This is a genomic window from Microbispora sp. NPDC004025 (assembly GCF_053604425.1).
Window position 1 is genome coordinate 217,224 of record NZ_JBSGHN010000012.1, and the last position, 85,352, is coordinate 302,575.

At 74.5% G+C, this 85,352-nt stretch carries 80 protein-coding genes and 1 riboswitch (1 of these 81 only partly in view); of the genes, 57 read left to right on the forward strand and 23 right to left on the reverse strand.

The window, feature by feature from the left end:
- A protein-coding gene (locus ACWEQG_RS27515) for an SDR family oxidoreductase (RefSeq protein ID WP_452289021.1) crosses the window boundary here: on the reverse strand, window positions 1-504 show its 5' portion. It extends 360 nt beyond the left edge of the window; 504 of the gene's 864 nt are visible here — the first part of the coding sequence; it begins with the start codon at window positions 502-504; the stop codon falls past the left edge of the window.
- A gap of 133 nt (window positions 505-637) precedes the next feature.
- On the opposite strand from ACWEQG_RS27515, the gene ACWEQG_RS27520 reads away from it, so the two are divergent.
- Window positions 638-2,245, forward strand: a complete 1,608-nt coding sequence (locus tag ACWEQG_RS27520) for a pentapeptide repeat-containing protein (protein ID WP_452289023.1) — start codon at window positions 638-640, stop codon at window positions 2,243-2,245.
- Between the two features lie 16 nt (window positions 2,246-2,261).
- Here ACWEQG_RS27520 and ACWEQG_RS27525 read toward each other — a convergent pair whose 3' ends face one another.
- The gene (locus ACWEQG_RS27525; RefSeq protein WP_452289025.1) at window positions 2,262-2,840 is read right to left on the reverse strand and encodes a hypothetical protein; all 579 of its coding nucleotides are present in this window, start codon (window positions 2,838-2,840) and stop codon (window positions 2,262-2,264) included.
- 172 nt (window positions 2,841-3,012) lie between these two features.
- Here ACWEQG_RS27525 and ACWEQG_RS27530 point away from each other — a divergent pair, with 172 nt between their 5' ends.
- The 8 genes from ACWEQG_RS27530 (at window position 3,013) to ACWEQG_RS27565 (ending at window position 11,503) form a co-directional block, all read left to right on the forward strand.
- On the forward strand, window positions 3,013-3,897 hold the full coding sequence (locus ACWEQG_RS27530) for an ABC transporter substrate-binding protein (protein ID WP_363471080.1): 885 nt from the start codon (window positions 3,013-3,015) through the stop codon (window positions 3,895-3,897).
- Window positions 3,894-4,802, forward strand: a complete 909-nt coding sequence (locus ACWEQG_RS27535) for an amino acid ABC transporter permease (protein ID WP_452289172.1) — start codon at window positions 3,894-3,896, stop codon at window positions 4,800-4,802. Before ACWEQG_RS27530 ends, ACWEQG_RS27535 begins: the two co-directional genes overlap by 4 nt.
- A complete protein-coding gene (locus ACWEQG_RS27540; RefSeq protein WP_452289026.1) occupies window positions 4,799-5,602 on the forward strand; it encodes an amino acid ABC transporter ATP-binding protein in 804 nt (267 codons plus the stop codon). Before ACWEQG_RS27535 ends, ACWEQG_RS27540 begins: the two co-directional genes overlap by 4 nt.
- Window positions 5,599-7,227 carry an N-acyl-D-amino-acid deacylase family protein gene (locus tag ACWEQG_RS27545; protein ID WP_452289028.1) on the forward strand — a complete coding sequence of 543 codons (1,629 nt, stop codon included), beginning with the start codon at window positions 5,599-5,601 and terminating at the stop codon, window positions 7,225-7,227. The genes ACWEQG_RS27540 and ACWEQG_RS27545 overlap by 4 nt, the downstream gene beginning before the upstream one ends.
- Window positions 7,228-7,240: 13 nt before the next feature.
- Window positions 7,241-8,089, forward strand: a complete 849-nt coding sequence (locus tag ACWEQG_RS27550; protein ID WP_452289030.1) for a serine hydrolase — start codon at window positions 7,241-7,243, stop codon at window positions 8,087-8,089.
- Window positions 8,090-8,171: 82 nt separating this feature from the next.
- Window positions 8,172-9,149 carry an L-threonylcarbamoyladenylate synthase gene (locus ACWEQG_RS27555; RefSeq protein ID WP_452289032.1) on the forward strand — a complete coding sequence of 326 codons (978 nt, stop codon included), beginning with the start codon at window positions 8,172-8,174 and terminating at the stop codon, window positions 9,147-9,149.
- 42 nt (window positions 9,150-9,191) lie between these two features.
- A complete protein-coding gene (locus ACWEQG_RS27560) occupies window positions 9,192-10,103 on the forward strand; it encodes a LysR family transcriptional regulator (RefSeq protein ID WP_452289034.1) in 912 nt (303 codons plus the stop codon).
- A 251-nt stretch (window positions 10,104-10,354) separates the two neighbouring features.
- Window positions 10,355-11,503 (forward strand): trypsin-like serine peptidase, encoded by a 1,149-nt coding sequence (locus ACWEQG_RS27565; protein ID WP_452289036.1) that lies wholly within the window; start codon window positions 10,355-10,357, stop codon window positions 11,501-11,503.
- Window positions 11,504-11,558: 55 nt separating this feature from the next.
- On the opposite strand, the gene ACWEQG_RS27570 is transcribed toward ACWEQG_RS27565, so the two are convergent.
- Entirely contained in the window at window positions 11,559-12,026 is a 468-nt protein-coding gene (locus ACWEQG_RS27570) for an SPW repeat protein (protein WP_363473700.1), read from the reverse strand.
- 230 nt (window positions 12,027-12,256) lie between these two features.
- On the opposite strand from ACWEQG_RS27570, the gene ACWEQG_RS27575 reads away from it, so the two are divergent.
- Window positions 12,257-13,162 carry a DMT family transporter gene (locus ACWEQG_RS27575; protein WP_452289038.1) on the forward strand — a complete coding sequence of 302 codons (906 nt, stop codon included), beginning with the start codon at window positions 12,257-12,259 and terminating at the stop codon, window positions 13,160-13,162.
- Here ACWEQG_RS27575 and ACWEQG_RS27580 read toward each other — a convergent pair.
- Entirely contained in the window at window positions 13,086-14,213 is a 1,128-nt protein-coding gene (locus ACWEQG_RS27580) for an MGDG synthase family glycosyltransferase (protein WP_452289040.1), read from the reverse strand. The two genes, ACWEQG_RS27575 and ACWEQG_RS27580, sit on opposite strands and share 77 nt — an antisense overlap.
- 47 nt (window positions 14,214-14,260) lie before the next feature.
- Between ACWEQG_RS27580 and ACWEQG_RS27585 the strand changes: the two genes are divergently transcribed.
- The 7 genes from ACWEQG_RS27585 (at window position 14,261) to hpnH (ending at window position 22,805) form a co-directional block, all read left to right on the forward strand.
- Window positions 14,261-15,046: a polysaccharide deacetylase family protein gene (locus tag ACWEQG_RS27585; RefSeq protein ID WP_452289042.1), complete on the forward strand. Its 786-nt coding sequence runs from the start codon at window positions 14,261-14,263 to the stop codon at window positions 15,044-15,046.
- 172 nt (window positions 15,047-15,218) lie between these two features.
- The gene (gene hpnC / locus ACWEQG_RS27590) at window positions 15,219-16,070 is read left to right on the forward strand and encodes a squalene synthase HpnC (RefSeq protein ID WP_452289044.1); all 852 of its coding nucleotides are present in this window, start codon (window positions 15,219-15,221) and stop codon (window positions 16,068-16,070) included.
- Entirely contained in the window at window positions 16,045-17,025 is a 981-nt protein-coding gene (locus tag ACWEQG_RS27595) for a phytoene/squalene synthase family protein (RefSeq protein WP_452289046.1), read from the forward strand. The genes hpnC and ACWEQG_RS27595 overlap by 26 nt, the downstream gene beginning before the upstream one ends.
- Window positions 17,022-18,374, forward strand: coding sequence for a hydroxysqualene dehydroxylase HpnE (gene hpnE / locus ACWEQG_RS27600; RefSeq protein WP_452289048.1), 1,353 nt, complete (start codon window positions 17,022-17,024; stop codon window positions 18,372-18,374). Before ACWEQG_RS27595 ends, hpnE begins: the two co-directional genes overlap by 4 nt.
- A complete protein-coding gene (gene shc, locus ACWEQG_RS27605; protein ID WP_452289050.1) occupies window positions 18,371-20,266 on the forward strand; it encodes a squalene--hopene cyclase in 1,896 nt (631 codons plus the stop codon). Before hpnE ends, shc begins: the two co-directional genes overlap by 4 nt.
- Entirely contained in the window at window positions 20,263-21,801 is a 1,539-nt protein-coding gene (gene ispH, locus ACWEQG_RS27610) for a 4-hydroxy-3-methylbut-2-enyl diphosphate reductase (protein ID WP_452289052.1), read from the forward strand. The genes shc and ispH overlap by 4 nt, the downstream gene beginning before the upstream one ends.
- Window positions 21,801-22,805 (forward strand): adenosyl-hopene transferase HpnH, encoded by a 1,005-nt coding sequence (gene hpnH, locus ACWEQG_RS27615; RefSeq protein ID WP_452289054.1) that lies wholly within the window; start codon window positions 21,801-21,803, stop codon window positions 22,803-22,805. Before ispH ends, hpnH begins: the two co-directional genes overlap by 1 nt.
- 13 nt (window positions 22,806-22,818) lie before the next feature.
- Here the strand turns inward: hpnH and ACWEQG_RS27620 are convergent, their stop codons facing one another.
- A complete protein-coding gene (locus ACWEQG_RS27620) occupies window positions 22,819-23,565 on the reverse strand; it encodes an SDR family NAD(P)-dependent oxidoreductase (protein ID WP_452289056.1) in 747 nt (248 codons plus the stop codon).
- Window positions 23,566-23,710: 145 nt separating this feature from the next.
- Here ACWEQG_RS27620 and ACWEQG_RS27625 point away from each other — a divergent pair, with 145 nt between their 5' ends.
- Genes ACWEQG_RS27625 through ACWEQG_RS27645 form a run of 5 tightly spaced genes read left to right on the forward strand, consistent with a single transcriptional unit; the run spans window position 23,711 to window position 26,531 of the window.
- Complete coding sequence (locus ACWEQG_RS27625) at window positions 23,711-24,277, forward strand: hypothetical protein (RefSeq protein ID WP_452289058.1); 567 nt, start codon at window positions 23,711-23,713, stop codon at window positions 24,275-24,277.
- Between the two features lie 4 nt (window positions 24,278-24,281).
- On the forward strand, window positions 24,282-24,749 hold the full coding sequence (locus ACWEQG_RS27630; RefSeq protein WP_452289060.1) for a hypothetical protein: 468 nt from the start codon (window positions 24,282-24,284) through the stop codon (window positions 24,747-24,749).
- A 50-nt stretch (window positions 24,750-24,799) separates the two neighbouring features.
- A complete protein-coding gene (locus ACWEQG_RS27635) occupies window positions 24,800-25,855 on the forward strand; it encodes a GDSL-type esterase/lipase family protein (protein ID WP_452289062.1) in 1,056 nt (351 codons plus the stop codon).
- Window positions 25,852-26,085 (forward strand): ribbon-helix-helix domain-containing protein, encoded by a 234-nt coding sequence (locus tag ACWEQG_RS27640; RefSeq protein ID WP_452289064.1) that lies wholly within the window; start codon window positions 25,852-25,854, stop codon window positions 26,083-26,085. The genes ACWEQG_RS27635 and ACWEQG_RS27640 overlap by 4 nt, the downstream gene beginning before the upstream one ends.
- Entirely contained in the window at window positions 26,082-26,531 is a 450-nt protein-coding gene (locus ACWEQG_RS27645) for a hypothetical protein (protein WP_346226666.1), read from the forward strand. The genes ACWEQG_RS27640 and ACWEQG_RS27645 overlap by 4 nt, the downstream gene beginning before the upstream one ends.
- Here the strand turns inward: ACWEQG_RS27645 and ACWEQG_RS27650 are convergent.
- A complete protein-coding gene (locus tag ACWEQG_RS27650; protein WP_452289066.1) occupies window positions 26,528-26,908 on the reverse strand; it encodes a hypothetical protein in 381 nt (126 codons plus the stop codon). The genes ACWEQG_RS27645 and ACWEQG_RS27650 overlap by 4 nt on opposite strands.
- 102 nt (window positions 26,909-27,010) lie before the next feature.
- Here ACWEQG_RS27650 and sigJ point away from each other — a divergent pair, with 102 nt between their 5' ends.
- On the forward strand, window positions 27,011-27,958 hold the full coding sequence (gene sigJ, locus ACWEQG_RS27655) for an RNA polymerase sigma factor SigJ (RefSeq protein ID WP_452289068.1): 948 nt from the start codon (window positions 27,011-27,013) through the stop codon (window positions 27,956-27,958).
- A 22-nt stretch (window positions 27,959-27,980) separates the two neighbouring features.
- Here sigJ and ACWEQG_RS27660 read toward each other — a convergent pair whose 3' ends face one another.
- From ACWEQG_RS27660 to ACWEQG_RS27675, 4 genes are read right to left on the reverse strand one after another with little or no spacing between them, the layout of a single operon-like run.
- The gene (locus ACWEQG_RS27660; protein WP_452289069.1) at window positions 27,981-28,577 is read right to left on the reverse strand and encodes a response regulator; all 597 of its coding nucleotides are present in this window, start codon (window positions 28,575-28,577) and stop codon (window positions 27,981-27,983) included.
- On the reverse strand, window positions 28,577-29,662 hold the full coding sequence (locus ACWEQG_RS27665) for a sensor histidine kinase (RefSeq protein ID WP_452289071.1): 1,086 nt from the start codon (window positions 29,660-29,662) through the stop codon (window positions 28,577-28,579). The genes ACWEQG_RS27660 and ACWEQG_RS27665 overlap by 1 nt, the downstream gene beginning before the upstream one ends.
- 4 nt (window positions 29,663-29,666) lie before the next feature.
- On the reverse strand, window positions 29,667-30,356 hold the full coding sequence (locus ACWEQG_RS27670) for an ABC transporter permease (protein ID WP_452289072.1): 690 nt from the start codon (window positions 30,354-30,356) through the stop codon (window positions 29,667-29,669).
- Window positions 30,353-31,066, reverse strand: coding sequence for an ABC transporter ATP-binding protein (locus ACWEQG_RS27675; RefSeq protein ID WP_452289074.1), 714 nt, complete (start codon window positions 31,064-31,066; stop codon window positions 30,353-30,355). The genes ACWEQG_RS27670 and ACWEQG_RS27675 overlap by 4 nt, the downstream gene beginning before the upstream one ends.
- A 133-nt stretch (window positions 31,067-31,199) precedes the next feature.
- Here ACWEQG_RS27675 and ligD point away from each other — a divergent pair, with 133 nt between their 5' ends.
- Window positions 31,200-32,168 (forward strand): non-homologous end-joining DNA ligase, encoded by a 969-nt coding sequence (gene ligD / locus ACWEQG_RS27680; RefSeq protein ID WP_452289076.1) that lies wholly within the window; start codon window positions 31,200-31,202, stop codon window positions 32,166-32,168.
- A gap of 20 nt (window positions 32,169-32,188) precedes the next feature.
- On the opposite strand, the gene ACWEQG_RS27685 is transcribed toward ligD, so the two are convergent.
- Together ACWEQG_RS27685 and ACWEQG_RS27690 are read right to left on the reverse strand one after the other, a co-directional pair.
- Complete coding sequence (locus ACWEQG_RS27685; RefSeq protein WP_452289078.1) at window positions 32,189-33,169, reverse strand: hypothetical protein; 981 nt, start codon at window positions 33,167-33,169, stop codon at window positions 32,189-32,191.
- Complete coding sequence (locus ACWEQG_RS27690) at window positions 33,156-33,389, reverse strand: hypothetical protein (RefSeq protein ID WP_452289079.1); 234 nt, start codon at window positions 33,387-33,389, stop codon at window positions 33,156-33,158. Before ACWEQG_RS27690 ends, ACWEQG_RS27685 begins: the two co-directional genes overlap by 14 nt.
- 181 nt (window positions 33,390-33,570) lie before the next feature.
- Between ACWEQG_RS27690 and ACWEQG_RS27695 the strand changes: the two genes are divergently transcribed.
- The 13 genes from ACWEQG_RS27695 to ACWEQG_RS27755 all read left to right on the forward strand — a co-directional run bounded on the left by ACWEQG_RS27695 (window position 33,571) and on the right by ACWEQG_RS27755 (window position 47,313).
- The gene (locus ACWEQG_RS27695; RefSeq protein WP_452289081.1) at window positions 33,571-34,779 is read left to right on the forward strand and encodes a sensor histidine kinase; all 1,209 of its coding nucleotides are present in this window, start codon (window positions 33,571-33,573) and stop codon (window positions 34,777-34,779) included.
- On the forward strand, window positions 34,776-35,462 hold the full coding sequence (locus ACWEQG_RS27700; protein ID WP_452289083.1) for a response regulator: 687 nt from the start codon (window positions 34,776-34,778) through the stop codon (window positions 35,460-35,462). Before ACWEQG_RS27695 ends, ACWEQG_RS27700 begins: the two co-directional genes overlap by 4 nt.
- A gap of 4 nt (window positions 35,463-35,466) precedes the next feature.
- Entirely contained in the window at window positions 35,467-36,069 is a 603-nt protein-coding gene (locus ACWEQG_RS27705) for a class I SAM-dependent methyltransferase (protein ID WP_452289085.1), read from the forward strand.
- A gap of 658 nt (window positions 36,070-36,727) precedes the next feature.
- Window positions 36,728-37,981 carry an ATP-grasp domain-containing protein gene (locus tag ACWEQG_RS27710; protein WP_452289087.1) on the forward strand — a complete coding sequence of 418 codons (1,254 nt, stop codon included), beginning with the start codon at window positions 36,728-36,730 and terminating at the stop codon, window positions 37,979-37,981.
- Window positions 37,978-38,763, forward strand: coding sequence for a Rossmann-like domain-containing protein (locus ACWEQG_RS27715; RefSeq protein WP_452289089.1), 786 nt, complete (start codon window positions 37,978-37,980; stop codon window positions 38,761-38,763). The genes ACWEQG_RS27710 and ACWEQG_RS27715 overlap by 4 nt, the downstream gene beginning before the upstream one ends.
- Window positions 38,760-39,803, forward strand: a complete 1,044-nt coding sequence (locus tag ACWEQG_RS27720) for a PLP-dependent cysteine synthase family protein (RefSeq protein ID WP_452289091.1) — start codon at window positions 38,760-38,762, stop codon at window positions 39,801-39,803. The genes ACWEQG_RS27715 and ACWEQG_RS27720 overlap by 4 nt, the downstream gene beginning before the upstream one ends.
- Entirely contained in the window at window positions 39,800-40,795 is a 996-nt protein-coding gene (locus tag ACWEQG_RS27725) for a dipeptide epimerase (protein ID WP_452289093.1), read from the forward strand. The genes ACWEQG_RS27720 and ACWEQG_RS27725 overlap by 4 nt, the downstream gene beginning before the upstream one ends.
- Window positions 40,792-41,934, forward strand: a complete 1,143-nt coding sequence (locus tag ACWEQG_RS27730) for an MFS transporter (protein ID WP_452289095.1) — start codon at window positions 40,792-40,794, stop codon at window positions 41,932-41,934. Before ACWEQG_RS27725 ends, ACWEQG_RS27730 begins: the two co-directional genes overlap by 4 nt.
- Window positions 41,931-42,692 carry a class I SAM-dependent methyltransferase gene (locus ACWEQG_RS27735; protein WP_452289097.1) on the forward strand — a complete coding sequence of 254 codons (762 nt, stop codon included), beginning with the start codon at window positions 41,931-41,933 and terminating at the stop codon, window positions 42,690-42,692. The genes ACWEQG_RS27730 and ACWEQG_RS27735 overlap by 4 nt, the downstream gene beginning before the upstream one ends.
- Window positions 42,685-44,214: an ABC transporter substrate-binding protein gene (locus ACWEQG_RS27740; protein WP_452289099.1), complete on the forward strand. Its 1,530-nt coding sequence runs from the start codon at window positions 42,685-42,687 to the stop codon at window positions 44,212-44,214. Before ACWEQG_RS27735 ends, ACWEQG_RS27740 begins: the two co-directional genes overlap by 8 nt.
- On the forward strand, window positions 44,211-45,122 hold the full coding sequence (locus ACWEQG_RS27745) for an ABC transporter permease (RefSeq protein WP_452289101.1): 912 nt from the start codon (window positions 44,211-44,213) through the stop codon (window positions 45,120-45,122). The genes ACWEQG_RS27740 and ACWEQG_RS27745 overlap by 4 nt, the downstream gene beginning before the upstream one ends.
- Window positions 45,119-45,868, forward strand: a complete 750-nt coding sequence (locus tag ACWEQG_RS27750; RefSeq protein WP_452289103.1) for an ABC transporter permease — start codon at window positions 45,119-45,121, stop codon at window positions 45,866-45,868. The genes ACWEQG_RS27745 and ACWEQG_RS27750 overlap by 4 nt, the downstream gene beginning before the upstream one ends.
- Window positions 45,865-47,313 carry an ABC transporter ATP-binding protein gene (locus ACWEQG_RS27755; RefSeq protein WP_452289105.1) on the forward strand — a complete coding sequence of 483 codons (1,449 nt, stop codon included), beginning with the start codon at window positions 45,865-45,867 and terminating at the stop codon, window positions 47,311-47,313. Before ACWEQG_RS27750 ends, ACWEQG_RS27755 begins: the two co-directional genes overlap by 4 nt.
- A 348-nt stretch (window positions 47,314-47,661) precedes the next feature.
- Here ACWEQG_RS27755 and ACWEQG_RS27760 read toward each other — a convergent pair whose 3' ends face one another.
- Entirely contained in the window at window positions 47,662-48,750 is a 1,089-nt protein-coding gene (locus ACWEQG_RS27760) for an enolase C-terminal domain-like protein (protein WP_452289107.1), read from the reverse strand.
- A gap of 102 nt (window positions 48,751-48,852) precedes the next feature.
- On the opposite strand from ACWEQG_RS27760, the gene ACWEQG_RS27765 reads away from it, so the two are divergent.
- Genes ACWEQG_RS27765 through ACWEQG_RS27780 form a run of 4 tightly spaced genes read left to right on the forward strand, consistent with a single transcriptional unit; the run spans window position 48,853 to window position 55,169 of the window.
- Window positions 48,853-50,619 (forward strand): thiamine pyrophosphate-dependent enzyme, encoded by a 1,767-nt coding sequence (locus tag ACWEQG_RS27765; protein ID WP_452289109.1) that lies wholly within the window; start codon window positions 48,853-48,855, stop codon window positions 50,617-50,619.
- 4 nt (window positions 50,620-50,623) lie between these two features.
- Complete coding sequence (locus ACWEQG_RS27770; protein WP_452289111.1) at window positions 50,624-53,626, forward strand: FAD-binding and (Fe-S)-binding domain-containing protein; 3,003 nt, start codon at window positions 50,624-50,626, stop codon at window positions 53,624-53,626.
- Complete coding sequence (locus ACWEQG_RS27775; protein ID WP_363468694.1) at window positions 53,623-54,099, forward strand: MarR family winged helix-turn-helix transcriptional regulator; 477 nt, start codon at window positions 53,623-53,625, stop codon at window positions 54,097-54,099. The genes ACWEQG_RS27770 and ACWEQG_RS27775 overlap by 4 nt, the downstream gene beginning before the upstream one ends.
- 20 nt (window positions 54,100-54,119) lie before the next feature.
- Window positions 54,120-55,169: a glucose 1-dehydrogenase gene (locus ACWEQG_RS27780; RefSeq protein ID WP_452289113.1), complete on the forward strand. Its 1,050-nt coding sequence runs from the start codon at window positions 54,120-54,122 to the stop codon at window positions 55,167-55,169.
- A gap of 12 nt (window positions 55,170-55,181) precedes the next feature.
- Here the strand turns inward: ACWEQG_RS27780 and ACWEQG_RS27785 are convergent, their stop codons facing one another.
- Window positions 55,182-56,195: a family 2 encapsulin nanocompartment cargo protein polyprenyl transferase gene (locus ACWEQG_RS27785; protein ID WP_452289173.1), complete on the reverse strand. Its 1,014-nt coding sequence runs from the start codon at window positions 56,193-56,195 to the stop codon at window positions 55,182-55,184.
- A gap of 124 nt (window positions 56,196-56,319) precedes the next feature.
- Between ACWEQG_RS27785 and ACWEQG_RS27790 the strand changes: the two genes are divergently transcribed.
- Window positions 56,320-57,399 carry an AraC-like ligand-binding domain-containing protein gene (locus ACWEQG_RS27790; protein ID WP_452289115.1) on the forward strand — a complete coding sequence of 360 codons (1,080 nt, stop codon included), beginning with the start codon at window positions 56,320-56,322 and terminating at the stop codon, window positions 57,397-57,399.
- 11 nt (window positions 57,400-57,410) lie between these two features.
- Window positions 57,411-58,391, forward strand: coding sequence for an aldo/keto reductase (locus tag ACWEQG_RS27795; protein WP_452289117.1), 981 nt, complete (start codon window positions 57,411-57,413; stop codon window positions 58,389-58,391).
- Between the two features lie 2 nt (window positions 58,392-58,393).
- On the opposite strand, the gene ACWEQG_RS27800 is transcribed toward ACWEQG_RS27795, so the two are convergent.
- The 4 genes from ACWEQG_RS27800 to ACWEQG_RS27815 are packed head-to-tail and all read right to left on the reverse strand — an operon-like array spanning window position 58,394 to window position 65,120.
- A complete protein-coding gene (locus ACWEQG_RS27800; RefSeq protein WP_452289119.1) occupies window positions 58,394-59,062 on the reverse strand; it encodes an ABC transporter ATP-binding protein in 669 nt (222 codons plus the stop codon).
- Window positions 59,055-60,008, reverse strand: a complete 954-nt coding sequence (locus tag ACWEQG_RS27805; protein WP_452289121.1) for an ABC transporter ATP-binding protein — start codon at window positions 60,006-60,008, stop codon at window positions 59,055-59,057. The genes ACWEQG_RS27800 and ACWEQG_RS27805 overlap by 8 nt, the downstream gene beginning before the upstream one ends.
- A complete protein-coding gene (locus tag ACWEQG_RS27810; protein WP_452289123.1) occupies window positions 59,992-62,469 on the reverse strand; it encodes an FtsX-like permease family protein in 2,478 nt (825 codons plus the stop codon). Before ACWEQG_RS27810 ends, ACWEQG_RS27805 begins: the two co-directional genes overlap by 17 nt.
- Window positions 62,466-65,120, reverse strand: coding sequence for an FtsX-like permease family protein (locus ACWEQG_RS27815; protein WP_452289124.1), 2,655 nt, complete (start codon window positions 65,118-65,120; stop codon window positions 62,466-62,468). Before ACWEQG_RS27815 ends, ACWEQG_RS27810 begins: the two co-directional genes overlap by 4 nt.
- A gap of 146 nt (window positions 65,121-65,266) precedes the next feature.
- Window positions 65,267-65,390: riboswitch (cobalamin riboswitch) on the forward strand.
- A 113-nt stretch (window positions 65,391-65,503) separates the two neighbouring features.
- Between ACWEQG_RS27815 and ACWEQG_RS27820 the strand changes: the two genes are divergently transcribed.
- Genes ACWEQG_RS27820 through ACWEQG_RS27880 form a run of 13 tightly spaced genes read left to right on the forward strand, consistent with a single transcriptional unit; the run spans window position 65,504 to window position 81,560 of the window.
- Window positions 65,504-67,009, forward strand: coding sequence for a cobyric acid synthase (locus tag ACWEQG_RS27820; RefSeq protein ID WP_452289126.1), 1,506 nt, complete (start codon window positions 65,504-65,506; stop codon window positions 67,007-67,009).
- On the forward strand, window positions 67,006-70,557 hold the full coding sequence (gene cobN / locus ACWEQG_RS27825) for a cobaltochelatase subunit CobN (RefSeq protein ID WP_452289128.1): 3,552 nt from the start codon (window positions 67,006-67,008) through the stop codon (window positions 70,555-70,557). Before ACWEQG_RS27820 ends, cobN begins: the two co-directional genes overlap by 4 nt.
- On the forward strand, window positions 70,554-72,500 hold the full coding sequence (locus ACWEQG_RS27830; RefSeq protein WP_452289130.1) for a putative cobaltochelatase: 1,947 nt from the start codon (window positions 70,554-70,556) through the stop codon (window positions 72,498-72,500). Before cobN ends, ACWEQG_RS27830 begins: the two co-directional genes overlap by 4 nt.
- Window positions 72,501-73,115 carry a cob(I)yrinic acid a,c-diamide adenosyltransferase gene (gene cobO / locus ACWEQG_RS27835; RefSeq protein WP_363473424.1) on the forward strand — a complete coding sequence of 205 codons (615 nt, stop codon included), beginning with the start codon at window positions 72,501-72,503 and terminating at the stop codon, window positions 73,113-73,115. It begins immediately after the preceding gene.
- Complete coding sequence (locus ACWEQG_RS27840; RefSeq protein WP_452289132.1) at window positions 73,109-74,425, forward strand: cobyrinate a,c-diamide synthase; 1,317 nt, start codon at window positions 73,109-73,111, stop codon at window positions 74,423-74,425. Before cobO ends, ACWEQG_RS27840 begins: the two co-directional genes overlap by 7 nt.
- Window positions 74,422-75,144 (forward strand): precorrin-2 C(20)-methyltransferase, encoded by a 723-nt coding sequence (cobI, locus tag ACWEQG_RS27845; protein WP_452289133.1) that lies wholly within the window; start codon window positions 74,422-74,424, stop codon window positions 75,142-75,144. The genes ACWEQG_RS27840 and cobI overlap by 4 nt, the downstream gene beginning before the upstream one ends.
- A complete protein-coding gene (cobM, locus tag ACWEQG_RS27850; RefSeq protein ID WP_452289135.1) occupies window positions 75,141-75,953 on the forward strand; it encodes a precorrin-4 C(11)-methyltransferase in 813 nt (270 codons plus the stop codon). Before cobI ends, cobM begins: the two co-directional genes overlap by 4 nt.
- Complete coding sequence (locus tag ACWEQG_RS27855; protein WP_452289137.1) at window positions 75,950-77,092, forward strand: cobalt-precorrin-5B (C(1))-methyltransferase; 1,143 nt, start codon at window positions 75,950-75,952, stop codon at window positions 77,090-77,092. Before cobM ends, ACWEQG_RS27855 begins: the two co-directional genes overlap by 4 nt.
- A complete protein-coding gene (gene cbiE / locus ACWEQG_RS27860) occupies window positions 77,086-78,261 on the forward strand; it encodes a precorrin-6y C5,15-methyltransferase (decarboxylating) subunit CbiE (protein WP_452289139.1) in 1,176 nt (391 codons plus the stop codon). The genes ACWEQG_RS27855 and cbiE overlap by 7 nt, the downstream gene beginning before the upstream one ends.
- Window positions 78,258-79,955 (forward strand): precorrin-3B C(17)-methyltransferase, encoded by a 1,698-nt coding sequence (gene cobJ, locus ACWEQG_RS27865; RefSeq protein ID WP_452289141.1) that lies wholly within the window; start codon window positions 78,258-78,260, stop codon window positions 79,953-79,955. The genes cbiE and cobJ overlap by 4 nt, the downstream gene beginning before the upstream one ends.
- Complete coding sequence (locus ACWEQG_RS27870) at window positions 79,934-80,122, forward strand: ATP-binding protein (protein WP_452289142.1); 189 nt, start codon at window positions 79,934-79,936, stop codon at window positions 80,120-80,122. The genes cobJ and ACWEQG_RS27870 overlap by 22 nt, the downstream gene beginning before the upstream one ends.
- Entirely contained in the window at window positions 80,119-80,694 is a 576-nt protein-coding gene (locus ACWEQG_RS27875) for a precorrin-8X methylmutase (RefSeq protein ID WP_452289144.1), read from the forward strand. Before ACWEQG_RS27870 ends, ACWEQG_RS27875 begins: the two co-directional genes overlap by 4 nt.
- A complete protein-coding gene (locus ACWEQG_RS27880; RefSeq protein WP_452289146.1) occupies window positions 80,691-81,560 on the forward strand; it encodes a sirohydrochlorin chelatase in 870 nt (289 codons plus the stop codon). The genes ACWEQG_RS27875 and ACWEQG_RS27880 overlap by 4 nt, the downstream gene beginning before the upstream one ends.
- Here the strand turns inward: ACWEQG_RS27880 and ACWEQG_RS27885 are convergent.
- Together ACWEQG_RS27885 and ACWEQG_RS27890 are read right to left on the reverse strand one after the other, a co-directional pair.
- Window positions 81,557-82,372 (reverse strand): NAD-dependent protein deacetylase, encoded by an 816-nt coding sequence (locus ACWEQG_RS27885; RefSeq protein WP_452289175.1) that lies wholly within the window; start codon window positions 82,370-82,372, stop codon window positions 81,557-81,559. The two genes, ACWEQG_RS27880 and ACWEQG_RS27885, sit on opposite strands and share 4 nt — an antisense overlap.
- A 72-nt stretch (window positions 82,373-82,444) precedes the next feature.
- Window positions 82,445-83,002, reverse strand: a complete 558-nt coding sequence (locus tag ACWEQG_RS27890) for a YceI family protein (RefSeq protein ID WP_452289148.1) — start codon at window positions 83,000-83,002, stop codon at window positions 82,445-82,447.
- Window positions 83,003-83,140: 138 nt separating this feature from the next.
- Between ACWEQG_RS27890 and ACWEQG_RS27895 the strand changes: the two genes are divergently transcribed.
- Window positions 83,141-83,488, forward strand: a complete 348-nt coding sequence (locus ACWEQG_RS27895) for a VOC family protein (protein WP_452289150.1) — start codon at window positions 83,141-83,143, stop codon at window positions 83,486-83,488.
- Window positions 83,489-83,504: 16 nt separating this feature from the next.
- Here the strand turns inward: ACWEQG_RS27895 and ACWEQG_RS27900 are convergent, their stop codons facing one another.
- The 3 genes from ACWEQG_RS27900 to ACWEQG_RS27910 form a co-directional block, all read right to left on the reverse strand.
- Complete coding sequence (locus ACWEQG_RS27900) at window positions 83,505-83,993, reverse strand: hypothetical protein (protein WP_452289151.1); 489 nt, start codon at window positions 83,991-83,993, stop codon at window positions 83,505-83,507.
- Entirely contained in the window at window positions 83,990-84,526 is a 537-nt protein-coding gene (locus ACWEQG_RS27905) for an RNA polymerase sigma factor (RefSeq protein ID WP_452289153.1), read from the reverse strand. The genes ACWEQG_RS27900 and ACWEQG_RS27905 overlap by 4 nt, the downstream gene beginning before the upstream one ends.
- Window positions 84,527-84,619: 93 nt before the next feature.
- Window positions 84,620-85,018 carry a DUF222 domain-containing protein gene (locus ACWEQG_RS27910; protein WP_452289155.1) on the reverse strand — a complete coding sequence of 133 codons (399 nt, stop codon included), beginning with the start codon at window positions 85,016-85,018 and terminating at the stop codon, window positions 84,620-84,622.
- Between the last annotated feature and the right edge of the window lie 334 nt (window positions 85,019-85,352).

Genomic DNA, 85,352 nt, shown 5'->3' on the forward strand with positions numbered 1-85,352 from the left:
GGGCATGTGCCGCAGCGCCGCCTTGGTGACGCGGAAGTAACTGTGGATGTTGACCGCGAAGGTCCGCTCCCACTGGTCGTCCGGCAGCTCTTCCAGCGACTGCACGGGGGTCTGCGTGGCCACGTTGTTCACCAGCACGTCGATCCCGCCGAGCTCGCGGACCGTGCGCTCGACGACCTCCTCGCAGTGGCGGGGATCGGCGAGGTCGCCCGGAATGATCACACAGCGGCGCCCTTCCTGCTCCACCAGCTTCCTGGTGTGCTCGGCGTCCTCGTGCTCGGTCAGGTACGCGATCGCGACGTCCGCCCCCTCCTTGGCGAACGCCACGGCCACGGCCCGCCCGATGCCGGAGTCGCCGCCGGTGACGAGCGCACGCTTGCCGGCCAGCAGGTCGCGTCCGGTGTAGTCGCGCATCTCGTCCCTGGGCTCGGGCGTCATCTCGCCCGTCCGGCCGGGGTACTGCTGCGTCTGCGGTGGCGGTGTGGAGTTCGGCTGCTCAGACATGCACGTCGGGTACCCCCGGCCCGCCAGGGCAAACGGCCGCCGACGAGCCCCGGGACGATCGCGATCGATACACAGTGTTACCTATCCATCACGCTTTAACGTCCCGAGATGGGACATCGGGTATGACGTTGCCATGACACCCCGGTCGCGGATCGCTCCGCTCGACGTGGTCTGGAGAACGTGCGACGCCGTGCCCGAGTGCCTCGGCGTCGTCTGCGAACCGTACGGCAGGTGCCTGGCGCACCTCACGCCGGCCGAGTCGGCCGAGGTCCTGCGGGGCCTGGTGCCGGGTCAGTCCCTCGACCTGCGTGGCACCGTCCTGCCGGAGGATCTGCTCACGCGGGTCCTCGACGGCGTGGAGCGCCGTCTCGGCCGGGCCAGATTCGACCGCGCGGTCTTCACCGGCCCGGCCCGCTTCGCCGAGGTCGTCTTCGCCGGCGACGCGACCTTCGAGCACGCCGCGTTCGAACGTCTCGCCTCGTTCTACGGAGCCCGGTTCCTGCGCAACGTCTCCTTCCGCGAGGCCAGGTTCCTGCGCGAGTTGTCCCTGCACGACTCGCGGGTGTGCGGCCACTCGGCGTTCGACCGGGTCATGGTGCGGGGCGACGCCCTGTTCGGTGGAGCACGGTTCGGCGCGGCACGGTTCGGTGGGGCGCCTCCGGAAAGGGCGGGGACGGCGTCGTTCCGGGGCGCGCGGTTCCACGGGTTCGCCGCGTTCGACGCGGCCGTCTTCCACGGGGAGGCCGCCTTCCGCGGGGCCCGGTTCCACCGGGCCGTCTCCTTCCGCGGCTCGGACTGCGAGGCGGGCGCCGACTTCCAGGGCGCCCGCTTCGAGGGGGCGGCCTACCTCGGCCCGATGCGGATCGTGCGGCGGCTGTCGCTGGCGGGCGTACGGGCCCGCGCGCCGCTGCACCTCGACACCGGCATGGACACCGGCATGGACACCGGCACCGGCACGGACACCGGCGGGTGCCGGGTGGTGCTGCGCTCGGCCGTTCTCGGCCGGCTCACCGCGCGGTTGTCCGACGCCGAGGTCGACCTGCGGGACGCGACGCTGGCCGGGCCGTCCGCCGTCACCCGTCGCGCGGGCCGGCTGCGCGTGACCTCGCTCGACGGCCTCGACGCGGACGCGCTCACGCTGACCGGCGCCGATCTGCGCGGGTGCGGCCTCGGCGGGCTGCGCCGCCCCGAGGGCCTGCGCCTGCGGGAGTGCCTGTTCGCCGCGCCGCCGGGCGGGCTCGGGCTGCGGCTGGGCTGGCCGCCCGTACGGTGGTGGAGCCGCCGCCGGGTCATCGCCGACGAGCACCTGTGGCGGGGCTGGCCGCCGGAGGCGGATGGGCACACCGCCGTCCCCGCCGCGGACCCGGCGCCCGGCCCCGCGCCCGGCCTCGCGCCCGACCCGGCGCGCCTGGCGGCCGTGTACGAGCGGCTGCGGCCGGGCGTCGACGACGCGCGGGTGGCGGCCGACTTCGCGTTCGGCGCGATGGAGATGCGGCGGCTGGGCAGTGCGCGCGGCCGGGCCAGGGTGCTGCTGTCGCTGTACTGGCTCGCCTGCGGGTACGGCCTGCGCGCGGGGCGGGCCCTCGGGTGGCTCACGCTGGTGGCGGCTCTCGCCGCGGGCGCGGTGTGCTGGACCGCCATGGCCCGCCCGGCGGGCAAGCACGGTGTCCAGCGTGCCCGGGTCGCGGTCGTACGGCCCGCGGCGTCCGCCTCCCGCCCCGCGCACGGAACCGGAGGCTGAGCGGACGGCCGCTCGATCAGCTCCAGGTGGCGTTCCTGAGGATGCCGGGCAGCCCCTTGTGGCCCCACAGGTCCGCCACCAGGATCCTCTGGGCCGGCAGATACCACTCCCGCTGTGTGAACGTCACCTTCCGCCCCGAGCTGCCCTGCGGTTCGCAGTAGTCGGGCCAGGTGACGTACCTGGCCGTGTGTCCCCGCCCGGCCTTCCGCAGCCCCCTCGAACTCGGCTTGTTCCCGAACACCACCGGAGTGAGGCCCGCGAAGGGGCACAGCGGCTCGGAGAGCGTCGGGATGTACTGGGTCTTCCCGGTGTAGCCCCAGTAGCGCAGCGTCTTGGGGCCGACCAGCCAGAAGCCCTTGCAGTCGGCGTAGTAGTACTCGGGGTCGGCGCACGCGCCGGTGATCACCCGGACCGTGTCCCCGTAATGGCGGACCTTCCACGCGGACGGGATCGTCAGGCGCATGCCGCGGAAGGAGAGGGTCGTGGCACCCGGCGAACTCCCGGCCGGGGCCTGCGCCGCGGCCGAGGCGGCGGCGGGGGCGGCCAGCACGGCGAGGGCGGACACGGCGGCCAGAGCAGAAGATCGTTTCCTCATGCCCGCACGCTAACGATCACGACTTGTGGCCCACTTGCAACCGGCTCTCCGGCGGCGCCCGCTCATGAGCATCGAAATCTTCGATGCTCAGGGCCGCAAGCCTTCACGAGTGTTACAGCCGTTACCTCCCGTCGCCAGCATAAGCTCAATCGTTCGCAAACCAGGAGGTTCCATGACAAAGCGCCTTTATGCGGCCATAGTTGGCGCGCTGATGGTGTCGGCGCTCGCCGGTGGCTGCGGGCGTTCGTCGTCCGGGACCGCCGCGGGCGAGAACGCGGCGGCGACGACGGGCAAGACGGCCAAGGACCTGGTCCCCGAGGACGTGCGCAAGACGGGCACGCTGCGGGTCGCCACGTCGGAGGGCTACCCCCCGATGGAGATGTACAAGGAGGGCACCCAGGAGCTCACCGGTGTCGACCCCGATCTCGGCGCGGCCATCGCGGCCAAGCTCGGGCTGAAGTTCTCGATCACCAACGCGGCCTTCGACGGGCTCATCCCCGGCCTGCAGGGCGGACGCTGGGACATCGTGATGTCCTCGATGAGCGACACCGAGGAGCGGCGCGCGGCGGTCGACTTCGTCGACTACTTCAACGCCGGCGGCGCCATCATGGTGAAGAAGGGCAACCCTGACGCCATCAAGAACCTCGAGGACCTGTGCGGCCGCACGGTGGTGCTGGCCAAGGGCAGCTCCAACCTCGCCATCGGCGAGAAGCAGAACGAGAAGTGCGCCACGAAGATGAAGATCATGCAGAGCGAGGACGCGCCCACCGGCCTGCTGTCGATCGACTCCGGGCGCGCGGTCGCCACGATCGTGGACTACCCCGTCGCCGTCATGTACGCCAAGGACACCGGCAAGTACGACGTGCTGCCCGAGCAGTACGACGCCGGGCCGTGGGGCATCGCCATCGACAAGCGCAAGACGGCGCTGCGCGACGCGGTCGCCAAGGCGATGGAGGAGCTCCAGGCCGACGGCGGCTACAAGGCCGTGCTCGACGAGTACGGCGTGACGGCCAACGCCGTCGACGGCGTGCTGGTCAACACCCAGCCGTGGAAGTGACCCGCGAGCAGGAGGCCGCCGCCGAGCTGCCGATCGAGGCCGTGCGTCCCGTGCGGCCCGGCCGGTGGCTCGGGGCGGCCGCCGCCCTCCTCTTCCTGGTCTGGCTGGCCTACACGGTCATCGTCAACGAGAACCTGCACTGGGACGTCATCGTCGCCTACCTGACCGACGGCAGGATCCTCGGCGGTCTGTGGGTCACGATCCAGCTCACCGTGCTGTCCATGGCCATCGGCCTGGTGCTCGGGGTGCTCGCCGCCGTCATGCAGCTGTCGGACAACCCCGTGCTGCGCGGCACGTCCGCGCTATACACGTGGTTCTTCCGCGGCACGCCGCTGCTGGTGCAGCTCATCTTCTGGTTCAACATCGGGCTGGTCTTCCCCGCCTTCGCGATCGGCGTCCCGTTCGGCGGGCCCAAGCTGATCGAATGGCAGGCCAACGAGGTCATCACGCCGTTCACCGCGGCGCTGCTCGGCCTGGCCATCAACGAGGGCGCGTACATGGCGGAGATCGTCCGCGCGGGCATCCGCTCGGTCGACCCCGGCCAGCGGGAGGCGGCCGAGTCGCTCGGCATGTCGCACGGGCAGGTGCTGCGCCGCGTGGTGCTGCCGCAGGCCATGCGGGTGATCATCCCGCCGACCGGCAACCAGTTCATCTCGATGCTGAAGACCACCTCGATGGTCTCGGTGATCGCGGGGGCCGAGCTGCTGACCGTGGCGCAGCGCATCTACCTCGGCAACTTCGAGGTCATCGCGATGCTCGTGGTCGCCTCGATCTGGTACGTCGTGCTCACCACGATCGCGAGCGTCGGCCAGCACTTCGTGGAAAAGCGGTTCGAACGCGGCCACGTGCGGCTGTCCTCCCGGGTCCGCCGCAACCTGCGGCCCCTGCAGAAGGAGCCCTCATGAGCGAGCGGAGCGGGCGAATCAGTGAGCACAGCGGTCTCGACCAGCCGATGGTGCGCGTCCGCGCGGTCCGCAAGCGGTTCGGCGCGCTGGAGGTGCTCAAGGGCATCGACCTCGACGTCCCCGCCGGCGAGGTGGTGTGCATCGTCGGCCCGTCGGGGTCGGGCAAGTCGACCCTGCTGCGCTGCGTCAACCGCCTGGAGACGATCGACTCGGGCCGGATCTGGGTGAACGGCGAGCTGATGGGCTACGCCGAGCGCGGCGGCCGGCTGCACGCGCTGCGCCCGGCCGAGCTGTCCCGGCAGCGGCGCGGCATCGGCATGGTGTTCCAGCGCTTCCACCTGTTCCCGCACCGCACCGCCATCGAGAACGTCATGGAGGGGCCGGTCACCGTGCTGGGCACGCGCGCCGCCCAGGCCAGACGGCAGGCGGAGGAGCTGCTCGAACGGGTCGGCCTGGCCGACCGCGCCCACCACTACCCGGCCCAGCTGTCCGGCGGTCAGCAGCAGCGGGTGGCCATCGCCCGCAGCCTCGCCATGCGGCCCAGCCTGATGCTGTTCGACGAGCCGACCAGCGCGCTCGACCCCGAGCTGGTGCAGGAGGTGCTGGCCGTCATGCGGGACCTGGCGGCGACCGGCATGACCATGATGGTCGTCACCCACGAGATGAACTTCGCCCGCGAGGTCGGCGACCAGCTCGTGTTCATGGACGACGGCGTCATCGTCGAGCGCGGCGATCCGCGCGAGGTGCTCTCCGCGCCCCGCCACGAGCGGCTGCGCACCTTCCTCGGGCAGGTCCGGTGACCGGCTTCGACCTGCTCATCCGGGGCGGCCTGCTGGTGGACGGCACGGGCCGCCCCGGACGCCCCGCCGACGTCGGCGTGGCCGCCGGGCGGCTGACCGTGCTGGCCCCGGGCGAGGCCCCCCGCACGGGCGGCGCGGCCGAGGTGATCGACGCGCGCGGGCGCGTGGTCTCCCCCGGCTTCGTCGACGTGCACACGCACTCCGACGGCGTCACGCTGCTCGGCCGATCCGGCGACGGCTCCGGCGGCGGCTCCGGCAGGGCACTGGTGCGGGCGTCGGTGCTGCAGGGCGTCACCACCGAGATCTGCGGCAACTGCGGGTCCGGCCTCTTCCCTGCCCTGCCGGAGCGGCTGCCGGCCATGCGCGCCGAGGCGCGGATCACCTTCGGCGGCGACGTCGGCGTGTACGCCGATTTCGCGGGTTTCGCCGCCGCGCACGCGCGGGTGCCCCGGGCCAACCACCTGACCTCGCTGGTCGGCCACGGCACACTCAGGGCGGGCGTGCTCGGCCCGGTCGACCGGCCCGCCCGGCCCGCCGAGCTGCGCACGATGTGCGCGCTGCTCGACGCCTCGCTGTCGCAGGGCGCGGCCGGGCTGTCCACCGGCCTCATCTACACCCCCGGCTCGTACGCCGGGACCGACGAGGTCGTGGCGCTGGCCGCGGTGGCCGCCCGGCACGGCAAGCCGTACGTCACCCACCTGCGCGACGAGATGTCGCGCGTGGAGGAGGCGCTGGAGGAGGCGATCGAGATCTCCCGGCGCAGCGGCGCGGCGCTGCACGTCTCGCACCACAAGACCGCGGGCCGGTACGCCTGGGGACGCACCGAGCGCACCCTGCCGCGCATCGCCGCGCTGCGGGCCGAGGGGATGGACGTCACCTGTGACGTCTACCCCTACACGGCGGGCAGCACGGCGCTGGCCGCCATGCTGCCGCCCTGGGCCAACGACGGCGGGCTGGGGGCGCTCACGGCGCGGCTCGGCGACCCCGCCGAGCGGGACAGGATGCGCCGGGCCATCGCGGAGGGCGTGCCCGGCTGGGAGAACACGGTCGGCAACGGCGGCTGGGACCGCATCTCGGTCGCCTGCGCCCCCCGCCATCCGCGGACCGAGGGCAGGACCATCGCCGACCTCGCGGCCTCGGCCGGTGCCGACCCCCTCGACGTGGCCGCCGACCTGCTGGTGGCCGAGGCGGGCGAGGTGACGATCATCAGCCACTCCATGGTCGAGGAGGACGTGCGGCGGGTGCTGGCCGCGCCGTACACGATGATCGGTTCCGACGGCGTGCCGAAGCCGGGCGGGCGTCCGCACCCGCGCTGGGCCGGGACGTTCCCCCGGGTGCTCGGGCGGTACGTCCGGGAGCTGGGGCTGCTCGGGCTGGAGGAGGCGGTGCACAAGATGACCGGGATGGCCGCGGCCCGTTTCGGGCTGACCGGGCGCGGTGTGATCCGCGACGGCGCGCACGCCGACCTGGTGGTCTTCGACCCCGCGGCGGTGGCCGACCTGGCGACGTTCACCGAGCCGCTGCTGCCGCCCGCCGGGATCGACGTGGTCGTCGCGGGTGGTCAGGTGGTGGTGCGCTACGGCGCGGAGACCGGCGCGCGTCCGGGTTCGGTGCTGGCGTTGTGAAGGGGATGACGTGGTGAGCGGAAAGGACGCCGTCGGCGTGCCGGGGGCGGCGCGGCTGGCGGAGGCGGCGGCCGCCTGTCCGGGCACGCTGGCGGTCTGCGTTCCCGGCCTGCTCGGGGTGAACGAGGACGTGGTGCTGCCGCTGGCCAGCACGGGCAAGGTGCTGCTGCTGGCGGCGCTCGCCCAGGACGTGGCGGCGGGCGTCGTGGACCCGGACGAGCCGGTGCCGCTGCTCGATGAGGACTACGCGGGCGGGTCGGGGTTGCTGACCGGCCTTTCGGCCCGCGTCTGGACGGCCGGCGACCTCGCGCTGCTCACCGCCTCCGTGAGCGACAACACCGCGACGAACGCGCTGCTGCGGCGGCTCGGCCTCGGCCGCGTGGACGCGGCCGCCGCCGCGCTCGGACTGGCGCGGACCCGGATCCACGACAGGATCCGCGAGCCCAGGCTCCCGGTGCACCCGCCGGCCTTCGCCACCGGGACGGCGCGCGAGCTGGCCGGGCTCATGCGGTCCCTGGCGCACGGCCGCGAGCCGTGGCGGCGGCTGCTGGTCGGCTGGATGGCGCACAACACCGACCGCGCGCTGGTGCCCGCGCTGCTCCCGCACGAGCCCGAGGACCGCGACCCGCCGGTGGCCCTGCCGTACGCCGCCGGGGTCTGGGTGGCGAACAAGACCGGCACCGACGCCGGCACCCGGGCCGACGTGGGCGTCATGGCCGGGAGGCGGTGGGAGGGCTACGCCGTGCTCGCGCACGGGCCGGTGGGCCGCGAGCACGCCCTGGTGCGGGCGATCCGGCAGGCGGGCCTCGCCATCGCGCAAAGCGTCCTGCCCTTCGCGGACGGCCGGGTGCACCGGCCGTAGCCGCGCCATGGCGTGGTCTCGTCCCGGAGCGCCGGCGAGCCCGCGGAACGTGCCGAGGGGGAACAGTGAGAGGATTGCGAGGGTGACGGCAGGAACCAGTGACATCGAGAAGGCGGCCAGTGTGCTGCGCGCCGGAGGCCTGGTGGCCTTCCCCACCGAAACCGTCTACGGTCTGGGCGCCGACGCCGAGAACGCCGCCGCCGTCGCGCGGGTCTTCCAGGTCAAGGGGCGCCCGCCCACTCACCCGCTGATCGTCCACCTCGCGGCCGCGGAGCATCTGGGCGACTGGGCCGAGGACGTGCCCGCGACGGCGCGCCTGCTGGCCGAACACTTCTGGCCGGGGCCGCTCACTTTGGTCCTGCGGCGTGGCCGCAGGGTGTCCCTCGAGGCGACGGGCGGCTTGGAGACGGTGGCCGTGCGCGTGCCCGGCCACCCCGTCGCGCTCGCGCTGCTGTCGGCCTTCGGGGGCGGGGTCGCGGCCCCGTCCGCCAACCGCTTCGGGTCGGTCAGCCCCACGACGGCGGACCACGTCCGTGCGGAGCTCGGCGACGCCGTCGACTTCGTGCTGGACGGCGGCCCCTGCGAGGTCGGCGTCGAGTCGACCATCGTCGACGCCACGGGCGACACCCTGAGTGTCCTCCGCCCGGGCGGGGTGACGCGCGAGGACCTCGAAGCGGTGCTGGGGCTCCCGCTCGCGGTCCACTCGACGAGCCGTGTGCGGGTGCCGGGCCAGCATCCGTCACACTACGCGCCGCGTGCGCGGGTCGTCCTCGTCGAACCCGAGAAGGTCGTCGCCGAAGCGGAGCTCGCGCAGGAGCTGGGGCATCGGGTGGGCGTCTTCCTTCCCCCCGCCTTGGCCGGCGCCCCGGTGAAGGCGCACGCCGTGGTGGCCGTCCCCGATTCGGCGGCCGCCTACGCCCGCGGGCTGTACGGGTTCCTGCGGGAGCTCGACCAGCGGGGGTGCGACCTCATCGTCGCCTCCTTGCCGCAGGAGCAGGGGCTGGGACTCGCGATCGCCAACCGGCTTCGCCGCGCCGCGGGGCCCCGGCCCTCCGACTGACCCGGGCCGTCATCACATCTGACCAGGCCCGATACTGGGGAAATGCTCAGCAGCCACCGCCTCAAGGTGCTCCTGGAGGTCTTCAGGACCGGGAGCATCGCCGGAGCCGCCAAGTCCCTGCGGCTGTCGCCTTCGGCCGTCTCCCACCAGCTCGCCCGGCTGGAGGAGGAGGCGGGGGTCGGGCTGGTGGAGCGGGCCGCGCACAGCCTGCGGCTGACCGCGGCGGGCCACCGCCTGGCCGGGCGGGCCCAGGAGGTGCTCGACCTCATCGAGTCCGCCGAGAAGGACCTGCTCGCGCAGGCGCGGGCGGACGCCGGGCAGTTGCGGATCGGGTTCTTCGCCTCGGCCGGTTACCGGCTGCTGCCGATGGCGCTGTCGTCCTTCACGGCGCGCCATCCGGGGGTCGTGCTCGACCTGGTGCTCGGGCAGCCGCACGAACTGCTGACCGACGTGGAACGCGGCGAGCTGGACGTGCTGGTCGTGTTCGAGCACGCGCTGGACCCCTGGAAGGCGCCGAAGGGCGTGGAGGTCGTCCACCTGTTCGACGAGCCGCAGCTTCTCGTGATGCCGGTCGGCCACCCGGTGGGAAACCGGCCCCGCGTTCGGCTGACCGACCTGGCCGACGAGCCGTGGATCACCACGTTCGGCACCGAGACCCCGGTGTCGGTGCTGGAGCGGGCCAGCGCCCTGGAGGGGTTCACGCCCACCATCCGCTGCCGCAGCGACCACTACGAGGTGACGCTCGGCCTGGTCCGGGCCGGGCTCGGCGTGGCCCTCGTGCCGAGCCTCGGCGTGCAGGGCGCGGCGGGAATCCAGGTCTGCCAGGTGGAGGGGCAGAAGCTCTACCGGCGGGTCGGCGCCGCCCTCCGCCCGACCAACCCCAACCCCGCCCTGCGCGCGTTCGTCGACTACCTCAGAGACGCCTCGGCCCGTCTCAGCGTCACCATTCGGTAGGGTCGCGGCATGCGGTGCGGCCTTCTCACTGGCGCGCCTGCGCGGTTCCGGACGATCCGGGCAGGGCTCCGACGGCCCTCGGGCGGCCGTCCATACTGACTGAATGATCACCTGGACGGCGGACGCGGTGTCCGCCCCGGGGCGGACGACAGCCGCACATGATCGTTCATACGGTCCACCGGTCGCCGGAGCGCGCGGCCCGGGGGAACCCCCGAGGACCGCCGCTCCTTGTCACGAGACCGAGGAGCATCTTGAACAAACGCCTGTCACTCTCCGCCGTCGGCGTCGCACTCGCCCTCACCCCGCTGGTCCCCGGCACGGCGGCCGGGGACACCTCCCCCTGGGCCTCCGACACCCTGGCCGGCACCTCCGCCGAGGCCCTCGCGGTCGCCGGTTACTGGAGCGCCGGCGGCGGCGCCGCCCTGCGCAGGGCCACGCCCTTCCAGCCCGAGAACCTCCGGCCGCCGTTCGCCATGCAGCCGCCTGTCGGGCCCACGGGGGAACAGGGATCGGTCGCCCCCGGGCACGAGCTCGGTTATGAGCCGCCCGCCGAGGATCCGCAGGGCGTCGTGCTGCCCAAGACGGTCGGCAAGGTCTTCTTCGTCGACGGCCAGGGCCGGGAACGCTGGTGCTCGGCCACCTCGATCGAGTCGGCGCACCGCAACGTGGTCGCCACCGCCGCCCACTGCGTGTACGACCCCGCCGTCACCGGCGAGGTCATGGACAAGTGGGTCTTCGTCCCCGGCTATTACCAGGGCAAGAGCCCCTACGGGATCTACGTGGGCGAGCGGGTCTGGACGCACCGCGACTTCGACGCGTCCGAGGACTACGACTTCGACTACGCCTTCGCCAACGTCCACAACGGCGTGCGGCTGTCTTCGATCACGCCGGTCACGCAGGCGGAGTACGACGCCCACACCGGTGCGAAGTGGATCCAGGACGGTGTGCCCTACACGGCGGCCGCCCAGGACAACGGCCGTCTCGGCGACAATGTCGGCGGTCAGGGCCTGATCTACAACAGACGGCCCGACTACATGGTCTATGCCTTCGGCTACCCCGCGAGCCCTCATCCCGACGGCGACTCCCCTTATTCGGGGGTCACGATGAAGTGGAGCTACGGGCGCGTCGACCACCGGTACGTCTCGACGAACCCGGCGGCCAACAGCGCGGACAACCACGTCGGAATCAAGAGCAGCTTCACGCCGGGGGCCGACGGCGCGCCGATGCTGGCGTCGTACGGCAACCGCGAGCGACTCGGCTATGTCAGCGGCCTGGTCAGCTATTTCGTCGACTATGACGGAAACGGCCGATACGACCAGATCACCTCGGCGTACTTCGACGGCGAGACCGGCGCGGTCTACCGTGAGGCCGCCCAGGTGGCGACCGGCCCTGTGGGTTGAGAACGCCGAGAACACGGCGCCCGGCCCGCCTGCCGCGGGCCGGGCGCCGGTTCCGTCACCAGTCGCCCAGTCTGCGCGCGCTCCGCTCGCCCCGCTCATGCCGGCGGAACGCCTGTGCCATCGCCAGGGCCGCGGCTCCCAGCGCAAGGGTCACGATGCCGATCGCCACGTTGTTCCAGATGGTCGTCGCCGTGGCCTCACGACCCGCGCGCACCACGAACGGCGAGACGATCGCCCACACGCCGAGCAGCGGGAGCAGCCACCCCAGTCCGTACGTGCGGCCGTAGGCGGCCGCGAGCCCGAGAGCGAGGGCGGAGATCACGAGGCCGGTGACGAGATTGCTGACGGTCAGGCCGCGAAGTCCGAAGAATCCGACGATCCACGGCGAGAGGGCCAGGTAAAGACCGGCCAGGAAGGCCAACCCCTCCAACACCTGGGCGGGGGCCGTCGAGCCCGCCCGATCGTACGTCTGTCGCAGTTCGCTGACGTCAGGATGACGCTCGAGGCCGGTGGGTCCAACCATGTCTGGTTCCGCCTTTCCTGCTGCGTGCGTTTGTGCAAACGGCCATACCCCTAAAAATCCCGGAATTCTCGATTTTTATTAATATTCGAGCCTTTCTTTGGTATTGACCGAATAAAAAGGGTTCGGAGTGCTCACGGCGACATGCGGCGGCCATCGCCGGGGAGGGTAGTGACAGGGCCTCGACCAGAGGGCCCGCGACGACGAGAAGCCTGAGACGGGGCGCTGGGCTCATGATCGCTGTTGTCCTGGCGGTGCTCGCCGCGGCGGCCAACGCCGTCGCGTCCGTGCTGCAGCGCCGGGCCGCGCGTGCCGCCCCCGCCGCCGAGGCGTTCCGGCCCGGCCTGATCTGGGACCTCGTGCGGCGGCCCGCCTGGCTGGGCGGCATCGCCGCGCTCATCGCCGGTTTCCTGCTGCAGGCGGCCGCCCTGACGAGCGGGGGGCTCGCACTCGTCCAGCCCCTGCTCGTCGCGGAACTGCCGATCACGATGCTGGTGGCCGGCTGGATGTTCCGGGTCCGCGTCGATCCCAAGACCTGGCTGGCCGTCGGCTCGCTGACGGCCGGCCTGGCCGGGTTCCTCGCGGCGGCCTCGCCCACCCCCGGCGACCGCCTTCCCGGCCTGCTGACCTGGGTGGTCTCGGCGGGCGTGACCATCGGGCTCCTCGCCTGCTGCGTGGCCGCCGCGATCGCCCTCGGCGGGGCGGCCCGCGCGGTGCTGCTCGGGATGGCCGCCGGGCTGGGGTTCGCCTACACCGCCGTCCTCATGAAGCGCACGGTGGACGAGCTGCCGGCCGGCGCGCGGACGCTCGCCGGCTCCTGGTCGCTCTGGGCCATGGTGGCCGCCGGGCTGTGCAGCCTGTTCCTGCTGCAGAACGCCCTGCACAGCGGTCCGCTGGTCGCCGTGCAGCCCGCGTTGACCGTGACCGACCCCGTGGCGAGCACGGCGTACGGCGTGGCGATGTTCGGCGAGGACATCCGCACGGGCCCGTGGGTGGTGCCCGAACTGACGGGCATGGCCCTCATCCTGTACGGCAGCGTGCTGCTGTCGCGGTACGCGCCGCTCAGGAAGCAGGCTCACATGCTCGGGACGCGGCGGCGAGGCCGGGGAGAAGAAGGGACTCGGCCGGCGCCGCGGTGAACAGGGCGGCCGCCCGCGCGGTGAGCGCGGCCCGCCCGGGCAGGCCGGGCTGGAGCCGGTCGAGCGTCCGCAGCAGGTCCGCACGGCGGCGCACGTGGAGGCTCACCCCCGCGTGTGCCATCGCGCGCACGCCGTCCCCGCCGTGGCCCGCGATAGGCCGGTACGTCACGACCGGCACCCCCGCGGCGAACGCCTCCCGGCAGGTCAGCCCGCCCGCGTTGTCGACCAGCGCGTACGCCGAGGCGAGCAGGTCGGCCAGGTCGTCGCGCCAGCCGAGGGCGGCGCCCGCTCCGGCGCGGCCGAGCAGCCGCCCGAGACGGCGGCGCAGCCGCTCGTTGCGCCCGCACAGCACGACGGGCGCGTACCTCCCCGACCGGGCCAGGATCCCGGCGGTCTCGGTGACCCGGCCGACCCCCCAGGATCCCGCGCAGACGAGCACGATCGGCCCGCCGTCCCGCAGGCCCAGCCGGGCCCGGACGTCCGCCGGGCCGGCCTGCCCCCGGGACGCCGCGAACCCAGGGCGGACGATCGGGGCGCAGCGGAAGGCCGGACGGCCGAGGGCGGCCGTCACGGCGAGGGCCGTGGCCGCGTCCGGGCACAGGTAGCGGTCGTTGCCGGGGTGGAGCCAGAGGCGGTGCACGGCGAAGTCGGTCAGCACGACCACGCTCGGCGCCGCGAGCCGCCCCCGCGCCCGCAGATGCCCCGCGGCCTGCGCGGCCACGTGGAAGACCGGCACGACCAGCGAGGGGCGGACGCGGCGCACCACCCGGGCCAGCCCGGCGGCGGCCACCACCGTCAGCGGCGAGGTGGACGGGGCCCGGCGTGAGACGAAGAAGACGCGGTAGACCAGCGCGTACAGCCACGGCGCCCGCAGCATCACCACGCGGTACCACCACCGCAGCAGCGCGCCGAGCCGCAGCGGCAGCAGGGCGAGCACGTCCACGACCTCCGCGCGCACCCCGGCGGCGGTCAGGCGGCGCGCCAGTTCGGCGGCGACGGCGTCGTGGCCCGCGCCCATCGAGGCGCTGACGATCAATGCCCTGTCCCTCATGGCCCTCCTTCCCGGGTGGGGGGCGGCGTGGCGGACACTGGAAGGCGATGCGACCTCACGCGCTCGCCGCCGCCGCCGGACTGGCCCTGCTCCACGCGGGACCGGGGGCGGCCTGGCTGCCTCCGGTCCGCCGCTTGCTGCCGTCCCTGGCGGGCGAGGGCGATCCCGGGCACGTGGCGCTGACCTTCGACGACGGGCCGGACCCGCGGTCGACCCCGCTGTTCCTCGACGAGCTGGACCGGCTCGGCTGCCGGGCGACCTTCTTCCTTCTCGGCGAGCTGCTCGAACGCCACCCCGAGGTCGGACGGAGCATCGCGCGGGCCGGTCACGAGGTGGCCGTGCACGGCTGGCGGCACGGCAACGCCCTGGTCACCCGGCCGGGCAGGGTCGCCGCGGAGATCGGCAGGGCCGCGCGCCTCGTCGCCGCCGTCACCGGCGTCCGGCCCTCGTGGTACCGCCCGCCGTACGGGGTGCTGAGCACCGAGGCGCTGCTCGCGGCCCGGTGGCACGGCCTGCGGCCGGTGCTGTGGACGGCCTGGGGCGCGGACTGGACGGCACGGGCCACGCCCGGCTCGGTGCTGCGCACCCTGGAGCCCGGCCTGCGCGGCGGGGCGACGCTGCTGCTGCACGACTGCGACCACACCTCCGCCCCGGGTTCCTGGCGCTCGGCGCTGGGCGCGCTCGCCGGCGTGGTCGGCCGTTGCCGGGCCGCCGGACTGCGGGTCGGGCCGCTGGGCGCCCACGGCGTGGGTGTACCCGGCGGCGCGGGGGCCCACCGGTTCCCGGTCCCGGCGAGCTTTTACCCGCGGCGGGAAGCGCGGCCGGAAGCGTAAGAAGCGGAGAAAGAGGCCGCTCGCTTCAGCCCTCTTTCCCGGCCACGTTTTTACCGCTCATTCCGTTTCAGGCGCGGTGGCGCACGGCGCTTTTCCCGCGGCGTTGCGCACGTAAAAACACCCGCCCGCTTTGTCGGGTTTTGTGGTGAATTGCGGTGGAGATTCTTCAGGCATGTCCGCAGCGGACGTACGCGACGCCGCGCGCCGGGAGAACTTCCCGGTGGCCTCCCGCCTGCTGCCGCGCGCGTACCGCCGCGACCTGATGGCGGTGTACTGCTTCGCCCGTTACGTGGACGACGTCGGCGACGAGGCGGACCCCGCCGAGCGGCCCGCCCTGCTCGCCGCGGTGGAGGCCGACCTGGGCCGCCTCTACGCCGGGGGGAGCCCGCGGCTGCCCGCCGTACGGGCGCTGACGCCGCTGGTCGCCGGGCGGGGAGTGCCGCGGGCGCATTTCCTCCACCTCGTGGAGGCCAACCGGCGCGACCAGGTGACGCGGCGCTACGACACCTTCGCGCAGCTGCTGGCCTACTGCGAGCTGTCCGCCAACCCGGTCGGCCGGATCGTCCTGCACGTCTTCGACGCGGCCACGCCGGAGCGGGCGCGGCTGTCGGACCGCATCTGCTCGGCCCTCCAGGTGATCGAGCACTGCCAGGACGTGGGCGAGGACCACGCCCGCGGCCGGGTCTACCTCCCCGCCGAGGACCTGCGCAGGTTCGGCTGCCGCGAGGCCGACCTGGCCGCCCCGCGCACGTCCCCGCGGCTGCGCCGGGCCGTGGCCCTGCAGGCCCGCCGCGCCGCCACGCTGCTGGACGAGGGCATGCCGCTGCTGGAGACGCTGAGCGGGTTCGCGCGTACCGCGGTGGCCGGGTACGTCGCGGGCGGCCTGGCCGCGCTCGCGGCGCTGGAGCGCGGGCGGCACGACGTCCTCGGCCGGGCGGTCCGCGCGCGCCGCCGCGCGGTGCTCGGCGAGTGGGCACGCGTGCTGAAGGAGGTGAACGGTGACGGTTCCCGGCGCGATTCCTGATCCCGTTCCCGATCACCCGCCCGGCCCCGCGCTGCACCCCGTCGGCGCGGGATCGGCGCGCGCGCCGGCGCCCGTGCCGCTGCCGCTGGCCTACCGGTACTGCGAGCGCGTCGTGCGCACCCGGGCACGCAACTTCGCCTACGGAATCCGCCTGCTCGCCCCGCCCGAGCGCCGCGCGCTCAGCGCGCTCTACGCCTTCGCCCGGCGGATCGACGACATCGGCGACGCGGCCGGGCCGGTGGACGAGCGGCTGTCGGCGCTGGAGGCGGCGCGGGCGGGGCTGCGGGCGGCGCGGCCGGACCTCTCCGACCCCGTGCTGGTGGCCCTGCGCGACACCGCCGCGCGCTTCCCCGTCCCGCTGGAGGCGTTCGAGGAGCTGATCGACGGATGCGCCGCCGACGTCGCGGGCGCGCACTACCAGTCCCACGACGACCTCGTCGGCTACTGCCGGGAGGTCGCCGGGTCCATCGGGCGGCTGACGCTCGGCGTCTTCGGCCTGCCCGGCGGCCCGGGCCGCGACGCGGGGTCGCTGCGGCGCGCGGCGCGGCTCGCGGACTCCCTGGGGGTGGCGCTGCAGCTCACCAACGTGCTCAGGGACCTGCGGGAGGACCGGTGCGCCGGGCGGGTGTACCTGCCGGCCGACGACCTGCGCAGGTTCGGCTGCACGCTCGGCCTGGACGCGTCGGGGGCGTTCACCGACCCGCCCGAACGGCTGGCGCGGCTCGTCCGGTACGAGGCCGGGCGGGCGCTCGCCTGGTACGCCGAGGGGACGCGCCTGATCCCGCTGCTCGACCGGCGCAGCGCGGCGTGCACCGCGGCGATGGCCGGGATCTACCGGCGGCTGCTCGCCCACATCGCCGCCGACCCGGCCCGGGCGCTGGCCGGGCGTCTGTCGCTCACGCCCTGGGCGAAGGCGATGGTCGCGGCCCGGGCGATCGCGGGAGCGGCCCGATGAAGGGCGCGATGAACGGCCCGAGGAACGGCACGCCCGTGGCGGTGGTGGGCGGCGGCCTCGCCGGCATCACCGCGGCCCTCGCCCTCGCGGAGGCCGGCCGGCCGGTGACCCTGTACGAGGCGCGGCCCCGGCTCGGCGGGGCCACCCACTCCTTCGTCAGGGGCGGCCTGACGGCCGACAACGGGCAGCACGTCTTCCTGCGCTGCTGCACGGCGTACCTCGGTCTGCTCGACCGGCTCGGCGGGACGGGGCGGGTGCGCCTGCAGGAGCGCTTCGACGTGCCCGTGCTGACCCCGCGAGGCGGACGGGCGCGGCTGCGCCGGGCCGCGCTGCCCGGGCCGTTCCACCTGCTCCCGGCGCTCGCGGGCTACCGCCTGCTGTCCCCCGCCGACCGGCTGCGCGCGGTGCGCGGCGCGTTCGCGCTGCGCGGGCTCGACCCGGCCGAGCCCGCCCTCGACCGGGCCGCGCTCGGCGGCTGGCTGGCCGCCAACGGCCAGCGGGAGGCCGTACGACGGGCGCTGTGGGACCTGTTCGCGGTGGCAGCGCTGAACATCCCGTCCGACGAGGCGGCGCTGGGGTCGGCGGCGATGGTCTTCAGGACGGCCCTGCTGGGCCGCGCCGACGCCGCCGACATCGGCGTGCCGTCCGTGCCGCTCGGCGACCTGCACGGCGGCGCCGCGCTCGCGGCCATCGCCCGGCTGGGCGGCGAGGTGCGGCTGCGGGCGAAGGTCGAGGCGGTGCTGCCGGGGCCCTCGGTCCTCGTGGGCGGCCGGCGGGTCGAGGCGTCGGCCGTCGTCGTCGCCGCGCCGCACGGCCAGGCCGCGCGGCTCGTCCCCCCGGACGCGGCGCCGGACCGGGACGCCTGGGCCGGCCTCGGCGCGAGCCCGATCGTCAACGTGCACGTGGTCTACGACCGGCCGGTCACCCGGCTGCCGTTCGCCGCCGTCGTCGGCTCACCGGTGCAGTGGATCTTCGACAGGACCGAGGCGGGCGGGCTCGCCCGGGGCCAGTACCTGACGGTCTCGGTGTCGGCGGCGCGGCACTGGATCGACGTGCCCACGGCCGTGATGCGGGAGGTGTTCCCGCCCGAACTGGAGCGGCTGCTGCCGGCCGCGCGGCAGGCGCGGGTCGTGGACCTGTTCATCACCAGAGAGCGGCGGGCGACCTTCCGGCAGGTCCCGGGGAGCGGAGGGCTGCGCCCCGGCGCGGCCACCCGGTGGCCGGGGCTGTTCCTCGCCGGCGCGTGGACCGACACGGGCTGGCCCGACACGATGGAGGGAGCCGTGCGCAGCGGACTCCAGGCTGCCCGCCTCGTGCGGCGGCATCTCGAACGGGAGCAGGCGCCGTGACCGGCGTCACCACCGGGGTCGCCACCGGCGCCGCCCGCGCGGAGACCGCCCTGAGGGCGGCGCGCGACCACCTGCTCGGCCTCCAGGCGCCCGAGGGGTGGTGGAAGGGCGAGCTGCGGACCAACGTGACCATGGACGCCGAGGACCTCCTGCTGCGCGAGTTCCTCGGCGTGCGGACCGCGCGGGAGACGGCCGAGGCCGCCCGGTGGATCAGGTCGCAGCAGCGGGCGGACGGCAGCTGGGCCAACTTCCACGACGGTCCCGCCGACCTGTCCACCACGGTCGAGGCGTACACCGCGCTGCGCCTGGCGGGCGACCCGCCCTCGGCCCCGCACATGCTCGCGGCGGCGGCCTGCGCGCGCGGGGCCGGCGGCGTCGGGTCGGCCCGGGTCTTCACCCGGATCTGGCTCGCCCTGTTCGGCCGGTGGCGGTGGGAGGACCTGCCGGTCATCCCCCCGGAGATCATGTTCCTGCCGCCGTGGTGCCCGCTGAACGTCTACGACTGGGCCTGCTGGGCGCGCCAGACCATCGTGCCCCTCACGATCGTGACCGCGCACCGGCCGGTCCGCCCGCTGCCGTTCGCCCTGCCGGAGCTGCGGGCCGGGCAGCCGCCGCGCCCGCGATATGAACGGGCCGCGCGCACCGGCTGGGACGCGGCGTTCGCGGCGCTCGACCGCGCCCTGCACCGCTACGAACGGCGGCCGGTGGCCGCGCTGCGCCGCGCCGCGCTGCGGCGGGCCTCCGAGTGGGTCGTGGCCCGCCAGGAGGCCGACGGCTCCTGGGGCGGCATCCAGCCTCCCTGGGTCTACTCGCTGATCGCCCTGAGCCTGAGCGGGTACGGCCTGGACCATCCCGTCATGCGGGCCGGCCTGGCCGGGCTGGACAGATTCACCATCAGGGAGAACGGCACACGCCGGCTCGAGGCGTGCCAGTCGCCCGTCTGGGACACCGCGCTCGCGATGACCGCCCTCCTGGACGCCGGCCTGCCCCGCGACCATCCCGCGCTGGACAGAGCGGGCGGATGGCTGCTGCGCGAGGAGGTGCGCGGGCCGGGCGACTGGGCGGTGCGGCGGCCCGGGCTAGCGCCGGGCGGCTGGGCGTTCGAGTTCGACAACGACGGCTACCCCGACGTCGACGACACGGCGGAGGTGGTCCTCGCGCTGCGCCGGTGGGGCCGGCCCGACGCCCGCCCGGCGGTGGAGCGGGGGCTGCGCTGGATGGCCGGGATGGCCTGCCGCGACGGCGGGTTCGCCGCCTTCGACGCCGACAACACCCGCACGCTGTGCCTGCGGCTGCCGTTCTGCGACTTCGGCGCGGTCATCGACCCGCCGACGGCCGACGTGACCGCGCACGTGGTCGAGGCGCTGGCGGCCGAGGGCCTGGCCCGCTCCCCCGTCGTACGGCGGGCCGTGCGGTGGCTGCTGCGGGCGCAGGAGCCCGACGGCTCGTGGTTCGGCCGATGGGGGGCCAACCACGTGTACGGCACCGGCGCGGTGCTGCCCGCCCTCGCGGCGGCCGGGGTGCCGTCCGGCGCCCCCTGCGTACGGCGGGCCGTGGCCTGGCTGGAGGCGCACCAGCACCCCTGCGGCGGCTGGGGCGAGGACATGCGCTCCTACCGCGACCCCGCGTGGATCGGGCGGGGCGAGCCGACCGCGTCGCAGACGGCGTGGGCCCTCATCGCCCTGCTCGCCGCCGGGGAGCGCGGCCGGTCCGTGGACAGGGGGGCGGCCTGGCTGGCCGGCAGCCAGCGCCCCGACGGCACGTGGGACGAACCGCACTACACCGGGACGGGCTTCCCCGGCGATTTCTTCATCAACTACCACCTCTACCGCCTCGTCTTCCCCCTCAGCGCGCTCGGCCGCTACCTGCGTGCCCGGGAGGTGACGCCATGACCGGCCTGATCGTGTGCACGGCGCTGGGAATGGAGGCCCGGGCCGTCGCCCGCGGCCTGCGTCCCGCGCGTGACCATCCCCGTGTCCGGATCTTCCGCATCGGGATGGGGCCGGACCGGGCGGCGCGCGCGGCGGCCCTGCTCCCGCCCGCCGACGCTCTCGCCGTCACCGGCTTCGGCGGGGCCCTCCACGACGGCCTGCGTCCCGGGGACGTGCTCGTCGCCACCGAGGTCCGCTCCGGCGGCCGGGTCTGGCCGTGCCCGTCGGCCCCGCTGCTCGCCGGAGAGCTCGTCCGGGCGGGGCTGCCCGCCCGCACCGGCCCGCTCGTCACCGCGCCGGGGATAGTGTCGGGCCGCGCCCGGCTCGCCCTGGCCCGCGAGGGCGCCTGCGCCGTCGACATGGAGAGCGCCCCCCTCGCGGAAGCCGCGGGCGGGCGGCCGTTCGCGGCCGTGCGGGTCATCGTGGACACCCCCGGCGCCCCCCTGCTGAACCCCGCCACCGTGGGCGGCGCGGTCGCCGCGCGCCGCGCGCTCGCCCGGATCGGCCCGGTGCTGGCGCGGTGGGCGGCGGCCGTGGGCCCGCGCCGGGTCCTGCTGGCCTCGCCCCGCTCGTTCTGCGCCGGGGTCGAGCGGGCCATCGAGATCGTGGAGCGCGCGCTGGACCGGTTCGGCGCGCCCGTGTACGTGCGCAAGCAGATCGTGCACAACATCCACGTCGTACGCGGCCTGGAGCGGCTCGGCGCGGTGTTCGTCGACGACCTGGCCGAGGTGCCGGACGGCGCGGTGACCGTCTTCTCCGCGCACGGGGTCGCGCCCGCCGTGCGGGAGGAGGCGGCGCGGCGCGGGCTGCGCGTCGTCGACGCGACCTGCCCGCTGGTCGCGAAGGTCCACGCGGAGGCCCGCAGGTTCGCCGCGCGGGGCGACCTCGTCGTGCTGATCGGCCACGCCGGGCATGAGGAGGTCGAGGGCGTGCTCGGGGAGGTGCCCGGCGCGGGCGTGCTGGTCGAGGACGAGGCCGGCGTCGAGGGGCTGGCCGAGGGCCCGCGGACGGGGCGGGGGGTCGCCTACCTCACCCAGACCACGCTCGCGGCCGACGAGGCCGGGCGGGTCGCGGCGGCGGTCCGGCGGCGCTTCCCGGACGCCGAGGGCCCGCGCGGCGAGGACATCTGCTACGCGACGACCAACCGGCAGCGCGCGGTGCGCGCCGTCGCCGCGGAGGCCGATCTGGTCCTGGTCGTCGGGTCGGCGAACTCCTCCAACGCCCTGCGCCTCACCGAGGTCGCCGCGCGCTCCGGTGACGCCTCTCCATGTGGCGGGGCGCCGCTCGTCCGCCTGGTCGACGGTCCGGGCGACGTCGCGCTCGACTGGCTGCGCGGAGTGCGGACGGTCGGACTGACCGCCGGGGCGTCGACGCCCGGCTCGCTGGTGGACGGCGTCGTGGCGGCCCTCGGCGGACTCGGCCCGCTGGAGGTGGAGGAGCGGCGGGTGACCGAGGAGAACGTCGAGTTCACATTGCCGAAGGAGGTGCGGCCCTGATGCCGATGCCCTTACGCCAGAGCCTGCGCGTGGGCGCGTACATCCTGCGCCAGCGGCTGCGCCGGCGGGAGAGGTTCCCGCTGCTGCTCGAACTCGAGCCGTTGTTCGCGTGCAACCTGAAGTGCGCGGGCTGCGGGAAGATCCAGCACCCGGCCGGCGTGCTGAAACAGCGCATGCCCGTCGAGCAGGCGGTGGCCGCGGTCGAGGAGTGCGGCGCCCCGATGGTGTCGATCGCGGGCGGGGAGCCGCTCATGCACCCGCAGATCGGGGAGATGGTCGAGGCGCTGGTGGCGCGCAGGAAGTACGTCTTCCTGTGCACCAACGCGCTGCTGATCCCGCGCAGGATCGACCGGTTCACGCCCTCGCCGTACTTCGCCTGGGCGGTCCACATCGACGGCCTGCGCGAGCGGCACGACGCGTCGGTGTGCAAGGAGGGTGTGTTCGACGAGGCGGTCGCGGCGGTGCTCGAGTGCCGGCGGCGCGGCTTCCGCGTCACCACCAACACCACGTTCTTCGCCGGGGACAGCCCGCGCACGGTCGTCGAGGTGCTCGACTTCCTCAACGACGAGCTGCGCGTCGACCAGATGATGATCTCGCCGGGGTACGCCTACGAGAAGGCGCCCGACCAGGACTGCTTCCTGGGCGTGCGGCAGACGCGGGAGCTGTTCCGCGCCGCGTTCGCGGGCGGCAACCGCAGGCGGTGGCGGTTCAACCACTCGCCGCTGTTCCTCGACTTCCTGGAGGGGAAGACCGACTTCCCCTGCACGGCCTGGGCGATCCCCTCCTACTCGGTGTTCGGCTGGCAGCGGCCCTGCTACCTGATGGCCGACGGGTACGCGAAGACCTACCGGGAGCTGGTCGAGGAGACCGACTGGGACTCCTACGGCCGGGGGCGGGACGCCCGCTGCGCCAACTGCATGGCGCACTGCGGCTACGAGCCGACGGCGGTCTTCGCCACCCTCGGCTCGCTGCGCGAGTCCCTGCGCGCGCTGCGCGGCACCTGACGGTTCCGCGGCCTCAGGGGCGGCCGAAGCGGCGGGCGAGGACGCGGAAGGCGCCGGGCGCGGCCCCGTGCAGGCGGGCGGGCAGGCGCAGCCAGGCCGGCACGTACACCTCGGCGCGCCCGCGCTCGACGGCGACCGCGATGGCCCGGGCCACCCGCTCCGGCGGGACGGGCGCCGGCCTGCGGCGGGTGTACGGCCGGCCGCGCCGGGCGAAGAACGGCGTGTCGACCACCCCGGGCACCACGGCGGTCACGCCGACCTCCGGCAGTTCGTAGCGCAGGCTCTCGGCGAAGGCCAGCAGGCCCGCCTTGGTCGCGGCGTACACCGCCTCCTCCCGCACGCCCACCACGCCGGCGATCGAGGCGACGTAGACGAGGTGGCCCCGGCCGCGCTCGATCATCCCGGGCAGCAGCAGCCGGGTGAGCTGCAGGTGAGCCGTCAGGTTGACCGCGACCACGCGTTCGGCCGTGCCGCCGGACATCCGCGCGAGCGGCCCGCTCCAGCCCTCGCCCGCGCACGCCACCAGCACGTCCACCCGCCCGGCGCGTACGGCGAGGTCCGCGCCCCGGTCGACGGTGCCGTCGGACAGGTCGGCGGGCAGCGGCTCGCCGCCGGTCCGGGCGGCGACGCCGGCGAGCGCCTCCTCGTCGCGCCCGGACAACACCAGCCGCGCGCCGCGCGCCGACAGCTCCAGCGCCGTGGCGGCGCCGATGCCCGACGACGCGCCCGTGACGAGCACCCGTGCCTCCGCCAGCCGCATGCGCCCCCACCCCCTCGCCCCTGGGTGTACCCGCAAGTGGGCACGGTGGAAGAAGGCGCCGCGCGTGCGTGATCGAACAATTGGCGTACGGGCCCGTGATCCCGTGCCGGGCCCGCAGCCCCTTTCTCCGGATCGAGGTTTGCGCATGGCGACCGAAGCGGTTTCCGCATTCCACCCCTCCCGCCGGGGAGGGGAGCTCAACGCCCGGCACCACCGTGCCGCGCTCGGTGTCTTCGCCTTCATCGTCGTGGCCCACTGGGCCGAGCACATCGCCCAGGCCATCCAGGTCTACGTGCTCGGCTGGAAACTCCCCGAGGCCCGCGGCGTGCTCGGCCTGCCCTTCCCGTGGCTGGTCACGTCCGAGTGGATGCACTACGGCTACGCGCTGCTGATGCTGGTGGGGCTGATCATGCTCAGGCACGGCTTCACCGGCCGGGCCCGCGTCTGGTGGAACGTGTCCCTCGGCATCCAGGTCTGGCACCACTTCGAGCACTTCCTGCTGCTCGTGCAGGCGCTGGCCGGAGCCAACCTGCTGGGCCGCCCGGCGCCGACCAGCATCATCCAGTTGCTGGTGCCGCGCATGGAGCTGCACCTGTTCTACAACACCCTCGTGACGATCCCGATGGTCGTCGCGATGATCCTCCACCGTCGTCCCAGCACCGCCGAGCGCGCGCTGATGACCTGCTCCTGCGCCCCGGCGCTCGCGAGGTGACGGCGTGACGGCCGGACCCGGGGCGGGCCGCCGCTCCCCGTTCTTCACCGCCGTCCTCACGTTCCTCGCGGTCTTCCTGCTCTTCCTGGCCGTGCCGAGCATCGGTCCCGTCGTACGGGCCGCCCGGGCGGACGGCGTCCCCGGGTCCTTCACCGCCCGGCGGGTGGAGTGCGTCCGGCACCCCGGGCACGAGTCCTGCACCTGGACGGGCGACTTCCGCTCGTCCGACGGCGCGGTCCGCCGGACCGGCATCGCGCTGTACGGCGCCGACCGCGAGATGCTGCGCGAGGGGCAGCAGACCCCGGCGGTGGACGTGGGGCGGCAGAACCGGGTCTACGGCCCCGGTGGTTCGATGGAGTGGGTGTTCACCGCGCTGCTGCTGCTGGCCGCGCTCGGCATCCTGTACGCCGCGTACAACCGGCCGGTGCGGGACCTGCTCGGCGCCCGCGTCGCCGCGACGGCCGGTCGTTGACCGGCGATCCACTCGGGAGGCGTGCCATTCCGCGTCCGACGATCATGATCGTGGGTGACTCGCTCAGCCACGGCCTGGAGGGCGACTACACCTGGCGGTACCGGCTGGCCCGCCACTTCGCCGCGTGCGGCGCGCCCATGCGGTTCGCCGGGCCGTGGACGGGCACCTGCGCCCTGCCCGACCTGGCGCCCGAGGAGGGCGCCGCCGAGGTGCGCGCGGGGAGCTACCGCCCGGGGATCGCCTTCCCCGGTGACCGGCATTACGCCCGCTGGGGCGGCCTGATGGACGAGGCCAGGGGCGGCGTCGCGGACGCCGTCGCCGCCCACCGGCCCGACCACCTCATGGTCGCGCTGGGATTCAACGACCTGGCCTGGGGCGTGAGCGGCCCCGAGCGGCTGCTGGCCCACGTCGGGGAGTTCGTGCGCCGGGCCCGCGAGGCCCGTCCGGACCTGCGGTTCCTCGTGGCCGACGTCGTCCGGCGCACTCCGCTGCCCCACCTGCCGCACCTGCCGGGGATCGTCGAGACGTACAACGCGCGCCTGCCGGGCGTCCTGGCCGCCTTGTCCACGCCGGACTCCCCCGTCGTCCCCGTCGGCCTCGCGGCCGTCTACGACCCGTACGCCGACACCTACGACGGGCTGCACCCCAACAGCGCCGGCGAGTTCAAGATCGCCAAGGCGTTCGCGGACGCGTACTCCCGGGCCTTCCACGGCGGGCGGCTGAACTTCACCGCGCCGGTTCCCGCCGCCGCCGATCCGCTCCCGATCCGCCCGCCCGGCGAGCTCGCCGTGGCGGTCAGCGGCTCCACGGCCCGGGTCTCCTGGTCGCGGGTCTTCGGCGCGAGCGGCTACTGGCTGGACCTGCGCGACGTGGACGCCGGAACGGAATTCGAGCGCTCGCCGCTGCCGATCGCGGCCTGCGGCTGCGACCTGCGGCTGCCCGGCGAGGGGACCTACGAGGTGCGGGTGAGCGCGGCCCGCGGCGACCAGGAGACGGCGCCGACGAGAGCCGTCCGGTTCGCCTGCCGCGTGCCCGCCGCCTCGCCCGGGCTTTTCCCCGAACCGGTGGACCGCCGACAGTATGACTGGGTAGCCTCCCAAGTATGACCAAGAAGATTACGATCTCCTTGCCGGACGAACTGGCCGACGAGGCGCAGGCGTCCGGCAACGCCTCGGCCTACATCGCCGCGGCGCTGCGGGAGCGACGGCGCATCCAGGGCGACCTGGCCATCATGGCCGATTTATGGGGGCCGGGCTGGCAGGACGGGATCACCGATGACGAGAGCGCCCGCGCGGCGCGCCTGATGACGGGCGGCGCCAAGGCGGACGCCGCGTGACCGACCCCGTCCCACCGGCCGGCGTCCTGTCCGGCCACGTGCTGGACCTCGACGCCGTCGTCCACCTGATCGAGGGCAAGAGCATGTACGGCAGGGCCGTCGTGCGCCAGTCCTCGGCCCACGGCGTCACCCTCCTCGTCCCCGCGCTCGCCGTCCAGGTGCTGTCGCTGGGCCCCGTCCAGCCCCGGCTCGAACGTTTCCTGCGCATGTCGATGGTGGTCACCGGCGCGCTCTCCCCCGACGACGCCGTCGAAGGCGGCCCGTACGCGCAGGCGATCATGGCGAGCCTGCGGCGCCACCGGCCGGCCGTCGCCGACGCGCACCTGCCCGACGTCCTGGTGGCCGCCCACGCCGCCGTCCACGCCACCCGCCGCGGCTGGCGGATCATCACGGCGACCCCCTACCTGTACGAGGGCCTCGACATCCGCCTGGAGATCCTCCCCTAGGCGTGCGGACGACGGGGCCACGCAAGCGCCAGCACGCTCAGCCCGAACATCAGGACGCCCAGGGGGAGATGGACCGACGGCACGTGCGCGATGCCGAGCACGACCTGGACCGAGGCGAGCACGAGGAAGCCGGCCGCGTGCCAGATCGGCCGGGGCGAGCCGCCGCCCGGCTTCCACGCCAGCACCGCCGCGAGCAGGTACAGCATCGACGCCCCGTACATCACGCGGGCTCCGATGCTGTGCAGCGTCTCTCCGTAGGACGAGGTCAGCAGCAGTCCGGCGGAGACCGCTTGGAGGAAGATGGTCAGGGTCTGCAGGGTGATCGCGATCCGCAGGAACGAGAAGGCGCGCTGTGCCGTCGCCGTCTGGATGGCCATGTCAGGGTCCCCTGTTCCGCCCCGAGGGCAGTAGATCGATATGGTCTCACCAGCCCGACGACGTGGGCCTGCGAAAGGTAAGGCGAAGGAGCCGCCGGGATCATGGGGATGGCTGGGACGAGCATCGACGAGGTGGCCGGCGAGCGGCGCCAACTGATCAACGTCGCCTACCGGTTGCTCGGTTCGCTGGCCGAGGCCGAGGACGCCGTTCAGGAGGCCTACGCGCGCTGGTACGCGCTGCCGCGAAGCCGGCAGGAGGAGATCGTGTCCCCCGGCGCCTGGCTGACGACGGTGACCGCGCGCGTCTGCCTGGACCTGCTCGGCTCGGCACGGGCCCGGCGTGAACGCTATGTCGGCGCGTGGCTCCCCGAGCCGCTGCCCGGGCCGCCACACGAGTCGCTCCATGAGTCGCTACATGAGTCGCTGCACGGCCGCGCCGGGCGGGACCGCGGCCACGGCGCCGACCCCGCCGACCAGGTGGTCATGGACGAGTCGGTGACCATGGCCTTCCTCGTCGTCCTGGAGTCGATGACGCCCGCCGAGCGGGTGGCGTTCGTCCTGCACGACGTCTTCCGCTATCCCTTCGCCGAGATCGCCGGCGTCCTCGGCCGGACCCCCGCTGCCTGCAAGCAACTGGCGGCCTCCGCCCGGCGGCGGGTGACGGCCGCGCGCGCACCGGTGACGGCGGCCGGGCAGGCCGGCGTGGTGCGGCATGTCAAACAGGCGTGGGAGACGAAGGACATCGCGGCCCTCGTCGAACTCCTCGACCCGGCCGCCGTGATGACCGCGGACGGCGGCGGGATCGCCGGCACCGCGCTGCGCCCGATCGAAGGCGCCGCGCGCATCGCCCAGTACATGGTCGCCATCGCCGGCAAGGCTCCGGGGCTCGAACTCCTGGAGCGGCCGGTCAACGGCGTGCCGGGCCTGGTGGCCCGGAGCGCCGGCGTCGTCATCGCCGTGGCCTCGTTCGATGTCGCCGACGGCCGCGTCGCCCGGATCTGGGCGGTCCGCAACCCGGAGAAGCTGCGGCCGTGGGCGCGCGACGGCTGACACTCCGGTCCCGGCTCGGGTTTCAGATCAGCCCGCGCTCCATGGCGACGACGACGGCCGCTGCCCTGCTGTCGACGCCGAGTTTGGCGAAGACGTGCTTGAGATGCGTCTTCACCGTCGTCTCGCTGATCAGCAGGGCCCTGGCGATCTCCTTGTTCGCCGAGCCCCGCGCCACCAGGCGCAGCACCTCCAGCTCGCGCGGGCTCGGCGCCTGCGCCGCGGGCCTGCCCATCAGCGCCGACGCGACCGACGGGGCCAGGACGGCTCCGCCCGCGGCGGCCGTGCGCACCGCCCGGTGCAGTTCCTCACGCGGGGCGTCCTTCAGCAGATAGCCCGCCACCCCGGCGGCCATGGCCCGGGCCACGTCGGCGTCCGTGTCGTAGGTGGTCAGCACGACCACCTTGATCTCCGGATGGTCCGCGCGGAGCCGCTCGATCGCCCCGACGCCGTCCAGGCCGGGCATGCGAAGGTCCATCAGGACCACGTGCGGCCGCGCCCGCCTGGCCATGGCCAGCGCCTCGAACCCGTCGGACGCCTCCGCCACCACCTCGATGTCCGCCACGTGGTCGAACATCCCGCGCAGTCCGTCGCGGACCACCGGATGGTCGTCGACGATCATCAATTTGAGGGGATCCGCAGGCACAGCGCCGTCCCCTCCCCCGGTGCGGACTCCACGGTCAGCGTGCCCCCGACGCCGCCGGCCCGCTCCCGCATGGCCGCCAGCCCGTACCCCGCACCGGGCGCGTCCGGGTCGAAACCCACCCCGTCGTCGAACACGTCCAGCGTCACCTCGTCGTCCATGTAGGTCAGCGTGATCGCGACCCTGCCCGCCCGGGCGTGCCTGGCCGCGTTCGACAACCCTTCCTGCGCCGCCCGCAGCAGCGTCGTCTGCACCTCGCCGGGCAGCGGCCGGGGCGTCCCCTCCACCGACACGGCCGCCGCCACCCCCGACGTCCGCGACCACCGCGCGGCCACCTCCGCGAGCGCCGCCTCGGGACCCGCGCCGGCGAGAGGGCCCGGCCGCAGCGCGTCGACCGAGCGCCGCGCCTCCCGCAGGTTGTCGCGCGCCAGCTCCTTGGCCAGCGCGATCCTCTTCCGCACGGCGTCCGGGTCGGGCATCGCCTGCTCGGCCGCCTCGAGCTGGGTGACGATGCCGCTCAGCCCCTGGGCGAGGGTGTCGTGGATCTCCCTGGCCAGCCTCGCCCGTTCCTCCAGCACCCCGACCGTCCGGTTCTGCGCGCTCTGCCGGGACACGTAGTCGACGAACAGCCCGATCGCCACGACGAGGCCGGAACTGCCGACGAGCCGCCACAGGGCGCCGGGCTCGTCCAGATGACCTCTGGCGGCGAACGTGCTGAGGACCGTCGCCACCGCCCCCACGTACGACCAGGGGCTCGCCAGCATCAGGTACGGCTGGGGCATGAGCCCGAAGACGACCACGTCGAAGGACCGGTCCCGCATCACCAGCACGATGTAGAGCGCGCAGAGGACCGCCAGGTGGAACGCCATCGGATTCGGCCGCCCGAGCAGACTCGGCCGCCGCGCCACGAAGAAGCCGTGCCAGCCGGCCATGAGCGCCACGATTCCCAGCGTCGGCAAGCCGGGGCCGGCGCCCTCCCCGGACGAGAGGACCAGTCCGAGTGCCAGGCAGGCGTAGTACAACAGGTGGAAGGCGCGCAGCCAGCGCGCCTCCCAGACGTTCACGTCCTCACTCCCATCGGAACAGCGCGGCGCCGGCGGCCGTGGCCGCCACGATTATCCCCGCCAGGATCAGCAGGGGGAAGATCGCGGCGGTGCCGGACCAGGCGTCCCCCAGGGCCTCCACGGCCGGGGTCAGGGGCAGGAAGTCGCCGATCTGACGCAGCGAGCCGGGCAGGGCCTTCCTGGGCACGGCCGCGCCGGACAGGAAGATCATGGGGAACATGACCAGCATGCCGATCAGGCTCGCGCCCCTGGTGTTGCGCACGACGGCGGCGATCACGAAACCCAGCGTGCACACCATCACCGAGCAGAGCAGGAAGGCGGCGGCCAGCATGAGGACGTCGGCGGGGGCCTGCGCGCCGAACACCGTGATCGACACGGCCACCAGCAGCACGGAGCCCGCCAGGGCCGCGGCGACCTGTGCCACCAGCTGGGCGCCGAGCAGCAGCACGGGCGAGATCGGCGTGGTGGCCAGCCGCTTGAGCACCTTGCGCTCGCGGTAGGAGGCCAGCAGGCCAGGCAGCGCGCCCATGCCGCCGATGGCGGCGATCATCGCGAGGTAGCCCGGGACCGCGCCGCTGTCGCCGCGTTTGAGCACCAGCAGCATGAGGGGGAAGGCCACCATGAAGAACAGCGAGGCGGGGTCGCGCGACAGCAGCCTGAGCTCGGCGGCCGTCAGAGCCGTGAACGCCTTCATCGGTCCACTCCTTCCAGGGCGAGGTAGGCCTCTTCCAGCGAGGCGGTACCGGTCCGGGTCATGAGCTCGGCCGGGGTGCCCGCCGCCTGCACGCGGCCGCGGGCGAAGACGGCGACCCTGTCGCAGAGCGCCTCGATCTCGTCGAAGTAGTGGCTGACCAGCACGACGGTGGTGCCCGCCGTCCTCAGGTCGTCGATCAGCCGCCAGGTCTCCCGGCGCGCGATCGGGTCCAGGCCCGTGGTCAGCTCGTCGAGCACGACCACCTCGGGGTCGCCGACCATGGCGAGCGCGAGCATCAGCCGCTGCTTCTGGCCACCCGACAGGTCGCCGAACGCCTTCCGCGCCAGCGGCCGCAGGCTCCAGCGATCCATCACCCGCCGCCAGTCGGCCGCGTCGCGGTAGAGGGAGCCGAACATGCGCAGCGCCTCGGCCACCTTCATCCGCTCGGGCAGCGAGCTGTCCTGCAGCTGCACGCCCAGGCGCTGGGCCAGGGCCCGCCGCCGGCGCGCCGGATCCTCGCCGAGCACGCGGACCGTGCCCGCGTCGGCTCGCCTGAGCCCGATCAGGCACTCCACGGTCGTCGTCTTGCCGGCGCCGTTGTGGCCGACGATCCCGAACGTCTCACCGGCCCGGACCGCGAACGTCGCCCCGTCCACGGCGTGGGTGCCCCCGTAGGTCTTGCGGAGGTCTGTCACCTCGATGGCTTCCATGCCTCGAGATTCCCGGCGGCGCCGTTCGCGCGGCATCACCCGACACGTCGCCCGGTATCCCCCGTTCGGAGGATGGCGACGCGTCATCGCAGGTCAGGGGGTACTGCCGGACAGGCCGGGGTACCAGCAGGGCATGGCCGGCCTTCCGGCGTACGCGCCGATGATGGCCCAGCTCGGGCGGCTGCCCGAGCCCGAGGGCGACTACGCGCACGAGATGAAGTGGGACGGGGTCCGCGCCCTCGGATACGTCGAGGACGGCGCGCTGCGGCTGATCTCCCGCAACGGCAGGGACATCACCGCCGCCTACCCCGAGCTCGCCGGTCTCGCCGATGCCACGGGCGGCCAGGCGGCGGTGCTCGACGGGGAGATCGTTGCCTTCGACGAGCAGGGCAGGCCGTCGTTCGGGGCGCTGCAGCCGCGCATGCACCAGCGCAACCCGCTCAGGATCAGGCAGCTCGTGGTCACCACGCCCGTGACGTACCTGCTGTTCGACGTGCTGCACGTCGGCGCCGCCACCGTGATCACCATGCCCTACGCCGAGCGGCGGCGCCGCCTCGACGGCCTCGTCCACGCCGGCCGCCACTGGGCCGTCCCGCCCCACTACACCGACGGGGGCGAGCACGCGCTGGCCGACTCCCGGCGGATGGGGCTGGAGGGCGTGGTGGCCAAGCGGCTCGCCTCCCCCTACCGTCCCGGCCGCCGCTCCCCCGACTGGGTGAAAGTCAAGAACGTCCGTACGCAGGAGGTCGTCGTCGGCGGCTGGCGGGCCGGAGAGGGTCGCCGCGTGAACACCGTCGGCTCGCTGCTCGTCGGCGTGAACGACGACGGCGGGCGCCTGTGGTACGCCGGGAGCGTCGGCACCGGGTTCACCGACGAGGCCCTGCGGCGGCTCGGCGAGCGCCTGGCCCCGCTGCGGCGGGACACGCCCCCGTTCGAGGGGATCACCCGTGAGGAGGCCAGGGGCGGCCGGTGGGTGGACCCGGTCCTGGTCGGCGAGGTGCAGTTCGCCGAATGGACCGGCGAGGGGCGGCTGCGCCATCCCTCCTGGCGGGGCCTGCGCGACGACAAGGACCCCGGCGAGGTCGTCCGCGGGGAGGGATGACCGCGCCGGGTCACGTCGAATCACGCGGCACTGCGGCGCCGCGACGCCAGCACGCCGAGCAGCACCGCGCCCGCGAGGAACGCGACGTTGTGCGCGTACTTCGCCACCGGAGTGACCTCCCCGAGCGGGACCGCGAAGAACCCGACGGCCGCACGCGCGGTCAGGGTTCCGGCGGCGAGCGCGGCGGTGTGTCGGACGGTCCACCCGGGCGACCGGGCCAGACGGGCGACGACCGCTCCGCACAGAGCGGTCACCGCGAGCCCGGCCGCGACCCCGGCCCAGGTCGACGGCAGGAAGTTGAAGACGAGGCCCGCCACCAGGCCGCCCGCCGCCACGACGATCGGCCGGGGGGCAGCGTCGTTCCGCTCGGCACGGCGCCGTGATCGTCGGGTCAGCGCGAAGAGGACCAGCAGCGCGACGGCGGCCAGTGATCCCCCGATCTGGGCGGCAGAGGCGTGATACTGCTCGGTCCGCAGGTGGTCGCGCAGGACCAGCGCCGCCGCCGCGAGGTACAGCACCGCGGCCGCCACCAGGCCGGGCGTTCGCAGCCAGGGCGTACGCGACAGGCGGGGGCTCAGCCCCTCCGTCAGCGCGATCGGCACGCCGAAGCTCCAGATCGCGTGGCCCGCGACGAAGGACAGCGTGGTGTGGGCCGCCAGTCCCAGCGGCGCGACGTACGTCGGGCGGACCATCTCCTCCCAGTACGGGATGTCCCGATAGCCCTCGCTGAACAGGGACTGGTCGACGACGCCGGCCTGCAGCACGCCGAAGGCCGCCGCGAGGGCGAGGATCGCCGGCCAGCCCAGGCCCAGGCGGCGGGCCGTCTCACGGATCAGCAGGGCGGGCGCGCCGTACAGCGGGCCGAAGATCAGCAGTCCGGTGGCGAGCGCGAGCGGGTCGCCCGTGCTGTCGTCGTAGCCGGTGACGTACTCGGCGCACATCGGCGCCAGCACCAGCAGCCCGGCGGCCGTGGCGAGACGCCGCGGATCAGGCTTCGTCATCGCGCCTCCAGGCGGCGGCGAGCACGACGGCGCCGACGACCGCGACGAGCAGGTTGGCGTAGATCTCGTAGCCGGTCAGGAAGTCCAGGCGCGGGATGACCTGGCGGTTGAAGACGTTGAGTATCGCGCCCCAGAACGGCTGCACGGCCAGGTGGTCGATGGTCCCGCTGATGCCCGCGGCGACCAGGAACGCCCCGGCGAGTCGGATGACGTTGCGCATGACGCCGACGCTAGGGACCGGCGGACCCGCCGGGGATCGGGCGTCGGCATCCTCCCGTCCGCCGAAGGTCGCGTGCGTACGGCGTGCCCGCCGGCCGAAGTCGGACGGCGCCCGACTTCGGTATGGTCTTCGCCGCACGGCCGTGAGGACGCCCTCCGCCGGGTCGTACGCTGCGGGGGTTATGGATCCCTCCGCCGCCCCACAGCACCGGCGAACCCGGCGCGACTGGCTCGTGGACACGGCGATGTTCGTGCTCGCCGTCGCCTTCGGCTTCTACACGTCGGTGGAGCGCCTGCACGCCGCGCCCCTGCCGCCGGCGTGGCTGTTCACCCTCGACCAGTTCGTGAGCATGCTCGGCTGCGCGGCGTTGTGGCTGCGCCGCAGATGGCCGGTCGGGCTCGCGGTGACGCTCGTCGCGCTGTCGGCCGTCTTCGAGGTGATCGCGGGCCCGATGCTGGCCGCGCTCTTCTCCGTCGCGGTCCACCGCCGCCCGCGGACCTCCGGAATGGTGTTCGGGCTCAGCGTCCTCGCCGCGGTCGTCTTCGCCTGTCTGCGCCCCGATCCGGACATGCCGCCACTCGCGCTGCTGACGCTGGGCCTGGCCCTCCAGGGCGCGGCGGTCGGCTGGGGGCTGTTCGTCCACCACCGGCGCCGTCTCGTGCTGGCCCAGCGCGACCGCGTTGCCCGGATGGAGACCGAGGCGAGGCTGCGGGCCGAGCAGGCGCAGCACCAGGTCCGCGAGGCCATCGCCCGCGAGATCCACGACGTGCTCGGCCACCGGCTGTCGCTGCTGAGCGTGCACGCGGGAGCGCTGGAGTTCAACCCCGGCGCCGACCCCGCCGACGTCGCCCGCGCGGCGCGGGTGATCAGGGAGAGCGCGCACCAGGCATTGCAGGACCTGCGCGAGGTGATCGGCGTGCTGCGCGCCCCAACCGGCGAGCCGTCCGCGCCCACGGGGCCAGGACTGCCCGCTCTCGCCGATCTGCAACGACTCGTCGCGGAGTCGGGTCAGGCGGGCATGCGGGTCGAGCTGTGCGACGACCTCGGCGCGCGCGAGACCGTCCCGGACCGGACGGGCCGCACCGCCTACCGCGTCGCGCAGGAGGCCCTGACCAACGCCCGCAAGCACGCGCCGGGGGCGCCCGTCCGCCTGCGGCTGACGGGCGCGCCCGGCGAGGGCCTGACGGTCGAGGTGGTCAACGACGCCCCCGCCGCCGTCGCCCCCGCCGCCGCCGTCGCGCCGGACGCCGCCGGTGGGGGCCACGGCCTCGCCGGCCTCGCCGAGCGGGTCACGCTGGCAGGGGGACGGCTGGAGCACGGGCCCGTGAACCCAGGCGGCGGGGGCCCGGGTGGCTGGCGCGTGCGGGCCTGGCTACCGTGGCCCACATGATCATGCCGGCAGCCGCGCCGATCGGCGTGCTCATCGCCGACGACGACCCCCTGGTCCGGGCCGGCCTGGTGATGATGCTCGGCGGCGCCCCCGACATCCGTGTCCTCGCCCAGGCCGGGGACGGTGCCGAGGTCCTGCCGTTGGCCGCCCGGCACCGCCCCGACGTGGTGCTGATGGACATCCGGATGCCGGTCATGGACGGCCTGGCCGCCACCGAGGCGCTGCGCGCCCGCGAGGGCGCGCCCGAAGTGATCGTGCTGACCACCTTCGACGCCGACGAGCACGTGCTGCGCGCCCTGCGCGCGGGCGCCGCCGGGTTCCTGCTCAAGGACACCCCGCCCGGTGAGATCGTCGACGCCATCCGCCGGGTGGCCGCCGGGCATCCGGTCCTGTCGCCGGCGGTCACCCGGCGGCTCATCGCCCGGGTGGCCGAGGACGGTCAGGACCGGCGGCGGGCCCGGGCCGCGGAGCGCCTGGCGCTGCTCAACGATCGGGAGCGGGAGGTCGCGGTGGCGGTCGGCCAAGGCAGCCCGAACGCCGAGATCGGCGCCCGGCTCCATTTGAGCGTCCCCACCGTGAAGACGCACGTGTCGAGCATCCTCGCCAAGCTCGGCCTCAACAACCGCGTCCAGATCGCCCTGCTCGTCCACGACGCCGGGCTGCTCGACGATCCGACACAATGATCACATGACGGCGGACGGCGGCACGCGGTGGAACCACAACATCCACTACCACCCGCTCATCCTGCGCGCGGTCCCCGGCGGCGCCCGGAGCGCCCTCGACGTCGGCTGCGGGGAGGGCACGCTCGCCCGTGCACTCCGCACGACCGTGCCGCACGTCACCGGCATCGACCTGCACGCGCCCAGCGTCGAGCAGGCCCGCGCGTACGGCGACGACGTCGGCTACGCCCTCGGCGACTTCCTCACCCACCCCTTCGAGCCCGCCTCGTTCGACGTCGTCGCGTCCGTCGCCACCCTGCACCACATGGACGCCGCCACCGGGCTGGCCCGCATGCGCGACCTGCTGCGCCCCGGCGGCCTGCTGGCCGTGATCGGCCTGGCCCGCAGCGCCATGCCCCGCGACCTGCCGCTCGACCTGGCCGGCGTCGTCGCCCACACCTTCCACCGCGTCAGGAAGGGTCACTGGGAGCATCCGTCCCCCACGGTGTGGCCGCCGCCGGTGACGTACCCGCAGATGCGGGCGCTGGCCGCCGAGATCCTGCCCGGCTCCCGGTATCGCCGTCACCTGCTGCTCCGCTACAGCATCGTCTGGCGCAAACCCGGAAACTGAACTACCCGATCCGGTACGGCTCGGCCACCTCGGCGCGCAGCGTCAGGCCGTGGCCGGGCGCGTCCGCACCGCCCGTGGGATCGGCCGCGGCCGCGCCTGTACGGGCGTGCTCGCAACAACGCTGTGCCCCGGCTGCGTCCCGTAGCAGAGGCAACACCGGGGCCAATGTCGCCAACGGTAGTGCACGGGGGTGCGTATGACCCCAGCCCAGCCGGCCGCGGAGCAGGGACAGATCACCGACCGATACACCTAAGCCGTCGAACGACTCCGATTAACCGGACAGGACGTGCGCCTGGGCGGCATCTACGCCTGCAACGCCTGACCGCCTACGTCCGCGACCATGACACCTGCGCCCCAGGGGACAGCAGTCGCGAATCCCCAAGCACTGCGCACCACGCCCTTCAGGCCCTTGCCAAGATCCCGCTCGCGAGGCCGGGCAGGGCAGGCAGACGGAGGTCTCCGCGGCGGGCATGCCGCGTGCGCACGGCCGCCGCCCCGCCCTGAGCGACCCGTCCTTCCCGGTTCGGCCCATGAACGCATCGCCTGGCCGGCCGGGCTGCCGCACTCCGCGACGTCGCGTGATCTTCCCCACTCCCTGGTTGCGCCGTAACAGAGAAAACGATAATCATTATCAAAACTTCCGCCAAGAGGAGACGGCATGGCACATCTGTTGGTGATCGAGAGCTGGGTCGGGGCGATGAGCACACTGCTGCCCCGCGCCATCCGCGACGCGGGGCACAGGTTCACGTTCCTCACCCGTGACCTGCACCACTACCTGCGTGCCGCGCCCAGCGCCCGATCGCACCCGCTACTGGCCGCCGACAACGTGCTGACCACGGAGACCAACGACCTCCCCGCACTCCTGTCCCACGTGGAGCGATTACACGACGTGCTCGGCTTCGACGGGGTCCTGTCCTCATGCGACTACTACCTGCCGGCCGTGGCGCAGGTCGCGGCACGCCTGGGCCTGCCCAGTCCCTTACCGGAGGCCGTACGGCGGGCCTGCCGCAAGGACCTCGCCCGCGCCGCCCTCAGGGACGCGGGGGTGCCGGGCCCGCGGTACGCCCTGGCCTCCTCCTGGGAACAGGCCGCGGAGGCCGCGACGGGTCTCGGTTACCCATTGGTGGTGAAGCCGGTCGATCTGTGTGCCGGGATGTACGTGCGGAAGGTGCGCGACCAGGCCGAGCTGCGCACGGCCTTCCTCGCCCTTGAGGAGTTCCCCGTGAACGCGCGAGGTCAGCGCCGGGTGCCGGTCGTGCTGCTGGAGGAACTGCTCGGCGGGCCGGAGGTCAGCGTCGAGACGGTCAGCGCGGGCGGCGACGTCCACGTGGTGGGCGTGACCGGCAAGAGCCTGGCCGGAGAGCCGTGGTTCGTCGAGAGCGGCCACATGTTCCCCGCCGCTCTGGACGCCGACCTGGCCCGGCAGGCGGAGGAGACCGCGGTGGCGGCGGTGCGGGCGCTGGGTCTGGACCTGGGCGTGGCCCATACGGAGCTGCGGCTCACCCCGGACGGTCCGGCGCTTATCGAGGTGAACCCGCGCCCCGCCGGCAACCAGATCACCGAGCTGGTCCGCCGGGTCACGGGCGTCGATTTGCCGATGGTGCACGCCCGCCTGGCCGCCGGCCAGCAACCCGACCTGACTTTCGCCGACACGGGGGTGCGCAGCGCGGCCATCGCCTTCCTGCTGCCCGGACACGCCGGCCGGATCGCCGCCGTCCACGGCACCGACGTGCTCGCCGCCGCCGCGGACGTCGTCGACTGGTCCGTCAAGCCGGCCGGGCACCGGGCGGGTGAGCCCACGAGCAACAACCACTACCTCGGTCACGTCATGGTGACCGACACCCTCGGCGGCGGCGCCGGAGCGCGGGCGCAGGAGCTGGTCTCGGCTCTGAAGGTCGAGTACGAGCGATGAACCTGACATCGATCATCAAACGGGCACTCGCCGGCGAACTGGGTCCCGATCCCGTGCGGGAGCGGGTCAGCACCGTCTTCACCACCCGGCAGGGCGTACGGCACGATTCCCGCAGGCGTGGCTATCGCAACCATGTGGTCAGCCTGCGGGTCGGCCGGGCCGTCGGCTCCTGCGCGGTCGAGCCCGGCGACGTGGCGGACGAGCTCGTCGAGGAGTGCGCCGGCGTCGCCGTCGCCGACCTGCTGGTCCACCCGGTGCCGGCGGTCCGGGTGGCCACGCTCGACGCCTACCTGATGTCGGCCCGCCCCCACTGGGGGGAGCGGGTCACCGTGGCGGCGGGGACGTCGCTGGAGAAGTCCCTGGCCCGGGCGGCGGCCGTGGTGGACCTACTGCCCGCCGGGACGGATCGGGTCCTCGTGGTGGGCGTGGTCAACTCGATGCTGCATCGCTTGCGGGAACGGGGCGTCCGCTACGTCCCGTGCGACCTGAAGGGCGGTTCCACCGAGTGGGGTGAGCCGGTGACCGCCGATGCCGCCCGTGCACTCGACGGCTGCGACGCCGTGCTCGCCTCGGGGATGACCCTCGGCAACGGGAGCTTCGAGACCCTGCTGGAGCACGCCCGCGCGCATCGCAAGCCGCTGGTGATGTTCGCCCAGACGGGCAGCGCGATCCTGCCGCACTTCTTGGGCGCGGGGGTGACGGCGGTGTCGGCGGAGCCGTACCCCTTCTTCTGGCTCGACGGCGGCGACACCGTCCTGTTCCGCTACCGGGAGCGGGCATGAACGAGCTGCTGTCCCTGGTCGGACGGACGCCTCTGGCTCGGATCACCGTCCCGCTCCCCCACCCGCACGGCGGGTTCTGGGCGAAACTGGAAGGCTTCGGTGTCGGCGGGATGAAGGCCCGCACCGCCGTCTCCATGCTCACCGCCGCCCGCGCCCGCGGTGAACTGCGACCCGGCGCCCCCGTCGTGGAGTCCACCAGCGGGACGCTCGGGATCGGGCTGGCCTTCGCCGGACAGTGCCTCGGGCATCCGGTGATCCTGGTGGTCGACGCCGAGCTCGAACCGGTGATGCGCACCCTGTTGCGCGCGTACGGCGCGCGTTTGGAAGTCGTGGACCGCCCGCACCCGCGAGGCGGTTGGCAGCAGGCCCGGCTGGACCGTCTGCGCGATCTGCTGGAGCGGCTTCCGGGCGCGTACTGGCCCGACCAGTACAACAACCCCGACAACCCTGCCGGGTACGCCTCGCTGGCTCGGGAGCTGGCCGAGCGGCTGGGCCAGGCCGACGTGCTGGTGTGCAGCGTGGGCACCGGCGGTCACAGCGCCGGGGTGTTCCGCGGCCTGCGTCGTTACTGGCCGGGCCTGCGTCTGATCGGGGTGGACACGGTGGGCTCGGCCGTCTTCGGCCAGCCGGCGCGTCCCAGGCTGATGCGCGGGCTGGGCAGCAGCATCCACCCGCGCAACGTGGCCTACGACCTGTTCGACGAGGTGCACTGGCTGGGCCCGGTCGAGGCCGTCGACGCCTGCCGCAGGCTGGCACGAGGGTCGTTCGTCACCGGAGGGTGGAGCACCGGCGCGGTCGCCCGGGTCGCCGCGTGGACGGCGCGCCGGGAGGCCGGGGCCGTGGTGGTCGCGATCTTCCCGGACGGGCCGGACCGTTACCTGGGGTCCATCTTCGACGACGAGTACTGCCGGGCCCGCGGGCTGCTGGGGCGGCCCGAGGACGGGCCCGTGGAGATCGCGCACCCCGGCGCCGTCGAGGTGTCCGGCTGGGCCCGCTGCCGTACGGTGGCCGACCCTTTGCTCGCGGAGGTCCCGGCGTGAGACTCACCTGGACCGTGACGCCGCTGGCACTGCGCGAACCGCTGCGGATCTCCCGCTCGGTGATGGCCGGCCGGGACGCCGTCCAGCTCACCGTGGCCCATGAAGGGCTGCGCGGCCACGGGGAGGCGGTGACCAGCGTCTACCACCGGCTCGACGTCGAGCGGATCACGGGCCTGCTCCGGCGGCTGCGCCCGGCGCTGGAAGAGCTGCCCGGCCCCGAGGCGGCGCTGGCGGCCGTGGCCGGCCCTGTGGCCGAAGCCCCCGGTGTGCTCGCCGCGGTGGACGCGGCCCTGCACGACCTGGTCGGGAAGCGGCACGGCCTGCCGGTTCACGCGCTCTTCGGTCATGCGTGGTCCGACACCGCGACCGCCTTCACCGTGGGCATCGGCCAGGACCCCGCTCCGGTTCTCGGCCGCGGCTTCCGGCTGATCAAAATCAAGCTGGGCGGCGGGGACGACGTCGCGCGTGTCCGCGAGATCCGCCGTGCCGCGCCGGGGGCCCGGCTGCTCCTGGACCCCAACGGGGCGTGGACGGCGGACGAGGCGGTGCGGATCCTCGATCGGGTCGCGCCACTGGGGATCGAGGCCGTCGAGCAGCCGGTCGCCCCCGGAGCCCCGGACGCCCTGGCCTGGGTGGCGGCGCGTTCGGCGATCCCCGTGATCGCCGACGAGGACGCGCGGACGTTGGAAGACGTGCGGAACCTGCCGGGCGCCGTGCACGGCGTCAACGTCAAGCTCGCCGAATGCGGTGGCCTGACGGCCGCGCGGCGGATCGTCGAGTTCGCCCGCGACCACGGTTTGCAGGTCATGCTGGGCTGCCAGGTGGCCAGCAGCCTGGGCATCGCGCCCGCCGTACACCTGGCGCACTCGGCCCGCTGGGCCGATCTGGACGGGCACCTGCTGCTCGCCGAGGACCCGTGGACCGGCATCGGCGGGCACGACGGCGTGCTGCGGCTGAGCGGTGAGCCCGGACTGGGGGTGCGCCCGGCGTGAGAGAGCTCTCCTGGCCCGTGCGGCTGTTACTTGTCAACCAATTCGGCGTCAACATCGGCTTCTACCTGCTGGTTCCCTATCTGGCCGGTCATCTCACCGGAGACCTGGGCCTGTCCGCCGCGGTGACCGGCGTCATCCTCGGGGCGCGCAATCTCAGTCAGCAGGGACTGTTCCTCATCGGCGGCTCAGCCGCCGACCGCCTCGGCGCGCGGCCGGTGATCATCTTGGGTTGCGCGTTGCGCACCGCCGGGTTCACCCTGTTCGCGTTCGGCGACGCGGTGCCGTTGCTGTTGTCGGCCGCCGTGCTCAGCGGGCTGGCCGGCGCACTGTTCAACCCGGCCGTCCGGGCGTATGTCGCCGTGGCGGCGTCCGACAAGGTCAGGGCGTTCGCGCTGTTCAACGTGTTCGCCCAGGCGGGGGCGCTGTGCGGGCCGGTGCTGGGCGGCGCGCTGCTGCTGGTGGACTTCCGGGCCGCCGCGCTCGCCGCCGCGGCGGTCTTCGCGGTGCTGACCGTCGCGCAGGTGCTCGCGCTGCCCGCGAGGGAGGTGCCGCGCAGCGGTTCCTCCGTGCTGGGCGACTGGCGGCGCTGCCTGACCGACCGGCGCTTCCTCGCCTTCGCCTTCACCCTCAGCGGCATGTTCGCCTTGGAGAACCAGCTCTACCTGGTGCTTCCCCTGGCCGCGGAGCGGGCGACCGGCACGGCGGGCTCGGTGGCGCTGCTGTTCCTGGTCTCCACGGTGGTGAGCCTGCTCTTCCAGGTGCGGATCACCAGGTGGCTGCGGGAGGCGACGAGCCGGGACCGGGCGATGGCGCTGGGCCTGGCCGTGATGGGAAGCGGGTTCCTCGCCCTCGCGCTGCTGCCCGGGATCGTCCCGGTCCTGGTGGCGGTGCTGGCGCTGGCCGTCGGCGTGATGATGGCGCAGCCCTTCGTGTACGAGCGGATCGGCCAATTCGGCGGCGAGTCTCTGTCCGGCACCTACTTCGGCGTGTTCTATCTCGTGTCCGGAGCGGTCGCCGCCGCGAGCACCGCGCTGATCGGCTGGGCGGGCGGGGCCGGGGCCGCCGTGTGCGCGGTGATCGGACTGGTGTGCGCGGCGGCCGTGCTCGTCCAGGAACGGCGGACGGCGGTGCCCACGTGAACTTCCTGACCGACAATCCCGCCTTGTACGAGGCGCAGTTTCCCGACCCGGACCGCAGGGCGGCTCGTTTCGTGGACGACCAGGTGCGGCGCTTCGACGGCGGGCGGAGCCTCCTCGACGTCGGCTGCGGGACGGGCCGCGACGCCGGCCGCCTGGCCGTCCTCGGCTACGACGTAACCGGCATCGACGTGTCCGAGGCGATGCTGGCCTACGCGCGCGACCGCCATTCGCGGGTGACCTTCATCCACGCCGACATGCGCGACTTCGCGCTCGGCCGCCGCTTCGACCTGGTGACGTGCCTGGACAGCGCCATGCTGTACTGCCACACCAACGCCGACCTTGCCGCGTTTTTGCGTCGCTGCCGCGAGCACCTGCGTCCCGGCGGGCTGCTGATCGCCGAGATGCGCGGCGCCGCCCACTTCCTCACCCACCCGGTTCCGGTTCCGTTCACCCGCACGGTGACCCACGGAGGCGTCACCTACACCTCCCGCACCGAGCTGTGGATCGACCACGGCGCCCAGCTGTTGCGGCGGCGCCGCACGTGGAGCTGGCCCGGCGGCGGCCCGCTGGAGCAGCACTCGGCGTGGCGGCTGCTCTTCCCGCAGGAGCTCACCTACTTCCTGGCCGTCGCCGGGTTCGAGGTTCTCGACCTGTTCGACCAGCCAGGGCCCCGGGCGGAGCCGCACGACGGCCCGCCTCTGTCCGCCGACCGGCTCCATGTCGTCGCCCGACTCGCGAAGGACCCCCACCATGCGTGACCATCTCAGCCGACGCGGCTTCCTCGGCCTGACCGCCGGAGCCGCTCTTATCGCCGGATGCGGCACCGGCACGACCACCACCTCCTCCGGGGACGCCGGCGGCTCCGGCGGAAGACTGCGCGCCGTGTTCGCCGGCGGCGGCGCCACCGAAGTGCTGGATCCGCACCTCGCCAACCTGTTCAACGAGGCCGCACGCGCCAAGGCCCTCTACGACAAACTCGCCGATCTCGGCCCGGACGTCTCCCCGCAGCCGCGCCTGGCCGAGACGTGGGAGCCGAACGCGGACTTCACCGTCTGGCGGATCACCCTGCGGCAGGCGCGCTTCCACGACGGGCGGCCGGTGCGCGCCCAGGACGTCCTGGCCAGCTATGCCCGGATCACCGATCCTCGCGAGACCTTCCGCGCCAAGTCCAGCCTGGCGCTCATCGACCTGCCGAACAGCCGGGCGGCCGGGGAACGGGCGATCGAGTTCCGGCTCAAGCGGCCGTTCGCCGAGTTTCCCAACGTCCTGGCCGCCTTCGGCGCCTACATCGTGCCCGAGGGCGCCACGGACTTCGCCAGGCCGGTGGGCTCGGGCCCGTTCTCCTTCGTGTCCTGGAAGCCGGGCAGCTCCGTGCTGCTCAAGCGCAACCCGGACTACTGGGACGGCGCGCCGTCCATCGAGGAGCTGGAGTTCCTCATCGCCAATGAGGAGTCCGCGCGGATCAACGCGCTGCTGGGGGGGCAGGTCGAGTACGCGCACGACCTCAGCCCGTCCTCCGCGCGCCAGTACGAGGGACGTGTCACGGTTGTCCGCGCCCCCAACAGCGCGATGCAGGCGTTCGCCATGAAGGTGGACCGCCCCCCGTTCGACGACCGGAACCTGCGGGAGGCGCTGTTCCTGCTCACCGACCGGCAGCAGTTGATCGACACCGTCCTGCCGGGTGCCGGACAGCTCGGCAACGATCTGTTCGGCAAGGGCTACCTGCACTACGCCGGCGGCATCCCCCAGCGCACCCCCGATCTCGACAGGGCCACGGCGCTGATCAGGAAGGCCGGCGCGGAAGGGCTCACCGTCGAGCTGACCACTTCCGCCGCCGCGGCCGGGTTCGTCGAGGCGGCCACGGTCTTCGCCGGCCAGCTGCGCGCCGCCGGGCTGAAGGCCGAGATCGTCAACGCGAGCAAGGACACCTACTGGTCGGACATCCTCACCAAGGGGTCCATCGTCAGCTTCCGCTCCGGGGCCATGCCGATCGAGACCCACATCGCGCAACGGCTGCTGTCGACCTCGACGACCAACGCCACCAGATGGAGGCGGCCGGAGTTCGACGCGCTCTACGAGACGGCCGTCTCGGCGCGGAACCCCGCCGATCGGGAGGCCGCCTACCTGAAGATGCAGCAAACGCTCCACGCCGAGGGCGGCCTGCTGGTATGGGGCTTCGCCGACTGGATCGTGGCGACCTCGCCGAAGGTCGGCGGAGTCCGGGCGGCGCCCGCCAACACCCTGGACTGGGCCCGGTTCGACAAGGTGAGCCTGGCGTGAACCTGACCCGCTATGTGGGGCGGCGGCTGGCCGTGGGCGTCCTGCAGGTCGCCGGGGTCGCCTGCCTGGTGTTCCTCATGGCGGAGGCGCTGCCCGGCGACACCGCGGTGGTGCTGGCGGGCGACCAGCCGGATCCGGCGCGGATCGAGCAGATCCGCACCGGGCTCGGCCTGGACCACCCCCTCACCGAACGCCTCGCCGCGTGGGCGGCCGCCGCCGTTCGGGGCGACTTCGGCGCCTCGCTCGTCTCCGGCCGACCGGTGAGCGAGATCATGCTGGACGCGCTCGGCCCCACCGCGGTGCTGGCCGGGATCACCCTGCTGCTCCTGGTCCCGCTGTCGATCCTGCTCGGGGTGGCCGCCGCGCTTCGCGAGGGGAGCCGGTTGGATCGGGCGCTGACCGCGGCGAGCACGGCGCTCTACGCGGTCCCGGAGTTCGCGCTCGCCATCGTGCTGGTGGCGGTCTTCGGCGTCGCGCTGGCGTGGCTGCCGCCGACCGGGCTCGGCGGGCTCACCCCCGCCGCCCTGGTGCTGCCGGTGACGGTGCTGCTGGTGCGGCCCGTCTGCTCCACCGGGCGGCTGGTCCGCTCCGCGATGCTCGAGGCGCTGGCCACGCCGTACGTGGGGCACGCACGGCGCCTCGGACTCAACCGGCTCGCGCACGCGCTGCCCAACGCGCTCATCCCCGCCGTACAGCACCTGGCCCGCACCGTCGACTGGCTGCTCGGCGGCGTCATCGTCGTGGAGGCCGTCTTCGTGGTCCCGGGGCTGGGCACCGTCCTGGCCGACGCGGTCGGCCGGCGCGACCTTCCCGTGCTCCAGGGACTCGCGCTCCTGTTCGCCGCCACGACCGTATCGGTGAACCTGCTCGCCGACGTCGCGGCCTTCCGGCTGGCGCCCCGCGCATGAGGTTTCTCCTGCTTGCCGTGCCCCTGGCCGTCGCCCTCGCGGGCCCGTGGTCGGCTCCGGACGCGACGGTCCACGGCGCCTCCTTCACGGACCTGGGGCTGCTCGGCACCGACTTCGCCGGACGCGACGTGTGGCACCAGGTACTCCTGGGCGGGCGATCCCTGGTGCTGACGGCCGGGTTCGCCACCGCCGGGGCCTACCTGCTGGGCATGGTGTGGGGCCTGACCGCGGCAAGAGCCCCCCGAATGGCCGACGAGATCCTCATGCGGCCGCTCGATGTGCTCCTGGCGGTGCCCTCCCTGCTGCTGCTCCTGGTGGTGGCGGCGCTGGCGCCCGACGGAGCGCTCGCCTGGATCGTCATGCTGGTCCACCTGCCCGACGTCGCCCGCCTGGTACGCGCCTGCGCACTGGAGATCAGTGCCAGGCCTGCCGTGGAGGCGTTGCGGTTGCAGGGCGAGAGCCGGTGGCGGATCACCGCCGGATTCGTCGTGCCCTCCATGGCCCGGGTGCTCGCCACCGACGCGGGCACCCGGCTGACCGGGTCGCTGTACCTCGTCGCCGCCGCGAGCTTCCTCGGCGTGGGGGCGCCGCCGGACGCCGCCGACTGGGCGGTGATGGTCGACCGGAACCGGGGCGGGCTCTTCCTGAACCCGTGGGCGGTCCTCACCCCCGCGCTACTGATCGTCATGCTCGCCGTCGGGCTGAACCTCACAGTGGATCGTGCACCGAAGAAGGCGGCATCATGATCGAAGTGGACGGGCTGGTGGTCTCCGTCCGGGACCGGACCCTGGTGAACGGGGTCGGCTTCACCCTGCCCGCGGGGAAGACACTGGCCCTGGTCGGCGCGTCCGGCAGCGGCAAGACGACCACCGCACTCGCGCTGCTCGGGGAGCATCCCGCGGGTGCCCGTGTCGCCGGCCGTATCACCGTCGCCGGACACAAGGTCGCCCCGGGCCGGCCTCCGCCGCCCGGGACCGTCGCCTACATCCCCCAGCACCCCTCCGTGGTGCTCAACCCGGTGCTGCGCATCGGGACCGTGCTCCGGCAGATCGCGGCGCGGCACAGCGGCAGCGTCGGCGACGCGCTGCGCAGGGCGCGGCTCCCCGGCGACCGCGACTTCCTGCGCCGTTTCCCTCACCAGCTGTCAGGAGGGCAGCAGCAGCGGCTCGTCCTGGCACAGGCGCTGCTGACCGGCCCGTCCGTGATCGTCGCCGACGAACCCACCACCGGCCAGGACGCCGTCACCCGGGCCGAGGTCGCCGCCGAGCTGTCCGGTCTCGGCGTCGCCGTCGTCCTGCTCAGCCACGATCTCGACCTGGTGCGGGAGCTGGCCGACCAGGTCGTCGTGCTCAGGCACGGGCGGGTCGTGGAGTCCGGCTCCGCGGTGCTGGACGCCCCGCGCGACGCGTACGTCAGGGCACTGGTCACCGCGCGGCCCCGCACGGCGCGGACCCGCATGGAACCGCTCCGGCTCCTGGAAATCGCGGGTCTGAGCACGGAGGTCCTGCGCGATGTGACCCTCGACGTCGCCCTCGGCGAGCGACTGGTCGTCGCCGGCCGCTCGGGCAGCGGGAAGACCACGCTCGCCCGCTGCGTCGCCGGTCTGCGCCCCTGGACGTCCGGGAGCGTACGGCTGGCCGGCCGTCCACTCCCGAGGTCCCCCCGCCGGCGCGGCCGCGCCGACTTCGCCCGCGTGCAGTACGTCTTTCAGGACACCCGGGCCTCGTTCGTTCCCTGGCGTCCCGTGGTCGACCAAGTCGCCAGGACCGCGGTGCGGCTGCGCGGCCTGGCCGCCCCCGCCGCCCGTGCGGAAGCCCACGCGACCCTGGCCTCACTCGGGCTGGACCACGAGACCGCGCGACGACGCCCCGGCGCGTTGTCCGGGGGCGAGCTCCAGCGCGCCGCCCTGGCCCGCGCCCTGCTCGCCCAGCCCGACGTGCTGATCTGCGACGAGATCACCTCCGGCCTGGATCCCGTCACCCAGTCGGAGGTCCTCGACCTGCTCACCGGGCTCGGCCTGACCCTGATCGTCATCAGCCACGACCTTCCCGTGGCCGCGCGCATCGCCGACCGGGTCGCGGTCGTCCACGAAGGGCGCCTCGTCGAGCACGGTCCGGCCGATCGGGTGCTCCACCACCCGTCCCACCCCGTCACCCGCGCCCTCACCGGCGGCTCCTCCCATGTCCCATGACAGCAGGCAAGTCCGCCAGGAAAGCCGGACGCGCCACGCCGCCGAAGACACCTATAAAAGGGATCGCATAACACGGTCGCGCTTCCGCGGCTGCTCTGCGCCGGAGATACACGCGGTCGGGGTGACGCCGAGGAGAACGTCACCCGATGACGCGCCGGAAGTCACGTGCGCGCCTGCTCCGAGCTTGGACGCCACCAACCTGTACGAATGGGTCGCGGCCCTTTTCGTCGTTTTCATCGCCACCGCATTGCTCGTCCAGGCGATTCGTGCCCTCTCGTGGCCGGTCTGGGATTCGGTCTCGCGATCGCTATCGCGGCGGCGCTGTGGTGGCAGGTCGCGGGGACTGAACTACCCGACCCGGTACGGCTCGGCCACGTCGTCGCGCAGCCTCAGGCCGTGGCCGGGCGCGTCCGCCGGGCGCACCGCGCCGCCCGTGGGATCGGCCGCGCCCTCGAACAGGTCGCCCTCGATGCGCACGTGGTCGTGGAACCACTCCATGTGGCGCAGGTTCGGCGTCGCCGCGGCGACCGGCGCGTGCAGGTTGGGCGCGCAGTGCGCCGACACCTCCAGCCCGTGCCCGGCGGCGATCGCGGCCGCGCCCGACCAGCCCGTGTAGCCGCCGCAGCGGGTGGCGTCGATCTGCAGGCAGTCGACCGCGCCCGCCGCGCACATGCGGGTGAAGTAGACGAGGTCGCCGCCGTACTCGCCGGCCGCGACGTCGGCGTCGGCCCGCTCGCGCACCAGGCGCAGCCCGGCCAGGTCGTCGGAGGACACCGGCTCCTCGAACCACCGCACGTCGTGGTCGCGCATCCGGCGCTCCATCCGCACGGCCTGTTTCGCGCTGTAACCGCCGTTGGCGTCCACGTACAGCTCCGCGGACTCCCCGACGACGCGGCGGGCGAGCGCGACGCGGTGCAGATCGCGGGCGGGCGCCGCGCCGGCGGACTCCCCGATCTTGATCTTCATGCGAGGGATGCCCTGCTCGTGCGCCCAGCGCGCGAGCTGTGCCGTCGTGACGTCGTCGTCGTAGGTAGTGAACCCGCCCGAGCCGTACACGGGCACGCGCTCCCTGGCCAGGCCGAACAGGCGGGCGAGCGGCACGTCCAGCAGCCGGGCCTTGAGGTCCCAGAGCGCGACGTCGACCGCGGAGATCGCGTAGCCGGCGACGCCCGTGCGGCCCGCGTTGCGCACGCGGCGGACCATCGCGGCCCACAGGCACGGCACGTCCATCGGGTCGCCGCCCCGCACCACCGGCGCGAGCAGGTCCGTGACGACCGTCGCGGCGGCGGCCGGCGCGTAGGTCCAGCCGAGCCCGGCCGCCTCGCCCGCGTCGGCGCGGACCACCACGATCGTGGTCGCGTCCCAGCTCAGCGTGCCGTCGGCCTCCGGGCGGTCGGTCGGCACGCGGTACGCCGACACGCGGAGGTCCCTGATCACGGCCGTCCCCTACCCGGGCATGACCCTCCGACGCTGGCCCAAGGGAAAGATTTTCCATGTGGTGAGTGTTCGGCTTCCCATTCCCCGGGCAGCGCGGCCTATATGACGGAAATCGCCTCCGAAGTACTCATCAGACGACTCGCCGACTGGGGTGTCGACACCGTCTTCGGGCTTCCCGGTGACGGCATCAACGGCATCATGGAGGGGCTGCGCCGCCAATCCGACCGCGTCCGGTTCGTACTGGTGCACCACGAGGAGGCGGCCGCGTTCATGGCCGCCGCGCACGCGAAGGCCACCGGCCGCATCGGCGTGTGCCTGGCCACCTCGGGCCCCGGCGGCATCCACCTGCTCAACGGCCTGTACGACGCCAAGCTCGACCACCAGCCCGTGCTGGCCATCACCGGCATGCAGGAGACGAGCGTGCTGGGCACCGGCTACCAGCAGGAGGTCCACCTCGACCGGGTGTTCGAGGACGTGACCGAGTACAACCTGGTGGTGGACAACCCCGCGCAGCTGCCCGGGGTGGTGGACATCGCGATCCGCACGGCCTACGCCCGGCGCGGGGTCGCCCACCTGTGCCTGCCCAACGACGTGCAGGTGGCCCCCGCCGACGCCGACCCCTACCAGCACGTCGCCCCCGCGCGCCCGCCCGCGACCGCCCCCGTCTACCTGTCCCCGCCCGGCCTGCCGCGCGCCGGCGACCTGACGGCCGCCGCCGAGGTGCTGAACGCGGCCCGGCGGCCCGCGATCCTCGCCGGAGCCGGCGCCCTGCACGCCCGAGCGGAGGTGCTGGCCGTCGCCGAGACGCTGGGCGCCCCCGTGATCAAGACGCTGCCCGGCAAGGCGGTCATCCCCGACGACTCGCCGTACGCCGTGGGCGGGATCGGCCTGCTCGGCACCAGGCCCGGCGAGGAGCTGGTCGAGGACTGCGACACCCTGCTGATGGTCGGCACCAACTTCCCCTACACCAAGCACCTGCCCGAGCCCGGCAAGGTCCGGGTCGTGCAGATCGACGCCGACCCCGCCCGCGCGGGCGTGCGCATGCCGACCGAGGTGCCGATGATCGGGGACGCCAAGGAGGGGCTCGCCGCGCTGCTGCCGCTGCTGAACCGCAACGAGGACCGGGCGCACCTGGAGAAATACCAGAAGGCCATGGCCGGGTGGCGGGAGAACATGACCGCCCTGGAGAACCCCGGGCGCAGCCCGATCGCCCCGCAGTACCTGATCGGCTGCGTGGACCGGGCCGCCGCCGACGACGCCATCCTCACCTGCGACTCCGGCACGATCGCCACCTGGGCGGCCCGGCACTGGACGATCCGCGGCGACCGGGAGTTCTACCTGTCGGGCAACCTCGCCAGCATGGCGCCCGGCCTGCCGTACGCGATCGCGGCGCAGCTCGCCCACCCCGGCCGGCAGGTGATCGCGTTCATCGGCGACGGCGGGTTCGCGATGCTCATGGCCGAGTTCCTCACCGCCGCCCGGCTCGGCCTGCCGATCACGGTGGTGGTGAACAACAACGGCTCGCTCGGCCAGATCCTGTGGGAGCAGATGGTGCTGGGGTTCCCCGAGCACGGAGTCAGGTTCGGCGCGCCCACCTCCGACTTCTCCGCCTGGGCCCGCTCCTGCGGCGGGTACGGCCGCAAGGTCACCGACCCGGCCGAGGTGGACGAGGCCGTACGGCAGGCCCTCGCGCATCCGGGACCCGCGCTCGTGGACGTCGACGTCGACCCGAACGAGCCGCCGATGCCGGGCAAGGTCGCCCGCGACCAGGCGGTCAAGTTCGCCGAGGCGTTCCTCAAGGGGCAGCCGCACAAGGCGGCCATCGCGACCACGCTGTTCAAGGACAAGATCTCTCAACTGGGGCGGTGACGCCATGACCGGCCAGGTGCTCGTTCCCCCGCCTTTGACGGCCCGGCCGCGACAGCCGTACGTGCGGCTGCGCGACCTGGAGCGGGACCTCGCCGCCCGGGTGGACGGCGAGGTCAGGTTCGACCCCGGCAGCCGGGGCGCCTACTCCACCGACGGCTCGAACTACCGGCAGGTGCCGCTGGGCGTGGTGGTGCCGCGCACGGTGGACGCGGCGGCCGAGGCGATCGCGGTCTGCCGGGAGCACGGCGCGCCCGTCACCTCGCGGGGCGGCGGGACGAGCCTGGCGGGTCAGACCTGCAACGCCGCCGTGGTGATCGACTGGTCCAAGTACTGCCACCGGCTGGTGTCGGTGGACGCCGCGGCACGCACCTGCGTGGTCGAGCCCGGCATCGTGCTCGACGTGCTGAACCGGCTGCTGGCCGGCATCGGCCTGATGTTCGGGCCGCGCCCGTCCACGCACTCCCAGTGCACGCTCGGCGGCATGATCGGCAACAACTCCTGCGGCTCGACCGCCCAGGCGTACGGCAAGACCGCCGACAACGTCGCGCGGCTGGAGATCCTCACCTACGACGGGCAGCGCATGTGGGTCGGGCCGACCTCCGACGAGGAGTTCGGCCGCATCGCCGCCGAGGACGGGCCGCGGGGGCGGATCTACCGTGAGCTGCGGGCCATCGTGGACGAGCACGCCGGCGAGATCCGCCGGCGCTTCCCCGACATCCCCCGCCGGGTGTCGGGCTACAACCTCGACCAGCTCCTGCCCGAGGCCGGGTTCGACCTGGCCAGGGCGCTGGTCGGGTCCGAGGGCACGCTGGTCACCGTGCTGCGGGCCGAGCTGTTCCTGGTGCCCGCGCCCGAGGCGGAGTGCCTTGTCCTGCTCGGCTACCAGGACATCGGCGTGGCCGCCGACGCCGTGCCGCGCATCGCGCGGTACGGCCCGCTCCAGCTGGAGGGGGTGGACGACAAGCTCGTGGACTTCGAGCGGCGCAAGCACATGCATCCCGACGTCCTCACGCGGCTGCCCGAGGGCGGCGGCTGGCTCATGGTCTCCTTCGGCGGCGGCTCCCAGGAGGAGGCGGACGGGAAGGCCCGCGACCTGCTGGAGGACCTGAAGAACAGCGAGCACGCCCCGCACGTCGCCTTCTTCGACGACGCGAAGACCGAGAAGAAGCTGTGGGAGGTCCGCGAGTCCGGGCTCGGCGCCACCGCGCGCGTCCCCGGGATGCACGAGACGTGGGAGGGCTTCGAGGACTCCGCCGTCCCGCCCGACCGGCTCGGGGACTACCTGCGCGACCTGCGCCGCCTGTTCGAGGAGTTCGGCTACGGCGACGCCTCCCTGTACGGGCACTTCGGGCAGGGCTGCGTGCACACCCGCATCCCGTTCGACCTGGTGACCGCCGACGGGGTGGCGGCCTTCCGGGCCTTCCTCGAACGGGCCGCCGACCTCGTCATCTCCTACGGCGGCTCGCTGTCGGGCGAGCACGGCGACGGGCAGGCCAGGGGCGAGCTGCTGCCGAGGATGTTCGGGCCCGACGTCATGACCGCGTTCGAGCGGGTCAAGGCCGTCTTCGACCCCGGCGACCGGATGAACCCGGGCAAGATCGTCGCGCCGTACAAGCTGGACGAGAACCTGCGGCTCGGCCCCGAGTGGACACCCGCCGACCCGCCCGTCCACTTCGGCTACCCGGACGACGAGGGCAGCTTCCAGCGGGCCGTCATGCGGTGCGTGGGGGTCGGCAAATGCCGCGAGCACACCGGCGGGGTGATGTGCCCGTCCTACCGGGCCACCGGCGAGGAGGAGCACTCCACCCGCGGACGCTCCCGGCTGCTGTTCGAGATGCTGAACGGCCACGCCGACTCCGCGGTGCGGGACGGCTGGCGTTCGGCCGCCGTGCGCGACGCCCTCGACCTGTGCCTGGCCTGCAAGGGGTGCAGGCACGACTGTCCCATGCAGGTCGACATGGCGACGTACAAGGCCGAGTTCCTCGCCCAGCACTACGCCCGGCGGATCCGGCCGGCCGACCACTACGCGATGGGGTGGCTGCCGGTCTGGGCCCGTGTGGCCGCGCTCGCTCCGGGCGTGGTCAACGCGCTGGCGCACGCGCCCCTGCTGTCCGGGCCGGCCAAGCGCCTGGCGGGGCTCGAACCGGCCCGGCCGGTGCCGGACTTCGCGCCGGCCCGTTTCCGCGACTGGTACCGGGCGCGCGGGCCCCGGGCGGGGGGCGAGCGCGGGCCCGTGGTGCTGTGGCCGGACACCTTCACCGACAACTTCCATCCCCACGTCGGCCGCGCCGCCGTGGAGGTGCTGGAGTCGGCGGGCTACCGCGTGCTGATCCCGCCGGGCACGCTGTGCTGCGGGCTGACCTGGATCTCGACCGGCCAGCTGGGCGTGGCGCGGCGGGTGCTGCGGCGCACCGTGCGGACCCTCGCCCCGGCGCTGCGCCTCGGCATCCCGATCGTCGGGCTGGAGCCGAGCTGCACGGCGGTGTTCCGCGCCGACGCGCCCGAGTTGTTCGCCCACGACCGGGACTTCGCCCGGCTGCGCGAGCAGACCAGGACCCTCGCCGAACTGCTCGGCGAGGCCGACGGCTGGGACCCGCCCCGGATCGACCGGGACGCCGTTGCGCAGCCGCACTGCCATCACCACTCCGTGCTCGGCTTCGGCGCCGACCTGGCCCTGCTGGCCCGCGCCGGGGTGCGGGCGAAGACGGTGGGCGGCTGCTGCGGCCTCGCCGGGAACTTCGGCTTCACCGCCGGCCACCTGGAGGTGTCGATGACCTGCGCCGAGCACGAGATCCTGCCGGCGATCCGCGCCGCCGGCGCCGGGACGCTCGTCCTCGCCGACGGGTTCAGCTGCCGTACGCAGATCGAGCAGGCGGGGGTGGGACGCCGGGCGGTCCACCTGGCGGAGCTGCTCGCGGCCGGGGTGCGCGGCACCCCGCTGGGCGATCTTCCCGAGTGTCGCGTCGCGCGCAGGCCCGGCCCGGCGCGGGTCCTGGGGTCGCGATGAGCGCCGAGATCGTGGAGGAGGCCGACCCCGCGCTCGAGGAGGACGCCTGGTCTGTCGAGGAGGCCTCCCTCGCCCTGGTGGAGATGACCCTCACCGCGGTGACGCGCGGCGCCGGCCTGTCGGTCACCCAGTTGCGGGTGCTGCTCGCGGTCGACCGGCACGGCCCGCTGAACCTGAGCGGGCTCGCCGGCCTGCTGGGCATGTCGGTCTCGGCCACCGGCCGCCTCGTGGCCCGTCTGCACACCGCCGGACTGCTGACGCGCCTGCTGTCCCCGCACAGCCGCCGCGAGGTCAGCATCGACGTCACGGACAGCGGCAGACACTCGCTCGAACGCATCCGCGCGGCGCGCCGCGGGCACATCGCGGCCGCGCTGCGCCGTCTGCCGCCGGACAGCCGCCGTACGCTCGCGCGCACGTTGCGCGAGCTCACCGCGGCGGCGTCGGACGACCCCGGCACAGGCGGCCGCGACTGACACCGGGAGAGGAGTCCCGCATGCGTGCCCTCACCGTCGTCCCGCACCGCGCCCGTTCGATGGCGCTCACCGAGGTCCCCGATCCCGAGCCGGGGCCGGCCGACCTCCTCGTGGAGGGCCTGGCCGTCGGGATCTGCGGAACGGACAGGGAGATCGCGGCCGGCGACTACGGCTGGCCCCCGCCCGGCCGGGAGCGGCTGGTCATGGGGCACGAGTCGCTCGGCCGCGTACGGCAGGCCCCGCCCGGCTCCGGCTTCACGCCGGAAGACCTCGTCGTGGGTCTGGTGCGAAGGCCGGACCCGGTGCCGTGCGGGGCCTGCGCGCGCGGCCAGTTCGACATGTGCCGCAACGGCCGATACGTCGAGCGGGGCATGAAGGAACGCGACGGCTACGCCAGCGACCTGTGGTGCGTGGACAAGGCTTACGCCGTACGGATCGCCCCCGGGCTCGACATGGACGGGGTGCTCCTGCAACCGGCCTCGGTGGTCGCCAAGGCGTGGGAGCAGGTGGACAAGGTGGGGGCACGCGCGTGGTTCGAGCCGCGGACGGCGCTGGTCACCGGCGCCGGGCCGTTCGGCCTGCTCGCCGCGCTGCTCGGCGTCCAGCGCGGCCTCGCCGTGCACGTCCTCGACCGCGTCACCTCCGGGCCCAAGCCCGGCCTCGTCGCCGACCTCGGCGCGGCCTACCACACGGGGGACGTGGAGGATGTGGTGGCCTCCATCCGGCCGGACGTGGTCATCGAGGCCACCGGCGCGGCCGAGATCGTCGTCGGCGCCATCGCCGCGACCGGGCCGTACGGAATCGTCTGCCTGACCGGGGTCACCCCGGGCGGCCGACGCATCACGGTGGACGCCGGGGCGCTCAACCGCGAGATCGTCCTGGAGAACGCGGTCGTCATCGGCACCATCGACGCCAATCTCGGCCACTATGTGGCGGGAGCCGGCGCCCTCGCCGAGGCCGACCCCGGCTGGCTCGCCCGGCTGATCACCCGGCGGGTGCCGCTGCACCGCTTCGCCGAGGCCTTCGACCGCCGGGAGGACGACGTCAAGGTGGTGCTCACCCTCGGCTGAGGAAGGAAGGGCCTAGCGGTCGCGGCCGGCGGCCAGGCGGGCGAGAGCCTCGAGACCCGCCGCCGCCCCGGGGGCCAGCTCCGCCGACCGCAGCGCCTCCAGCGCCTCCGACAGCAGGTCGTCGACCCTGGCGAGGCTCCACGCCCGCGCGCCCGCCTCCTCCACCAGCCGCGCCGCCCGCGGAAGGTCGGTCTGCGCGAGCGGCCGGCGGTACAGCACGGCGAGAGCGCCGCCCGCCCGTGTCCCCGACGTCAGCGCGGCGACGATCGGCAGGGACTTCTTCCGGTTGCGCAGATCAGAATGAACCGGTTTGCCGGTGACGGCCGGGTCGCCCCAAATGCCCAGCAAATCGTCGACGAGCTGGAACGCCAGGCCCACGCGTTCGCCGAACACGCGCAGGGCGGCCACCTGCTCGACGGTGGCGCCCCCGTGCAGCCCGCCCAGGGCGCACGCGCAGCCGAACAGCGCGCCCGTCTTGCCCTCCGCCATGCGCACGCACTCCCCCAGGCCCACGTCCGCGCGCCGCTCGAAGCCGAGGTCGGCGCTCTGGCCGTCCAGCAACGACTGGACGCAGCGGGCCAGCGCCCGCGTGCTCTCGGCGGGCCTGCCTCCCCCCGCGAGCACGGTGAAGGCCAGTGCCAGCAGGGAGTCGCCCGCCAGGATCGCCTCGCCGCGGCCGAAGACGTTCCAGACCGTCGGGCGGTGGCGGCGGAGTGTGTCGCCGTCCATCACGTCGTCATGGACCAGGGAGAAGTTGTGCACCAGCTCGACCGCGACGGCGGCCGGCAACGCCGCGTCCGCGTCTCCCCCGGCGCCCTCCGCGGCCAGCAGCGTGAACGCGGGCCGCAGGACCTTGCCCCCGCTCGCCCGCACCGGCCGCTCCCGCGCGTCCCACCATCCGAAGTGGTATCCCGCCACCCTGCGCATCGACGGAGGCAGGGTGCCGACCGCATGGCGCAGGGCGGGTTCCACCAGGTCGCGCGTCCGGGCGAGCACGTCCTCCGCGGTCCGCACTCCCGCTGCCATCGGTTCCGTCACGCTCCCACCACCTCGGGCTCGAGTGGACCCACAGGCCGGCTGGACTTGTCGGCATACCCCGGCCGTCACCTCACGACACGTGCCCCGATCCCGGCGGGCCCCGTCCCCGATCTTGACTGCACCTTGTCGTCAAGCCATCATCCTGCTGCTTCGGAACCAGCATTCCCCTGACGATGAACCGCCGAGGATACGCATGAGGACTTTCGAGTGGAGCACCAGAGATTTGGCCGTCCAGGATCGTTTGTCCTATTGGATCGACACCATGTCGCGGCTTGTGCGGGTGCGGTTGACCACCGATCACCCCACCCGTTTCGCGGGGTCGGCGCAGGCGTTCGACCTCGGCGTATTGCAGCTGTCGATGATGAGGCACCAAATGCTCCAGGCGAGCCGGCCCGCGAAGCTCATCCGGCAGTCCGATCCGGAGGTTTTCCAGTTGCACATCATTCTCGAGGGGGGTGGCCGCATGACGCAGGCGGGGCGGGATGCCGTTTTCCACGCGGGGCAAATGCTCCTCCTCGATTCCTCCCGGCCGTTGCGGATGTGGCGGGGAGCCGACGGCGATCCGGCCAAGTCACTGATCGTCCAGTTCCCCCGGGCCGCGCTCGGCCTGCGGGCCGGCGTGGTCGGGCGGCTCGCCGCCGCGCCGTTTCCCATACGGCCCGGCATCACCGGCGTCCTGGCCGGACACCTAAGGCACCTGGCGGACAACGCCGGGGACCTCACAACCCCCGACGCGCGGGCGGTGGCCGCCGTCACCCTCGACCTGATCGCGGCCGCCTACGCCGGCCAGTTCGATGCCGATGACGCGCTGACACCCGAAGCACGACGCCAGGCCCTGCTGTCGCTGATCCACGACTTCATCCGGCGACGGCTCGGCGATCCCGGCCTGACCCCGGAGACCATCGCCGCGGCACACCAGATCTCCGTCCGGCACCTGTACACGCTCTTCGCGGAGCAGGGCCTCACGGTGGCGGCCTGGATCCGCCGATGCCGGCTGGAACAGTGCCACCGCGACCTCGCCGACCCCCGGCGGCGCTCCCTCCCCATCCAGTCCGTCGCCGCCCGCTGGGGCTTCACCGACGCCGCGACCTTCAGCCGCGCCTTCCGCGCCGCCTACGGCATGTCACCACGCGACCACCGCGATCTCGCGGCACGAGACGACCCTTCGGTGGCCGCGCCGTCGCGGCTCTAACGTTGTGTCCCGTGCAGGAGAACATGCAGGAGATGGTCCTGCGGCCGTTGGGCCGCGCCGGCATTCAGGTCACCCCGATGGGTCTCGGGCTCGCCGCCCTCGGCCGTCCCGCGTACATCACGCTCGGCCGCGACGCCGACCTCGGCGGCGACCGCGACGTGGCGGCGATGCGGGCGCGCACGTGGGAGGTGCTGGACGCCGCGTGGGCGGCGGGCGTGCGCTACGTCGACGCGGCCCGCTCCTACGGCCTGGCGGAGGAGTTCCTCGCGGGCTGGCTCGCCGATCGGGGCATCCGGCCCGAAGAGATCGCGGTCGGCTCGAAGTGGGGCTACGAGTACGTCGGCGACTGGCGGATGGACGCCGGCCGCCACGAGGAGAAGGACCTGTCGGCCGAGCGGCTGCGCCGCCAGCTCGGCGAGACCCGCGAGCTGCTCGGCGGTCATCTGTCGCTCTACCAGATCCATTCGGCCACCGTCGAGAGCGGTGTGCTCGACGACGAGGAGGTCCTCGGGGAGCTGCGGGCACTGCGCGCGGCGGGCGTCGCGGTCGGCCTGTCCACCACCGGTCCCCGCCAGGCCGCGACCATCGAGAAGGCGGTCGCGACCGGGCTCTTCGACACCGTCCAGTCGACGTGGAACCTGCTGGAGCGCTCCGCGGGCGAGGCCCTGGCCCGGGCGCACGCCGCCGGCCTGGGCGTGATCGTCAAGGAGGGCGTGGCCAACGGCAGGCTGACCGCCCGCGGCGCGTCGCCGGCGCTGACGCGCGCGGCACGCGAACGGAGCGTCACCCCCGACGCGCTGGCTCTCGCCGCCGTGCTCGCCCGCCCGTGGGCGGGGGTCGTGCTGAGCGGCGCGGCCACGACCGCTCAGCTCGCCGAGAACCTGACGGCGCTCGCCGCCACCTGGGACGACGAGGCCGAGCGGGCGCTCGCCGGGCTGGCGGAGGACGCCGAGACCTACTGGGCCCGCCGCGCCGCCCTCCCCTGGACCTGACGTCAGCTCAGGAACTCGCCGTCCCTGAGCTCCAGCACGCGGTCGGCCAGGCCGACGAGGCCCGCGTCATGCGTGGCCACCAGCGCCGTGACGCCCTCGCCCCGGACGAGCACCCGCAGCAGCTCCATGATCTGGCGGGCGGTCTGGGAATCGAGCTGACCGGTCGGCTCGTCGGCGAGGAGCAGGCGGGGCCGGTTGGCCAGGGCCCTGGCGATGGCCACGCGCTGCTGCTGGCCGCCGGACAGCTCGTACGGCCGCTGCTCGGCGTGATCGGACAGCCCGACCAGGGACAGCAGCACCTTCACCCGCTCCTCCCTGTCCTTGGCGGGAACCCGCGCCAGCCGCAGCGGCACGCCCACGTTCTCGGCGGCCGACAGCACCGGGATCAGCCGGAACGACTGGAAGACGAACCCGACGACGTCGCGGCGCAGCCGCAGCAGGCCCTCCTCGGGCAGCTCGGGCACCGGCTGCCCCGCCACCCGCACCCGCCCCTCGTCGGGCCGGTCGAGGCCGCCGACCAGGTTGAGCAGCGTCGTCTTGCCCGCGCCGGAACGACCGCGGATCGCGACCAGCTCGCCGGGATGAGCCTCGAAGGAGACCCCTCGCAGCGCGCGCACGCCCTTGGGGTAGGTCTTGCGCAGGCCCTCTACGACGACCAGCGGCTCACTCATTCGTCTCTTCCTCTGTGTCGTCGCCGCTGCCCGAGGGCCAGACCCCGATGTGGTCGCGTTCGAGCTCCAGGCGCACCCGGTGCTCCATCGACAGGGCGTTGATGAACTCCCTCGGCAGCTGCAGGCGCCCCGCCCGGTCGAGCACCGCGTACTCCTCGGCGACCACCCTTCCGTCGGAGGAGGTGCGGCGGAACGTCTCGCTGGAGGTGCGGCCGTCCCGGATGCCGATGGTCCGGTCGACCTGCTCCGACACCATCGGGTCGTGCGTCACGACGACGGTCGTGACGCCGAGCTCCCGGTTGGCGTGGCGGAGCACGCCGAAGACCGTCTCGGCGCTCTCGCTGTCCAGCTCACCGGTGGGCTCGTCGGCGAGCACCACCTCGGGCGCGTTGGCGAGGGCGACGGCGACGGCCACCCGCTGCTGCTCGCCGCCGGACATCGCCCCGGGCCGCCGGTCGGCGCGGTCCGTCATTCCCGTCAGCTCCAGCAGCTCGTCCGTACGGGCCGACCTGGCCGCCCGGGACGTGCCGCCGGCCAGCCGCATGGGGAGCATGACGTTCTCCCGGGCGGTGAGGTACGGCAGCAGGTTTCGGGCGGTCTGCTGCCAGACGAAGCCCACGACAGAGCGCCGGTAGCGGAGGCGGTCGCGCGCGGTCATGGACAACAGGTCGATCCCGGCGACCCGGGCCAGCCCGGCCGTCGGCACGTCGAGCCCCGACAGGATGTTGAGCAGCGTCGACTTGCCCGATCCCGAGGCCCCGACGATCGCCACCAGCTCACCCCGGCCGATGAGCAGGTCGAGGCCCTGCAGGGCGACCACCTCGACCGCGGCGGACCCCTCGGTCTTGTAGATCCGTACGAGATTGTCGCACAGGATGTGGGCGTCCGCGCCGAACGCGGGACCGCCCCGCGTGGCCCGGGCCTCCAGGTCAGCCAGCGTGTCCACGGCTTCCTCCCAGGTAGGCGCCCGTGAGGGCGACGGCGGCGACCCCGGCGGCGAGAGCACCGGCCACGACGCAGGGCAGGACGGGCAGCGACGCGGCGGCCGCGAGGGCGCCGTGGCGCCCGCCCGCGTACGCCGACAGGTCGATTCCGGGCCCGAGCAGCGCGGGCATGGCGAGACCGGCCGCCAGCCCGGCGACGGCGGTCAGGACGAGCAGCGGGGCCGCCTCCAGGACGGTGATCAGGCCGGCCTGCCTGCGGCTGAGGCCGAGGGCGCGCAGCAGGCCGAGGTCCTCCGCCCGCCGGGCCGCGCCTCCGGTCAGGGCGATCGCGACGGCCGCCAGCGCGTACGCGGCCAGCGCCGCGGCGGCGACCCGCAGCGCGGCGGTCAGCGCCGCCGTCAGCGGCGTCCCGGTGATCTCGGCGAGCGCGCCCGCCACGGTGGTCATGTGCGCGCCGGACGGCAGCAGCGGCCTGACCGCGCCGGCGTCTCCCGCGATCAGCAGCGTGTTGACGTGCCCGGGAGCCGTGGGGAGGACGATGAGGGCGCCGTCGCCCGCCCCCACCCCCGGCATCGCGCCGACCGTCCCCGCCGGGGTCACCGTCATCCGCGCGGGCCAGCCGATCTCGAAGCTCCGCATGGCGGACAGGTCGGGCGAGACGAGCACGCCGGTCCCCGGCGGAGGCAGGTGGAGCGGGCTGCCCGCGACCAGCCGGCGGTAGGCGCCGAGATCGACCGCGACGACCGTCGCCGGCCGCCCGCCGAAGCCCACCTCGGCGATCGTCGTCCCGACCGCGGCCGGGACGACTGCCCTGACGCCCGGCGCGTGGAGGATCTGCTCCAGCGTCTCCGGAGGGATGCCCTGCGCGCGCTCCACCCTGATCTCGGCGCCGATCCGCTCCCACGCCGTCTGCCGCTGGGCCTCCTCCAGCCCCCCGGCGGCGACCATGCCGTACGCCGCCAGCGCGACGGCCGGCAGCAGCGTGAGCACCGGCAGCGCGGCGCCCGGTACGGCCCGGGCGGCGGCGAGCCCGAGGAACGGCACGGCGGCGGCGCGCCGGGCGGCGGCCCGGAAGGCCAGGTGGATCACGGCCGGGCCGGCGCGCAGCACCGCCAGCGCGGCGGCCAGCGTCAGCAGCACGGGCGCCAGCGCGAGGAACGTGTCACCGGTGGCGAGGCCGCGGGTGCGCAGGAGATAGAGGCTCGCCACGGCGACCACGAGCACCAGGATCTCCGTCGCGATCCGGCGGAGAGCCTTTCCGGGCCGTCGGCCGGTGGACTGACCTTGTGGAGACTGGCGCAGCGCGACGGCGGCGCAGGCGATCGCGACGGTCCCCGCCGCCAGCGCGGCCGGGCCCAGCCGCGCGACCACCGCCGGGGCGCCCGGCACGAAGCCCGCGGCCACCTGGCCCGCCGCGGCCGCCGGCACCGCCGCGAGCGCGACCGCTCCCCCGCAGGCGAGCACGACCTGGGCCAGGGACGCACCGCGGGCGCGCATCAGCAGCAGATCGCCGTGCACCCGGCCGGCGAACAGCAGCACGGCCAGAGCCGTGGCGCCCAGGCACACGACGGCCAGCCCGGCCAGGAACACCGTGATCAGCGCGCGTGTGACGGCCAGCCGGTCCAGGTACTCCCGCAGGATCCGGTCGAACCCGGTCGACAGGGCGAGTTCGCGGTCCTGCCTGCTCAGGCGGCGGCCGAACTCCTCCGTGGCGGCGAGCACGTCCGCCGCGTCGCCCGCGGTGACGCGGTCCGCCTCCGGGGTGACGAGCCATCGGAAGACCATCGGCAGTTCCGCGCCCGCGAGGCTGTCGCCGTCGGTGAGCGCGGTGACGATCAGGTCGTCCTCGGTGGCGAGCGGCACGCGGTGGTGGATGACGTAGGTGAGTTCCGGCTCGAGGGCCCAGAACCGGTCGGCGGGACGCACAGGCTCGAACAGGCCGGTGACCTTCGCGGTCAACGCGCCGAGGCGGAGCGTGTCGCCCGTCCTGATCGACATCTCCGCGGCGGCGACCGCGGGGACGGCCACCTCGAGACGAGTGCCCGAGCCGGGGCCCGGGGGGCCGCCCTCGACGTATCGCACCCGCCGGTCCGCCCCGGACACCCATTTCAGCGTCAGGTAGCGATGCTGCCGGTCGTTGATGAGCATCGGCGGGCCGGCGAAATCGAAGAACGGGACGGGGTCGGCGACCTCCCGCAGCGCCGGGGGGAGCAGCTCGCGCCAGGCGGTGTCCGCCCTGGCCGCCTCGGCCGTCGTCCGCATCGGGGTCAGATCGAAGCGCCGGGTGAACTGGACCGCCAGCGACGCCGTGGCGGGCGGGGCGGAACCGACGGCCGACGAGGCCGCCGCGTCGAGGGAGGACTCGACCATCCGGGGCAGGGCCGAGACGACCAGGGCGGCGCCGAACACCAGCGCGGCCAGCAGCGCCGCCACCCCCCTGTGCACACCCAGAAGGCGGATCACGACGCCTCCCCCGCACGCAGCACGGCGGCCGGCTCACGCCGGTGCAGCGACCGCGCGAGTCCCGCCACGATCACGAGGAGCACCGCGAGGACCGCGGCGGCGAGCGCCGCCACCTGAGACCACGGCACGTGCAGCAGCACCGGCAGCCCGCCCGCGGTCGCGTGACCCGCGGTCACCATCGGCGGCACCACCGCGGCGGACACGGCCACGGCGAGCGCCACTCCGCCGGCCAGTGACAGCCCGATCACGAACGACTGCTCGGCGGCGAGCAGGCCGAGCGTCTGCCGGAAGCTCACGCCGAGTGCGCCGAGGACGGCGAACTCGCCCCTGCGCTCGCGCGCCGCGACCGCGGCGTTGACCAGGAATCCCAGCACGGCGAACGCCAGCGCGGCCGCGAAGCCGAGCAGCAGCGCGCCCTGCAGGCCGGCCGCCGTGGGGTCGTCCCTGTAGCCGGCGGTGAGCGCGGCCACGTCGACGACGTCCCCCCGGCCTCGCCCGGAGGTTGCCAGCGCGGTGGCGGCCCGCGTGGTGTCGCGCCCGTCGGCGGCCAGCCACCACTCCGTCACCGGCCACTCCGTTCCCTTCGCGCCTGCCGCCCGCAGCGCCGCCAGGCCGGCGAGCAGCGCCGGGGCGCCCTCCGGCGTGCCGGGCATCGCGGTGACGACGCCCACGACCCGAATCGGGATCGCCGCCGTGCCGGCCGTGATCCTCGTGGTGTCCGCCAGCCCGGGGGTCACCACGACCGGAAGCGGTTGTCCGGCGGACCCGGCGATCCGGGAGGCCAGTGTGGCCGGCGACAGCTCCGACAGGTCGGGGCGCAGCTGCAGGACACGGCCCAGGTGCGCCGCGTCCGCGGCGATGAGGGTGGCGTCCGCGCCGTCCGCGACGACCGTGGCGCGGTGCGCGGGCATGGCCGCCGCGACCCCCGGCAGCGTGGTGAAGGTCCGCGCGTCGTCCCCGGGGAGGGCCGGGACGCGCAGGGCGGCGCCGGCGAGATGCCTGGCCCGGTCCTCCTGGGCGCCGCGCCAGGTCGCGGCGGTGGTCAGGGACAGCACGCCGATCGCCGTCGCCATCGTCAGCAGCAGCGCCGGACCCGAATAGCGGGCCGGGCGCCGGCTCACCTGCCGGGCGGCCGTCGCCGGCCCGAACCCGGGGCGCCGCCGCGTCGCCCGCTCGGCGACCCTGGCGACGGCGGGCACCAGCCGCAGGGCGGCCATCCCGCCGCAGAGCAGGGCGAGCGCCGGTCCCGCCCCGACCAGCGGGTCGAGCCCGAGCTCGCCGCCGAGGCGCGTGGTCTCCGGCGCGTCCTGGCCGCGCAGGCGCCAGACGGCGAGCGCCGCCAGGACGAGCAGCGCCACGTCGGCCCCGGCCCGCTGGACCAGGCCCGGCCGGTCGGCGCGTCCGCGCGCCGCCTGCTCCTCGACGTACGTGCGGCGGGCGGCGAGCAGGGGCGGGGCGGCCAGCATGGCGGCGCAGGCGAGCGCGACCGCCGCCGCGACCGCGAAGGTGGCCCCGTCGGGCGCGCGGGGCGGCGCCACGCCGGTGGCCTCGATCCAGGGGAACGCGCTCACCAGCCGCAGGAGGACGGGCGCGAGGAACGGCGCAGCGGGCGCGCAGGGCAGCGCGATCAGCAGCGCCTCCCCCGCCGCCATGGCGGCGAGCCGCGGCGACCCGCCGCCCCTCGATCGCAGCAGGGCCGTCTCCATCCGGCGGTGCTCGGCGAGCAGCCGCGCGGTCAGCGCCAGCGCGTACGCGCTCAGCACCAGCAGTTGGAGCACCGGCACCAGCATGGTCGAGCGGGCGACCAGGGCGCCGCGGTCGAGCCGCAGCAGCATGCCGGACAGCGTCTCGGTGACCGCGCACCGGGGGCAGCCGGACCGCACGGCGGCGGAGGTCCCGGCGACCGACGCCGCGAACGGCCGCAGCCGGTCGGGGGAGAGCCGGCGCAGGTCGGGTTCGGCGAGCCAGCGGGCCGAGACTCCGGTCCCGAAACGGCCGAGGAAGGTGCCCTCCGGCACGACCAGGGGTCCGCGGGAGGTGAAGTCGCCGGTCTGCGTGCCGTAACGCAGCAGGGTCTCCCCCTTCCAGCGCGGGTCGTCGGGGTCGCGGAGCCGGAAGACGCCGGTGACGTGCACGCGGACCGGCTCTCCGTCCAGGCGTCCGACGACGGTGAACTCGTCGCCGGCCGACACTCCCATCGCCCGGGCGGCCTGCTCCGAGAGCGCCGCCGCCGTCTCTTCCGTGGGCCAGCGCCCGCTCACCAGGTCCGCCTGGCCGTCCAGTCCCTCGTACGCGGTGAACCGGGTCAGAACGGGCTGACCGCCGCGATCCTGTCCCTCGATCGCGTAGGAGGCGGACTCGACGCGTACGGTGACCTGTACGGGCACCTCTTGGTGGGCGTGGGCGATCCCCGCGCGGACGGCCCGGTCGATTCCGGCGAAGTCCCCGGCCGTGACCGAGGAGGTGACGACGGTGGCGGTGGCGGCGAGCGGCGCCGTCTCCAGGGCCCGCCGCACACCCGCCTGGGTCGCCGACCCCGCGTGCAGCAGCAGAGCCGAGATCGCCGTGGTGGCGAGCAGGATGGAGCCGAACGCGGCGGCCAGCAGCAGGGGCTCGGCCAGCACGCGCCGGACCATTCCGACCACGCTCATCACGGCATCATGACAAGCATGATCGGGAAGCGCCACCGTTATGTTCGCCGTGCGGCGCACCTAGCGTTCCCGCTAGATCAGACAGACCACGCTTGCGGGACATCCGGCACAAAGGTGTATGTTGACCACCGCAAGCGACGGACGCGGAGGAAGCCGGTGTGAATCCGGCGCGGTCCCGCCACTGTCACCGGGGAGCGACCCTCACCCACGCCACTGCCCACCACGGGCGGGAAGGCTGAGGGGAGCGCCGATCCGGGAGCCAGGATACTCCGGCCGTCGGACCTTCTACCGGGGGCGCGGACACCCCCAGGGGGGACATGCCATGGCCCGGACAGGCCTGCGCAGACGCGCCTCGCTGCCGGTATCGCGCTCCGTCACCTGACGTGCCCGCCGGTGGCGGCCTGCTCGTGGCGGGCACGACCTCCGATGCCGGAAAGAGCGTCCTGGTGGCCGGCCTGTGCCGGTGGCTGGCCCGGCGCGGCGTACGGGTCGCGCCGTTCAAGGCGCAGAACATGGCGCTCAACTCGATGGTCACCGCCGACGGCGGCGAGATCGGGCGGGCCCAGGCGATGCAGGCCGCGGCGGCCCGCGCCGAGCCCGAGGCCGCGATGAACCCCGTGCTCATCAAACCGGCCGGGGAGCGGCACTCCCACGTCGTCGTGCTCGGCCGGGCGCACGCCGACGTGGACGCCCTGTCCTACCGCGACCACAAGATGCGCCTGCTCGACGTCGCCCTCGACGCGCTGGACGGCCTGCGCCGCCGCTACGACGTGGTGATCTGCGAGGGCGCGGGCAGCCCGGCCGAGGTCAACCTGCGCGACCGCGACATCGCCAACATGGGCCTGGCCCGCGCCGCCGGCCTGCCCGCGCTGGTCGTCGGCGACATCGACAGGGGCGGTGTACTCGCGCACTTCGCCGGCACCCTCGCCGTGCTCGACCGGCACGACCAGCGGCACATCGCCGGCTTCGTGGTCAACAAGTTCCGGGGCGACCTCGCGCTGCTGCGGCCGGGGCTCGACTGGCTGGCGGAGGCGACGGGCCGTCCGTGCCTCGGCGTGCTGCCGTGGCGGTCCGGGCTCTGGCTCGACGTGGAGGACTCCCTCGACCTCGACAGCCGTCCCGGCCTGCTCACCCCGCCGGTCGGGCGTGAGGTCCTGCGCGTGGCCCTCGTACGGCTGCCGCGCATGTCGAACGTCACCGACGCCGACGCGCTGGCCGCCGAACCGGGGGTGAGCGTGCGCCTGGTCACCACCCCCGCCGAGCTCGCCGACGCCGACCTCGTCGTGCTGCCCGGCACCCGCGCCACCATCGGCGACCTCGCCTGGCTGCGCGAGCGCGGCCTGGACGAGGCGCTGCGCCGCCGCGCCGCCGAGGGCGGCCCGGTGCTCGGGATCTGCGGCGGATTCCAGATGCTCGGCACGGTCATCGACGACGACGTGGAGAGCCGGGCGGGCCGCGTGCCCGGTCTCGGCCTGCTGCCCGCCCGCACGGCGTACGCGCCGGACAAGGTGCTCACGCTCGCGGAGGGCGAGTGGCGGGGCCACGAGGTGGCGGGCTACCGCATCCACCACGGCCGGGTCACGGCGGAGGGCGGCGAGCCGTTCCTCGACGGCTGCCGGGCGGGGGCGGTGTGGGGCACGACCTGGCACGGCCTGTTCGAGCGGGACGGCTTCCGCCGGGCCTTCCTCGCCGAGGTCGCCGCCGTCGCGGGCCGGGCCTGGCTGCCGGGGACCGGCGCGTTCGCCGCGCACCGGGAGGCCCGTCTCGACGCGCTGGGCGACCTCGTCGAGGAGCACCTGGACACCGAGGCCGTGTGGCGGCTCATCGAGCGCGGTGTGCCCACCGGCCTGCCCACCGCCGAGATCACGTTGCGGGAGGACCGCCCATGACGATGCCGCCGACGATGCTGCTGCTGTCCACCGCCGACACCGAGCTGCTCGCCGCCACCCGCGGCGGGGCGGGCTGGCGGGTCGCCAACCCGGCGCGTACGGCCCCCGAGGACGTGCCGGCGCTGCTGGACGGTGTGGACGCCGTCGTCGTCCGGCTGCTCGGGGGCAGGCGCTCCTGGCCCGAGGGGCTCGACGCCGTGCTGGCCGCCGGGCTGCCCACGGTCGTGCTCGGCGGCGAGCAGGCCCCGGACGCCGCGCTGATGGCGATGTCCACCGTGCCGTCGGGGGTCGCGGCCCAGGCCCTCGCCTATCTGGCCGAGGGCGGCCCGGACAACCTGGCGGAGCTGCGGCGCTTCCTGTCCGACACGCTCCTGCTGACCGGCGAGGGCTTCGCGCCGCCCCGGCCCACCCCCGAATACGGCGTGCGGCCCGGCCGCGCCCGCCGGGAGGGCCGCCCGCTGGTCGGCGTGATCTACTACCGGGCGCACGAGCTGTCGGGCAACACGGCGTTCGTCGACGCGCTGTGCGACGCGGTCGAGGCGGCGGGCGCCGACGTGCTGCCGGTCTTCTGCGGGTCGCTGCGCGGGGCGGGCGAGGACCTGCTCGAACTGCTGCGGCCGGTCGACGCGCTGGTCGTGACCGTGCTCGCCGCGGGCGGCGCGGTCGCCGCCGCCGCAAGCGCGGGCGGCGACGAGGACGCCTGGGACGCCGGGGCGCTCGCCGCGCTCGACGTGCCGGTGCTGCAGGCGCTGTGCCTGACCACGCCCCGGTCCGTGTGGGCGGACTCCGACGCGGGCCTGTCCCCGCTGGACGCCGCGATGCAGGTGGCGGTGCCCGAGTTCGACGGCAGGCTGATCGCGGTGCCGTTCTCGTTCAAGGAGGACGGGCCCGACGGCGTGCCGGTCTACGTCGCCGATGCCGAGCGGTGCGCCCGCGTGGCCGCCCTCGCGGTCGCGCACGCCTGGCTGCGTCACGTGCCCAACGGCGGCAAGCGCCTGGCGATCGTGCTGTCGTCCTATCCCACCCGGCATTCCCGGGTCGGCAACGCCGTGGGGCTCGACACCCCCGCCTCCGCCGTCGTGCTGCTGCGGGCGCTGCGCGCGGCCGGATACGACGTGGGCGACGCGCCGGACGACGGCGACGCGCTGATCCACGCCCTGATCGCGGCCGGGGGCCACGACGTGGAGTGGCTCACCGAGGAGCAGATCGAGGCCGCCCCGGCCCGGGTGCCGCTGGAGGCCTACCGGGAGTGGTTCGCGGAGCTGCCCGCCGAGCTGGGCGAGGCGGTGACCGCCCACTGGGGGCCGCCGCCCGGGTCCCTCTACGTGGACGGGACCGACATCGTGCTGGCCGCGCTGCGGTTCGGCAACGTCATGCTCGCCATCCAGCCGCCCCGGGGGTTCGGCGAGAACCCGGTCGCCATCTACCACGACCCCGACCTGCCGCCGAGCCACCACTACCTCGCGGCGTACTGGTGGCTGGCCCGCGAGTTCGGCGCGCACGCCGTCGTCCACCTCGGCAAGCACGGCACGCTGGAGTGGCTGCCGGGCAAGGGGCTCGGGCTGTCGGCGTCGTGCGCGCCCGACGCCACGCTCGGCGCGCTGCCGCTGGTCTACCCGTTCATCGTCAACGACCCCGGCGAGGGCACCCAGGCCAAGCGCCGCGCGCACGCGACCGTCGTCGACCACCTGATCCCGCCGATGGCCAGGGCCGACTCGTACGGCGACCTGGCCCGGCTGGAGCAGCTGCTGGACGAGCACGCGACCGTCGCCGCCCTCGACCCGGCCAAGCTGCCGGCCGTGCGGGCGCGGATCTGGACGCTCATCCAGGCCGCCCAGCTCCACCACGACCTGCACGTGGACGAGCGGCCGCAGGACGCGGAGTTCGACGACTTCCTGCTGCACGTGGACGGCTACCTGTGCGAGATCAAGGACGCCCAGATCCGCGACGGCCTCCACGTGCTCGGCCAGGTCCACACCGGGGAGGCCCGCGTCAACCTCGTGCTCGCCGTGCTGCGCGCCCGCCAGGTCTGGGCCGGCGCCGCCGGGGCGCTGCCCGGCCTGCGCGAGGCTCTCGGCCTGCCTCAGGACGCCGGGACGGCGGAGGTGGACGCGTTCGAGGGCGAGGCGCGGCGGCTGGTCCAGGCCATGGAGGACCACGACTGGAACCCGGCGGCGGCCGGAGCGGTCACGGACGTGCCGGAGGTCGCCCGGGTGCTGCGCTTCGCCGCGGCGGAGGTCGTGCCGCGGCTCGATCGGACCACCGACGAGGTGGCGCACGTGCTGCACGCGCTGGACGGCGGCTACGTGCCCGCCGGGCCGTCCGGGTCGCCCACGCGCGGGCTGGTCAACGTGCTGCCGACCGGCCGCAACTTCTACTCGGTCGACCCCAAGGCGATCCCGTCGCGGCTGGCCTGGGAGACCGGCGCGGCGCTCGCGGCCTCGCTGGTCGAGCGCTACCGTGCCGACACCGGCGAGTGGCCGCGCACGGTCGGGCTGACGGTCTGGGGCACCAGCGCGATGCGCACCCAGGGCGACGACATCGCCGAAATCATGGCGCTGCTCGGGGTGCGGCCGGAGTGGGACGACGCCTCCCGCCGGGTGACCGGCTTCGCGGTGATGACCGCCGAGGAGCTGGGCCGCCCCCGGGTGGACGTGGTGGTGCGCATCAGCGGCTTCTTCCGCGACGCGTTCCCGCACGTCGTGACGCTGCTCGACGAGGCCGTCCGCGTGGTCGCCGCGCTGGACGAGCCCGCCGAGGTCAACCCGCTGCGCGCGCACGTCCACGCCGACCTCGCCCGGCACGGCGACGAGCGCCGCGCCACCAGCCGCGTCTTCGGCTCCAAACCCGGCGCGTACGGCGCGGGCCTGCTGCCGCTCATCGACGCCCGCAACTGGCGCGACGACGCCGACCTCGCCGAGGTGTACGCGGTGTGGGGCGGCTACGCCTACGGCCGAGGGCTGGACGGCCGGGAGGCCCGCACGGACATGGAGGCGGCGTTCCGGCGCATCGACGTGGCGGCCAAGAACCAGGACAACCGCGAGCACGACATCGCCGACTCCGACGACTACTTCCAGTACCACGGCGGGATGGTGGCCATGGTCCGCCACCTGACCGGCACGTCCCCCGCGGCGTACGTGGGCGACTCGCACGTCCCCGACGCGGTGCGCACCCGGACGCTGGGCGAGGAGACGCGGCGGGTGTTCCGATCGCGGGTGGTGAACCCGCGCTGGATCGCGGCGATGCGGCGGCACGGCTACAAGGGCGCGTTCGAGATGGCGGCCACCGTGGACTACCTGTTCGGGTTCGACGCCACGGCCGGGGTGGTGGACGACTGGATGTACGAGTCGCTCGCCGCCTCCTACGTCTTCGACCCGCAGGTGCGCGAGTTCATGCGGGCGTCCAACCCCTGGGCGCTGCGCGGCATCGCCGAACGGCTGCTGGAGGCGGCCGACCGGGGCCTGTGGGCCGAGCCGTCGCCGGAGACCCTCGACGGCCTGCGGGCGACGTACCTGGAGATGGAAGGCGACCTGGAGGCGGGCAAGTGACGGGATACCCCTTTTCCGCGGTCGTCGGGCACGACGACCTCAAGCTGGCGCTGCTGCTCAACGCCGTGTCGCCCGCGATCGGCGGCGTGCTCGTGCGGGGCGAGAAGGGCACGGCGAAGTCGACCGTGGTGCGGTCGCTCGCGGCGCTGCTGCCCGAGGTGGCGGTGGTGGCGGGCTGCCGGTTCTCCTGCGACCCGGCCGCGCCCGACCCGTCCTGCCCCGATGGTCCCCATGAAAGCGGCCTGTCGCCGCGGACGCGCCCGGCCCGGCTGGCCGAGCTGCCGGTCGGCGCGTCGGAGGACCGCGTCGCCGGGTCGCTCGACCTGGAACGGGCGCTGACCGAGGGCGTCAAGGCGTTCGAGCCGGGCCTGCTGGCCGCGGCCCACCGGGGCGTGCTGTACGTGGACGAGGTCAACCTGCTCCACGACCACCTGGTGGACCTGCTGCTCGACGCGGCGGCGATGGGCGTGGCCCACGTGGAGCGCGAGGGCGTGTCGGTCCGCCACGCGGCCCGCTTCCTGCTGGTCGGCACGATGAACCCCGAGGAGGGCGAGCTGCGCCCGCAGCTGCTCGACCGCTTCGGCCTGGCCGTCGAGGTGCGCGCCTCACGCGACCCCGCCGAGCGGGCGGAGGTGGTGCGCCGCCGCCTCGCCTTCGACGCCGGCCCGTCCGGTTTCGCCGCGGCCTACGCCGACGGTGAGCGCGACCTCGCCCTGCGCATCGTGGCGGCGCGCGACCGGCTGCCCGGCGTGGCGCTCCCCGACGCCGCGCTGCGCGGCATCACGGCGGTGTGCGCGGCCTTCGACGTCGAGGGGATGCGCGCCGACCTCGTGATGGCGCGTACGGCCGTCGCCCTGGCCGCGTGGGAGGGCAGGGACGAGGTCACCTCCGACGACGTCCGGGCGGCCGCCCGCCTGGCGCTCCCCCACCGCCGCCGCCGCGACCCGTTCGACGACCCCCGTGACGACCGGGGCCACGGCCTCGACGAGGAACGGCTGGAACAGGCTCTCCGCGAGACCGGCGACACCCCCGGCGACACCCCCGACGACGGGCCGGACGACGACGGCCCGGGCGGCGGGAGCGCGTCCGGCGGTGACGCCGGCGAGGGTGGCGGGTCCGGGGGCGCCGCGGGGTCCCCGCCCGTCCAGCCGGGAGCGCCCTATCGGACCCGGCTCCTCGCACCGGAGGCGGCCGGCCGGGGCGGGCCCGCCGGACGGCGCGGGCGCACCACGGGAGAGTCCGGCCGCACCGTCGGCGCCCGCGTCCCGGCCGGGCGGCTGCGGCTGCTCGACCTGCCGGCCACGCTGGCCGCCGCCGCGCCCCACCAGCGCGGGCGGGGCCGTACCGGTTCCGGTCTCGTGCTGCGCCGCGACGACCTGCGCGAAGCCGTACGCGAGGGACGCGAGTCCAACCTCGTGCTGTTCTGCGTGGACGCCAGCGGCTCGATGGCCGCCCGGGCGCGGATGCGCGCGGTCAAGGGCGCCGTGCTGTCCCTGCTGCTGGACGCCTACCAGCGCCGCGACAAGGTCGGCCTGGTGACCTTCCGCGGCGAGGACGCGACGGTCGCGCTGCCGCCGACCTCCAGCGTCGAGCTGGCCTCCGGCCGGCTGGCCCGGCTGGCCACCGGCGGGCGCACCCCGCTGGCCGCCGGGCTCCACCGGGCGGAACGGGTGCTGGCCGCCGAGCGGCTGCGCGACCCCCGCCGCCGCGCGCTGCTCGTGGTCGTCACCGACGGGCGGCACACCTTCGGCCCCGACCCGGCCGGCGCCGCCCGGCGGCTGGCCGGGGTCGCGAGCGTGGTCGTCGACTGCGAGCACGGCCCCGTACGGCTCGGCCTGGCCGGACGGCTCGCCGCCGCGCTGGGCGGGACCGCGATCCGGCTGGAAGAACTGGCGGCCGATCACCTGGCCGCGGTGGTGCGTGACGTCAGGAAGGTGGCGTAGATGCCGCAGGGCAGGCCGGCGAGCGTGCCGGACGACGGGCTGACCACGCGCGCGCGGCGCAACCGCCCGCTGGTCATCGTGCACACCGGGGAGATGAAGGGGAAGTCGACGGCCGCCTTCGGCCTCGCGCTGCGCGCCTGGAACCAGGGCTGGCCCGTCGGGGTGTTCCAGTTCGTCAAGAGCGCCAAGTGGCGGGTCGGCGAGGAGGCCGCCCTGCGCGCCCTCGGCCGGCTGCACGAGCAGACCGGCGAGGGCGGGCCGGTGACCTGGCACAAGATGGGCGAGGGCTGGTCGTGGATCCGGCGGCCCGGCACCGAGGCCGACCACGCCGCCGACGCCCGCGAGGGCTGGGCGCAGATCAAGCGCGACCTCGCCGCCGAGACCTACGGCCTGTACGTCCTCGACGAGTTCACCTATCCCCTGAAGTGGGGCTGGGTCGACGTGGACGACGTGGTCGAGACCCTGCGCGCCCGGCCCGGCCGCCAGCACGTGGTGATCACCGGCCGCGACGCCGATCCCCGTCTGGTGGAGGCCGCCGACCTCGTGGTGGAGATGACCAAGGTCAAGCACCCGATGGACGCGGGGCAGAAGGGCCAGAGGGGCATCGAATGGTGAACGTCCTCCGGCTCGTCGTCGCCGCCCCCGCCTCGGGCACGGGCAAGACCACCGTGGCCACCGGGCTGATGGCGGCGCTGACCGCGCGCGGCCTGGCCGTCTCGCCGCACAAGGTGGGCCCCGACTACATCGATCCCGGCTACCACGCGCTCGCCACCGGCCGTCCGGGCCGCAACCTCGACGCGTTCCTCGCCGGCGAGGATCTGGTCGCCCCCCTGTTCGCGCACGGCGCGCGCGGCGCGGACGTCGCGATCGTCGAAGGCGTGATGGGGCTGTTCGACGGGCGCGGCTCCTCCGGGCAGGCGTCGACCGCGCACGTCGCCCGGCTGCTGGGCGCGCCCGTGCTGCTCGTGGTGGACGCGTCGTCCCAGTCGGCGTCCGTCGCGGCCCTCGTGCACGGCTTCGCCACCTTCGACACGTCCGTACGGATCGCCGGGGTGGTGCTCAACCGGGTGGGCTCGGCCCGCCACGAGGAGATCCTCCGCGAGGCGCTGCGGCCGCTCGGCATCCCGGTGGCCGGGGTGCTGCCGCGCGACGCGGCCGTCCACGTGCCGTCGCGGCACCTCGGCCTGGTGCCCGCCGCCGAGCGCGACGCGCAGGCGCGGCGGGCCGTGGCCGCCCTCGGGGCCCTGGTGGAGCGGCACTGCGACCTCGGCCTGATCCTGCGCCTGGCGTCGGCCGCGCCTCCGCTGTCCACCACGGCGTGGTCGGCCGCCGACGCGGTGGGGATCCCGGTTCCCGGGCGGCCCGTGGTCGCGGTCGCCGCCGGCGCGGCGTTCACGTTCTCCTACGCCGAGACGGCCGAGCTGCTGAGCGCCGCCGGGGCCGAGGTGGCGTACGTGGACCCGCTGCGGGACGAGGCGCTGCCGCCGGGCACCCGGGCGCTGGTGATCGGCGGCGGGTTCCCCGAGGTCCACGCCGCCGACCTGGCCGCCAACGCGCCGCTGCGGGAACAGGTCGCCCGTCTCGCCGCCCGCGGCCTGCCGATCACGGCCGAATGCGCGGGTCTGCTCTACCTCGCCGCCTCTCTCGACGGCGCGCCCATGTGCGGGGTGCTGCCGGTGGAGGCGCGGATGACCGAGCGGCTGACGCTCGGCTACCGGGAGGCGGTACGGCCCGACGGCACCGTCGTACGCGCCCATGAGTTCCACCGCACCGCCTGCTCTCCGCCTGCCGGGGAGTCCCCGGCGTACGTGCTGCCGAGGCGGGAGGGATTCGTCCGGGGCGGCGTGCACGCCTCCTACCTCCACCCGCACTGGGCGGGCACGCCACGCCTGGCCCGCGATCTCGTGAAGGGGGCTGCCGCATGAGGCCCGTGCTGACGGGGGTGGGCGTCGGCCCGGGCGACCCGGACCTGGTGACGGTGAAGGCCGTGCGCGTGCTGCGCGAGGCCGACGTCGTGGTGGTGCCGGTGGCCGACACCGGCGAGCAGGGCCGCGCCGAGCGGATCGTCCGCGCCCACACCGGGCGCGACGTGCTGCGCCTGGAGTTCGCCCTCACCGACGGGCCGCGCCGCGACGCCGCCTGGGACGCGGCGGGGGCGGCCGTCGCCGCCGCGTACGGGCGCGGGGCGCGGACCGTCGCCTTCGCGACGATCGGCGACCCCAACGTCTACAGCACCTTCACCTACCTGGCCGAGACCGTGCGCGGGCTCGTGCCGGAGCTGGAGGTCCGCACGGTTCCCGGCGTCACCGCCATGCAGGCGCTCGCGGCGAGCAGCGGGACCGTCCTGGTCGAGGGCCGCGAGTCGCTGGCGCTGATGCCCTTGACGGCGGGGCTGGACGCTCTGCGCGGGGCACTCGACGCCCACGACACCGTCGTCGCCTACAAGGGAGGGCGCATGCTGCCGGAAGTGCTGGCCGCCGTCCGCGAGTCCGGCCGCCTGGCCGGCGCGGTGTACGGCGCGTCGCTCGGGCTGCCGGAGGAGGACGTGCGGCCCGCCGCCGGGCTCGATCCGGCCGGGACCGGACCGTACCTGTCCGCGCTGCTGGTCACCCGGGAGCGTACGGGCCGGGGAGGCCGGTTGTGAGCGGGCCTGCTTCGAGGGGCAAGGTCGTTTTCGTCGGCGCGGGGCCGGGCGCGCCCGACCTGCTCACGCTGCGCGGCGCGGCGGCCATCGCGGCCGCCGACATCGTGGTCTGGGCCTCCAGCCTGGTCCATCCCGGCGTGCTCGACCACGCCCGGGCCGGCGCCCGGATCGTCGACTCCGCCGCGGCGCCCCTGGAGGAGGTCGTCGCCCTGTACGAGGAGGCGGCCCGCGACGGGCTGCTCGTGGCCCGTGTGCACTCCGGAGACCCCGCCCTGTGGGGAGCAGTGCAGGAGCAGCTCGACCGCTGCGCCGCGCTCGGGCTGGAGACCGAGGTCGTGCCGGGGGTCTCCAGCTTCACCGCCGTCGCCGCCGCCGTACGGCGGGAGCTGACCGTGCCGGAGGTCGCGCAGTCGGTCGTGCTCACCCGCCTGGAGGGCGGCAAGACGCCGATGCCCGACGGCGAGACCGTGCGGGAGTTCGCCGCGCACGGCACGACGATGGCGCTGTTCCTGTCGGCGGCCCGCTCGGCGCAGCTGCAGCAGGAACTGCTGGCGGGCGGCTACCCGCCGCAGACGCCCTGCGTGGTCGGCTACCGGGTCACCTGGGAGGACGAGCTGGTGCTGCGCTGCCGCCTGGACGAGCTGGCGGCGACCGTGCGCGCCCACCGGCTCTGGAAGCACACACTGGTGCTGGTCGGGCCCGCGCTGGAGGCCCACGGGACGCGCTCGCACCTCTACCACCCGGGCCACTTCCACGGCCACCGCCGCTCCGAGCCCGCGGCGCGGCGCGAGCTGCGAGGCTCGCGATGAGCGATATCCCCGAGCTGCGCGAGCCGGACCTGCCGCGCACGATGCGGGTGCGCAAGCGGGCGCTGCGCACCGGATGGACGACGGGCACCTGCGGCGCCGCCGCCGCGAAGGCCGCCAGCATCGCGCTCGCGCACGGCGACACCCCGCCCACCGTGGACACGCCGCTGCCCGGCGGCGGCCGGGTGACGCTGCCGGTGGACTCCTACGCCGTGGGCGACGCCAGGGCCACGGCCGTGGTCGTGAAGGACGCCGGCGACGACCCGGACGTGACCCATGGCGCACACCTGACCGCGACCGTGTCCTGGCGTCCCGAGGCCGGCATCGAACTGGACGGCGGCGTCGGCGTCGGCGTGGTCACCCGGCCGGGCCTCGGCCTGGAGGTCGGCGGCCCCGCCATCAACCCGGTCCCCCGGGCGCAGATCACCCAGGCCGTCGGCGAGGTTCTGGACCTCGGGCGGCGCGGCGTCCGCGTGGTCATCAGCGTGCCCGAGGGCGAGCGGATGGCCCGCAAGACCACCAACGCCAGGCTCGGCATCCTCGGCGGCATCTCGATCCTCGGCACCACCGGGATCGTGCGGCCGTTCTCCACCGAGTCGTGGCGCTCGTCGGTCCTGCAGGCGATCGACGTGATGGCGGCGCAGGGCGAGCGCATGCTGGTGCTGTCCACGGGCGGGCGCACCGACCGGGCCGCGATGCGGCTGCGGCCCGGCCTGCCCGCCGTGTGCTTCGTCGAGGTCGGCGACTTCACCGGGGCCGCGCTGCGCCGGGCCGCCGACTCGGGACTGACCGACGTGCTGTTCGTCGGCATGGTCGGCAAGCTGACCAAGCTCGCCGCGGGCGTGCTCATGACGCACTACACCCGCTCCAAGATCGACAAGGACCTGCTGGCCGGGGTGACCCGGGAGGCGGGCGGCGACGAGGCCCTGGCCGGGCGGGTCGCCGAGGCGAACACCGCCCGCCACGCCTACGAGCTGTGGGAGGCCGCCGGGCTGCTCGAACCCGCCGGGCGCGTGCTGTGCGCGCGGGTCAAGGACGTGCTGGAGCGGTTCTGCGACGGCGCGCTCACCGCGGCCGTGATCATGGTCGATCCCGACGGGCTCGCCCCCGTCGCCTCCAGCGAGGAGGCCGACCGGTGGTGACGGTGATCGGCGTCGACGGACGTCCCCTCGCCCCGTGGGCCGCCGCGCGGCTGGCCGGGGCGACGCTGGTGGCGGGCGCCGCCCGCCACCTGGACGCGCTGCCCGTGCCCGCCCGGGCCGAGCGCGTCGTGCTGGGGGACGTGGCGGCGGGAGTGCGGGCCCTCGCGGCCCATGACGGCCCGGCCGTCGTGCTCGCCTCGGGCGACCCCGGGTTCTTCGGCCTCGTCCGCCTGCTGCGCGAGCACGGCCTCGGCGTCGAGGTCGCACCCGCCGTCTCCTCGGTCGCGGCGGCCTTCGGACTGGCCGGGCTGAGCTGGGACGACGCCGTCGTGGTGAGCGCGCACGGGCGCGACCCCCGCCGGGCCGTCAACGCCTGCCGGGCGCTGGCCAAGGTCGCCGTGCTCACCGCGCCCGGCGCGGGCCCCGCCGAGATCGGCGCCGCGCTGCGCGGCTGGCCACGCCGGCTCCTGGTCGCGGAGCGTCTCGGCGCCGCCGGACGGCGGGTGACCGAGTGCACGCCCGAGGAGGCCGCGGGGCGGGAGTGGGCCGACCCCAACGTGGTGCTCTGCCTGGTGGATCGGCCGTCTCCGCGCGGCTGGGCGGCGCCGCCACGCCTGACTCCGGAGCGCTGGGCGCTGCCCGAGGAGCGCTTCGAGCACCGCGACAGCATGATCACCAAGGCGGAGGTGCGGGCGCTGGCGCTCGCCCACCTCGGTCCCGGCGTGGGCGACCTGGTCTGGGACCTCGGCTGCGGCAGCGGCTCCGTGGCCGTCGAGGCGGCCAGGTTCGGCGCCGCCGTCGTCGCCGCCGACCGCGACCCCGCCCAGTGCGACCGGACGCGCCGCAACGCCGCCGCGTACGGCGTCGAGGTGCGGGTGGTGCACGGCGAGGCGCCCGGATGCCTGGCCGGGCTGCCCGTCCCGGACGCGGTGTTCGTCGGCGGGGGCGGCGCCGAGGTGGTGGGCCACGTGGCGGGTCTCGGCCCACGGACCGTGGTCGCCGCGCTCGCCGCCGTGGACCGGGTGCCCGCCGTACGTGACGCGCTGCGCGCCGCGGCGTACGACGTGGGCGGCGTGTCGCTGGCGGCGAGCAGGTTCGCGGACCTGCCCGGCGGCGCCACGCGTCTCGCCGCGGCCAATCCGGTCTTTCTCGTATGGGGGCATCGATGACGGTTACCGGACTGGTCACCGCGACGAAGGCGGGCCGGACGGCCGCCGGCCTGCTGGAGCAGGCCTGGCCGGACACCCGGTGGTATCCCGTGGCCGACCTGGCGCGGGCCTGGCGCGAGTGCGACCGCGTCGTGTGCTTCCTCGCGGTCGGCGCGGCCGTGCGGCTGCTCGCGCCGCTGCTGGGCGACAAGCACGACGACCCCGGAGTGGTGTGCGTCGACGAGGCGGGCCGCTTCGCGGTCGCCCTGACCGGCGGCCACGGCGGCGGCGCCAACAGGCTCGCGCACGAGGTCGCCTCCGTGCTGGGCGCCATGCCGGTCGTCACCACCGCGACCGACGCCACCGGCGCCGGCGCGCTCGACACGCTCGGCCTGCCGGTCGAGGGCGACGTCGCCGCCGTGACCCGGGCCATGCTCGACAGCCTGCCCGGTGATCTGCCCGGCGGCGAGGAGGTGACGCTCACCGCCGACGCCACCTGGCCGCTGCCGCCGCTGCCCGTCACCCCGTCGGCCACGCCACGCCCCCCGTGCGTCGTGGTGACCGATCGGGTCGTGGACCCGCCGCGACCGGCCGTCGTCGTCCGGCCGCCGAGCCTCGTCGTCGGCGTCGGCGCGAGCCGGGGCGTCGCCGCCGAGGAGGTCCTCGCGCTGATCCGCGACGCGCTGGCCGAGGCCGGGCTGTCGCCCCGGTCGGTCGTACGCCTGGCCACCGCCGACGTGAAGGCGGACGAGGCCGGCATCGTGGCGGCCGCCCGCGCGCTCGGCGTGCCGCTCGTCACCCACCCCGCCGAACGGCTCGCCGGGGTGGCGGTGCCGCATCCCAGCGAGGTCGTCCGCCGGGCGGTCGGCACCCCCAGCGTGGCCGAGGCCGCCGCGCTGGCCGACGGCGGCGACCTGGTCGTGCCCAAACGCAGGTCGGCGATGGCGACCGCCGCCGTCGCCCGGCTGCGCCCCCGCGGCAGGCTGGCGATCGTCGGACTCGGCCCCGGCGCCCGCGACCTGATGACCCCGCGCGCCGTGGCCGAGGTGCGCCGCTGCGGCCACCTCGTGGGCCTGGACCAGTACGTCGACCAGATCCGTGACCTGCTGCGCCCCGGCACCCGGGTGATCGCCTCAGGCCTCGGCGCGGAGGAGGAACGTGCCCGCACCGCCGTACGGCTGGCCCGCGAGGGGCACGCGGTCGCGCTGGTCGGCAGCGGCGACGCGGGCGTCTACGCGATGGCCGCGCCCGCGCTGGAGTTCGCCGACGACACCTTCGACGTCGTCGGCGTGCCGGGGGTGACGGCCATGCTCGCCGCCGGCGCGCTGCTCGGCGCGCCGCTCGGGCACGACCACTGCGCGATCAGCCTGTCGGACCTGCACACGTCATGGGAGGCGATCGAGCGGCGGGTGCGCGCGGCGGCCGACGCCGACCTCGTGGTCGCCTTCTACAACCCCCGCTCGCGCGGCCGCGACTGGCAGCTTCCCCGGGCGCTGGAGATCCTCGGCGAGCGGCGCGGCCCGGACACCCCGGCCGGCGTGGTGACCGACGCGAGCCGCTCCGGCGAGAGCGTCGCGCTGACCACGCTCGGGGCGCTCGACGTGTCCGCCGTGACGATGCGCAGCCTCGTGATCGTCGGCGCCACGTCCAGCCGGGCCGTGGCGGGCCGCTTCGTGACACCGAGGGGGTACGCGTGGCAGCCCTCTCCTACGTAGTCACCGGCGCGTGCGCCGGTTGCGGCGCCTGCCTGCTCACCTGTCCCGAGCACGCCATCCGGCCCGGCCCCGGCGGCGCGCTGATCGTGCTCGGCTCCCGGTGCACGAGCTGCGGCGAGTGCGCCGAAGTGTGCCCCGTCGACGCCGTGGCGGAGGTGCCGGCTTGAGAAGGGTGCACCCGATCGAAGCCCGGTCGTACGACATCCTGCGCTCGCGCGTGGACACCTCCGGGCTGCCGCCGCTGACCCGGGCCGTGACCGAGCGGGTGATCCACGCGAGCGCCGACCTCGACTACCTCGGCGACCTGGTCGTCTCGGCCGAGGAGGACCTTCGGCGGGCCGCCGCCGCCCTACGCGCCGGCGCCCCCGTCGTCACCGACGTCGAGATGGTCGCCGCGGGCGTCACCGCCGTCACCCCCGTCTGCCACGTCCGCCGGGCCGTCGCCGGGGACGGCCTGACCCGCAGCGCCGCCGCCGTCCGCCTCGCCTACGACGAGGTGGGCCCGGGGGCGGTGTGGGCCGTCGGCAACGCCCCCACCGCGCTGGAGGAGATCCTGCGCCTCGGCGTACGCCCCGCGCTCGTCGTCGGACTGCCGGTCGGCTTCGTCGGAGCGGCCGAGAGCAAGGCGGCCCTGCGCGCGTCGGGACTGCCCGCGGTCAGCAACCGCGGCGAGAAGGGCGGCTCGGCGGTCGCCGCCGCCGCCGTCAACGCACTTCTGTATTGGGAGGATCCCCTATGACCGGCTCGCCGGCGCTGCTCCTCGTCGGTCACGGCACGCGCGACGCGGCCGGTGTCCGCGACTTCCACCTGCTGGTCGAGGAGGTGGCCGCCCGCGCCTCCGTCCCGGTCGCCGGCGGGTTCATCGAGCTGTCCCGCCCGCCTCTGCGCGAGGCGGTCGCCGCGCTCACCAGCGCCGGGCACACCCGACTCGGCGTGGTGCCGCTCGTGCTGGTCGCGGCCGGGCACGCCAAGGGAGATGTGCCCGCCGCGCTCCGCCGGGAGGCGCTGCGCCACCCCGGTCTCGGCTACGCGTACGGCAGGCCGCTCGGGCCGCACCCCACACTGCTCGGCCTGCTGGACGAGCGGCTGGACGCCGTGCTCGACCCGTCCGAGCGCGCGGAGACGACCGTGGTGCTCGTCGGCCGCGGCTCCTCGGACCCGGACGCGAACGCCGAGCACGTCAAGGTCGCCCGGCTGCTGTGGGAGGGACGCGGCCTGGGTGGTGTCGAGCCCGCGTTCATCAGCCTCGCCGATCCCGGCGTCGCGGCCGCGCTGGAGCGGGCCCGGCTGCTCGGCGCCCGCCGGATCGTCGTCCTGCCGTACTTCCTGTTCAGCGGGGTGCTGCCGGACCGCACCGCCGCCCAGGCGCGTGAGTGGGCCACGGCGCACCCCGAGGTCGAGGTGCGCTGCGCCGGCGTCATCGGGCCCGCGCCCGCCCTGGCCGGCCTGGTGCTGGAACGCTACGACGAGGCGCTGCGCGGCGACATCCGGATGAACTGCGACACCTGCCTCTACCGGGTGCCGCTGCCGGGCCACGAGCACCGGGTGGGCGCCGCGCAGCACCCGCACCACCACCCGGACGACCCGGCGCACGTGCACGTCTAGGCCAGCTCCCGCACGAGCGTGGTGAGGGCCGGGCCGAGGGGGGCGTCGAAGGTCATCAGCGCCTCGCCGTCGCCCCGGGTCGGCCCCTGATTGATGATCGCTACGGGGATCGACCGGGCGGCGGCGTGCCGCACGAACCGGTAGCCGGACATGACGGTCAGCGACGACCCCAGGACGAGCAGCAGGCCGGCCCGTTCGGTGAGCGCGTAACACTCCTCGACCCGTGACGGCGGCACGTTCTCGCCGAAGAACACCACGTCGGGCTTGAGCACGCCGCCGCAGCCCTCGCAGTCGACCGTGCGGAACGTCTCGACCTCGTCGGCGCCCAGCACCGCGTCGCCGTCGGGGTTGATCATCGCGTTGATCACTTCTCTGCGGGCGTGCCAGCCGGGATTGGCCGCGCGCAGCCGCCGGTCGAGCGTGTGGCGCGGGGTGCGCCGTCCGCAGGCGAGGCAGCGCACCCGGTGCAGGCTGCCGTGCAGCTCCACGACCCCGTCCGCGCCCGCCGCCTGGTGCAGGCCGTCCACGTTCTGCGTGATGATCCCGGCGACCAGGCCGCGGCGCTGCAGCTCCGCGACCGCGCGGTGACCGGCGTTGGGCGAGGCGTCCACGATGTGACGCCACCCCAGGTGGCTGCGCGCCCAGTAGCGTCTGCGGGCGGCGGCGCTGCTGACGAACGTGTGGTAGGTCATCGGCTCGGCCCTGCGCCTGCGGCCGGTCTCCCCCCGGTAGTCGGGAATCCCGGACTCGGTCGACAGGCCGGCCCCGCTGAGGACCACCACCTCGCCGTCCGCCATGAGATCGGCCAGCATGCCCCACCGCTCGGCGGTCTCCGCGTCGCGCACCACAGTCACGCTTCCATGGTGCCCGACGCGCCGCGCATGTCAGGCCCGGCCCTCCCCCAGCCGTACGTCGAAGATCACTTCGACCTCGTCGCGCAACTTGAGCGCGCCGAAGAAGGCGGAGTAGGGGCGGATCCCCCACTCGGACTGCACGACGGTCGCCCGGCCGCGCGCCCGCCCGTCCGCGAACGCGCCGTCCACCATGACCGGCCGGGAGACCCCCACGATCGTCAGGTCGCCCTCGACGCGGAACGCCTCGGGACCGCCCTCCACCCGCGTCGACCGGAACGTGACCAGAGGGTGCTGGTCCGCCTTGAGGACCTTGTCGCGCATGTTCTTCTCGATCTCGACCCGGTCGGAGTCGGTGAGCGGCTTGACCCCGCCCGTCCCCTCGCGCACCCGCATCGAGGCCACCTCGGCCTCCACCGTCACCCGGCAGCCCGCCGGGTCGTCCGGCGTCACCACCGCCTCGCCACGCCACCGGGTGACCTCGATCGTCAGGTCGTGCCCGGCCTTGGCGCCCAGCCCGGCGCGGCCGGTGAGGACCAGGAGCCTGCCCGACCTCGGTCCCAGCGCGTACGTGCCCGCCTCGACGTCCATTTCATGGGCATTCCCGGCAAACGGGCCGGAGATGTCAGTGCCGGACGCTCAGCTGAAGGTCGACTCTGCCCCCTGGCGGTGATCCACAGCGTGTTCTACCGTGCTCGGAGCCGCATCCTGACGAAAGGCGGAAACAGCGTGGACCAGGACGACAAGGCACTCTCCCTGGCACCCGTCGTGCCGTGCACGGACCTCGGCGCGGCGGTCGAGACGTGGTCGGCCCTGCTGGGGGCCACCCCGACATTCGTGGACGGCGACCGTTGGGCGCAGTTCGACCTGCCGTCGGGGCGACTGGCACTGGCCGGCACCGACCGGACGACGACCGCGCCGTCCGTCATGGTGAAGGTGCCCGACGTCGAGCGCGCCAGGGAGCGCGCCACCGCACTCGGTCTCACGGTCGGCGAGATCGAGCGGGGCCCGCACGAGCACAGGTGCACGGTACGTGGGCCGAACGGCTGGGACGTCGTCTTCTACTCCCCGGTTTGATCACAACCCACCTCCTTTACGTTGTAGATTTCGCGCTGCCGGTCAGCTCGTGCCTGCGGCGCAGCAGCGCCGCCCGCCGGAGGTGGGCGCGCACCACCAGCACCACGGCCACCGCCGCGAACAGACCTCCGACCGCCAGGGCGAGCCACGCCCCCGTGCCTCGTTGCACGGCCACGACGGTCACGATCGCGGTGGTGGCCAGCGAGGCGGCCAGGCCGATCCAGGCGGCGATCACCCGGTCGGCGGCGAACAGCGGAACCCGGCGCGTCAGCAACCACCCGCCGTACCCGGCCCAGGCCAGGCAGAACACCGTGAGCGACGCGAACGCCAGGCGAGTGCGCCCGGGCAGCGGGCCGGGCTCCGACCACCACAACGTGCTCACGAAGACCGCGCCGGCCACGCCGGCCAGTAGCGCCGTCACCGCCCGGATCCGCGTTCTGAGCGACAGCACGGGCGCCAGGCGCTCGATCATGTCCTGCGCCGACTGGCGCGGCTCGTTGTTCATGACGTACGTCCCTTCTCCTCCAGGTGCTCACGCAGCAGGCGACGGGCGCGGTTGAGCCGGGACTTGACCGTTCCGGCCGGGATCCGGCAGACCTGCGCGCATTCGTCGACCGGCAGGTCCTCCAGGTAGAACAGGACGAGGATCTCTCGTTCCAGCACCGGCAGAGCCGACAGCACGTTCACCAGCGCGGCACGGTTCACCATGGCCTCAGCCGGATCCTCGGCGATCCCTTCGCCCGCGATGTCGCCGAATCCCGTGGCCTCCTCGGCCTGGGCGTACTCGTCACGCAGCCGGTCGATGACCGAGCGCCGGGCGATCGTGAACAGCCACGGCGCGAACCGACCGGGTTCCCTGAGCCGGGGCAGGCCGCGGACCACCGCCAGCCAGATTTCCTGACTCACGTCGTCGGCCCGGTCGGCGTCCAGCATGCGCCGCACGTACGTCCACACCGGCATCCGCCATCGATCCAGCAGTTCGGCCAGCGCTCCACGCTCGCCTAGCTGAGCGCGGATCACCAGCAGCTCATCGGTCATCTCGTCCTCCCGTCACCTTGCACAGTCGGGCGAGAAGCCAAGAAGGTTCACGGTTTGCAGCAGGCCGCTCGTTCGGGGCTCATGACCCGTCTCTCACCGGCGCCCCTGGTAGGTGAAGGCCCAGCGGTCTTTGCCTGCCTTGCGGCGGGTGTAGTGGTCGGGGTGTTGGTAGCGGTCGCGGTTGTGGAACTGGCAGGCGGGGCCGAGGAGCTTGAGGTCGGTCAGGCCGCCGGTGCTCCAGTTGTCGGCGTGGTCGATCTGGCACTTGGTGGCGGGCAGGGGGCAGCCGTCGATCCAGCAGGTGGCGTAGCGGGCGAAGACGGCCCGCCGCTGGGCCGGGGTGGCCAGGCGGACCTTGCGGCCCATGTCCAGCACCTGCCCCTCGGCATCCATCACCAGGCGCATGAGGGTGGAGGTGCGGGCCAGGCGGTGCACGCCGGAGACGGGCAGCACCTGCCCGGTCGCCAGCAACAACCCCGGCGCCGTCCCCAACAGTGGACCCAGCAGTGGACCCAACACCGTCCCCAGCAACGTCCCCCACGCCGCGCCCGGCCCCGCCCCCGGCAGCCCTCCGGCCGACGCTCCCGGCTCTGCCCCCGGTGACGCCCCCGGCTCTGCTCCCAGCGCACCGGACCGCGACGCCGGCTCTGGCCTGGACATGCCGGACGGCGTCTCGGTTCCTCGCGGTCCTCCCGGTGGCGTTTGCGGTGCGGTTGCCGATGTGGTGCCGAACCTGCCGCCCGGCTGGTGCCGCGCCATGCCGGAGTGGGCACATCCGCACGCGTCCTGGCCGTGCCAGGGGTGCTCGTGGCCGTCGTCCTCACGC

Bases quoted from the DNA above. Each gene is read 5' to 3' on its own strand.
- ACWEQG_RS27520 (WP_452289023.1), top strand. From the start codon at position 638: ATGACACCCCGGTCGCGGATCGCTCCGCTCGACGTGGTCTGGAGAACG.
- ACWEQG_RS27525 (WP_452289025.1), bottom strand. From the start codon at position 2,840: ATGAGGAAACGATCTTCTGCTCTGGCCGCCGTGTCCGCCCTCGCCGTG.
- ACWEQG_RS27530 (WP_363471080.1), top strand. From the start codon at position 3,013: ATGACAAAGCGCCTTTATGCGGCCATAGTTGGCGCGCTGATGGTGTCG.
- ACWEQG_RS27540 (WP_452289026.1), top strand. From the start codon at position 4,799: ATGAGCGAGCGGAGCGGGCGAATCAGTGAGCACAGCGGTCTCGACCAG.
- ACWEQG_RS27560 (WP_452289034.1), top strand. From the start codon at position 9,192: ATGCTCAGCAGCCACCGCCTCAAGGTGCTCCTGGAGGTCTTCAGGACC.
- ACWEQG_RS27570 (WP_363473700.1), bottom strand. From the start codon at position 12,026: ATGGTTGGACCCACCGGCCTCGAGCGTCATCCTGACGTCAGCGAACTG.
- ACWEQG_RS27575 (WP_452289038.1), top strand. From the start codon at position 12,257: ATGATCGCTGTTGTCCTGGCGGTGCTCGCCGCGGCGGCCAACGCCGTC.
- ACWEQG_RS27580 (WP_452289040.1), bottom strand. From the start codon at position 14,213: ATGAGGGACAGGGCATTGATCGTCAGCGCCTCGATGGGCGCGGGCCAC.
- ACWEQG_RS27585 (WP_452289042.1), top strand. From the start codon at position 14,261: ATGCGACCTCACGCGCTCGCCGCCGCCGCCGGACTGGCCCTGCTCCAC.
- hpnC (WP_452289044.1), top strand. From the start codon at position 15,219: ATGTCCGCAGCGGACGTACGCGACGCCGCGCGCCGGGAGAACTTCCCG.
- hpnE (WP_452289048.1), top strand. From the start codon at position 17,022: ATGAAGGGCGCGATGAACGGCCCGAGGAACGGCACGCCCGTGGCGGTG.
- ispH (WP_452289052.1), top strand. From the start codon at position 20,263: ATGACCGGCCTGATCGTGTGCACGGCGCTGGGAATGGAGGCCCGGGCC.
- hpnH (WP_452289054.1), top strand. From the start codon at position 21,801: ATGCCGATGCCCTTACGCCAGAGCCTGCGCGTGGGCGCGTACATCCTG.
- ACWEQG_RS27620 (WP_452289056.1), bottom strand. From the start codon at position 23,565: ATGCGGCTGGCGGAGGCACGGGTGCTCGTCACGGGCGCGTCGTCGGGC.
- ACWEQG_RS27625 (WP_452289058.1), top strand. From the start codon at position 23,711: ATGGCGACCGAAGCGGTTTCCGCATTCCACCCCTCCCGCCGGGGAGGG.
- ACWEQG_RS27640 (WP_452289064.1), top strand. From the start codon at position 25,852: ATGACCAAGAAGATTACGATCTCCTTGCCGGACGAACTGGCCGACGAG.
- ACWEQG_RS27650 (WP_452289066.1), bottom strand. From the start codon at position 26,908: ATGGCCATCCAGACGGCGACGGCACAGCGCGCCTTCTCGTTCCTGCGG.
- sigJ (WP_452289068.1), top strand. From the start codon at position 27,011: ATGGGGATGGCTGGGACGAGCATCGACGAGGTGGCCGGCGAGCGGCGC.
- ACWEQG_RS27660 (WP_452289069.1), bottom strand. From the start codon at position 28,577: ATGATCGTCGACGACCATCCGGTGGTCCGCGACGGACTGCGCGGGATG.
- ACWEQG_RS27670 (WP_452289072.1), bottom strand. From the start codon at position 30,356: ATGAAGGCGTTCACGGCTCTGACGGCCGCCGAGCTCAGGCTGCTGTCG.
- ACWEQG_RS27675 (WP_452289074.1), bottom strand. From the start codon at position 31,066: ATGGAAGCCATCGAGGTGACAGACCTCCGCAAGACCTACGGGGGCACC.
- ligD (WP_452289076.1), top strand. From the start codon at position 31,200: ATGGCCGGCCTTCCGGCGTACGCGCCGATGATGGCCCAGCTCGGGCGG.
- ACWEQG_RS27685 (WP_452289078.1), bottom strand. From the start codon at position 33,169: ATGACGAAGCCTGATCCGCGGCGTCTCGCCACGGCCGCCGGGCTGCTG.
- ACWEQG_RS27690 (WP_452289079.1), bottom strand. From the start codon at position 33,389: ATGCGCAACGTCATCCGACTCGCCGGGGCGTTCCTGGTCGCCGCGGGC.
- ACWEQG_RS27695 (WP_452289081.1), top strand. From the start codon at position 33,571: ATGGATCCCTCCGCCGCCCCACAGCACCGGCGAACCCGGCGCGACTGG.
- ACWEQG_RS27700 (WP_452289083.1), top strand. From the start codon at position 34,776: ATGATCATGCCGGCAGCCGCGCCGATCGGCGTGCTCATCGCCGACGAC.
- ACWEQG_RS27705 (WP_452289085.1), top strand. From the start codon at position 35,467: ATGACGGCGGACGGCGGCACGCGGTGGAACCACAACATCCACTACCAC.
- ACWEQG_RS27710 (WP_452289087.1), top strand. From the start codon at position 36,728: ATGGCACATCTGTTGGTGATCGAGAGCTGGGTCGGGGCGATGAGCACA.
- ACWEQG_RS27715 (WP_452289089.1), top strand. From the start codon at position 37,978: ATGAACCTGACATCGATCATCAAACGGGCACTCGCCGGCGAACTGGGT.
- ACWEQG_RS27720 (WP_452289091.1), top strand. From the start codon at position 38,760: ATGAACGAGCTGCTGTCCCTGGTCGGACGGACGCCTCTGGCTCGGATC.
- ACWEQG_RS27740 (WP_452289099.1), top strand. From the start codon at position 42,685: ATGCGTGACCATCTCAGCCGACGCGGCTTCCTCGGCCTGACCGCCGGA.
- ACWEQG_RS27750 (WP_452289103.1), top strand. From the start codon at position 45,119: ATGAGGTTTCTCCTGCTTGCCGTGCCCCTGGCCGTCGCCCTCGCGGGC.
- ACWEQG_RS27755 (WP_452289105.1), top strand. From the start codon at position 45,865: ATGATCGAAGTGGACGGGCTGGTGGTCTCCGTCCGGGACCGGACCCTG.
- ACWEQG_RS27765 (WP_452289109.1), top strand. From the start codon at position 48,853: ATGACGGAAATCGCCTCCGAAGTACTCATCAGACGACTCGCCGACTGG.
- ACWEQG_RS27770 (WP_452289111.1), top strand. From the start codon at position 50,624: ATGACCGGCCAGGTGCTCGTTCCCCCGCCTTTGACGGCCCGGCCGCGA.
- ACWEQG_RS27775 (WP_363468694.1), top strand. From the start codon at position 53,623: ATGAGCGCCGAGATCGTGGAGGAGGCCGACCCCGCGCTCGAGGAGGAC.
- ACWEQG_RS27780 (WP_452289113.1), top strand. From the start codon at position 54,120: ATGCGTGCCCTCACCGTCGTCCCGCACCGCGCCCGTTCGATGGCGCTC.
- ACWEQG_RS27785 (WP_452289173.1), bottom strand. From the start codon at position 56,195: ATGGCAGCGGGAGTGCGGACCGCGGAGGACGTGCTCGCCCGGACGCGC.
- ACWEQG_RS27800 (WP_452289119.1), bottom strand. From the start codon at position 59,062: ATGAGTGAGCCGCTGGTCGTCGTAGAGGGCCTGCGCAAGACCTACCCC.
- ACWEQG_RS27815 (WP_452289124.1), bottom strand. From the start codon at position 65,120: ATGAGCGTGGTCGGAATGGTCCGGCGCGTGCTGGCCGAGCCCCTGCTG.
- cobN (WP_452289128.1), top strand. From the start codon at position 67,006: ATGACGATGCCGCCGACGATGCTGCTGCTGTCCACCGCCGACACCGAG.
- cobO (WP_363473424.1), top strand. From the start codon at position 72,501: ATGCCGCAGGGCAGGCCGGCGAGCGTGCCGGACGACGGGCTGACCACG.
- ACWEQG_RS27840 (WP_452289132.1), top strand. From the start codon at position 73,109: ATGGTGAACGTCCTCCGGCTCGTCGTCGCCGCCCCCGCCTCGGGCACG.
- cobI (WP_452289133.1), top strand. From the start codon at position 74,422: ATGAGGCCCGTGCTGACGGGGGTGGGCGTCGGCCCGGGCGACCCGGAC.
- ACWEQG_RS27855 (WP_452289137.1), top strand. From the start codon at position 75,950: ATGAGCGATATCCCCGAGCTGCGCGAGCCGGACCTGCCGCGCACGATG.
- cobJ (WP_452289141.1), top strand. From the start codon at position 78,258: ATGACGGTTACCGGACTGGTCACCGCGACGAAGGCGGGCCGGACGGCC.
- ACWEQG_RS27880 (WP_452289146.1), top strand. From the start codon at position 80,691: ATGACCGGCTCGCCGGCGCTGCTCCTCGTCGGTCACGGCACGCGCGAC.
- ACWEQG_RS27885 (WP_452289175.1), bottom strand. From the start codon at position 82,372: ATGCTGGCCGATCTCATGGCGGACGGCGAGGTGGTGGTCCTCAGCGGG.
- ACWEQG_RS27890 (WP_452289148.1), bottom strand. From the start codon at position 83,002: ATGGACGTCGAGGCGGGCACGTACGCGCTGGGACCGAGGTCGGGCAGG.
- ACWEQG_RS27900 (WP_452289151.1), bottom strand. From the start codon at position 83,993: ATGAACAACGAGCCGCGCCAGTCGGCGCAGGACATGATCGAGCGCCTG.
- ACWEQG_RS27905 (WP_452289153.1), bottom strand. From the start codon at position 84,526: ATGACCGATGAGCTGCTGGTGATCCGCGCTCAGCTAGGCGAGCGTGGA.